121 protein-coding genes, 1 tRNA gene, 5 pseudogenes and 1 other annotated feature (1 of these 128 running past the window's edge) are annotated in these 115,343 nt (G+C 40.3%); of the genes and pseudogenes, 84 read left to right on the top strand and 43 right to left on the bottom strand.

Features of this window, described 5'->3' with window-relative positions; translation table 11 throughout:
• Together ABRT01_RS02420 and ABRT01_RS02415 are read left to right on the top strand one after the other, a co-directional pair.
• On the top strand, positions 1-363 hold the end of the coding sequence (locus ABRT01_RS02420) for a glycine betaine ABC transporter substrate-binding protein (protein ID WP_269409723.1). It extends 537 nt beyond the left edge of the window; the window shows 363 of its 900 coding nt (coding positions 538-900); its start codon lies off the left edge, out of view; it ends in the stop codon at positions 361-363.
• 95 nt (positions 364-458) lie between these two features.
• Positions 459-1,370, top strand: a complete 912-nt coding sequence (locus ABRT01_RS02415) for a glycine betaine ABC transporter substrate-binding protein (RefSeq protein ID WP_269409722.1) — start codon at positions 459-461, stop codon at positions 1,368-1,370.
• A 53-nt stretch (positions 1,371-1,423) separates the two neighbouring features.
• Here the strand turns inward: ABRT01_RS02415 and ABRT01_RS02410 are convergent, their stop codons facing one another.
• Both ABRT01_RS02410 and ABRT01_RS02405 read right to left on the bottom strand, forming a co-directional pair.
• Complete coding sequence (locus tag ABRT01_RS02410; RefSeq protein ID WP_269409721.1) at positions 1,424-1,792, bottom strand: YtxH domain-containing protein; 369 nt, start codon at positions 1,790-1,792, stop codon at positions 1,424-1,426.
• Positions 1,793-2,080: 288 nt separating this feature from the next.
• Positions 2,081-2,509, bottom strand: a complete 429-nt coding sequence (locus tag ABRT01_RS02405) for an HIT family protein (protein ID WP_269409720.1) — start codon at positions 2,507-2,509, stop codon at positions 2,081-2,083.
• 945 nt (positions 2,510-3,454) lie between these two features.
• Between ABRT01_RS02405 and ABRT01_RS02400 the strand changes: the two genes are divergently transcribed.
• From ABRT01_RS02400 to ABRT01_RS02385, 4 genes are all read left to right on the top strand, one after another.
• Entirely contained in the window at positions 3,455-4,198 is a 744-nt protein-coding gene (locus tag ABRT01_RS02400; RefSeq protein WP_269409719.1) for an ABC transporter ATP-binding protein, read from the top strand.
• The gene (locus tag ABRT01_RS02395; RefSeq protein WP_269409718.1) at positions 4,191-5,402 is read left to right on the top strand and encodes an ABC transporter permease; all 1,212 of its coding nucleotides are present in this window, start codon (positions 4,191-4,193) and stop codon (positions 5,400-5,402) included. The genes ABRT01_RS02400 and ABRT01_RS02395 overlap by 8 nt, the downstream gene beginning before the upstream one ends.
• 147 nt (positions 5,403-5,549) lie before the next feature.
• Positions 5,550-5,789: an AbrB/MazE/SpoVT family DNA-binding domain-containing protein gene (locus tag ABRT01_RS02390; RefSeq protein ID WP_269409717.1), complete on the top strand. Its 240-nt coding sequence runs from the start codon at positions 5,550-5,552 to the stop codon at positions 5,787-5,789.
• A gap of 3 nt (positions 5,790-5,792) precedes the next feature.
• Entirely contained in the window at positions 5,793-6,191 is a 399-nt protein-coding gene (locus ABRT01_RS02385; RefSeq protein WP_269409716.1) for a type II toxin-antitoxin system death-on-curing family toxin, read from the top strand.
• Between the two features lie 72 nt (positions 6,192-6,263).
• Here ABRT01_RS02385 and ABRT01_RS02380 read toward each other — a convergent pair whose 3' ends face one another.
• Together ABRT01_RS02380 and ABRT01_RS02375 are read right to left on the bottom strand one after the other, a co-directional pair.
• Positions 6,264-7,439 carry a M20 family metallopeptidase gene (locus ABRT01_RS02380; protein WP_269409715.1) on the bottom strand — a complete coding sequence of 392 codons (1,176 nt, stop codon included), beginning with the start codon at positions 7,437-7,439 and terminating at the stop codon, positions 6,264-6,266.
• Between the two features lie 101 nt (positions 7,440-7,540).
• Positions 7,541-7,978, bottom strand: a complete 438-nt coding sequence (locus tag ABRT01_RS02375) for a ferritin-like domain-containing protein (protein WP_269409714.1) — start codon at positions 7,976-7,978, stop codon at positions 7,541-7,543.
• Between the two features lie 120 nt (positions 7,979-8,098).
• On the opposite strand from ABRT01_RS02375, the gene ABRT01_RS02370 reads away from it, so the two are divergent.
• From ABRT01_RS02370 to ABRT01_RS02360, 3 genes are all read left to right on the top strand, one after another.
• Complete coding sequence (locus ABRT01_RS02370) at positions 8,099-8,755, top strand: phosphatase PAP2 family protein (protein WP_269409713.1); 657 nt, start codon at positions 8,099-8,101, stop codon at positions 8,753-8,755.
• Positions 8,756-9,209: 454 nt separating this feature from the next.
• Positions 9,210-9,647: a disulfide oxidoreductase gene (locus ABRT01_RS02365; protein WP_269409712.1), complete on the top strand. Its 438-nt coding sequence runs from the start codon at positions 9,210-9,212 to the stop codon at positions 9,645-9,647.
• Complete coding sequence (locus ABRT01_RS02360) at positions 9,644-10,135, top strand: thioredoxin family protein (RefSeq protein WP_269409711.1); 492 nt, start codon at positions 9,644-9,646, stop codon at positions 10,133-10,135. Before ABRT01_RS02365 ends, ABRT01_RS02360 begins: the two co-directional genes overlap by 4 nt.
• A 279-nt stretch (positions 10,136-10,414) precedes the next feature.
• Here ABRT01_RS02360 and ABRT01_RS02355 read toward each other — a convergent pair whose 3' ends face one another.
• Positions 10,415-10,909 (bottom strand): antibiotic biosynthesis monooxygenase family protein, encoded by a 495-nt coding sequence (locus tag ABRT01_RS02355; protein WP_269409710.1) that lies wholly within the window; start codon positions 10,907-10,909, stop codon positions 10,415-10,417.
• 190 nt (positions 10,910-11,099) lie between these two features.
• Between ABRT01_RS02355 and ABRT01_RS02350 the strand changes: the two genes are divergently transcribed.
• The 4 genes from ABRT01_RS02350 (at position 11,100) to hemY (ending at position 16,908) form a co-directional block, all read left to right on the top strand.
• The gene (locus tag ABRT01_RS02350; protein ID WP_269409709.1) at positions 11,100-13,298 is read left to right on the top strand and encodes a transglycosylase domain-containing protein; all 2,199 of its coding nucleotides are present in this window, start codon (positions 11,100-11,102) and stop codon (positions 13,296-13,298) included.
• Between the two features lie 192 nt (positions 13,299-13,490).
• Positions 13,491-14,540, top strand: a complete 1,050-nt coding sequence (gene hemE, locus ABRT01_RS02345) for a uroporphyrinogen decarboxylase (protein ID WP_269412580.1) — start codon at positions 13,491-13,493, stop codon at positions 14,538-14,540.
• 32 nt (positions 14,541-14,572) lie between these two features.
• Positions 14,573-15,514 (top strand): ferrochelatase, encoded by a 942-nt coding sequence (hemH, locus tag ABRT01_RS02340; RefSeq protein ID WP_269409708.1) that lies wholly within the window; start codon positions 14,573-14,575, stop codon positions 15,512-15,514.
• A complete protein-coding gene (hemY, locus tag ABRT01_RS02335) occupies positions 15,511-16,908 on the top strand; it encodes a protoporphyrinogen oxidase (protein ID WP_367746220.1) in 1,398 nt (465 codons plus the stop codon). The genes hemH and hemY overlap by 4 nt, the downstream gene beginning before the upstream one ends.
• A 141-nt stretch (positions 16,909-17,049) precedes the next feature.
• Here hemY and ABRT01_RS02330 read toward each other — a convergent pair whose 3' ends face one another.
• On the bottom strand, positions 17,050-17,532 hold the full coding sequence (locus tag ABRT01_RS02330; protein ID WP_269409706.1) for a hypothetical protein: 483 nt from the start codon (positions 17,530-17,532) through the stop codon (positions 17,050-17,052).
• Positions 17,533-17,912: 380 nt separating this feature from the next.
• On the opposite strand from ABRT01_RS02330, the gene sda reads away from it, so the two are divergent.
• A complete protein-coding gene (gene sda, locus ABRT01_RS02325; RefSeq protein ID WP_367746219.1) occupies positions 17,913-18,104 on the top strand; it encodes a sporulation histidine kinase inhibitor Sda in 192 nt (63 codons plus the stop codon).
• 155 nt (positions 18,105-18,259) lie between these two features.
• Here sda and spoIIP read toward each other — a convergent pair whose 3' ends face one another.
• The 3 genes from spoIIP to yhfH form a co-directional block, all read right to left on the bottom strand.
• Complete coding sequence (spoIIP, locus tag ABRT01_RS02320) at positions 18,260-19,381, bottom strand: stage II sporulation protein P (RefSeq protein ID WP_269409705.1); 1,122 nt, start codon at positions 19,379-19,381, stop codon at positions 18,260-18,262.
• Positions 19,382-19,542: 161 nt separating this feature from the next.
• Complete coding sequence (pepF, locus tag ABRT01_RS02315) at positions 19,543-21,354, bottom strand: oligoendopeptidase F (protein ID WP_367746217.1); 1,812 nt, start codon at positions 21,352-21,354, stop codon at positions 19,543-19,545.
• Between the two features lie 245 nt (positions 21,355-21,599).
• Positions 21,600-21,728, bottom strand: a complete 129-nt coding sequence (yhfH, locus tag ABRT01_RS02310) for a protein YhfH (RefSeq protein ID WP_269409703.1) — start codon at positions 21,726-21,728, stop codon at positions 21,600-21,602.
• Positions 21,729-22,005: 277 nt separating this feature from the next.
• Between yhfH and lplA the strand changes: the two genes are divergently transcribed.
• The 13 genes and pseudogenes from lplA (at position 22,006) to ABRT01_RS02245 (ending at position 29,474) form a co-directional block, all read left to right on the top strand.
• The gene (gene lplA / locus ABRT01_RS02305; RefSeq protein ID WP_269409702.1) at positions 22,006-23,001 is read left to right on the top strand and encodes a lipoate--protein ligase; all 996 of its coding nucleotides are present in this window, start codon (positions 22,006-22,008) and stop codon (positions 22,999-23,001) included.
• Between the two features lie 235 nt (positions 23,002-23,236).
• A pseudogene (locus tag ABRT01_RS18345) lies at positions 23,237-23,384 on the top strand (GNAT family N-acetyltransferase); the annotation flags it as partial.
• 197 nt (positions 23,385-23,581) lie between these two features.
• Positions 23,582-23,911, top strand: a pseudogene (tnpA, locus tag ABRT01_RS02300) (IS200/IS605 family transposase); the annotation flags it as partial.
• Between the two features lie 34 nt (positions 23,912-23,945).
• Positions 23,946-24,182, top strand: a complete 237-nt coding sequence (locus tag ABRT01_RS02295) for a hypothetical protein (RefSeq protein ID WP_269409701.1) — start codon at positions 23,946-23,948, stop codon at positions 24,180-24,182.
• Positions 24,183-24,199: 17 nt separating this feature from the next.
• A complete protein-coding gene (locus ABRT01_RS02290; protein ID WP_269409700.1) occupies positions 24,200-24,634 on the top strand; it encodes an ImmA/IrrE family metallo-endopeptidase in 435 nt (144 codons plus the stop codon).
• 70 nt (positions 24,635-24,704) lie between these two features.
• Complete coding sequence (locus tag ABRT01_RS02285; RefSeq protein ID WP_269409699.1) at positions 24,705-25,868, top strand: hypothetical protein; 1,164 nt, start codon at positions 24,705-24,707, stop codon at positions 25,866-25,868.
• Between the two features lie 72 nt (positions 25,869-25,940).
• On the top strand, positions 25,941-26,087 hold the full coding sequence (locus tag ABRT01_RS02280) for a hypothetical protein (protein WP_269409698.1): 147 nt from the start codon (positions 25,941-25,943) through the stop codon (positions 26,085-26,087).
• An 11-nt stretch (positions 26,088-26,098) separates the two neighbouring features.
• Positions 26,099-26,470 (top strand): annotated as a pseudogene (locus tag ABRT01_RS02275) (tyrosine-type recombinase/integrase); the annotation flags it as partial.
• A 97-nt stretch (positions 26,471-26,567) separates the two neighbouring features.
• Positions 26,568-26,669: pseudogene (locus ABRT01_RS02270) on the top strand (transposase); the annotation flags it as partial.
• A gap of 5 nt (positions 26,670-26,674) precedes the next feature.
• Positions 26,675-27,752, top strand: a pseudogene (locus tag ABRT01_RS02265) (RNA-guided endonuclease TnpB family protein).
• Between the two features lie 142 nt (positions 27,753-27,894).
• On the top strand, positions 27,895-28,098 hold the full coding sequence (locus ABRT01_RS02255; RefSeq protein ID WP_439649400.1) for a GNAT family N-acetyltransferase: 204 nt from the start codon (positions 27,895-27,897) through the stop codon (positions 28,096-28,098).
• A gap of 2 nt (positions 28,099-28,100) precedes the next feature.
• Complete coding sequence (locus ABRT01_RS02250; protein WP_367746214.1) at positions 28,101-28,538, top strand: NUDIX hydrolase; 438 nt, start codon at positions 28,101-28,103, stop codon at positions 28,536-28,538.
• A 411-nt stretch (positions 28,539-28,949) separates the two neighbouring features.
• Positions 28,950-29,474: a competence protein ComK gene (locus tag ABRT01_RS02245; RefSeq protein WP_269409696.1), complete on the top strand. Its 525-nt coding sequence runs from the start codon at positions 28,950-28,952 to the stop codon at positions 29,472-29,474.
• On the opposite strand, the gene ABRT01_RS02240 is transcribed toward ABRT01_RS02245, so the two are convergent.
• Positions 29,422-29,811: a YhjD family protein gene (locus tag ABRT01_RS02240; protein WP_269412579.1), complete on the bottom strand. Its 390-nt coding sequence runs from the start codon at positions 29,809-29,811 to the stop codon at positions 29,422-29,424. The two genes, ABRT01_RS02245 and ABRT01_RS02240, sit on opposite strands and share 53 nt — an antisense overlap.
• A 212-nt stretch (positions 29,812-30,023) precedes the next feature.
• Between ABRT01_RS02240 and ABRT01_RS02235 the strand changes: the two genes are divergently transcribed.
• From ABRT01_RS02235 to addA, 3 genes are all read left to right on the top strand, one after another.
• Positions 30,024-30,680 (top strand): TVP38/TMEM64 family protein, encoded by a 657-nt coding sequence (locus tag ABRT01_RS02235; protein WP_269409695.1) that lies wholly within the window; start codon positions 30,024-30,026, stop codon positions 30,678-30,680.
• A gap of 313 nt (positions 30,681-30,993) precedes the next feature.
• On the top strand, positions 30,994-34,521 hold the full coding sequence (gene addB, locus ABRT01_RS02230; RefSeq protein WP_367746212.1) for a helicase-exonuclease AddAB subunit AddB: 3,528 nt from the start codon (positions 30,994-30,996) through the stop codon (positions 34,519-34,521).
• The gene (gene addA / locus ABRT01_RS02225; RefSeq protein WP_367746211.1) at positions 34,515-38,234 is read left to right on the top strand and encodes a helicase-exonuclease AddAB subunit AddA; all 3,720 of its coding nucleotides are present in this window, start codon (positions 34,515-34,517) and stop codon (positions 38,232-38,234) included. The genes addB and addA overlap by 7 nt, the downstream gene beginning before the upstream one ends.
• A gap of 94 nt (positions 38,235-38,328) precedes the next feature.
• On the opposite strand, the gene ABRT01_RS02220 is transcribed toward addA, so the two are convergent.
• The 6 genes from ABRT01_RS02220 to ABRT01_RS02195 form a co-directional block, all read right to left on the bottom strand.
• Entirely contained in the window at positions 38,329-38,547 is a 219-nt protein-coding gene (locus ABRT01_RS02220) for a spore germination protein (protein ID WP_269409692.1), read from the bottom strand.
• A gap of 182 nt (positions 38,548-38,729) precedes the next feature.
• Complete coding sequence (locus ABRT01_RS02215; protein ID WP_269409691.1) at positions 38,730-39,146, bottom strand: spore germination protein GerPE; 417 nt, start codon at positions 39,144-39,146, stop codon at positions 38,730-38,732.
• 73 nt (positions 39,147-39,219) lie between these two features.
• The gene (locus tag ABRT01_RS02210; RefSeq protein WP_269409690.1) at positions 39,220-39,399 is read right to left on the bottom strand and encodes a spore gernimation protein GerPD; all 180 of its coding nucleotides are present in this window, start codon (positions 39,397-39,399) and stop codon (positions 39,220-39,222) included.
• On the bottom strand, positions 39,396-39,980 hold the full coding sequence (gerPC, locus tag ABRT01_RS02205; RefSeq protein ID WP_367746210.1) for a spore germination protein GerPC: 585 nt from the start codon (positions 39,978-39,980) through the stop codon (positions 39,396-39,398). Before gerPC ends, ABRT01_RS02210 begins: the two co-directional genes overlap by 4 nt.
• A 101-nt stretch (positions 39,981-40,081) precedes the next feature.
• Positions 40,082-40,291 carry a spore germination protein GerPB gene (locus ABRT01_RS02200; RefSeq protein WP_269409688.1) on the bottom strand — a complete coding sequence of 70 codons (210 nt, stop codon included), beginning with the start codon at positions 40,289-40,291 and terminating at the stop codon, positions 40,082-40,084.
• 18 nt (positions 40,292-40,309) lie between these two features.
• Positions 40,310-40,522 (bottom strand): spore germination protein, encoded by a 213-nt coding sequence (locus tag ABRT01_RS02195; protein ID WP_269409687.1) that lies wholly within the window; start codon positions 40,520-40,522, stop codon positions 40,310-40,312.
• Positions 40,523-40,727: 205 nt separating this feature from the next.
• Here ABRT01_RS02195 and ABRT01_RS02190 point away from each other — a divergent pair, with 205 nt between their 5' ends.
• Complete coding sequence (locus ABRT01_RS02190) at positions 40,728-41,090, top strand: YisL family protein (RefSeq protein ID WP_269409686.1); 363 nt, start codon at positions 40,728-40,730, stop codon at positions 41,088-41,090.
• A gap of 68 nt (positions 41,091-41,158) precedes the next feature.
• Positions 41,159-42,643 (top strand): alpha-amylase family glycosyl hydrolase, encoded by a 1,485-nt coding sequence (locus ABRT01_RS02185; protein ID WP_367746209.1) that lies wholly within the window; start codon positions 41,159-41,161, stop codon positions 42,641-42,643.
• A 49-nt stretch (positions 42,644-42,692) separates the two neighbouring features.
• Here ABRT01_RS02185 and yppF read toward each other — a convergent pair whose 3' ends face one another.
• The 3 genes from yppF to ABRT01_RS02170 form a co-directional block, all read right to left on the bottom strand.
• Positions 42,693-42,878: a YppF family protein gene (gene yppF, locus ABRT01_RS02180; RefSeq protein WP_269409684.1), complete on the bottom strand. Its 186-nt coding sequence runs from the start codon at positions 42,876-42,878 to the stop codon at positions 42,693-42,695.
• A gap of 84 nt (positions 42,879-42,962) precedes the next feature.
• Positions 42,963-44,198: a hypothetical protein gene (locus tag ABRT01_RS02175; RefSeq protein ID WP_367746208.1), complete on the bottom strand. Its 1,236-nt coding sequence runs from the start codon at positions 44,196-44,198 to the stop codon at positions 42,963-42,965.
• A 166-nt stretch (positions 44,199-44,364) separates the two neighbouring features.
• Positions 44,365-45,225 carry a DegV family protein gene (locus tag ABRT01_RS02170; RefSeq protein ID WP_269409682.1) on the bottom strand — a complete coding sequence of 287 codons (861 nt, stop codon included), beginning with the start codon at positions 45,223-45,225 and terminating at the stop codon, positions 44,365-44,367.
• Positions 45,226-45,501: 276 nt separating this feature from the next.
• Between ABRT01_RS02170 and ABRT01_RS02165 the strand changes: the two genes are divergently transcribed.
• Entirely contained in the window at positions 45,502-46,347 is an 846-nt protein-coding gene (locus ABRT01_RS02165; protein WP_269409681.1) for a YitT family protein, read from the top strand.
• Positions 46,348-46,396: 49 nt separating this feature from the next.
• On the opposite strand, the gene ABRT01_RS02160 is transcribed toward ABRT01_RS02165, so the two are convergent.
• The 4 genes from ABRT01_RS02160 to ABRT01_RS02145 all read right to left on the bottom strand — a co-directional run bounded on the left by ABRT01_RS02160 (position 46,397) and on the right by ABRT01_RS02145 (position 48,489).
• Positions 46,397-46,660 carry a NifU N-terminal domain-containing protein gene (locus tag ABRT01_RS02160; RefSeq protein ID WP_269409679.1) on the bottom strand — a complete coding sequence of 88 codons (264 nt, stop codon included), beginning with the start codon at positions 46,658-46,660 and terminating at the stop codon, positions 46,397-46,399.
• 493 nt (positions 46,661-47,153) lie between these two features.
• The gene (locus ABRT01_RS02155; RefSeq protein ID WP_269409678.1) at positions 47,154-47,348 is read right to left on the bottom strand and encodes a DUF3813 family protein; all 195 of its coding nucleotides are present in this window, start codon (positions 47,346-47,348) and stop codon (positions 47,154-47,156) included.
• Positions 47,349-47,501, bottom strand: a complete 153-nt coding sequence (locus ABRT01_RS02150) for a hypothetical protein (RefSeq protein WP_269409677.1) — start codon at positions 47,499-47,501, stop codon at positions 47,349-47,351.
• 154 nt (positions 47,502-47,655) lie between these two features.
• On the bottom strand, positions 47,656-48,489 hold the full coding sequence (locus ABRT01_RS02145) for a Cof-type HAD-IIB family hydrolase (RefSeq protein ID WP_367746203.1): 834 nt from the start codon (positions 48,487-48,489) through the stop codon (positions 47,656-47,658).
• A 170-nt stretch (positions 48,490-48,659) separates the two neighbouring features.
• Between ABRT01_RS02145 and ABRT01_RS02140 the strand changes: the two genes are divergently transcribed.
• The 9 genes from ABRT01_RS02140 to ABRT01_RS02100 all read left to right on the top strand — a co-directional run bounded on the left by ABRT01_RS02140 (position 48,660) and on the right by ABRT01_RS02100 (position 57,233).
• Positions 48,660-49,421, top strand: coding sequence for an alpha/beta fold hydrolase (locus tag ABRT01_RS02140; RefSeq protein ID WP_367746200.1), 762 nt, complete (start codon positions 48,660-48,662; stop codon positions 49,419-49,421).
• Between the two features lie 137 nt (positions 49,422-49,558).
• Entirely contained in the window at positions 49,559-49,870 is a 312-nt protein-coding gene (locus ABRT01_RS02135; protein ID WP_269412578.1) for a metal-sulfur cluster assembly factor, read from the top strand.
• 73 nt (positions 49,871-49,943) lie between these two features.
• Positions 49,944-50,444 (top strand): molybdopterin-guanine dinucleotide biosynthesis protein B, encoded by a 501-nt coding sequence (mobB, locus tag ABRT01_RS02130; RefSeq protein WP_367746198.1) that lies wholly within the window; start codon positions 49,944-49,946, stop codon positions 50,442-50,444.
• Between the two features lies 1 nt (position 50,445).
• Positions 50,446-50,919 carry a molybdenum cofactor biosynthesis protein MoaE gene (locus ABRT01_RS02125; protein ID WP_367746197.1) on the top strand — a complete coding sequence of 158 codons (474 nt, stop codon included), beginning with the start codon at positions 50,446-50,448 and terminating at the stop codon, positions 50,917-50,919.
• Positions 50,912-51,148 (top strand): molybdopterin converting factor subunit 1, encoded by a 237-nt coding sequence (gene moaD / locus ABRT01_RS02120; RefSeq protein ID WP_367746196.1) that lies wholly within the window; start codon positions 50,912-50,914, stop codon positions 51,146-51,148. Before ABRT01_RS02125 ends, moaD begins: the two co-directional genes overlap by 8 nt.
• Positions 51,149-51,551: 403 nt before the next feature.
• A complete protein-coding gene (locus ABRT01_RS02115; RefSeq protein WP_269409671.1) occupies positions 51,552-52,829 on the top strand; it encodes an L-lactate MFS transporter in 1,278 nt (425 codons plus the stop codon).
• 178 nt (positions 52,830-53,007) lie between these two features.
• Positions 53,008-53,814: a formate dehydrogenase accessory sulfurtransferase FdhD gene (fdhD, locus tag ABRT01_RS02110; protein ID WP_269409670.1), complete on the top strand. Its 807-nt coding sequence runs from the start codon at positions 53,008-53,010 to the stop codon at positions 53,812-53,814.
• Positions 53,815-53,826: 12 nt separating this feature from the next.
• Entirely contained in the window at positions 53,827-56,766 is a 2,940-nt protein-coding gene (gene fdhF, locus ABRT01_RS02105) for a formate dehydrogenase subunit alpha (protein WP_269409669.1), read from the top strand.
• Positions 56,766-57,233, top strand: a complete 468-nt coding sequence (locus ABRT01_RS02100; RefSeq protein ID WP_269409668.1) for a helical membrane plugin domain-containing protein — start codon at positions 56,766-56,768, stop codon at positions 57,231-57,233. The genes fdhF and ABRT01_RS02100 overlap by 1 nt, the downstream gene beginning before the upstream one ends.
• A gap of 111 nt (positions 57,234-57,344) precedes the next feature.
• On the opposite strand, the gene ABRT01_RS02095 is transcribed toward ABRT01_RS02100, so the two are convergent.
• The 3 genes from ABRT01_RS02095 to ABRT01_RS02085 all read right to left on the bottom strand — a co-directional run bounded on the left by ABRT01_RS02095 (position 57,345) and on the right by ABRT01_RS02085 (position 59,863).
• On the bottom strand, positions 57,345-58,037 hold the full coding sequence (locus ABRT01_RS02095; protein WP_269409667.1) for a Crp/Fnr family transcriptional regulator: 693 nt from the start codon (positions 58,035-58,037) through the stop codon (positions 57,345-57,347).
• A 171-nt stretch (positions 58,038-58,208) separates the two neighbouring features.
• On the bottom strand, positions 58,209-58,910 hold the full coding sequence (locus ABRT01_RS02090; protein ID WP_269409666.1) for a Crp/Fnr family transcriptional regulator: 702 nt from the start codon (positions 58,908-58,910) through the stop codon (positions 58,209-58,211).
• Between the two features lie 131 nt (positions 58,911-59,041).
• Positions 59,042-59,863: an undecaprenyl-diphosphate phosphatase gene (locus tag ABRT01_RS02085; RefSeq protein WP_269409665.1), complete on the bottom strand. Its 822-nt coding sequence runs from the start codon at positions 59,861-59,863 to the stop codon at positions 59,042-59,044.
• Positions 59,864-59,975: 112 nt separating this feature from the next.
• Here ABRT01_RS02085 and ABRT01_RS02080 point away from each other — a divergent pair, with 112 nt between their 5' ends.
• On the top strand, positions 59,976-60,308 hold the full coding sequence (locus tag ABRT01_RS02080) for a hypothetical protein (protein ID WP_269409664.1): 333 nt from the start codon (positions 59,976-59,978) through the stop codon (positions 60,306-60,308).
• A 170-nt stretch (positions 60,309-60,478) separates the two neighbouring features.
• On the opposite strand, the gene ABRT01_RS02075 is transcribed toward ABRT01_RS02080, so the two are convergent.
• Positions 60,479-60,655: a YjzD family protein gene (locus ABRT01_RS02075; RefSeq protein WP_269409663.1), complete on the bottom strand. Its 177-nt coding sequence runs from the start codon at positions 60,653-60,655 to the stop codon at positions 60,479-60,481.
• Between the two features lie 341 nt (positions 60,656-60,996).
• Between ABRT01_RS02075 and ABRT01_RS02070 the strand changes: the two genes are divergently transcribed.
• From ABRT01_RS02070 to ABRT01_RS02045, 6 genes are all read left to right on the top strand, one after another.
• Positions 60,997-61,623, top strand: a complete 627-nt coding sequence (locus tag ABRT01_RS02070; RefSeq protein WP_269409662.1) for a hypothetical protein — start codon at positions 60,997-60,999, stop codon at positions 61,621-61,623.
• Between the two features lie 148 nt (positions 61,624-61,771).
• Positions 61,772-62,731: a BMP family ABC transporter substrate-binding protein gene (locus ABRT01_RS02065; protein WP_367746194.1), complete on the top strand. Its 960-nt coding sequence runs from the start codon at positions 61,772-61,774 to the stop codon at positions 62,729-62,731.
• Positions 62,732-62,917: 186 nt separating this feature from the next.
• On the top strand, positions 62,918-63,856 hold the full coding sequence (locus ABRT01_RS02060) for a beta-ketoacyl-ACP synthase III (protein WP_269409660.1): 939 nt from the start codon (positions 62,918-62,920) through the stop codon (positions 63,854-63,856).
• A 149-nt stretch (positions 63,857-64,005) separates the two neighbouring features.
• Positions 64,006-65,244 carry a beta-ketoacyl-ACP synthase II gene (gene fabF / locus ABRT01_RS02055; RefSeq protein ID WP_269409659.1) on the top strand — a complete coding sequence of 413 codons (1,239 nt, stop codon included), beginning with the start codon at positions 64,006-64,008 and terminating at the stop codon, positions 65,242-65,244.
• Positions 65,245-65,386: 142 nt separating this feature from the next.
• Positions 65,387-65,593 (top strand): YuzI family membrane protein, encoded by a 207-nt coding sequence (locus ABRT01_RS02050; protein WP_269409658.1) that lies wholly within the window; start codon positions 65,387-65,389, stop codon positions 65,591-65,593.
• Positions 65,594-65,777: 184 nt separating this feature from the next.
• Positions 65,778-66,539 (top strand): YjbA family protein, encoded by a 762-nt coding sequence (locus tag ABRT01_RS02045; RefSeq protein ID WP_269409657.1) that lies wholly within the window; start codon positions 65,778-65,780, stop codon positions 66,537-66,539.
• Between the two features lie 130 nt (positions 66,540-66,669).
• Here the strand turns inward: ABRT01_RS02045 and trpS are convergent, their stop codons facing one another.
• Complete coding sequence (gene trpS / locus ABRT01_RS02040) at positions 66,670-67,659, bottom strand: tryptophan--tRNA ligase (protein ID WP_269409656.1); 990 nt, start codon at positions 67,657-67,659, stop codon at positions 66,670-66,672.
• Between the two features lie 78 nt (positions 67,660-67,737).
• Positions 67,738-67,910 (bottom strand) — a binding site (T-box leader).
• A gap of 237 nt (positions 67,911-68,147) precedes the next feature.
• Between trpS and ABRT01_RS02035 the strand changes: the two genes are divergently transcribed.
• The 7 genes from ABRT01_RS02035 (at position 68,148) to pepF (ABRT01_RS02005) (ending at position 75,690) form a co-directional block, all read left to right on the top strand.
• Complete coding sequence (locus ABRT01_RS02035; protein ID WP_269409654.1) at positions 68,148-68,447, top strand: rhodanese-like domain-containing protein; 300 nt, start codon at positions 68,148-68,150, stop codon at positions 68,445-68,447.
• A gap of 205 nt (positions 68,448-68,652) precedes the next feature.
• Positions 68,653-69,810 carry a putative glycoside hydrolase gene (locus ABRT01_RS02030; RefSeq protein WP_439649460.1) on the top strand — a complete coding sequence of 386 codons (1,158 nt, stop codon included), beginning with the start codon at positions 68,653-68,655 and terminating at the stop codon, positions 69,808-69,810.
• Between the two features lie 78 nt (positions 69,811-69,888).
• The gene (locus ABRT01_RS02025; RefSeq protein WP_269409652.1) at positions 69,889-70,476 is read left to right on the top strand and encodes a GNAT family N-acetyltransferase; all 588 of its coding nucleotides are present in this window, start codon (positions 69,889-69,891) and stop codon (positions 70,474-70,476) included.
• Between the two features lie 257 nt (positions 70,477-70,733).
• On the top strand, positions 70,734-71,129 hold the full coding sequence (gene spxA, locus ABRT01_RS02020) for a transcriptional regulator SpxA (RefSeq protein ID WP_269409651.1): 396 nt from the start codon (positions 70,734-70,736) through the stop codon (positions 71,127-71,129).
• A 409-nt stretch (positions 71,130-71,538) separates the two neighbouring features.
• Positions 71,539-72,228: an adaptor protein MecA gene (gene mecA / locus ABRT01_RS02015; RefSeq protein ID WP_269409650.1), complete on the top strand. Its 690-nt coding sequence runs from the start codon at positions 71,539-71,541 to the stop codon at positions 72,226-72,228.
• 372 nt (positions 72,229-72,600) lie between these two features.
• A complete protein-coding gene (locus ABRT01_RS02010) occupies positions 72,601-73,791 on the top strand; it encodes a competence protein CoiA (protein WP_269409648.1) in 1,191 nt (396 codons plus the stop codon).
• Positions 73,792-73,884: 93 nt separating this feature from the next.
• The gene (pepF, locus tag ABRT01_RS02005) at positions 73,885-75,690 is read left to right on the top strand and encodes an oligoendopeptidase F (protein WP_367746193.1); all 1,806 of its coding nucleotides are present in this window, start codon (positions 73,885-73,887) and stop codon (positions 75,688-75,690) included.
• A gap of 92 nt (positions 75,691-75,782) precedes the next feature.
• On the opposite strand, the gene ABRT01_RS02000 is transcribed toward pepF (ABRT01_RS02005), so the two are convergent.
• The gene (locus ABRT01_RS02000) at positions 75,783-76,001 is read right to left on the bottom strand and encodes a hypothetical protein (RefSeq protein WP_269409646.1); all 219 of its coding nucleotides are present in this window, start codon (positions 75,999-76,001) and stop codon (positions 75,783-75,785) included.
• A 351-nt stretch (positions 76,002-76,352) separates the two neighbouring features.
• Here ABRT01_RS02000 and ABRT01_RS01995 point away from each other — a divergent pair, with 351 nt between their 5' ends.
• Both ABRT01_RS01995 and ABRT01_RS01990 read left to right on the top strand, forming a co-directional pair.
• A complete protein-coding gene (locus tag ABRT01_RS01995; protein ID WP_269409645.1) occupies positions 76,353-77,777 on the top strand; it encodes a DHA2 family efflux MFS transporter permease subunit in 1,425 nt (474 codons plus the stop codon).
• 628 nt (positions 77,778-78,405) lie between these two features.
• Entirely contained in the window at positions 78,406-79,869 is a 1,464-nt protein-coding gene (locus tag ABRT01_RS01990; protein WP_269409644.1) for a nicotinate phosphoribosyltransferase, read from the top strand.
• Positions 79,870-79,959: 90 nt separating this feature from the next.
• On the opposite strand, the gene ABRT01_RS01985 is transcribed toward ABRT01_RS01990, so the two are convergent.
• The 3 genes from ABRT01_RS01985 to ABRT01_RS01975 all read right to left on the bottom strand — a co-directional run bounded on the left by ABRT01_RS01985 (position 79,960) and on the right by ABRT01_RS01975 (position 82,056).
• Positions 79,960-80,868 carry a ClpXP adapter SpxH family protein gene (locus ABRT01_RS01985; RefSeq protein WP_269409643.1) on the bottom strand — a complete coding sequence of 303 codons (909 nt, stop codon included), beginning with the start codon at positions 80,866-80,868 and terminating at the stop codon, positions 79,960-79,962.
• 135 nt (positions 80,869-81,003) lie between these two features.
• Positions 81,004-81,384: a globin domain-containing protein gene (locus ABRT01_RS01980; RefSeq protein WP_269412577.1), complete on the bottom strand. Its 381-nt coding sequence runs from the start codon at positions 81,382-81,384 to the stop codon at positions 81,004-81,006.
• A gap of 102 nt (positions 81,385-81,486) precedes the next feature.
• Positions 81,487-82,056: a CYTH domain-containing protein gene (locus ABRT01_RS01975; protein WP_269409642.1), complete on the bottom strand. Its 570-nt coding sequence runs from the start codon at positions 82,054-82,056 to the stop codon at positions 81,487-81,489.
• A 205-nt stretch (positions 82,057-82,261) separates the two neighbouring features.
• Here ABRT01_RS01975 and yjbM point away from each other — a divergent pair, with 205 nt between their 5' ends.
• The 3 genes from yjbM (at position 82,262) to ABRT01_RS01960 (ending at position 84,708) form a co-directional block, all read left to right on the top strand.
• Entirely contained in the window at positions 82,262-82,870 is a 609-nt protein-coding gene (yjbM, locus tag ABRT01_RS01970) for a GTP diphosphokinase (protein WP_269409641.1), read from the top strand.
• 58 nt (positions 82,871-82,928) lie between these two features.
• Entirely contained in the window at positions 82,929-83,738 is an 810-nt protein-coding gene (locus ABRT01_RS01965; protein ID WP_269409640.1) for an NAD kinase, read from the top strand.
• 88 nt (positions 83,739-83,826) lie between these two features.
• A complete protein-coding gene (locus ABRT01_RS01960; protein ID WP_269409639.1) occupies positions 83,827-84,708 on the top strand; it encodes an RluA family pseudouridine synthase in 882 nt (293 codons plus the stop codon).
• On the opposite strand, the gene prpE is transcribed toward ABRT01_RS01960, so the two are convergent.
• Together prpE and ABRT01_RS01950 are read right to left on the bottom strand one after the other, a co-directional pair.
• On the bottom strand, positions 84,692-85,432 hold the full coding sequence (prpE, locus tag ABRT01_RS01955) for a bis(5'-nucleosyl)-tetraphosphatase PrpE (protein WP_269409638.1): 741 nt from the start codon (positions 85,430-85,432) through the stop codon (positions 84,692-84,694). The genes ABRT01_RS01960 and prpE overlap by 17 nt on opposite strands.
• Before the next feature lie 135 nt (positions 85,433-85,567).
• Positions 85,568-86,746 (bottom strand): FtsW/RodA/SpoVE family cell cycle protein, encoded by a 1,179-nt coding sequence (locus tag ABRT01_RS01950; RefSeq protein WP_269409637.1) that lies wholly within the window; start codon positions 86,744-86,746, stop codon positions 85,568-85,570.
• 377 nt (positions 86,747-87,123) lie between these two features.
• Between ABRT01_RS01950 and mgtE the strand changes: the two genes are divergently transcribed.
• Together mgtE and ABRT01_RS01940 are read left to right on the top strand one after the other, a co-directional pair.
• Positions 87,124-88,482 carry a magnesium transporter gene (gene mgtE, locus ABRT01_RS01945; protein WP_269409636.1) on the top strand — a complete coding sequence of 453 codons (1,359 nt, stop codon included), beginning with the start codon at positions 87,124-87,126 and terminating at the stop codon, positions 88,480-88,482.
• Positions 88,483-88,861: 379 nt separating this feature from the next.
• On the top strand, positions 88,862-89,398 hold the full coding sequence (locus ABRT01_RS01940; RefSeq protein WP_367746189.1) for a CotO family spore coat protein: 537 nt from the start codon (positions 88,862-88,864) through the stop codon (positions 89,396-89,398).
• A 121-nt stretch (positions 89,399-89,519) separates the two neighbouring features.
• On the opposite strand, the gene ABRT01_RS01935 is transcribed toward ABRT01_RS01940, so the two are convergent.
• Positions 89,520-90,014 carry a CotY/CotZ family spore coat protein gene (locus ABRT01_RS01935; protein WP_269409634.1) on the bottom strand — a complete coding sequence of 165 codons (495 nt, stop codon included), beginning with the start codon at positions 90,012-90,014 and terminating at the stop codon, positions 89,520-89,522.
• 216 nt (positions 90,015-90,230) lie between these two features.
• On the opposite strand from ABRT01_RS01935, the gene ABRT01_RS01930 reads away from it, so the two are divergent.
• The 3 genes from ABRT01_RS01930 (at position 90,231) to ABRT01_RS01920 (ending at position 91,053) form a co-directional block, all read left to right on the top strand.
• Positions 90,231-90,479 (top strand): hypothetical protein, encoded by a 249-nt coding sequence (locus ABRT01_RS01930; RefSeq protein WP_269409633.1) that lies wholly within the window; start codon positions 90,231-90,233, stop codon positions 90,477-90,479.
• Between the two features lie 80 nt (positions 90,480-90,559).
• Positions 90,560-90,769 (top strand): hypothetical protein, encoded by a 210-nt coding sequence (locus tag ABRT01_RS01925; protein WP_269409632.1) that lies wholly within the window; start codon positions 90,560-90,562, stop codon positions 90,767-90,769.
• Between the two features lie 113 nt (positions 90,770-90,882).
• On the top strand, positions 90,883-91,053 hold the full coding sequence (locus tag ABRT01_RS01920; RefSeq protein WP_269409631.1) for a hypothetical protein: 171 nt from the start codon (positions 90,883-90,885) through the stop codon (positions 91,051-91,053).
• Positions 91,054-91,158: 105 nt separating this feature from the next.
• Here ABRT01_RS01920 and ABRT01_RS01915 read toward each other — a convergent pair whose 3' ends face one another.
• The 3 genes from ABRT01_RS01915 to ABRT01_RS01905 form a co-directional block, all read right to left on the bottom strand.
• A complete protein-coding gene (locus tag ABRT01_RS01915; RefSeq protein ID WP_269409630.1) occupies positions 91,159-91,584 on the bottom strand; it encodes a GNAT family N-acetyltransferase in 426 nt (141 codons plus the stop codon).
• Entirely contained in the window at positions 91,581-92,099 is a 519-nt protein-coding gene (locus tag ABRT01_RS01910) for a YjcG family protein (protein ID WP_269412576.1), read from the bottom strand. Before ABRT01_RS01910 ends, ABRT01_RS01915 begins: the two co-directional genes overlap by 4 nt.
• A gap of 141 nt (positions 92,100-92,240) precedes the next feature.
• Entirely contained in the window at positions 92,241-92,966 is a 726-nt protein-coding gene (locus ABRT01_RS01905) for an alpha/beta hydrolase (RefSeq protein WP_367746188.1), read from the bottom strand.
• 212 nt (positions 92,967-93,178) lie between these two features.
• Here ABRT01_RS01905 and ABRT01_RS01900 point away from each other — a divergent pair.
• From ABRT01_RS01900 to ABRT01_RS01890, 3 genes are all read left to right on the top strand, one after another.
• Positions 93,179-93,251: transfer RNA gene (locus tag ABRT01_RS01900), tRNA-Val, on the top strand.
• A 225-nt stretch (positions 93,252-93,476) separates the two neighbouring features.
• A complete protein-coding gene (locus ABRT01_RS01895; RefSeq protein ID WP_269409612.1) occupies positions 93,477-93,674 on the top strand; it encodes a hypothetical protein in 198 nt (65 codons plus the stop codon).
• Positions 93,634-93,975: a hypothetical protein gene (locus ABRT01_RS01890; RefSeq protein ID WP_367746187.1), complete on the top strand. Its 342-nt coding sequence runs from the start codon at positions 93,634-93,636 to the stop codon at positions 93,973-93,975. The genes ABRT01_RS01895 and ABRT01_RS01890 overlap by 41 nt, the downstream gene beginning before the upstream one ends.
• A 61-nt stretch (positions 93,976-94,036) precedes the next feature.
• Here ABRT01_RS01890 and ABRT01_RS01885 read toward each other — a convergent pair whose 3' ends face one another.
• Positions 94,037-94,564 carry a hypothetical protein gene (locus ABRT01_RS01885; RefSeq protein ID WP_367746186.1) on the bottom strand — a complete coding sequence of 176 codons (528 nt, stop codon included), beginning with the start codon at positions 94,562-94,564 and terminating at the stop codon, positions 94,037-94,039.
• Positions 94,565-94,864: 300 nt separating this feature from the next.
• Between ABRT01_RS01885 and ABRT01_RS01880 the strand changes: the two genes are divergently transcribed.
• A complete protein-coding gene (locus ABRT01_RS01880; protein ID WP_269409609.1) occupies positions 94,865-95,140 on the top strand; it encodes a hypothetical protein in 276 nt (91 codons plus the stop codon).
• 79 nt (positions 95,141-95,219) lie between these two features.
• On the opposite strand, the gene ABRT01_RS01875 is transcribed toward ABRT01_RS01880, so the two are convergent.
• Positions 95,220-96,389, bottom strand: a complete 1,170-nt coding sequence (locus tag ABRT01_RS01875) for a YkvI family membrane protein (protein ID WP_269409608.1) — start codon at positions 96,387-96,389, stop codon at positions 95,220-95,222.
• A gap of 217 nt (positions 96,390-96,606) precedes the next feature.
• Positions 96,607-97,656, bottom strand: a complete 1,050-nt coding sequence (locus ABRT01_RS01870) for an enoyl-CoA hydratase/isomerase family protein (protein ID WP_367746185.1) — start codon at positions 97,654-97,656, stop codon at positions 96,607-96,609.
• A gap of 583 nt (positions 97,657-98,239) precedes the next feature.
• On the opposite strand from ABRT01_RS01870, the gene ABRT01_RS01865 reads away from it, so the two are divergent.
• Positions 98,240-99,364 (top strand): glycerate kinase, encoded by a 1,125-nt coding sequence (locus ABRT01_RS01865; RefSeq protein WP_367746184.1) that lies wholly within the window; start codon positions 98,240-98,242, stop codon positions 99,362-99,364.
• Positions 99,365-99,562: 198 nt separating this feature from the next.
• Here ABRT01_RS01865 and ABRT01_RS01860 read toward each other — a convergent pair whose 3' ends face one another.
• Positions 99,563-100,828 (bottom strand): dicarboxylate/amino acid:cation symporter, encoded by a 1,266-nt coding sequence (locus ABRT01_RS01860; protein ID WP_367746183.1) that lies wholly within the window; start codon positions 100,826-100,828, stop codon positions 99,563-99,565.
• Positions 100,829-101,078: 250 nt separating this feature from the next.
• On the opposite strand from ABRT01_RS01860, the gene ABRT01_RS01855 reads away from it, so the two are divergent.
• From ABRT01_RS01855 to ABRT01_RS01815, 9 genes are all read left to right on the top strand, one after another.
• Positions 101,079-102,158 carry an NAD(P)H-dependent flavin oxidoreductase gene (locus tag ABRT01_RS01855; protein ID WP_367746181.1) on the top strand — a complete coding sequence of 360 codons (1,080 nt, stop codon included), beginning with the start codon at positions 101,079-101,081 and terminating at the stop codon, positions 102,156-102,158.
• 95 nt (positions 102,159-102,253) lie between these two features.
• Positions 102,254-102,484 (top strand): heavy-metal-associated domain-containing protein, encoded by a 231-nt coding sequence (locus ABRT01_RS01850; protein ID WP_269409603.1) that lies wholly within the window; start codon positions 102,254-102,256, stop codon positions 102,482-102,484.
• Between the two features lie 260 nt (positions 102,485-102,744).
• Complete coding sequence (locus ABRT01_RS01845; RefSeq protein WP_367746180.1) at positions 102,745-103,956, top strand: MFS transporter; 1,212 nt, start codon at positions 102,745-102,747, stop codon at positions 103,954-103,956.
• 89 nt (positions 103,957-104,045) lie between these two features.
• On the top strand, positions 104,046-104,351 hold the full coding sequence (locus tag ABRT01_RS01840) for a DUF3892 domain-containing protein (RefSeq protein WP_367746179.1): 306 nt from the start codon (positions 104,046-104,048) through the stop codon (positions 104,349-104,351).
• Positions 104,352-104,612: 261 nt separating this feature from the next.
• A complete protein-coding gene (locus tag ABRT01_RS01835) occupies positions 104,613-105,926 on the top strand; it encodes an NCS2 family permease (RefSeq protein WP_367746178.1) in 1,314 nt (437 codons plus the stop codon).
• Between the two features lie 28 nt (positions 105,927-105,954).
• Positions 105,955-107,715 carry an adenine deaminase gene (ade, locus tag ABRT01_RS01830; RefSeq protein WP_367746177.1) on the top strand — a complete coding sequence of 587 codons (1,761 nt, stop codon included), beginning with the start codon at positions 105,955-105,957 and terminating at the stop codon, positions 107,713-107,715.
• A gap of 262 nt (positions 107,716-107,977) precedes the next feature.
• Complete coding sequence (locus ABRT01_RS01825; RefSeq protein ID WP_367746176.1) at positions 107,978-108,265, top strand: nucleotidyltransferase domain-containing protein; 288 nt, start codon at positions 107,978-107,980, stop codon at positions 108,263-108,265.
• A 135-nt stretch (positions 108,266-108,400) separates the two neighbouring features.
• Positions 108,401-109,177, top strand: coding sequence for a Cof-type HAD-IIB family hydrolase (locus tag ABRT01_RS01820; protein ID WP_367746175.1), 777 nt, complete (start codon positions 108,401-108,403; stop codon positions 109,175-109,177).
• Positions 109,178-109,290: 113 nt separating this feature from the next.
• Positions 109,291-110,151, top strand: a complete 861-nt coding sequence (locus ABRT01_RS01815) for a Cof-type HAD-IIB family hydrolase (protein WP_269409596.1) — start codon at positions 109,291-109,293, stop codon at positions 110,149-110,151.
• Between the two features lie 69 nt (positions 110,152-110,220).
• Here the strand turns inward: ABRT01_RS01815 and guaC are convergent, their stop codons facing one another.
• On the bottom strand, positions 110,221-111,204 hold the full coding sequence (guaC, locus tag ABRT01_RS01810) for a GMP reductase (RefSeq protein ID WP_269409595.1): 984 nt from the start codon (positions 111,202-111,204) through the stop codon (positions 110,221-110,223).
• A gap of 167 nt (positions 111,205-111,371) precedes the next feature.
• Here guaC and ABRT01_RS01805 point away from each other — a divergent pair, with 167 nt between their 5' ends.
• The 4 genes from ABRT01_RS01805 to ABRT01_RS01790 all read left to right on the top strand — a co-directional run bounded on the left by ABRT01_RS01805 (position 111,372) and on the right by ABRT01_RS01790 (position 115,332).
• Positions 111,372-111,524, top strand: a complete 153-nt coding sequence (locus ABRT01_RS01805) for a hypothetical protein (protein ID WP_367746174.1) — start codon at positions 111,372-111,374, stop codon at positions 111,522-111,524.
• A 336-nt stretch (positions 111,525-111,860) separates the two neighbouring features.
• A complete protein-coding gene (gene qoxA, locus ABRT01_RS01800; protein ID WP_367746173.1) occupies positions 111,861-112,799 on the top strand; it encodes a cytochrome aa3 quinol oxidase subunit II in 939 nt (312 codons plus the stop codon).
• A gap of 15 nt (positions 112,800-112,814) precedes the next feature.
• A complete protein-coding gene (gene qoxB, locus ABRT01_RS01795; protein ID WP_367746172.1) occupies positions 112,815-114,758 on the top strand; it encodes a cytochrome aa3 quinol oxidase subunit I in 1,944 nt (647 codons plus the stop codon).
• Positions 114,751-115,332: a cytochrome c oxidase subunit 3 gene (locus ABRT01_RS01790; RefSeq protein ID WP_367746171.1), complete on the top strand. Its 582-nt coding sequence runs from the start codon at positions 114,751-114,753 to the stop codon at positions 115,330-115,332. Before qoxB ends, ABRT01_RS01790 begins: the two co-directional genes overlap by 8 nt.
• Positions 115,333-115,343 lie beyond the last annotated feature (11 nt).

Below are 115,343 nucleotides of genomic sequence, written 5' to 3'. Positions count from 1 at the left end.
GTGGAAACATCCTCCAGTGGTGCCATGGCTTCTGCCTTGGGTAAAGCAATTAAGAAAAAGGATCCAATCGTTATTACTGGCTGGTCTCCACACTGGATGTTCCAGAAATATGACCTGAAATATCTGGATGATCCGAAAAACTCATTCGGTGATGCAGAAGAAATTAGAACGATGGTTCGTAAAGACTTGAAAGATGACATGCCTGATGCTTATAAAATTCTGGATAACTTCCAGTGGGAAACAGATGACATTGAAAGTGTTATGTTAGATATCCAAAATGGAGAGGATCCGGAAGATGCTGCAGCAAAATGGGTGGAAGATAATCAGGATAAGGTAGACGAGTGGACAGAAGGCGTAGAATAATCAGCCAATTGCTTCGTAAAAAGTGAATAATGCTTGAAGGAATGCTGATAAACTATTTATCAGCATTCCTATTATAAGGAGGAGTTCAACTTTATATGAATCATCTAACTAAAAAATATGTTGTTTTGATGATTGCCGTGCTATTTATATTGATTGCAGCCGGTTGTTCGGGAAACAAAGCAAACGGTGATGGAGAGAAAACAGATATAGGTGAAGCAGTAGATTATACGATCACTGGTATTGAGCCCGGAGCAGGAATTACCGTAACAACAGAAAAGGCTTTGAAAGAATATGACAATTTAAAAGGCTGGGATGTGGAAGAGGCGTCTACAGCGGCCATGATGGAGGAACTGGGGAAAGCGATTGATAAAGAAGAGCCAATTGTGGTAACTGGTTGGAACCCCCATTGGATGTTTGCTAAATATCCGGATATGAAATACCTGGATGATCCGAAAGGGGTTTACGGTGAAACAGAAGTAATTAAAACGCTTGCACGCAAAGGGCTAAAGGAAGATAAACCGGAAGCCTATAAATTGCTTGATCAGTTCCAATGGGAAGTGGAAGATATGGAAGACATTATGTATGAGGCAACCAAATCCGGAGCAGATATTGACGATGTAGCGAAAGAATGGGTAGAAGAAAATCCGGATAAAGTAGACGAATGGACAAAAGGTGTTGATGATGTAGACGGTGAGGAAATTGAATTGGTATCAACCCCGTGGGATTCTGAACGCGCTTCCTCGGGTGTGGTAGCAGAGGTATTAAGGTCAAAAGGCTTTGATGTTACCGTTACCCCGGTTGATGTCGCCGTCGTATTCAAATCGGTAGCCAATGGTGACGGTGATGCGACGTTGGCCGCTTGGATGCCAATGACGCATAAAGACTTTTATGATAAATATGACGGGCAGTTTGAAGATTTGGGTGAAAATTTAAAGGGAGCTAAAATTGGCTTAGTTGTTCCAGATTATATGGACATAGACTCCATTGAGGATTTAGAGCCGAAATAATACTAAAACGAAAGCGCACTGAAAACATCCAGTACGCTTTCGTTTTAGTATGTTCAATATTCCTCTTGTTCGTTCTTCATTTTCTCCTCAAGATCTTTTAAGCTGGATTCGATTTGTTCCAAGTAGTGTTTGATGTTTTGCTGATGGGGTTCAACGGATTGTTTCCATTCTTGTACTGAGACCTTCATTTCCTGGGTTAAATCCTTGATTAATGCAGCACCTTCTTTGGAGGTATTGGTAATTTGCTCCTTCAGTCGTAATCCATCCCGTTTGAGATCCGCAATCATTTGTTTCCATTCAGCACCTTGTTGTCTGGCCCGATAACGTAATTCCTTACCGGAGGATGGCGCACTTAGCAGTGTAGCTGTGGCACTTGCAACGCCTCCAATAACAAATCCCAATAATAAACTGCTTTTAGACATATCATAACGCCCCTTTCAACTCATAGTATATGTTTTCCTCTTAACACGGTTATGAAACGTGTTTCGTTAAGGGAATATGTAATTTTTCGGATGTATAGATGATGAAGCAAAGCGGAACGTACAAAACAACTTCCACACTTCTATTATAAAGGTTTTTTAGGTAAAAGTATAAGGATAAGGTAAAAAAATTATATGAAAATGGGCAGCAGTGAGCAAGATTTTTGTACAAAAACCTCCGACAAATTATTATGTCAGAGGTTTTATCAATAACCGGGATATTAAGGATAATTATTTAATCGCTGTACCAATCTCCTTGGCAATTTGCTGCAAGTCATCAGAAGAATAGTCATTTTCATGCGTGTACCAGCCTAACTGGTAACCGTCACCTTCTCCATACCGCGGAATGATATGGATATGTAAATGAAAAACGGATTGTTCTGCTGGTGCCTCGTTGTTATTTAACAAGTTCATCCCAATTGGCTTGTACACTTCTTTAATTGCATTGGCTATTTTGGGAATTCGGGCAAACAATTCACTGGCAACTTCCGGTGAGGTTTCATAAATATTTTTCGTGTGTGTCTTTGGAATCACAAGTGTGTGTCCTTTAGTAATTTGGCTGATATCCAAGAATGCGTATACTTGGTCATCTTCATACACTTTTGCTGATGGGATGTCACCATTAATAATTTTACAAAAAATACAATCCTCATGTTGCATCGTATCCACTCCTTCATCCTTTTCTCTTATTGTATATAGAAGTGGTTGAATATGTAAAGTTTTCTGTTGCTTTGTCTTACATGGTATCAACTGAAAAGATGTTTGAGCCTAAACATCGACTGGAAATAAGGAATATCAACCAAATATACTATAGTGTCAACCGGAGATAGAGGATATCAACCAAAAAAGTCATAACATCGACCGGAAAAGGCTAACATCAACCAAAAGTTTTGCAATATCAACCAGATAAAGTAAATATCGACCCAAACCTGGGAACTATCGACCACAAAGCCCTTTTAGTGAGTGTTCAAAAAGGAGGATAAAAAGGACCGAGAAGTTCTAGGCGGCGTAGCTTTGAGCACCGGAGTGTACATAAAAGGTACATGAGGAGCGGAAAAGCAAGCCAACGACGAAATTCGACGTGTCATTTTTACCGGACTTTTTGAACATCCCCTTTTAGAAAAAACAGGACTGACCCGGAATTCCGGACCAGTCCTTGAAGAACGGTGTTTGTATCTAACGTTGGGGACTTGGTAATTTTGTTAATGTCCATTTGGCCAATTAACGTCATTACAAAAACCTTTTTGTCAGCATCTCAAGGTATCCCTTGGGATGAATTCTGGCAGAAGGGTTTTATTTCATTAGATTATCTTTCACCAACACCTCATTTTTGTGTTAATTTACAAATTCAGTTTAGCCTCTTTTTCCAACACTAACACCTCATTTGTGTTTTGACACGAAAAATTTTGTTTAGTGAATCAACCCCGTTCTTCACTAGCTATTTTGTGCGGTTTTGCTCGTTTCATACATATAAGTTAAAAGTTTTTGGGACGATTTTTTAAAATGAATTTGCGGTGATGTCGAATTTCCTTGCACACTTTGCTTTGGCATCTGGGAGCATAAATGGTAAAATTTCAAGTAGGTAAGTAACGAGGAGGAAGTCTTTTGAAACCATTGTTACATATAGAGAACCTGCACGGTGGGTATACCCATAAAAATGTACTGCATGGTATTTCGTTTGATGTGTATCCCCATGAGATTGTTGGTTTAATTGGATTAAATGGAGCCGGTAAAAGTACGACGATTAAGCATATTATTGGTCTAATGCAGGCAAAAAAAGGGACGGTTTCTGTAAACGGAAAAACCTTTGCAGAAAACCCGCAAAATTACCGTAGTCAGATGGCTTATATTCCAGAAATGCCGATCTTATATGATGAGTTAACATTATATGAACATTTGCGCTTAACGGCGATGGCGTATGATGTGCCGGAAGATGTGTTTGAAAAAAGACTTCATCCATTGTTAAAGGAATTTCGGATGGAGAAAAAATTAAAATGGTTCCCTGTACATTTTTCCAAAGGGATGCGGCAGAAGGTCATGATCATGTGTGCCTTTCTAATCGAACCATCCTTGTATGTTGTGGACGAGCCATTTGTTGGTTTGGATCCACTTGGCATTCAGTCTTACTTACAATTGATGAATCATATGAAAGACAACGGTTCTGGCGTGTTGATGTCCACCCACATTCTGGCAACTGCAGAACGCTATTGTGACCGGTTTGTTATTTTGCACGATGGAAACATTCGCGCTATTGGCACATTAAAAGACTTGCAGCGTGATTTCCAAATGCCTGGTGCAACGCTCGATGATATCTATGTTCAATTAACAAAGGAAGAAAGCCATGTTTGATGCCAACCAATTTTTTAAACAACGGTTTTCCCAGCATTTAAAGGAGACAAGCCGTTATCTAAAATACATTTTTAATGGGCATATTGCGTTTGCCATGCTGTTTTTTATCGCAGCGGCTGCTTACTATTATCAACAATGGCTCACCCGTATGCCCGAAAACTTCCCAACCGACTGGATCATTGGCATTGTTTTTGGACTTTTGGTCAGTTACAGCCCTGTCCGCACGTTATTAAAGGAACCTGACCTGGTTTTCCTGATTGCCGCTGAACATAAGCTTGGGGCTTATTTTCGGAATGCCTTAATTTATAGTTTTGTCATCCAGCTTTATTTGATTTTGCTCGCAGCAGCGGCATTTGGACCACTTTATTTTGCATCTTTTTCAGAGCGAAGTGGCAGTGAATATCTGATTACGATTGTGGTTGTGCTGATTTTTAAAGTATGGAATTTGCTTGCCAACTGGTGGATGCTTAAAGTACGCGATCTGGCAACCAGACGTACGGATATACTGTTAAGGGTCTTGCTCAATTGTGCGGTGTTTTATTTACTTGTTCATGGAAATATCCTGTTTGCAGCAATTGCAACGGTCGTATTTATTATCTTGTTTTTATATGACTATAGTATTTCAAAAAAACAGGCTGGTCTTGTTTGGGATGTGTTGCTGGAAAAGGATCAGAACCGCATGCAATTCTTTTACCGGATTGCGAATATGTTTACCGATGTACCGCACCTGAAAAATCGGGTCAAGAAACGGCAATGGTTGGTTAATCTTGTCAATCGGGTTCCGTTTCGCCAAAAGTCAACTTTCGACTATTTATACCGGATTACTTTCATCAGAAGTGGAGATTATCTCGGGATGTTTGTCCGGTTACTTGTCATCGGCGGCTTGCTGATTTATTTTATTCCGAACGGCTGGGTAAAAATTGTTTTTGCGTTATTGTTTTTATACTTAAGCAGTTTCCAGATGATGACTTTATACCAACACCATCGCACTGTTATCTGGCTGGATATCTACCCTGTATCAATCCAATTGCGGAGAGATGCTGTATTAACATGGTTATATAAGCTTACCTTTATTCAAACGATTATATTTGCTGTGTTGTTTGTGTTGATCGGGGATTATTTGGGTGCTGTGATTACTTTGATCGGCGGTGCCTTGTTCAATTATTTGTTTATTACCGGATATGTGAGAAAAAAATTGGCGTAAGAGGGATTGTTGAAAGCAATCTCTCTTATTTGTTTTAACTTTTTACAAACTATGGTATGATGTAAGTAAATACAAATGTACTAACATACGTATATTTTGTCCTCAAATGAATATACTTGGAAATAAAAAGGAATGAGTGTGTTAAGCATGGATAAAGAAACCAGAAAAGTGGTACCATTCGGGAATAGCGTGGGAGTAGGCATCCCGAAAAAAATTTTAGAAACATTAAATATTCATCGTGGTGATGAAATGGAATTTGAAATAAGAAACGATGAGATTGTTATGCGTAAGAAAGAAAAATTGGAAGACCAGGTGGATCCGGAGATGTTGAAAATGCTTCAGGAAACCTTTCGTGATCACAATGAATTACTGGAAAGATTGAAGTAGGCCATGGATATACATTATTTAAGTGTTAGAGATGTTACAATCATTCACTTTATGGTCATGAAAAAATATGGTGAAGGGGAACAGGTGGGGATCAAGGAACAAGGTTTGTTGGAATCGGCTGTATATCGCCCACAACAATCTGTATTTGGTGAAGATGCCTACGTAAGCTTATGGGATAAAGCAGGCGCCTTTTTTGAGTCCTTGGTACAAAACCATTGCTTTTTTAATGGCAATAAACGAACTGCATTTACCAGCCTTGACATCTTTTTAAAGAAAAATGGGTATTATATTATCCCTGATACGGACACCAACGAAGCGTTTACGTACCAGGTGGCGGAAAGGAAAATTCACACTGGTAAGATTTCTGCTTGGATACGGCTGCATGCTGTGGAAAAAAGGTAGTTCACTACTATATACCCACAAATCTAACAGGTTATCCCAAACACAGTTGTGTCAGGAGATAACCTGTTTGCGTTACCGATGCCATTCTTGATATTTTAAGTAAGCATCGATGAGTGTTTTCGCAGCAATCGGCATTGCCTTTTCATTAATGTCAAATTTCGGGTGATGGTGTGGATATGGATTTTCTCCTTTTTGAGCACCAGTAAAGAAAAAGGCACCAGGGCGTTCTAACATGTAATAGGCAAAATCCTCACCCGCCATGGACGGATCAACCGCTTCACTGGAAACCACATCGGGCAGCTCGTTTCCAACCTCCAATACCAATTCTGCTTCTTTTGGATGATTGATCAATGGCGGATAGCCTTTTTCATAATTAAACTTATAGGTTGCGTTGCTTGCTATACACGCACCTTTGATGATCGTTTCCATTTCGCTGATGATCTTCTCCTGCAATAACGGGTCAAAGTAGCGGACGGTTCCGATTAATGTTGCTTTGTCAGCAATGATATTGAATGCGGAGCCACCTTCAAATTTTCCCACGGTAATGACTGCTGTTTTCAATGGGTCCATTCGTCGCGCAACGATTTGCTGAAGCTCGACAAGTAATTGTGCGCCAATCACTAATGCATCCTTTGTTTCGTGTGGATAACCACCATGCCCGCCTTGACCCTGAATTGTAATGTTGAAACGGTCAGCACCTGCCATAAAAGCAGTTTTCGATGTTTGCAAAACACCAATAGGGGTGGTTGCCCATAGATGCGTACCAAACACTGCATCAACATCATCAAGTACGCCCGCTTCAATCATCGGTTTTGCTCCACCAGGTGCGTATTCTTCGGCATGTTGATGTAAAAAGATGATGGTACCAGGCAGCTCGTGTTGGAATGGCTGAACTGCTTTGGCCAATGCCAATAATTGGGCGGTATGGCCATCGTGACCACAGGCATGCATGACCCCATCAACTGTTGATTTATAGAGTACATCATTTTCTTCTTGAATAGGCAATGCATCAAAGTCAGCGCGCAAGCAAATTGTTTTACCGGGTTTACCACCTTTTAATGTCGCGACAACGCCGTTTCCGCCAACATGACTTTGATAAGGAATGCCTAATTCCTCATAAAAGTTGGCAATGAATGATGCTGTTTCAGTTTCTTTAAATGACAATTCCGGATGTTGATGTAAATGACGGCGTATCTTCACCGTTTCCGGGTATAAATCATCAATCGCTTTATGTAAATCTTCCCGCATGGATCATTCCTCCTGCATAGTTGGTTATGTTATATTATATCATTTTTTGGAAAAAACGAAAAAGGATGACCGAATCAGTCATCCTTAAAGGAAGTAGTATTTTATTCAGAAATTCTTGGATCAGCAAGTAGTCGTTCTACCTCTTCTTTATGATGCGTTTCATCAGCAATGATATCTTCCAACTTTACCACCAGTTCGGTATAGCCCAACTTATCAGCAAGTTTTTTTCTTTCTTCATAGCGATCGATTGTATCGGATTCTGCTTGTAATGTCGCTTTCAAAAGGTCTCTTACTTGGGTAGGCTGCTCAACTTTCGCAGATTCAGTCGTTGGTGTACCGCCCAATGCACTGATTTTTTCCGATAAATAGGCGGCATGACCCATTTCATCATTAATTTCTGATTCAAAAAACGGCTTTAATGCAGAGCGATACAATCCAGAAACGACGGCGGCACTGTACGTATATTGAATGGCTGCACCATATTCATGTGCCAAATCAACGTTTAATCCATCAATTAACTTTTTTAAGTCTTCGTTCATTTTTATCCATCCTTTCACATTTCTTTTTTTTCATTCGTACGCCTATATTTATTAGGTTCCCGGAAAAGAATAGTTTAAACATGTAATTTGTAATACTATTGGTTGCAGGAGGTTTTCAGGTTGAATCACAACATGCGGTATTTTTATTATTTTCTGTTGCTGCTGCTTACGGGTGTCATTATTGTCTGGGCGTTCGATGCATATACTGGCAGAATCCCATACCTTGATCAGTGGACAGAAGCTTTTGCAGAAAACATGGCTGGAACGAAATTATATGCGGTTTTTCGCTGGTTTACGGAATTCGGATCAGGTTCATTTTTATTTCCTTTTGTCGTAATCATAAGCTTCCTTGTTGGACTGATGTATCGTGATTGGTTTTCGGGAGGGATGGTCGCCAGTGGAGTGATTGTTTGTTATCTGCTTAATTATGGTATCAAGTTTATTGTTGCCAGAGATCGCCCGCGGGTGTCGGCAGCAGCGGATGCGGTTGGATATAGCTTTCCCTCCGGACATTCGATGCTTTCTATCGTCTGTTATGGGTTGTTTGTTTATTTTATGGTTGGGAAATTACGGACGAGAAAGGCAGCTGTCTGGTTGGAAATATGTTTCGCACTACTTGTCCTGATGATCGGGCTCAGCAGGTACATCATTCGGGTCCATTATTTAACCGATGTCATAGCGGGCTTTGGTATTGGTTTGCTTTATCTGATGATCTGGGTTAGGGTGTATCGATATGTCCAGCGATTGCGCGGCCGTCGAACACCGGAGACAGGCTAAGGGAGTGCCTCCGAATGTTTTTGAAGTTGAAAAAGCCACCAGCCGGGACAAAGGCAACTTACCAAAATAAATAGAGAAAACCAGCCGATAAAAATTCACAAACCTTTCATAAATCTTTAGACACAGTATCTTTTCTTGACTACGGAAAAGGGTCAGCTGCATTATCAATCAACGGATACAAAGTTGATCGGGCACAGCCAAAAGTCGATCGAACCGGACGTACAGTTGATCGAGGGTAGCCAAAAGTTGATCGGGCACGGCTGAAAGTTGATCGAAAACAGTTACAAGACGATCAAAACGCGCGAACGGTTGATTAAGTGGAGGAAATTCAATGAACTGTTCTTGGCGGTAATGTTTTTTAAATGGCCTCTTGTTCGCATGTCCCTTGATTGTTTTTTTCAGGGTTGCACTGTATAATACGGGTGTATCTTGAAATTAAGGGAGATTTACATAAATGAAAAACGAAAAGTCAGGGGAGACGATTCTGTTTGTTATTTGGGGACAAGCAGTCATTGCGTTTGTCGGTAGTTTGTTTTTCTCAGAGGTTATGGGATATGTCCCGTGTGAACTCTGTTGGTTCCAGCGGATTTTGATGTATCCATTGGTGATTATCTATGGTGCCGCAATGGTCAAAAAGGATTTGGCGATTGCTCTGCCGGGACTTATCCTAAGCGGGATTGGTCTGCTTGTATCCATCTATCACTATTTGGTGCAAAAACTGCCCGCCCTACAGGAAGCTGGTGGATCATGCGGGGTCATTCCGTGTAATACGGAATATGTGAATTACTTTGGATTTATTACGATCCCATTTCTAGCAGGGGTTGCATTTATCGTTATTTTTGTACTTCATCTGGTTTTACTTAGACAGCAAAAGGGGGAAGCAGGACGTTGAAAAAGAAGATGATCATTTTCGCAGTGATAATTGTTGTGTTGTTTGCAGCATTGTACTTTGTCACTGTTTTTAAAAACAAACAAGCAGTTGATGAGCATGATAATCCATACGGAAAAAATGATTTGAAACAGGAGACAATTGATCAACTGGATGATCCAATGTATCAAAATCAAATCATACCAGATAAACTAGATGAGAAATTGGCAAATAAAGAGGATATGTTTGTTTATTTTTACAGTCCAACTTGCCCGCATTGCCAACGTGTGACACCAGTGCTTGTTCCGCTGGCAGAGGATCTTGGCGCGGATGTGAAGAAGCTTAACCTTTGGGAGTTTGACAATAAATGGGATACGTATGCGATCGAATCAACCCCAACACTTGTTTATTACAAAAATGGGAAAGAAGCCGATCGAATTAGCGGAGAAGGCCAAACAGAAGAAGAAACAAAGCAAATGTATCAACACTTTTTAAAAGAACACGTAGAATAATGGTGGGACAAAGGGACAGGAGAACCATCCGGGGCCTACCAAAAAACGGGAAAGCTGATAAAACGCATGAAACCGCTGATATAAGTGAAATAATCGCTGATAGACCACTCAAAACCGCTGATACAAGTGCAAAAGTCGCTGATAGAACACGCAAAACCGCTGATACAAGTACAAAAGTCGCTTATACAACAAACAAAACCGCTGATAAAAATGCTATGCAGCATCAGCGGTCCTACACTAATCCCCGTCAAATAGGGACACAGGAACGTCCCTGTGTCCCTATTCTTGTTTGACCATTTGGTAGGTTGTGATAAATGGTTTGGCTGCTACATATGCTGGTGGTTTTGCGGCTTGGTTCTGATGCTGCTTTTTAAAAGTGCTGGAGTTCTTCCAGTTTTCGAAATCGTGTTCAGATGCCCACTGGGTGACAACAACGTATGTATTGCCTTTTCGGGGACGAAGCAGACGGAAGGCCTGAAACCCTGGCATATGATCCAGTCCGCTTTTGCGTTGTTTAAACCGTTCTTCCACTTTGGTCGTGCCATCGTCAGTCACTGGAATATGGTTCATGACAACATATCCCTTTTTGGCAATCTCACCTTGAGACTCGATCACGTCATAGGCACTGCCTGCGACAAATACACTTTTTTCCTTTCCCTCATAATACGCCAGCGTACCTGAGTCGCCTGCCATGAAATAAAATGGGATATCAGGATATTTGTCCTGCAGTTTTTGCAAAAAATCATATGTTCCTTTCGTCATATATGCATGCACATTTCATTCTCCTCTCGTAAATAGTTTCCTAAATTATAGATGCTTTAAGAACATACTCTTATTATGTATACCCTCGACCAAAGAAAAATAACACATTACCATATAATAATAATTATCATCTAATAGTAATTAAAACGCTTTTCGATTGTCACATTCTGTCGTATAATGGATGAGATAGTAGAGGTGAACTATGAAAAGAAGCGACAAGCATATAGAAAGAAGAAGTGATCGACATACCAAAAGAGGATGGAAGTCATTACCGCGAAAAATAAAATGGTCCATTAGTATCATTGGGTTTCTCCTCATTTTAGGGTTGATTGGATATGGTGTTGTTTTTTTCGGCGGGGCTTTCATAGCCGATCAGGAGGACATGGAACTGGATGCAACCACAACGATTGAAACCCAGGAAGGGGAAGTGCTTGCCTCTGTTTACCATAAAAACCGTACATTGATTGATCGTAAAGATATTCCGGATAATATAAAAAATGCTTTTATTGCCATTGAAGATCGACGTTTTTACACGCATGGCGGTATTGATTTTAAATCTGCTGTTCGTGCGGTTTACAAAGATGTGATTGCAATGGGAAGGGTTGAAGGTGGAAGTACGATTACCCAACAACTTGCGAAAAATTTATTTTTGACTAATGATAAAACGTTGATGCGAAAAACAAAGGAAGCACTGGCAGCCATTTATTTGGAACGGCATCTTTCCAAGGATGAAATTTTAGGGCTATATTTGAATCAAATGTATTTTGGCCGTGGTGCATATGGTATTGAAACGGCATCACAAATGTATTTTTCCAAATCGGCACGTGACTTAACTCTATCAGAAAGTGCATTGCTGGCAGGGATGGCAAAAGGGCCAAATGGATATTCGCCAATTGACCATCCTAAAAAGGCATTGACCCGGAGAAATATGGTACTTCAAGCGATGGAAGATACCGGAATGATTTCAACCGAAGACCGTACCAAGGCACAGGATAAGCCATTGGGTTTGGATGTGAAGCAAGAAGAAACAAACCATGTGGCTGACAGTTATGTGGATCTGGTCATGAAAGAAGCTGCAGATAAGCATGAATTATCGATTGATGAGTTAAAGCGTGGGGGTTACCGAATTGTCGTCAATATGGATGAATCAACCCAGCAAATTGCCTATAACTTATTTCAAAAGCCAGACTACTTCCCAGGTAATACCGCGGGGGTTCAAGGTGCTTTCGTCATGATGAATCAACAAGACGGTGGAATTGTTGCTGCAATCGGCGGTCGTGATTATGAACTTGGTGGGTTGAATCGGGTTACAGTGAAAAGACAGCCTGGTTCAACCATCAAGCCGATCGCTGTCTATGGCCCGGCAATGATGAAGAAAAAATTTCAACCTTATTCATTGATACCGGACCAAAAGAAGGATTACAACGGGTATTCGGCAACCAATTATGACGGTCAATATGATGGTGTCGTGTCCATCTACCAGGCATTAGTACAATCAAAAAACACACCGGCTGTCTGGTTATTAAATAATTTGGGCATAGCTGATGCTAAAGCGTACCTAAAAAAGATGGGGATTACCCTGCCTGATAAAGGATTATCGATTGCCCTTGGCGGACTAAAAGAAGGTTTAACACCAATGGATATGATGCAAAGCTACGGGACATTTGCCCACAATGGAGAAATGATTTCGGCTCACACCATTGATCGGATTTATGACCGGGACAATCAACAGATATTCCGGGCAAAACCGAAGCCGAAAAAAGTTTTCACGCCGCAAGTTGCCTGGAACATGACGGAAATCCTGTCGTCCGTCGTGGAAAATGGAACAGGTCAAGCTGGAGACTATAACAAAGCTCTGGCAGGAAAAACCGGTTCTACCCAGCACCCACACGTGGAAGGGACTGATAAGGACGCCTGGTTTGTCGGTTACACACCCCAATATGTGAGTGCATTATGGATGGGTTATGATGATTCGGATAAGGATCACTATCTAACAGGAGGTAGCGAGTATCCAACCATGTTAACCAAGGCGATTTTGACGGAAATGGATAGGCAAAATTCGTTAACAGCTTCCTTTACCAAGCCGGAACATGTGAAGACTGTGCCAAAGCCGGTCAAACTGCCGGAAACAACAAAAATAAAGATAACTTACCAATTCGGTGGATTACAGCTGGTTAAAGGGAAAATAACCTGGAATGCAGCACAAGATGATCGAGTGGAATATCATATTTATCAGAAACAAAAGGGAGAACTTCCCAAGCGAATTGGCACTGTTCAAGATAATGAATTTGAGGTGGGCGATGTTTCAATGTTTCATCCACCATCTTATTTCGTTGTACCATATGATCCACTAACAAAAACCGAGGGTAATCGATCGAATGTAGTCGAACCTTCCCTGTGATCCAAAAGAATGTTCAGGTAACTTTTTCATTGAATTAAAGACAAATTAATGACAATTACTGTAGACTGCTATACAGAATCAATAGAAATCGGTATAGTAATTAGGGAAGTTCATTAGATCACAAGCTTGAAAGTATTGGTTTTAAAAAGATGTTTAATTGTACAAGTGATAAGCATGAAAAAGGGTGAAAAAATGGCGAAACAAATTAATGATGCGATTATTAAAGCCTACAAAGGCGGGCAAACGGATTATACGCCTGTCTGGTATATGCGACAAGCTGGCAGATCACAAAAGGAATATCGGAAATTAAAAGAGAAATATTCTTTATTTGAGATTACCCATCAACCAGAATTATGTGCTTATGTGACCCGTCTGCCAGTTGAACATTATGGCGTTGATGCAGCGATCCTGTACAAGGATATCATGTCACCATTACCGGCAATTGGTGTTGACGTGGAGATTAAGAAAAATGTCGGGCCGGTAATTGATCATCCGATCCGCAATTTCCAGGATGTGGATCGGTTAGGAACGATTAATCCAAAAGCGGATGTGCCATATGTGCTGGATACGATCCGTCTCTTGACCGAGGAACAGCTTGATGTACCGCTTATCGGTTTTACAGGAGCCCCTTTCACACTTGCAAGCTACATGATAGAAGGCGGCCCTTCAAAAAATTATCATCAAACGAAAGCTTTTATGTATCAGAGTCCTGAAAGCTGGTTTCCTTTAATGGACAAATTGGCAGATATGATTGTTACGTATGTGAAAGCACAAATCCACGCTGGGGCAAAAGCCATCCAAGTGTTTGATTCCTGGGTTGGAGCGCTTAGCAAGGATGATTATCGGACCTTTATCAAGCCGGTCATGAAGCAGATTTTTACCGAATTAAAACAGGAAAATGTTCCACTGATTTTATTTGGCGTAGGTGCAAGGCATTTACTGCTGGAATGGAACGATTTGCCGGTTGATGTGATTGGACTTGATTGGCGCACTTCGATCACGGAAGCAAGACAAATGGGTGTGACGAAAGTATTGCAAGGTAATCTGGATCCAGCCATTTTACTTACCGATTGGAAGACAATTGAGGATCGAACCAAAGGAATTTTAACAGAAGGTGTCAAACAATCAGGTGGCTATGTCTTTAATTTGGGGCATGGTGTAACTCCGGACATTAAACCGGCAACATTGAAACAGCTAACGGAACTCGTGCACACATATTCCAGTGTAGCGAAGACAAGATAAGCAGCAACATTGCTCAGAAAGGATGTTAGAACATGGAAAGAAAGCAAATGGGATTACTAGTTATGGCTTATGGCACACCATACAAAGAAGAGGATATTGAACGATATTACACGGATATTCGTCATGGCAGGAAACCAACACCGGAAATGCTGGAAGATTTAAAAAGCAGGTACAAAGCAATCGGTGGCATTTCCCCGCTGGCCAGAATCACGGAAGAACAGGCCAAAGCTTTGGAAACAAATCTAAATCAACAACAGGATGAATATGAATTTCATGTCTATATCGGCTTGAAACATATTGAACCCTTTATTGAAGATGCGGTCGAGCAAATGGTAAAGGATGGTATGGAAGAGGCTGTATCGCTCGTTCTGGCACCACATTATTCGACGTTCAGCGTGATGGCTTACAATCAACGGGCAAATGATGCTGCGGCTAAACACGGAAAACCCAAGATTGTTTCCGTGGAAAGCTGGTATAATGAGCCAGGATTTATTGATTTTTGGGCCAAACAAATTAATCAAGTATACGACAAGATGCCGGAAGAAGAGAAAGAAAATGCTTGTTTGGTTATTTCTGCACATAGTTTGCCAGAGAAAATTCTGCAAAACGGGGATCCATACCCTGACCAATTAAAAGAAACAGCCAAATTGATTTCCGAGAAAACCGGTATTACCAATTATGCGATTGGCTGGCAAAGTGAAGGAAATACTCCTGATCCATGGCTGGGACCAGATGTGCAGGATTTAACGCGCGAATTGTATGAACAACAGGGCTATCGTTCGTTTGTGTATGCACCGGTTGGTTTTATTGCCGATCATCTGGAAGTGCTTTATGACAATGATTATGAATGTAAAGTCGTTTGTGATGAATTGGGTGCAACCTATCACCGGCCAGAGATGCCAAATGCCCAGCCAGAATTCATCGATGCATTGGCAACCGTCGTTATGAAAAAAGTAAGAAGTGAAGCAAAGTGAGTAAACAGAAACGAATTTTGATCGTTGGTGGCGGAATTACTGGATTAACAGCGGCTTTCTATCTGCAAAAGGAGATTCAGGCCAGCCAGCTGCCTTATGAAGTGAAACTCGTGGAAGCCAGTCATCGGGTTGGCGGCAAGGTCAAGACCTATAAACGGGACGGTTTTGTCATTGAACAAGGGCCAGACTCCTTTTTGGAACGAAAAAAACCTGCTGTCAAACTGGTTGAGAACCTTGGCATTCAGGATCAGCTTGTTCGTAATGGCACAGGACAATCCTATATTTTGGTTGATCATAAATTGCACAAAATGCCAAAGGGCTCATTCATGGGTATCCCAATGCAAAAGCGGCCATTCCTGTTTTCCGGGATTGCCTCATGGAAAGGTAAAGCACGGGCTGGCCTTGATTTAGCTCTGCCAAAAGGAAAGGTACAGCATGACCAATCTCTGGGCCGTTTTTTGCGGCATCGTTTTGGCGATGAACTGGTTGAAAATTTAATGGAGCCGCTATTATCGGGAATTTATGCTGGTGATATTGATGACATGAGCTTGATGGCTACCTTTCCTAACTTTTATCAGTTGGAACAGGAATATGGCAGTTTAATCAAAGGTTTGCAGGAAACCAGACCGAAGCCAGCGAAGAAAAAGAAGCCGAAAAAAGGAATGTTTTTATCATTTTCCGGTGGTTTGGAGACTTTAATTGACGCATTACGCGAGCAATTGGGTGATATGATTCAACTAAACGCAACGGTTGATCATATTGAAAAAAAAGACCACGGATACCATGTATTATTGGACAATGGGGATGTCTATAAAGCGGATGTTGTGATAATGGCTACGCCGCATTACAGTGTGCCGAAAATATTTAGTCAATATGATTTCTTTAAGACATTTAATGAGATTCCTGCTACATCAGTGGCGAATGTTGCCATGGCTTTTGATCAATCAGCCATTAAGAAGGATATTGATGGCACCGGGTTTGTTGTATCAAGAAACAGCGATTTTCGGATTACGGCTTGCACCTGGACCCACAAAAAATGGCCAACCACGACACCAGACGGCAAGGTGTTGTTACGCTGCTATGTTGGCCGTCCAAACGATCAATCCGTTGTTGATGTGTCTGATGATGAAATGGTCGATATAGTCTTACATGATTTGAATCAAACGATGAACATTACACAACAACCAATATTCAGTGTCATATCACGCTGGAAAAATGCGATGCCACAGTATACGGTTGGTCACAAGGAACGTATTGCGCAAGTACGACAGGAAGTAGCGAATCAATTACCTGGCGTCTTTTTAACCGGAAGCTCCTACGAAGGAATTGGCTTGCCTGATTGTATAGAACAGGGAGAAAAGGCGGTCTCAGAAGTGTTGTCGTTTTTACAATAGAATTTCGTACAGATACTTGAATTGTTAGAAGGAGAGTCCTTGAATGGCTTAGGACTCTCCTTTTTTTCGCCAAGAAAGCAGTGCCTATCGATCCCGGCTGCCGGACAGAAACACCTAGCGAAACCTGCAATCATCTACCACTTAAAAACATTGAAACGATACTATTCGATTAAGGTCAATGCCAAAGTATACCCATCTATTGAAACGCCATCTAAAACCTGCAACCGAGTTTCGACCTACAAAGGTAGGGAAAAACCAAAAAGAATCCCGATTATTTAGCCATATATAGGTGAAGCGGAACAAGCAGCCTCGAATCGCGCCTGGGTCCACCGCAAAAGTTTGGAATTGTGGTTGTGTTGGTATGAAGGATGGTGGAGGACTAGTAGGTGCTCCAGCAGTCTGTCCTCCTCCTGGTATCCCAGGTTGACCTCCAGGAAAACCGGATGGACCTCCACCTGGGAATCCTCCAGGAAAACTGGATGGGCCTCCACCGGGAAAACCTCCAGGGAAACCACCAGATGGGCCTCCACCTGGGAATCCCCCGGGGAAACCGGGCATATTAAATCGTTCATCATATTCATCATATTCATCGTATTCGTCATATGGCGGATAATAAAAGTTCATGTTCATGATTCCTCCTCAAAAAATTCTTCTGTATACTATATGGATATTAGTCTAGTCTGGACTGGGCGGATGAAGTAAAAATTTATTTGGTGTAGTGTTTTACCCTGATATTCGAATACTATGAATCCCTCTTGCGCTCGTTTACAGGTGGTATTACAGCACTATTTTACGAAATGTTGTTTTAGGATAACCCGAAGTGTTCTGAGGACATGACCCGAAAATTGGCTTCTTGTTTTCATTCGTCACGTATGAAGGTTATTATTAATAATTCAATCTAATTAGACAAATTGTAACCTTTTGAGACATTACTGTTGTGAATTAAACACGATTATAGTACGATAGTAAAGATGTTTGTTTAATACGTTAAAGGAGCTTTAGTAATGGAATCAATATCAAATGAATTGCTCATTGAAGCATACTATAAAGCAACGCAAATGAAATTGGATAATCAGTTCATTCATTTAATCAAAAAGGAATTAAGCGAACGTTCCATATCAGTAGAAGAAACAACGGATAACTATCGGTTTGACAATGGCAATTACATAAAAAATAAACGGACATTATCTTACTGAATAATGGAATGGCTTTTTGAACCTTCACCTAAGGATTCACAAATGCAATACACCTAATCAACAACTTACCAACAAATAAAAAGGAAGCAACATTCCTGCTTCCTTTTTATCTCCTATTAAACTTGTTTAAAATGAGACGGATCTTTTATCCGTTTTTAACCGTTCACCTTTTTAGCATCTTTGATATATTCACTAAGGACATCGGCTAATGCATCTGCTGTATTTTGTAATTCTTTACTATCGTTATCTACACCACCAACTTCGATTACTATGGAACGGTTGGATAAATCTTGATTATAGACCCCGTCTCCTTCTGATTGATCTTTTTTGAAAATACCACGGCTGATTCCAGGGTACCTTTCTTCTATTTTGTCATTTAAGTCTTTGGCAAACTGTAAATTCTCTTCATAACCTTCATGAGCGACGCCAACTATAAAGAATAATTTTGCATATTTCTTCCCTTTAATATCGGTTGTTGTGACATCTTTTCGTTGTGCATCCCGGTGGATATCGATAAAGTAGTTGAGTGATTTGTTGGATGCCATAGCCTTTTCAACCGTCTCCCTGGAAAATCTGTAGGCATCATAGTAATCCCATCCTTTGGCATGCAATCCAGCTGTAACGTTGGTTGTATCATGTGCAGTATTTATTCCTGCATCTTTTAGATTATTGGCTAGAATAGATCCGACATAAAAGACATTTTCCTTATTATCGGTACTTGATGCCTCGCTCAGTTTTCCTTTTTTGCCCATTAAAGGAAAAAAGGCTTCCCATGCATGGCTGTGATAAATAAATACTTGTTTCGGTCCTGTGCTGTCAGTATCTTTATCCGATTCAGGCTGGTCCTCTTCTGGTTTATCTTTGTCTTCTTCCAACAGTTTATCAAAGTCTGGTGGTGGTGATTCGATAGGCATACTAGCGACATCATCGCCACTTCTGGAGATGTTAATGCCATGAGCATACGATTTTAACCCGGGTAATTCTACCTCCAATAAACTCGTGAAATTGCTGGGAGTAATCCCCGAGGTAACTTTAAACAAGACATGTGACAGATTTGGTGGTTCAATATCATTTTCCTCCAAGTTTGCTTTTAATGTTGGGATTTCTGTACTCATCATTAAGAGCAGTGTGTCGGTAATGGTATCTGATTGAGTTAACTGACCAATGAAGTCAGATTTGAAGTAGTTGCTCTGATTCGGCTGTGTTACGACGAAAATAAAGGACATGAGAATGACGATGCTTACGAAAATAACTAGGATACCTTGTCTGATCTTCATATAAAAATCCTTTCTAGTATGTCTTTATAAAAGGATATGCTAGATTTGGGTGAAATAGACTTCATTTATTGTGGTTTTATAGTAAGGGGAGATTAATTGATAGAATGGCAAGAAACCCTCATTCATAGATGGGTTGGAATGAGGATTTCTGAAGTTAATGATTATGCATAGCTTTTTTCTAGTTCATCGACGAGTTTACCAACATAAGCGACAGCAGAACGGATTGTATCCGGGTTTTCCATGTCCACACCAGCTTGTTTTATTAACTCCAGTGGTTTCATGGTGCCGCCGGATTTTAACACGTTTAACCAGCGGTCTACAGCCGGTTTCCCTTCTTGTTGAATCATTTGCGCGACTGTGGTTGAAACAGTTAGTCCGGCAGAATAGGTGTACGGATAAAGCCCCATGTAATAATGTGGCTGGCGCATCCAGGTTAATCCGGCACCATCATCGATTGTAACGTCTTTGCCCCAGAAGTTTACAATCGCTTCTTTCTTTTGGTTGCATAACACATCGGCAGTGATTGGGGTGCCAGCATCAGCAAGTGTGTAGATCCGGCGCTGAAATTCTCCTTCTAATAGATGAGTAATAAAATTATGATAGTACGTGCCGAGCATTTGGCTGATGACCCAGCGCCTCATTCGTTTGTCGTCTGTTTTATGCAAGAGATGATTGCCCAACAATAACTCATTTAATGTTGATGGTGCTTCAATAAAATATGTTGATGGTCTCGTGTTCACAAGGGATTGTTCTTTATGGGCGAGATAAAAATGTCCGGCATGCCCCAACTCGTGGGCAAGCAAAAACGTTCCCCGCATCATATCGGTCCAGGTCAACAAAATATATGGGTGCGTACCATAGGGACTGGAACAAAACGCGCCGGTTGCTTTTCCCACATTATCTGCACGGTCAATCCAACGGTCGCGTACCGCTGTTTCGATCATATCACTATATGCTGGTCCCATTATTTGTAAAGCCTCGATAATCGTCGCTGTTGCTTCTTCGTACGTTGTTTTTGGATTAAACGATGGATCAAGTGGTGCTTTTAAATCACAAAAACGCATTTCCATCAAACCAAGATCTTGCTGCTTTAATTTAACAAATCGACGCATGCTTGGGGCAAGTTCTTGTTGAATAATGTCCAATTGATTATTGTACATATCAGGTGTGACTTGTTGTTCATGCAATAACATCTCTGTTGCCGAACCATACCCACGCAAACGTGCCATTGTTACATGTTTGTTAACCTCGGTTGCATATGTAGCTGCATACGTGTTTTTATATCGATTTAATGTCTGGATAAAGGAATCATAAGCATTACGACGAATGTCTGTATCCGCGGTGATTTCATAGCGATCTTCATAGAGTGCTGCTGACATGGGCAGCTCATTTCCGTTTTGATCCTTGATGGGTGCAAACGCCATGTCTGATGACTTGCTACGTTCATAAATCATATATGGTGCATCATGTACTTCACTTAATGCAGCCAATATTTCCTCAATTTCCGGTGCAAGGGTATAAGCTTTACGCTCCAATTTATCCTCCAGCATTTTTCCGTATGTTTTTAATTGTGGTTCCTCTTGTAAATATTGGTCAATCGTGTGCTGGGATAATGTTAATAATTCGGAATCAATAAATGATAATTTTGCTCCGATTGTGGCTAATACGGAGGCTGTTTTTGCTGAATTGGCCTGATTTTGCGGGTCACTGCCATCACCACTTAGTTTCAGATTCGCATATGTCGCAATACGAATGATACGCGCTTGTAACTCCTCCAGCTGTTTTAAGCATGCAGTAAGTGTTGCCGCGTTATCTGTTACTTTCCCTTTGAATGGAGTGATTTGATCCGCTGTTGATTGAATGGTTGTTAATGCTTCTTCCCAGTCATGTTCTGATGTAAATAGATCACGTAAATCCCATGTTTGTTCCACAGGGACTTCTGAACGTTTTAATCGTTTTTTAGTAGTCGTCATATGTACGCTCCTTCCGATTATCATGTTTTCCAGTAACTAGTATAATACAAAATGAACAAGAATGATATGACTTTTCAGAAAAGCGATGTGGTGAGAAGGAGGAGATTACAGTAATTTATTTTGTGATGTCCAAAAAAAATAAACAGCCGAAGAATAGCTGCTTAACTCATTTATCCCACATGCGGGAAAGCTGTTATCTGATTGTTTTTGCGGTGTGTTATACTACAGAATTAATACCGTATCGTTTACCGTGCTGGATGATCACATTCGTCACAGACATTACCGTAGCAATCCGCTTTTTCTTCGATATCCTGACCACAACGCTGACACTTCTTCTTAGGCAACTTTTTAAAAAACTCAACGATGTTATCCATGTTCATCCCCCTTTGTTATAGTAACTGTATTGTATTACAACAGTATGCATTTTGTCAATAGTGTGTTACAACAAAATTATTTATAAAAGTCATTCTCTTGTGAAAGTAAATGGTTTCACAACCGTGCTGATAAAGGTTTTTTCGGTATAGAAAAGATCACTTTTTTAATAAAAATTTTAAATAGCATTGTTTGATCTATTCTTTTGCTTGCCTGTTCGGTTTGCATTACAATGAAAGTAGGACTTTTGTACAAGAAAAATGAGGAGGATACGTTAGAATGAAATTTATTGATAACAAGGGAATTACCGATCCAAGCGTAAATCTGGCGCTTGAAGAATATGTGCTGCAGAATTTTGGTGAAAAGGATACATATTTACTATTTTATATTAACCAGCCATCGATCATTATTGGCCGTAACCAAAATACGATTGAAGAAATTAATACAGACTATGTTGATAAAAATGGAATCAAGGTGGTGCGCCGTCTGTCTGGTGGTGGGGCGGTATACCATGATGAAGGAAACTTGAACTTCAGTTTTATTACCAAAGATGATGGGGACAGCTTTCAAAACTTTGCCAAGTTTACCAAACCAGTTGTCGAGGCACTGAATAAAATAGGGGTACCGGCAGAATTAAAGGGCAGAAATGATTTGGCAGCTGCAGGCCGAAAGATTTCCGGGAATGCGATGTTCTCGACAAAGGGTCGGATGTTCAGTCACGGGACATTGATGCTCGATTCGGAAATTGAAAATGTGGTAGCGGCATTAAACGTAAAACAAGAGAAGATTGAATCAAAAGGGATTAAATCGATTCGCAGCCGTGTCGCAAACATTTCTGAATTTCTCGATGAAAAGATTACGATGGACCAGTTTAAGGAATTGATTTTGCGCTACATTTTTGATGTGGACGATGTAAAGGATGTACCTCGTTATGAGTTGACTGAGCAGGATTGGGAGAACGTCTACCAAATTTCCCGTGACCGCTATCAAAAATGGGAATGGAACTATGGTAAGTCTCCATCGTTTAACGTACAAGCCTCATATAAATTTCCGGCTGGTCTTGTCGATGTTCGCTTAGATGTTAACAAAGGAATCATCGAAAACTGCAAAATTTATGGGGATTTCTTTGGCATTGGTGATGTTTCGGAACTGGAAAAACGTTTAATTGGTGTTCGCCATGAACGGGCGTCTATCGAGAAGGCGTTGGCTGATGTGGATGTATCCCATTATTTAGGGAAGATATCAAAGGAAGATTTGCTGAACTTGTTATATTAATTTATTTTCCTTGGGCTGTTGAAGTTAATGCTTTGGCAGCCTAATTTTTATAGGTATGGGGTGTTTTTGCCGAATGCCCCAAAAAGGTCAGTTCAGAATACTGTTTTTTTGAACCAGTTCATTCATTTAATCCTTCCCTAAAAAGCATAAAACGGGTGCGAATCAGGAATAAGAAATGGATATTCGCCTATGGTCTATGCTAGAATAAGCCTAACTTTATGTTGGAGGATGAACCATGGAAATTGGAACAATAAATAGATCAGATTACTATGTATTATCACCATTGAATAAATAATTGGTGGAGTGGGCGACAAATGTCAAACATGGTACCGAAATTATTTTTTGATCACTTTAACGACTCAAGTTTTATTGCTGAGGAAAATTAAAACAATCCATTGCTATCATTTACAGATTTTCCGAACGGGAAAGCCCACTTCTTTAGGTGTGGGATGAGAGTGAGGTCGGATAAGAAGTACCACTTAAACTGAATGGTTTTGTGGTGCTTCAAGTATCCGAAAGTTTCACTCTTTTTTGTTGTATATTCGTTACAGTTAATCGAATAAAATGATACAATAAATTTATGAATGAATATAGAAGAAACAACACAACCATATCATTAATCAACTATCATTTTGTTTTTTGTCCTCGATATAGAAGGAAAATATTTCTTCGTGCTGATGTGGAAGAACGTTTCAAGCAGTTGGTATAAGAAATATGTGAAAAACTTAGAATTGTCATTGTCGCTTTAGAATGTGACAAGGATCATACATATATGTTTCTCAATGCATTGCCAACGCTTAGTCCAGCGAATATCATGGCGAAAATCAAAGGAGTGACTTCTAAAAAATTGAGAGAGGAGACAACGCATCAGATGCAGCAAAGAAAAGATCAATCTTGGATTAAACAGTATTGCTGAACTTTTTGATATACGAACGGATTATCTAATGGGAAGATCCGCCGATCCAGAATTAACTGCAAAAGACGAAAAAGACATTGCAAAGCGTATGGAAAAAATGAGGAATGATTTAAAAGAAGGCAAAGGCGATGGACTGAATTATATGGGCGAACCCATGAGTGAGGAAGCTATTGAAACACTTTTAGAAGCACTTGAACATGCAGAACGCATTGCGACTTTGACGAATAAAAAATACACCCCTAAAAAACATAGAGATAAAGATTAGTTTAAGGGGGGTCAATTATGTGGATAAAAGAGATTGTGATAAAATTAGTAAAAAAATACGGAACCAATGATCCATTCGCAATTGCTTCTGCAAAAAATATTTATGTAATTGAACATAATCTTCATGAAGAAATATACGGCTTTTATAAATATATAAGAAGAAATAAGTTCATTTACATAAATTCAAATTCACAACCAGAGGTTAAACGCTACACTTGCGCCCATGAATTAGGGCATTCAGAAATACACCCCAGATTAAGCACACCTTTTTTAAAAAGACGCACATTGTTTTCCGTTGATAAAATAGAAACCGAGGCCAATCAGTTTGCGGTCGAGTTGTTATTGCCCGATGATGAACTTTATAAATTAAGCGATACCAATATGACTATTAAAGATGTAGCAGGTCTCTATGGCATTCCTAGTGAGGTTTCGCATTTAAAGGAATTTAAATAAAACACGGTCTATTGAGATCGTTTTATTATAGATTTGATATAGTTATATATTACTAGAGGGGGCATTTTAATTGAGTGAAGAAAAAAAGAAAAAGAAGGAAAGTATATCGGAACAAGCGACAAAGGCATTAGAATCCCAATATATCAAAGATGGGAATACACTTTATCGCGTGTCTGGAGTTACTGTAAAGGAAAAACGTCTAACTAATTTCTTTGCAGCATTTGACCAGGACGGAATTAAAATTTATGAATTTACGAGCGAAAAAGAATTAATATTTCATCGATCAATTGATTGGTCGGATTGGAAAGATGTAAAAATTGATCATTTTGCATTAAAATCCATCTTTTCATTTAGAAGTGACGATAATCAAGAGGAATTTATTGTTTCCGATGGTTCTGGAAAAGAAGTTGAAGAGCTTATTCGGAAGCATACAAAGATTCATGTAATCAATCAATCTCGGAAATGGTACCAAAAAATTCTAGGGTTCCGTTCAGGAAGTAAATGGAAAATGATCACTGCTAGTTTGATATATTTAGTTATCATTTTCGGGATAATTGGTGCATTTACCGGAAACGACGAAGAAAAAGCATCTGGTGAACCGAAACAAGAAGTTGAGAATGAAGAAGCTAAACCCGTAAATAAAACTGTAGACAAAAAAGAGGAAGCCAAAAAGGCCAAGGAAAAGAAAGCCGCTGCTGAGAAGAAGAAAGCTGCCGAGAAGAAGAAAAAAGATGAAGAGAAAGCCGCAGCTGAAAAGAAGAAAAAGGAAAAAGCTAAGAAAAAGAAAGAAAATAGACCCATAGATGAAAAACTAAAGGAAGATAATAAAAATATAGTGAGTACGAATTTAGATGACGATGGTAATTTAAAAATAGAATTTGATGGAGACGATTCTTTTAGTGTGAACACTATGGTGTCAAATCAATCAATGAACGCGTTGGAAGCAATGAAAATAGCTTTTGGTGACAAAAAAGTAAACAAGGTTACTGCTGTTGTCACAGGTACAATGACTGACACGAAAGGAAATGAATCCAAAGAAGAAGTTATTTCAATAACTTATAACAGGGATACCTTTGAAGAACTAAACTACGATAACTTTCATAAAATGGCTTATGGCGAGGAATGGCGCATCTATAATGAGTCGGATTATTACTATTTTCATGTTGGTGTTTACTATGATTTGAAAGATAAAATTAAAGATAATTTAGCATACGGCGCTAATAAGGTGAGTTAGGTGTACAATCACGTACACCCTCTTTTACACAATTAAACAGAACCTACGTTCCCCGATTTAAGGGGGTGAAGCATGATGCAGAAGGAATTTGATCCAGGAAAAACAGTTAAAATCCCTGTTTATTCTAGCATCAAATTAATAAACGGGATACTTATCTATGAGTTAGAAGGATATGAAGACATTCCTGTTGGTCTTTTAACCGATCCAACAGAACAATAGGAGGGATTCGCATGGCAAAAGGACATGCTAGACCGCGTGGTAACGGTAAATGGCAATTAGAAGTTGATTTAGGCAGTTATACAGACATAAATGGTAAAAGAAGACGGAACAAAAAATATAAAACGATTGATGCAAAAGGACAACGGTATGCAGATGAACAACTGATCCAATTCGTTGCCAAAGTCACTGGAAAAGGATATTTTGAGCCGCAAAAAATAAACTTTGTGGACTTTGTGTACAATGAATGGCTGCCAAAATGTGCAAAAAGGAGATTGGCTCACACTACATTAGAAAGACATATTTATTACTTGGAGTTGCGTATCCTACCGGCATTTCAACATTTACGGCTGGACCAAATAAAACCGGCCCATATTATTAATTTTCTTCAAAACTTAGAAGAAAAAGGAATGCGTTCAGATGGCAAGGAACTAGCGAGTTCAACTATTTTCTACCATTATAGGATTTCCTCATCTTCAGCACTTGTCAAGTCTTTGGACACGTTCTTATTTTGTATCAACCGCGAAAAATGCATCGAGTGAAACTATTAAACGCTATGTTGAACAACAAAAAACAAGGGGGTGAATAGCATGTCGCAAACGATAACAATTAAAATTAAACTACTTGCAACGAAAGAACAGTCTTCTATTTTGTATGAGATGAGCCAAACGTATATCTCTACCATCAATACGCTTGTATCTGAAATGGTCAAGGAAAAGAAAAGCACGAAGAAATCAAGCAAGGATATTCATATTCCTCTACCAAGTGCAGTGAAAAACCAAGCAATTAAAGACGCTAAAAGTGTTTTCAAAAAAGCGAAGAAGAATAAATATGAAGTTGTTCCCAATTTAAAGAAGCCTGTCTGTATTTGGAACAATCAAAACTATTCCTTTGACTCCACCCATATTTCAGTGCCCATTATGGTTGGTGGAAAAGTAAAGAAAACTCCAATTCGTGCTTTATTGATTGATAAAGATAACCGTAATTTAGAGTTGATTAAACACAACAAGTTAGGTACACTACGCATAACGAAAAAGTCAGGTAAATGGATTGCCCAAATTTCCATCACGCTCCCTACAATCGAAAAAACAGGTACAAAGATAATGGGTGTCGATTTAGGACTTAAAGTTCCTGCTGTTGCAGTAACAGACGATGGTAACGTACGATTCTTTGAAAATGGCAGACAAAACAAATTCAAAAAGCGAGTGTTTCGTTCAAAGCGTAAAATCTTAGGAAAAAAGAAAAAGATAAACACCATTCGCACGCTCGATGATAAAGAACAACGTTGGATGAAAGACCAAGACCATAAGGTTAGTCGAGCAATTATAAACGTTGCAAAAGAAAATAACATTTCCGTCATTCGCTTAGAACAGTTGGCGAATATTAGGGAAACGACAAGAAACAGTCGTAAAAACGAAAAAAACTTGCACACATGGTCATTTTATCGTCTATCACAATTCATTGAATACAAAGCAAAGTTAGAAGGCATAAAGTTGAATATGTAAACCCTGCCTACACCAGTCAAACATGCCCAAAGTGTTCTACAAGAATAAGGCAAAAGACAGAAAATACAAGTGTACATGTGGATTTGAAAAACATCGTGATTTAGTTGGTGCAATGAATATTCGTTATGCACCTGTGATTGATGGTGGTAGTCAATCAGCCTAAGATGCTATATGCACTGTCTTAGGAGGGGCAATGAGATGCCCTCATCTTGAAGGCTGTTCAAAACAGAAATGGACTGCGAACGCATAGTCATTCAAGAATCCCACCCGTAATATCGTAAGGTATAGGGCTTGCGGCTTTAGCCGTGGGAGTCTCAAAGAGATGCTTCGTAATTGGGTTCAAAAACTTAGGTTATCACCGTATCGAGGCTCATATCAATGTAGATAATACACCTTCCATTCGATTAATAGAGCGTGTAGGAATGGTTTATGAATGCACGAGAAAGGGATTTATTTACGAGTTTGGTGACTGGACCATAAGGCTGAGGAAATATTCATGGGGGAATTAATGATGGCGATTAAAAAAGCATATGGTTATGTAACAAGAGTTAAAGAAGGCAGAACGCAAATATTGGTATTCCGCCATCCTGTTACTGAAGCTGGCATACAGATCCCCAAAGGTACTATAAAGTCCAAAGAAAGCACTTATAATGCAATAATTAGAGAAATTAAAGAAGAAACAGGATTGAAAAACTTTGAGATTGAAAAGCTAATTGCAGAAGATTATTGGGAAAATGATGATGGTATTATACATAATAGATTTTTTTACAAAATAAATGTATCAAATGTTCCAGACAAGTGGGATTACGAACCAACAGGTGGAGAGGATGAAGAAGGGCTAACTTTCCATTTTTTTTGGATTTCTTCGGAGAATGAGGTTAAACTCATTCGGGGACACGGAGATTATTTAAACCTCATTTTTAATTCATGTTCGTCTAAAGGGCAATAATCTGGAATTTTTAATCAAAGTGCCATTGTTCAATCAGAAAGTGGGGACATCTCAACGTATCATGCTTGTTGTTCTCTCCGTAATTAGCAATGAAACGTTTCAAATTGGGAATAAAATTAAATTGGGATACGATAGCATTATCAAGAATCAGATCCTGCCCAAATCAATACAATTTCAGTTGAATTGACCGAGTAATGAGCCAAACATTTTCAGGGAGTCTGGGCAAAACCCCCCATATTGAACATTCTCAAAAAAATGTAAGGCCAAAGGAAATATCTTAATTTACTCTAAAATAAAGATTTTTTTAAGAAAAATGTCTTTTTGGGTATCTTTTTACCTATAAATTTGGTAAATTAGTAATAGTCCTCTTTCTAATTCATGGAACAATTATAGGAAGGAAGTAATGTAAAAATGGAAAATAATTATTATTTTAACCCAACTTATGAAGTGACGCCGCTAACAATGGCGGTATTGGTACATCGTGATGAATCCGGAAAGGTGTCTGCGCGAATTTTGGAAGAACAGGATGAATTTATTGTAAGACAATCACCGACCAAAATTATCGATTATGCATGCAAGTTTTTCGGTGCAAGTCTTAAGGGCCGCCAAGATGGAACCCGGGATATATGTGGCATTACACATAAGGCTCCGATCTCGATTGACCCTGCAAGCGGCATGTATTTCTTTCCAACATTTTCACCGTCAAGTGCCAATTGTTCCTGGATTGCCCATTCGCATATTGACGAAGTGTATAAGGTAACAAACAGACAGACGGAAATAGCATTTAAAACAGGTAAAAGGGTAATTCTTGATGTTTCCGTTGGTTCCGTATTAAATCAGATCCAGCGAACAGCTCAATTTCGCTATCTTCTCGACAATCGAATCAGGTATTTGCAGAAGCACTCGGTTGAAATAGTGGCAGAGCCCTATGCATAAGCTCATGGATGATGGCTTCAACTTTTTTTCGGATGGCTGGATTAAAATAATTGCGTTTTTCTTCACGGCCTTCGCACAAGAAAAGGTAGGACGAAAAGGAATCATTCTTATTTAAGGTGACAACTTTCATGTGTTTTTTCCTCATTACATCCCGTAGCTTACGTCGCTCATTCATTGCTTCAGTAGTCATTCTATCCAGGAGTTCCATATACGGCTCTTTTATCTTGAATGAACCTGATTCAATTGTTTGCATATCTTGTTCCATAACAATCAATGCCATGGACAGAAACAAAAAGCGTGAAGCCACTTCGATTTCCTCATCACTTAGATAACGCATCATGAATCTCCTCCGATGAAACATTTGTTCTATTTAATTATACGATAATCACGTACAAAAAACACTAAAATCTTTAATTTTGTTCATAATGGATAGAAAGAGGCAAAAAAATTAGCTGGTCATGCTATGCAGACACTGATTATTCCATTAAAATAAATATTATAGTCAGATGATAACTCGATGTGATGTTTGTGTGAGGGGATTATAGCTAAATGTTTCTAACGGACTTAAGTATTAAAAATTGGCGAATGATTGTTGAAAATGATTTACTGGATGAATATATTGAACAGCTTTTGGACAACTATCAGCAACTCGGGCCGTTACCAGGGATATTACTACCATTGCTCGAAGCCTTTTTACCATTTTTGCCACTGGTCGTGTTTGTCTTCGCAAATGCAGCAGCATATGGTTTGTTTTGGGGTTTTTTACTTTCATGGTTAGGTTCAAGTCTCGGCGCGATCACTATTTTTATTATTATTCGTAAGCTTGGTCGAAAGCGGATCTTTACGGCCATTCGGAAAAATAAACAGGTACATAAAGTGACAGCCTGGTTTGAGCGCCATGGCTTTGGACCTTTATTTTTATTAATGTGTTTTCCGTTTTCCCCGTCGGCAGTTATTAATATTGTTGCTGGATTATCAAAAGTCAGTTTGCAACAATTTATACTAGCTGTTCTGATGGGGAAATCGGTGATGATCTTTACTATGGCATATGTCGGAGCCAGTATTATGTCATTTGCCAAACATCCTGTTCGTACGATTGTTATTGGTATCTGTATTGTCCTATTTTGGATCCTGGGCAAATACATAGAAAAACGCTTGCAAAAGAAAGGTGAAACCCAAGGAACGTCCCATTGGAATGACGATTAACTGGCAGGAAAACAGGGGATGAAGAGAATAACCTAGTAGGAACATATGAGGAAATTGAATTAAATGAAAAACCGGTCACCAAAATCTATGGTTGAATTAATGAATAAAAATGGTGATGATAAACTAGCCAGCGTAGTGTTTTTCCGTAGCGATTGCATAAATCAAAATTACATCTAATCTGTCAACCATAGATTTTGGTTAAGAGTCTGAAAAACCGATCATCATTTAAATAAGTATAATTAAGCTTTCTTCTTTGGTAAAATGGAAGAAAGCTATTTTTTTGCTGAAAAATGTCTGTTGGAGAGGGGATTACATGGGGATTCGCTTTTTATTAGGTACTGCCGGCACGGGGAAGAGTGGCCGAATGCTGGATGAAATGAAACAAATGCTGTTGGAGGATCCACAAGGTCCACCAATCTTTTATATCGTTCCGGATCAAATGACGTTTCAACAAGAATATGCCTTATTTGATGATAACCTTATTCAAGGGAGTACAAGGGCAAATGTCGTCAGTTTTTCCAGACTTGCCTGGCGGATATTACAAGAAACCGGCGGGGGGACAAAACAGTTTATTAGTTCCATCGGCATTCAAATGATGCTGAGAAAGATTATTGAGGAAAAACAATCAGACTGGCGGGTGTTCCAAAAAGCGATGGAGAAACAGGGATTTCTTGATCAGCTGGAAAAAATGATTACCGAGTTCAAGCGTTACAGCATTACTCCGGAAATGTTGAAAATGGAAATGGAACACATCAATCAATTTACCCATAAAGAACCTGGAGAAGTGGCATTAACAAATAAACTGCAAGATTTGACTTATTTATATGAAAAATTATCCATTGCGTTACATGATAAATACATTGATAGTGAGGATCAATTACGATTACTGGCGGAAAAAATCAGGCAGGCACCGATACTGGATGATGCCATTGTTTACGTTGACGGATTCCACCGATTTACCCCGCAGGAATTGTTTGTAGTGGAGGCGTTGTTGAACAAAGTCAGCTGCGTTACTATCGGCTTAACCGTTGATGATCCGGAAGAAACCAAACCTTCAGAATTGGATCTGTTTTATCAAACGAAGGAAACCTATCAAACTTTGAAAGCCGTGGTAGAAGAAAATCAAATTCCCATTGAGGAAACAATAAAAATGAACCCAGCGTATGGAAGATTTAAGGGGAGTCCTGCTTTTTATCATTTAGACGCTAATTTCGATAATCGGCCGGCACCGAAATATAAAGGGGCTGTACCCATTCAGATTGCCGAGGCGGTACATCCGCGCGCGGAAGTAGAAGGAGCGGCACAGGAAATCATTCGCTTAGTTAGAGAAGAGCATTACCGGTATCGGGACATGGCTATTTTTATTCGGCAGCCGGAAACTTATCATGACCTGATTGACACGATTTTTGCAGATTATGGTATCCCCGTGTTTGTCGATGAGAAGCGAACGATGCTGAATCATTCTTTGATCGAATTGATTCGTTCTGCCCTTGATATGGTACAGGGGAATTGGCGCTATGATGCAGTTTTCCGGGTGCTAAAGACAGGATTTATCCCGATCGCGGATAAAGAATATCCATTAACAAATGATGCCATTGATGAATTGGAAAATTATGTGTTGGAGTATGGTATCCGTTCACGGGCACGCTGGATGAGTGAAGAAGACTGGGAATACAGTCGTTTTCGCGGATTTGATCAGACGGCACAGACTGATGCAGAAAAGCAGACACAAAAGCGGATTAATGCCTATCGTCGTCAAGTAGTTCAGGCGCTACAGTCATTTGATGAAAAAATCCGAAAAGCACAAACGGTTGCCGGGATGTGTGAAGTCCTGTTTACATGGCTGGAAGAACTTCGTGTACCAAAACGTCTGGAACAGCTAAGGGATACCTTTGATGAAGCAGGTCAAATTGAAAAGGGACGTGAGCAGGAACAAGTCTGGGAGGCCATTGTCCAATTGATCGATGAAATGGTCGAAATTGCCGGGGATGAACCGATGGAATTAGCTACGTTTCGTACCACCCTTGATGCCGGTTTGGAATCGTTGAAGTTTGCGCACGTCCCACCAAGCATGGATCATGTGATTGTTGGGACCATTGACCGTTCCCGGATTAGCGGCAAGAAATGTGCGTTTTTACTTGGTGTAAATGACGGCGTTTGGCCGATGAAACCACAAGCGGACGGGATGATTAATGAGCGCGAACGGGAGCTGCTGGCGACACATGGATTAAGACTGGCTGATAGCAGTAAGCGTCAATTATTGGACGATTGGTTTTATATGTATCTGACTTTTACAGCAGTAAGTGAACAAATGTGGATTAGTTATCCGTTAAGTGATGAAGAGGGAAAAGCGAAAATGCCTTCCCAACTGATTAAGCGCATGGAGGATTTATTTCCGTCTTGTTGTGAACATTTGCTGTTGCAGGATCCAGATGAATTATTCGATGCACAGGCGTTCATCACAACACCGGTTAAAACGAGAGCAGCATTAACCGCACAACTAAGCCGAAAACGAAAAGGATACCCGGTTCAGCCGATTTGGTGGTATGTTTTGAACTGGTATATTGAAAATACGAGGAAGTTTGGTACAACCTATTCCATTTTACAAAGTCTGTATTATCGTAATCAGCCTGTTGATTTGTCAGAAGAAACAACAAAAGAACTTTATCCAAAAGAAGTGAAGGCCAGTGTTTCCAGGCTGGAAATGTATTATCGCTGTGCATATCAGCATTTCGCCAAATACAGTTTAGGCCTGGACGAACGGCAAACCTATCAATTGGATGCACCAGATATTGGCCAGCTGTTCCATGAAGCATTAAAACAGATTACTGAATGGGTTCAACAGGCAGGAAAAGATTATGCGCAACTGACGAAACAGGAGACCGATCATTATGCCCAACAAGCGGTCAACCATCTTGCGCCAATTTTGCAACACCAGATTTTACACAGCTCGAATCGCTATCAATACATTCAGCAAAAATTGCAAGACGTCATTGCTCGTGCTGCCTATGTGCTAGGCGAACAGGCACGGCAAAGCAATTTTTCACCGGTTGGACTGGAGCTTGACTTTGGTATGGGGGATAATCAAACACTTAAGTCAGTGAGACTACCCCTTAAAAATGGATTTGAATTGGTCTTGCGCGGCCGTATTGACAGGGTAGACAAGGCGCTGGATCAGGAGCATTTATTCCTGCGTATCATTGATTACAAATCAAGTGCCAAAGGGTTGAATCTGGTAGAGGTATACTATGGCCTTGCCTTGCAGATGCTTGCTTATTTGGATGTTGTTCTGTCCCAATCTGAACAATGGCTGGGTGTAAAGGCTACGCCAGCGGGAGTACTCTATTTCCATGTGCATAATCCAATGATTTCAGCAAAACAAAAAATGGACGACCAAGAAATTGACCAGGAAATCTTTAAAAAATACAAAATGCAGGGACTTCTGCTTGCTGATGAAACTGCCGTCAAGTTAATGGATACATCACTGGAGTCAGGATCAAGTCAGATTGTACCGGCAGGCGTGAAGAAAAATGGCGGATTTTACAGCAGTTCACGGATTGCTGATGAGGAAACTTTCCATATTCTCAAAGACCATATTCAACAGTTAATGGTTCGTGCCGGTGTTGATATGACAGAAGGTAAAGTCCATTTAAACCCATACCAGCATAAACAAAGGGTTGCTTGTACCTTTTGCCCATATCGCTCGGTTTGTCAATTCGATCCGACTCTGGAAGAAAACAATTATCGCAAGCTAACGGATCGAAAGGACGATGAAATTTTGGAAGAACTGCGTAGAAAAGTAGATACCGGTGCCGGACAAACGGAGGGAGAACAATGGTAAATTGGACGAATGAACAGCATGAGGCGATTTATACTGATGGCAGTGATATTTTGGTGGCAGCAGCGGCTGGATCTGGGAAAACGGCAGTCTTGGTGGAGCGGATAATTCAAAAATTGATTCGTGCGGATAACCCGGTTGATATCGATACATTGCTTGTCGTTACTTTTACCAATGCAGCGGCTCAAGAGATGCGCAACCGTGTTGGTCTTGCCCTGGAAAATAAGCTGGCAGAAAATCCATCATCCAACCATTTGAAAAAACAATTATCCTTGTTGCAGCGTGCGCAAATTTCAACTTTGCATTCTTTTTGTCTGGATGTCATCAGGGAATATGCGTACTTGTTGGATATCGATCCAGGATTTCGAATTGCCAATGATATGGAGACTGATTTGATCCAGCAAGAGGTCATTGCTGATTTATTTGAGGAATGGTATGGCAAGCAAGGAGAGGAACAGCAGAAGTTTTTTGCGGTGGTTGATCGCTTCTCCAGTGATCGCAATGATAATGATGTGGAAGACCTTGTGCTGAAATTGTATACATTCTCCGAACAAAATCCATGGCCGGACCAGTGGCTGGATCGCCTTGTCGACACGTATGATGTGCCAGATCAATGGACTGAGCAGGATTTGCCTTGGCTTTCGATCATCAAACGGGAGATAAACAGTCAATTCACAGCGATCAAAGAGGAAATGGAACGTGCCCTGGATCTGACAAAGGAAAATGATGGGCCATACCATTATGCGGATGCCATTGATGCAGATATCAATCAATTGCATGAGGCGTTATCGAAATTTGTTTCGTGGGATCAATTACAAGCCTTTATGCAAACAAGTACATTTACCAAACTATCCGGCAAACGAGTGGACTGTAATGAGGACAAGAAGGCAAAAGTCAAAGCATTGCGTGATAGTTACAAAAAACGCTGGAATGAGATGAAGGAAAGCTGGTTTACCCGTAATCTCACCGGACATGTTGCGGATATGCAGGAATTGGCACCGGTTATCAGGCAACTGACCGAACTCGTGAAACAATTTAAACAGCGGTTCACCGAACAAAAACGGGAAAAAGCAATTGTCGACTTTTCCGATTTGGAACATTATTGCCTGCAGCTGCTGATGGACGATACATCTGATCCGCAGCATGTCGTTCCATCTAGTGTTGCCCGTCAGTTCAAGACCAAGTTTACTGAAGTACTGGTTGATGAATATCAGGATACCAACTTGGTGCAAGAGACCATTTTAAAATTAATCAGTGATCAGGATGGTTCTGGGAATATGTTCATGGTTGGCGATGTGAAACAAAGTATTTACCGATTTCGTCATGCTGAACCATCTTTGTTTATTGATAAATATAAACGGTTTGCTGAACAAAAATCACCAGCGAAACGGATTGATTTGGCCAGTAATTTTCGCAGCCGGAAGCAAGTTTTAATAGGAGCAAACTATATTTTTAGGCAGATCCTTGATGAAGACGTAGGGGAGATTAATTATGATCAGGATGCAGAATTAATTTATGCCAACCATATGTACGATACCCTTGAACTGCCACAGGCGGATCCGGAACTTGTAATTATTGATCGCGAAGCACCTGAGGAAGATCAGGTGACAGAAGACGATGAGGAGAACTATCAGGACTTGGAGAAAGCCCAGCTGGAGGCGCGTGCCTACGCAGAAAAAATAAAGAGGTGGGTAGGCCAAAGGGATGAAAAACCATTGCAGGTAGTCGATAAGCGAACACAGACACAGCGGGATGTAAGATATCGTGACATCGTTATTTTATTGCGCTCCATGACCTGGGCACCGACAATTGCCGATGAACTGAAAAAACAAGGGATCCCTGTTTATGCGGAGTTATCCACAGGCTATTTTGAAGCGATTGAAGTAAAAATCATGATCAGTTTATTAAAGATCATTGATAACCCAAGACAAGATATTCCGCTTGCCTCTGTATTGCGCTCGCCAATCGTCAGTCTGAATGAAGAGGAATTGGCCAGGATACGTCTGGCGGATAAGCGTCATACGTATTATGATGCACTACGGCGATTTACCGATAATGAAACCGATGAATTAGCGGAAAAATTGCGGCCGTTTATGGAGCAGCTGGAACGCTTTCGTGTCGCTGCCAGACAAGGGGCATTATCGGAATTGATCTGGCAAATTTACCGGGAAACAGGTTATTATGATTTTGTCGGAGGTATGCCAGGTGGTCGGCAACGTCAGGCAAATTTAAGGGCACTGTATGATCGTGCTCGTGGCTACGAGACGACATCGTTCCGCGGTTTATTTCGTTTCTTGCGGTTTATCGAACGGATGGAAGAACGCGGTGATGATCTTGGAGCAGCCAGGGCGCTTAGTGAACAAGAAGATGTTGTCCGCATGATGACCATTCACAGCAGTAAGGGACTCGAATTCCCAATTGTCATTGTTGGGGCGATGGATAAATCATTTAATCTGATGGAACTCAACCAGCGCTATTTATTGCATAAAGATCTTGGGTTTGCCAGTAAGTATATTGATCCGGTAAAACGGATTACCTACCCAACCCTTTTGTTTCATGCCTTTCGGAGTGAAAAATTGCGTGAACAATTAGCGGAGGAAATGCGTGTTTTGTATGTTGCCTTAACCAGGGCAAAAGAAAAACTGGTTATGGTTGCCAATGTTGCTTCATTCGAAAAGAAACAAGCAAAATGGCAAAAGATGACTGACCATGAAGCCTGGGTCTTACCAGCACAGTATCGGCTGGAAGCGAAAAGTTACTTGGATTGGGTGGGCCCGGCCTTGATCCGGCATCAGGCCAATGGTTTGCTCAGGACAGAGGATGTCGGTGATGCCGTGTTGGATCCGATCAAAATTGATCCATCAACATGGAAAGTTTGTGTTGTTCATGGAAGTGATTATACCAATCTGGAAAAAGTGGACGAGCATGTAGATGAGGTGCTAAAAGAAAGTGTTACGACATGGCAGCCGCTTGAGCTTACCGATGAAGAGCAGATGCATATGGTTGATGAACGTCTATCATTTCGCTATCCATTTCCGCAGGCGCAAACAGCCCGGGCCAAACAAACGGTTACGGAACTAAAACGGCAACGGGAAGTAAAGGATGATTATAGTGATATGCGGCTTGTCCAGCCGTTTCATGCGCCAATTGTCAAACGGCCAAAATTTATGCAAACAGAGAAGTCCATTTCAGCTGCAGAGCGTGGGACAGCAATGCATACGGTGATGCAGCATATCCCGCTTACCCGTAGCTTAAATAAAGCAGAGATAGCGGAATTTATTGAAGAACTGGTCGGCAGGGAAATTTTAACCGCTGATGAGGCAGCTATTATTGATACAGAGGCGATCGAGCAATTTTTCACAACGGATATTGGCACATCTCTTGTAACCGCGCCTACTGTCTATCGCGAAGTGCCATTTAGTCTTTCACTTCCAGCAAGCGAGGTTTATGCCAACTGGGAAAGTGATACAGATGAACGGGTACTGGTGCAAGGCGTGATTGATTGTATTATTCATACAGAAGACGGTTGGGTCATTGTCGATTATAAAACCGATGCGATTGATGGAGAAGCAACGCAAGGAATTATCCAGCAGCTGCGTGAACGGTATCAGACGCAGATAAAACTCTATAAACAGGCGTTGGAGACAATTTGGCAGCAGCCGGTTAAAGAAGCGTATCTTTATTTTTTTGCCAAACAACTATTGGTTAAAGCATAATTGTGACGATGGTGTTCAATTCATCTTTATCGATCGGTCAACTTATGAATAGCGTCGGTCCTCCGTAGTACAATGATGACGGAGGACCGATGTGTTAGGTGTTTCCTGCAATCAGTTGATCAATCATGTCGGGATCAACTGGATTGGTCGAGCTAAATCCGGTATTTGTATTAATAAAATCTCCCGTATTCATTGAACCGGAGCCGGTAGCGGTTTTTGCAGTGCTCTTTGGCGAGAGATAAAAGGAGTCACCAAAGTTTACCACCCCTCCAGTAATGCTGTTAACTTTTAGCGGACCTACAATAGATGGCATTTTTCCACCTTCCTAATCCTTGGTATGATAACGATAAATGAGTCCAAAAGACGTTAAGCTTAAACCGTACTTTTAAAAATGTCTAAGGTAAGTCTTTTGAACTTCTTTCATATAAGGTATGAACGATATATGTGCCTTGTGTAGTTTGTTATATATATTTTGGAGGTGTATAAGTTTGGATTTTAATCCTGATTATTTTTGTTGGCGTTTCCCGAACTTGAAGCCGCCGCATTTGGTTCCAAAATACGAAAATGTTTGATCCGGGCGTCCGCAGTGATGTCGCTAATACTGCCTACCTGCAGAATGGAAGAGACCGAAACATAACCAAATTGAAAGCGATTTAGACAGATGAAAGGTTTGTGATGATAAATTTGCTGGTGAACTGGAACCGGTTCTTCAATCCATTTGGCAGGCATGGAGTAGATTGGATAGTTGGAAAATATGACTTGATCTCGCTTTGAAAAGATAGGACCCTGCTCTTGTACCGCAGATATTTTTGCTTTTGGCCTGGCTATTTCTGTGTCACCTATTGCTAAAATAGAACTAAAGGCGACGGCAACACCCTCTAATTGTTTGACATCAGCAGTTCGTTTTTCCATATAACATCACCTTTTTTAGTTGAAATAAATATGTTTATTCAATCCAGAACCCGTTTAACCGGGCGAAGCGTTATTAACCCTGTGGTGCTAATGGGACAATGGTTCCAATGGTAAATGCTTCTGGTGGTGTATCAAAAAATGAGGATAGTTTCATTTCATCGTTATCACCGATTAAAAATACTGATGATGCGGAAACTGCCGCAATATCGACATTACCAACACATAATTCCCAATTGTGAACTACCAGATTCATTGATCTTTACCTTCTTTCCCATTACCTTGCATATAGGTAATTAGTGATTGATGGATTTCGTGTTTAATTTGATCCTTAACATAGTTCATGATCTGATCTTCTGTTGCCAGGTTATGGTTATTTCTGGCTTCCTGCTCGTGAACATGAATTCGTTGTGGCAGCTGTTTTTCAATATCCTGAAGCATGACATGTTGGAAGTTTTCATTAACCGGATGCTGATACTGCTCAGCTAAATGTTGAATTATTTTTGGACCTTCCTGATAGATATGATTACGTAAATCAGTTTGTAATGTCTGATTTAACGGTACTTTTTCGTCTGGTGGGTTTGTCTGGTTAACCCCGAATTCGTCCATCTTCGCCAGGTCACTCGGTGAGAGGCCAATATGCAAGGTCCCATCCAGTCGTTCGATTTTTAACTGATCGAAGTTATATTCTATTTTTTCAATCGTGGTTGGATTTTTCTTTTGTGATGTTTGTTCCATTTGCTGAAGTCTTGATTCCAGATCTTTGATTTTTTGATCCTGTGACCGGATATGCTGATGAAGGTCGTAAACATAATTCATCCATTCATTTGGGTTCATGAAAATCTCCCCCCTTTCTGCCAGGACAGTTGTTCCACTTGGTAATTGGTACCATGGGCAGAGGCCTATGATCAGTTTATGCAGCATTTTATTTGTTTGTGCTACCCTTGAGGTGCAAGTGGAACTAATGGAGAAAATTCCGTTGTAAGCGCCTCTGCCTTTTCAACAGGCTCAGTATACCCTCCTGTATTATGAATATCGGAACGTGCTTGAATACTCCCAGTACTGCCAATTTGTAATACAGAGGAGTTGGTGATTGCACCGACTTTAATAAGGTTAATATTGATGGACTGATGAATGGTAAGGCACATGTTTCTCACTCCCACTCATTACACGATTCCTTGATCAAATGTGTCTTTATCATATACATTCGTACTTGACTGACCAAGACGAATCTTAGTGCCATTTCCAGTGTTAAAGGAACCGCCGCCAGCGTATGTTTTTGCCTGACTTTCCGGACACATTGCATAGACATCTCCAATATTAAAAATACTGGATGAACCAATACTGACAACTTTTACCGCTCCCACTTTTGCCGGCATGCATTCGTCCCCCTTTACGGTATAGTTTATGTGAATTGGGTGGAATTGTTGAATTAAGTGAACAGAGGTAAACCAGAGCGGGTAGGGTGGAATGATTAAACAGTTCATAAAGTGTTCATATAACTTTCAAATGAATTTACTAGTCGGACATGGTATGATAGGTTTGGTGTAAATTTGTAAGTAACCGTGATTGGGAGGAATGGTAATGAACACACATCTGCACGTAACATCGTGGATCCTGGCGTTTATCCTGTTTATTGTCGTATTGATACTCAATAAACAAGGAAAAGCCAAAGGAGCAAAAATTGTTCAAATGATCTTAAGACTGGATTTTTTACTTATCTTGTATTCAGGTGGTACGCTACTCGCCTATTATTTTGGCACACCGCAAATTGGAGAAGCGATTTTTAAAGGACTTGCCGGTATCTGGGCAATCTTTGCACTGGAAATGATCAGTACAAAGAGCGGACAGGGCGAACCAACCAAAAGTTTTTGGATACAATTAATTATCGCGGTTTTACTGACATTCATTTTGGGCTTCGGCCGCTTGCATTTAGGATTTTTCTAAGAATATAGATAGCAAGACCCCCGTTATATAAGTGCATATACGGGGGCTTAAGTGATGGGGGAAACGGTATGAAAAAGTATGTATTGATTGTGTTCGCTATTCCGCTTTTGCTTTGTTGGTCAAATCCGGTTCATGCACAAAAGAATACTATTAGCGACGAAATTATTTATTCGATATTTGTCGATCGGTTTAATAATGGTGATCAGCAACCTAGTAATCAGATGAATGTGGATGATCCGGCAGCATATCACGGTGGAGATCTACAGGGTATAATCGATAAGCTTGATTACATTAAGGAATTAGGTTTCACAACCATTTCCTTATCATCCATTATGCAAAATGCCAAAGGTGGCTATCATGGTTATTGGATTGATGATTTTTTAAAGGTTAATGACCAATTTGGCACGATGAAAGATTTACAAAGGCTGGTAAAAGAAGCACATAAGCGTAATTTAAAAGTATTATTGGAGTTTGTTCCGAATTATGCAGCACCAACACATCCATTTGCCAAAGATCCTGACAAGACATTGGCAAACGATATTACCGATGATTCATTAGGGTTGGATCAAGCAGTAAGATTGAATCCGGAAAACGCTGAAGTGAAACAAATGTTGTTGGACGCCGGTGACTTTTGGCTGGACAAGGCGGATATTGATGGCTACAACGTGCATGCTGTTGATCAAACACCGCCACAATTTTTGAAAGCTTTCGTTGATCATTTAAAAAGTAAAAAACCGGACATTTTTTTGACCGGAAGCGTGTTGAACGCGGATGATCTATCGAAGGAAAGCTATGATGCAGGTATCCCACTCATTGCTAACCCGGCAATGCAAGCGTCAATGGCTGACGTCTTCAGTCATGTCGGAACACCAGTGGACAAGCTTTATCAGCAATGGGAAACAGCTGGGAAAAATAATGATTTACTGTATATTGATAATAAATTTACGAAACGCTTTACCCAGAAAATCGTTGATAATGGTCAGAATCCTGTAACAGCATGGAAGCTCGCACTTGCCTATATGTATACAACACCAGGGGTTCCACTAGTATATCAAGGGTCGGAAATTCCCATGGATGGTGAGACGGTTGAGGCTGGTAACCGATTGGTGCAGTTCAACCATAAGGATGAGGATATGGGAGATTTTTTCACCAAAATGACATCTTTAAGGACAAGGTTTCCCGTTTTAAGGGATGGAGACTTTGAACTCGCAGGATCCAATGGGGCAATGAGTGTTTTTAAACGCTCGGATGGTCAGGAGACGATGTACATAGCGATCAATAATGATACGGGTACAAAAGCTGTTACGATTGACGATGTTCCCAATGGCATGCAGTTGACCGGATTATTGGGAGATAATATTGTACGAAAAGATCAAGACGGCAATTACAAATTAGGCATTGACCGTGAATCTGTAGAAGTATATGTTGTTGAGAAAGATACTGGTTTAAATTGGCTGTTTATTGGTATGATTGTTGGTGTCTTTGTCATATTCATTCTTGCAGTTGTCTTGTTAAGCAGAAAACAGCGGAAGAATAAGGATAGGCAATCTTAGATATTAAAAAGAGCGCCCCGATGATTTGCGGACGCTCTTTTTTAAATGATCAAATATACTCATGGGAAGATGTTGCCCCTTGTTCATGTAAAAAATGAAATATATCTTGATAGGTGGTAATATCGATTTCACCGGCAACATATTGCTTTTGATAAAAATCCAATAACTGGTTGATGGATGGGTGAGTCTCTTCACGATCCAGCGCATACTGCCTCATCATATCCTCCAACTGCATAAACACACTCCCTCACATATTTTTGAGCCATTGCTGTAACCTGTCCAATCGGTTCTATCTAAAATATATGAAGGGTGCAGGTAATTAATTCATCGATCTTGTTTTTCGCTGCATAGCGAAGGCAATCCAAATGATCACAATACCGACAATCATTAATATGCTTGCGCCAAGTAATCCTTCTGAAATGTAGGGGATATAACCAAATCCGCACCAGCGGGCAAATCCGTCCCCGAATAAGAATAGTTCATTTAAGAAAAAACCGACGAAGAAAATAATCATGCCTGATGGAAAAAGTTTCGTGCTTGTATGAATCATGTTGTTTAATTGGAACTGCGTCAAAATAAATATACTGATAAAGCCCAGCAAGGAAAAATGCAAATAGCCGATGATGATACTTCTTGTTTGGTAGACAAGCGCAGCCATTGTCGGCGAGATTAATCCCAGTTCCATCGTGCTCTTTACGACGAGTAAAAAGAAAGTGATCCATAAAGAGACAATTGTAATTTCACGGACCTGTCGATAGAGATGCACCCAGATTTCTCTAAAAGCAATGATAACAAAGACAACGCCGATAAATTGACCGATGCTGCCAATAGTTGCAAGTATGTGCCCCCAGTACCCTACATTGCTCCAGAGGATGGATAAAAAGTATCCCGGGAATAAAGCAACAAAATAAAACCAAAATCCGGCTTTTAACCATATATGCGGGAAAGGTATTTTCCGTCGATGAATAGCAAAAATAAATAATCCGATTAATATCAGCGTTAGCCAGCCATTGTACTGAAAATGCAAATAAAAATAAATGGCCATATCAAAAATTGGACTATTTCGTAGCCCATTTGCTGCGATAAACCCCAGGGAAAATGGACCAATCGATGAAATGATCAACGCAATTAATGCACCATATATAAACAACCGGCTTACATACGGTACACTGTTTTGCCGACGTTTGATTTGCAGATACATAAATAAAGCAGCCCAATATTCAACAACAATATGAATAATCGAGAAAATAATGGCATATGCCCCGTATCCCTGACCAATATAAGCGATAAACATTAGACAAGATGTAATAAAAATGGATACGACAAGTGCATATGCTTGTTTTTTTTGCTGGATTGACTTCCAAAAAAGCGATAAAAAAATAAGAAAAACTCCAAGGAAAGTCCAACCTAAAATAGCCAAATGTGAATGTGCGTGCATCACGTTTGTATAAGGGATGATTTCACCCGGAAGATACGGGGATAATCGCATCCATAATCCGGATAAAGCTGTCAGGATGAATAGTAAGAATGTAAAATGTGCAAAAAGCCGCGGCATGTTCTAATCGCTCCCATTACAAAATAGCTATACTACACTATTGTCGCGAAATAGGACAAAAGATGCAAGCATATCAAAGCCAATCTCAAAAAAAATAACATGATTGTGGCAGAATTGGTAACTTTTAAGAATTGGCTTATGCCGTAAATCATTGTTTTTAAAACACTTAATTATATTCATCATTCAAACAAAATACTGCTAGTGTTCCTGGTCCGGAATGGGCGCCAATGGCTGCGCCGATCATTTCAATTTTCAAGTCTTTTGGATGAAGTTTCTCTTTGACAAGTTCTGCTAATTTTTCTGCGCGTTCTAAATCATCTCCATGAACGATACCTATCACTTGATTCTCTAAATGAACACCACGCTGTTCAGCAATCTCGATCATACGGTTGAGCAGTTTTTTTGCACCGCGTATTTTTTCCAGAGGAACCAATTTGCCGTCGTCCACATGCAAAACGGGTTTGATTTTCAATAGGGAACCTACGAATGCAGCTGTTCTGCTGACACGTCCACCACGATATAAGTATTCCAAATTATCTACCGTAAAAATATGCTCCATATGACTGGCATAAAAGTTAGCCATGTCCCAAATGTCTTTAACATTCGCGCCATCGTTTGCCATTTTTGCAGCTCTTAGTACGATAAGACCACAACCAAGGGAAGCACATTTGGTATCCATGACATGGATGGAGCTTTCTGGATATTCCTCTTTTATCTCCTGCTCGGCAATTTTGGCGGTTTGATAGGTGCCGGATAATTCCGAGGAAAAACTCAAGTAGATGCAGGGTTGATTGATCTCTGCATATGATGTGAAAACATCTTTGAAAACCTGTAACGACGGTTGCGATGTTTTTGGGACTTTTCCTTCACGCATGGCATCATAGACGGTTTTCGGTGAAATGGTTTGTCCGTCCAGGTAATCTTTTTCGTCCAGGTGCACCGTTAAGGGTATCATTTCAATGTTGAATTCGTTATAATGTTTTTCTGACAGATCACATGCAGAATCGGCAAGGATTTTCACCTTCATGTCTTCACCTTCATTCGTAATAGTGCGTGTTCAAAAAGGAGGATAAAAAGGACCGAGAAGTTCTAGGCGGCGTAGCTTTGAGCACCGGAGTGTACATAAAAGGTACATGAGGAGCGGAAAAGCAAGCCAACGACGAAATTCGAAGCGTCATTTTTACCGGACTTTTTGAACATCCTTTAATAATTAACATTGTATTTAGTGTATAGTGAACATGTAAGATAGTCAAAATATTTCTTGCTACAGCCTTAATAGGTTGCGTGAACAAGGAGAGGTGTTATGTTTTTAGTTGAGGCCAAGCGAATCATCATTGTAATATTTGGTGCTTTATTGGGAGCGATCGCACTAAACTTTTTCCTTATTGAAGCAAATGTCTATGCGAGCGGTTTTACCGGGGCAGCCCAGCTACTTTCCAGTGTGTTTGGTGATTTTCTTGGAATTAAAATTAGTACAGGTATTTTACTATTCATACTTAACATTCCTGTCGCCGTCCTTGGTTGGTTTAAGGTTGGCAAGGGATTTACGATTTATAGCGCAATTTCCGTATTATGTACAACAGTATTCTTGGAGGTGCTTCCTGTTGTGGAATTCTCCAATGATATTATTTTGAATGCGGTTTTCGGCGGCGTTATTTCCGGTGCCGGAGTGGGGCTTACATTGAGGTATGGGGCATCGACCGGGGGACTGGATATCATTGCCATGGTTCTATCCCGGATGAAGGACAAACCAATTGGTACGTATTTTCTTCTTTTAAATGCCATCATTATTGCATTTGCCGGTATTCTTTATAAACCGGAGAACGCGCTATACACCATGGTAACGCTCTATGTGACAACCAGGGTCATCGATGCTATTCATACACGTCATGAGAAGGTAACTGCAATGATTATTACCCATAAAGCGGAAGAGCTGCAACAGGCAATTCACAATAAAATGGTACGGGGGATTACCATTTTGCCGGCAAAAGGCGCCTATACAGGCGAGAATAAAAACATGATGTACCTGGTAATAACGAGGTACGAATTATACGATTTGGAGAAAGTAATTTCGGAAGTCGATCCAAACGCGTTTACTAATATCGTTCAAACAACGGGTATTTTCGGATTATTTAGGCGTGACAATTAATTGGAAAAACGAAAAACAAACGCTTGGCCAAGCGTTTGTTTTTGTTTGATTAATATCCGTATTTCGTAAAAACCTTCTCGACTTCTGGTTGGAGTTGTTCCCATTCTGCATCGAATTCTTTATTGACGGTGATAAAATTTTGGTAACCAAAAACATTATCGACGCCATTCAATTTCATAAGATCGTTAAGAATATCATATTCACTTGTATCCCCGGACATAACCGAAATACTGTTGGTGCCTTGAAATATTAATTTATCGGTTGTGAATTTTAATGCGTTTGGATTTGGTGTAGCTTCTGCTCGCACTCCCATTGTGTCATTCCTCCTCATTTTAAAACCCATTTGTCTCTATATTAGCAGAAATAGGACAGGGATAAAAGGGATATCCAGGTCTTGTTCTTGTTACGCTAATTATTAAAATACAAGCGTAGTTGGGAGCATATGTATCCCCGTAGTATTTGGTAACCACGGGGTTTTGCTCGAAACTCGTGAAACCATTTCATCACTGTTAATGAGTTGGATATTGACTAGGATCAAGCTTTTATGAAATACGCCGCTAACCGGGCGCTTCAGCTTTTCTGCGGTTGTCCAGCTTCAGCGCCCAGCGGCTAGTGTGCTTCCTTCACCTCCGTACGATAAGTCAACATCGGTGAGTAGAGGAGGTTCGGTTAAGCCCACGACGTCCTGTCGCAACGCCGAACTAACCTACATACTGAAGCCTCAGCTCACCGTGTTTCCTTTATCTCCTACGGCTCAGTCCAGCACATACGCCGCTAACCGGGCGCTTCAGCTTTTCGCGGAGGGCTTAGCTTAATTGATTTTTTTGTTTGAGTGATTGTTCCAATTGCTCAAGCTGTTGCTTTTCCTCATCGGTACAATTATTGTATGCCTGTTGGATAGCTTGCTCGGCTGCTTGTTTATCTTGTTCACTCGGTGTGTTATTGGTGTTTGTTAAACGACTGATAGCGGATTTGGCCTGTTGAAAAAAATTGTTTTCCAATTAAAATCCTCCTACAGTATGGTTATTGGCTTCCTCTTCGGTGTCTACTGTTGCATCGGAAAGACGTGACCGGTAAGGAAACCGTTCATCATGCTTCTTCACGGAATCTGAGCCATGTTGCACAAACCGTCTCGACTTACTGTTTTTCGCCATGACGATTCCTCCCAACAAAATAAGTGAACGCGATGGATACGTTCACTTATAGTATGGATGAATGTGTGTTGAAATATAAAAGGAAAATGTCGGGAACATGCTAAAGGATTCAAATAAGTCCAGTAACATTATCAAGAACAAAAAGATACGGATGTTACATTGCCTTTGTGTTCAGGGTTAAATAACGATCAAGGAAATGACCGATACCGTCTTGTTCATTTGTATCTGTTATATGGTTAGCAACGGATTTTAATTCATCGATTGCGTTTGCCATGGCGACACCAACACCAGCATATTCAATCATTTCCAGGTCATTGTCCTCATCACCGAATGCAATAATCCGTTCTTTTGGGATATGATAATAATGCGCGACTTTTTGTACACCAACTGCTTTGTTCATCCCCTTTTTGACAATTTCAATAATGTTCCATGGTGCACCCCATTTACGGTGTTCGATCAATTCAGCGTGATAATCATTCAAATGATTGCGTAGCGCAGTTATATTATTTTCCATTGGATAAATAAGCAATGAGGTTGGATCATCCTGCAGTTTATTTTTCAATCCCCCGATAGTAAATGGCGGATCGTTTGGTGCCATTTTAAAAATGTCCAGGATCTTTTCATCATATTGGTCCAGATAGACGTTATCTTTTACTTCGGCCATCACGTTATGAACGCCTATATGGTAACACGCATCAACAATTTTTAGCGCAGTTCGTTTGGGCATAGGGTTGTGTAAAACCCTCCATTTATTATCATATGGATGATGAATGAGCGCGCCATTAAAATTAACCATTGGTGTGTTCAACCCAAGTTCTTGATAATAACCGATACTTGACCGATGTGGCCGGCCTGTTGAAATGATGACAATATGCCCTTGTTCTTTTGCTTGTAGAATCGCTTGTTTTGTTAGCGGACTAATAACTTTATCATCGGTTAAGAGGGTACCGTCCAAGTCCAAAGCAATTAAATGTTGTTTCTTTTCCATATTTTCACCTCGCATGCCAATAGTGTATAAGTGTTTCATTAGAAAGTAAAGAATAATATTACAGATTTAGCTTTTGTTGTTGTACTTGAAGTCTCACTTTATTTGCAATGCAGCGCATAGTAATATTAAGATAGGTATAATATATTATTTTTGATGAAAGGATCTTAAGGATGATTGGTGTTATACATAAAAACTTCAACAATATTCCGGCATTAGAAGTGGTTGATGTCAAATATGAAACAAAGGCATTACCCGTTGTTATTTATTTTCATGGCTTCACTAGTGCCAAAGAACATAATTTACCACTCGCCTATTTATTAGCTGCAAAAGGATACAGGGTGGTTTTGCCTGACAGTGAATATCATGGCGAACGTGAAATTGAAATGTCAGCAATCCAGCGGCAAGTTTCCTTCTGGGATATTGTCATGCAGAACATAAAGGAATTAAAAGAAATCCGGGATACCTTAACAGAGCAAGGTCTTTTACTTGATGGCCGGATTGGGATTGCCGGGACAAGTATGGGAGGAATTACAACATCAGTAGCCTTGACCCAATATCCATGGATTAAAGTCGCGGCGATTTTGATGGGGTCACCGAAGATTACTGTTTATGCTAAAACATTAGTTGATACACTTAAGAAGATGGGCAAACTGCCAGTTACAGATGACATCATCGATCAATTGTATCAGGATTTGAAAATGGTTGACTTGTCACTATATCCTGAAAAACTAAACCAGCGGCCACTTTTATTCTGGCATGGGGAAAACGACTCGGTTGTCCCTTTTGATCACTCGTACACTTTTTATGAGGATGTCAAACATCATTATACCAATCAGGATCAGATTCAATTTATGAAAGAAGCCAATCGCGATCATAAAGTTAGCCGAAAAGCGATTCTGGCAACGGAAAAATGGTTTGAAACGTATTTATAAAGTGAAAAATTGGTATTGCATCTCGTAATGCGTAATAAACGATACATTCATTGATTGACGTGTGAGATAAATCATTTGAAAATACGTTGAAATATGTTTAAATGAAAGTAGGAATAAGCAGGGGAGGTATTGAAACAATGGATGAAGCGTTACAGGATAATATCCTTGGTGCACTCGAAAATGTTATCGACCCGGAACTGGGGATTGATGTTGTCAATCTAGGTCTCATTTACGGTGTTGAGTTGAATGATGACGGTGTTTGTGATGTGACAATGACATTAACTGCCATGGGGTGCCCGTTATCTGCACATATTGAGGCTGACATTCAGCGAGCGCTTGCAGATATCCCTGAAATCAAAGAAGTTAATGTAAACATTGTGTGGAATCCGCCTTGGGGTAAAGATAAAATGTCACGATATGCTAAGATTGCGTTGGGTATTCCAGATTGATGAGATATTAGGTTGATTCAGAATAATGGATCAGCCTTTTTTAATACAAGAAGTTCAAAAGTGAGTGTTATATATGAAAATATGCCAAATTGTTGGTCATAAAAATACGGGTAAAACAACAGTTATGAGCCAACTGATTCGGCACCTTACAAAATATGGATGGAAAGTTGGTGCATTAAAGCATCACGGGCACGGCGGAGATCCTGCAGTAATGCAAAATACTGATACTTATCAACACTTTGCATCGGGGGCAAGCCTTAGTGCAGTGCAAGGGGAAACAAGCACCGAGATCCTTCTGCCAAACATACCAGTAGCCGAAATGATGGAACTGTATCAGTTAGTACATATCGATATCCTGTTGGTAGAAGGTTTTAAACAAGCGGACTTTCCCAAAATTGTTTTGGTGAAAAACGCGGAAGATGTATCGCTTTTACATAGGCTTTCTACTATAATTGCTGTAGGAACCTGGAACAAAGGAATAGTGGCAGATGTTGACTATCCAGTGTTTTCGGTTCCAAAGATTGAAACACATCTCGGCATGCTTGCTGATATTATTGTAAATGAAGGGTGTTAAGATGGAAAAGTATTTTTGGATTACCGACTGCCCCATTCAGGTAAATGATTGCATCGAAAAAGTTGTTCGACCGGAAGCAGGTGCAGTTAACACTTTTATTGGCACGGTTCGGGAATTTACCAAAGGCAAGCGAACACTATATTTGGAATATCAAGCATATATCGCGATGGCCGAGAAAAAACTCAAACAAATTGGTGACGAAATCCAAGCTAGCTGGCCAGATGCAAAAACGGCGATTGCCCATCGAGTAGGCCGCTTGGAGATATCGGATATTGCCGTTGTGATTGCGGTCTCGACCCCACATCGTGCAGATGCCTTTGCAGCGAGTCGTTATGCGATTGACCGAATCAAGCAAATTGTCCCTATTTGGAAGAAGGAACATTGGGAAGATGGTACCAAATGGATTGGGGATCAATTGGAAACGACATCTTATCAAGATCAATTGCCAACAGAGGAGGAAATGTACCATGATTGATGTGTTGTTTTTTGCGGAATTACAAGAATCCTTAGGCAAAGATAGACTATCACTCGAAGCAGCGAATGTTGCTTCGGTAAAAGAATTGAAAACACGTTTGCAAAGTGAGTACCAACTGGAAGCAATAGATCGTGCCATGATTGCTGTAAATGAGGAATATGCAACAGAAGACGCTAAACTTATCGATGGTGATGTGGTTGCCTTTATTCCACCGGTTAGTGGCGGATGATGATTCCTGTATGTATCACAATAAGTCTAACATAACAGTATTGCTAATAAGAACACAAAACCGATTTTCTTAGATTAGAGTGTGTGACTTTTTGAACATCCGCTAATAGAAAATCGGTTTTTTGAAAGGGCGTTGCTCTCAAGTTCGTTTATTTCTCTGCCGCTTTTGAAATGTTTAACACACTCCGATTGATTTTGCGCCCTACACTATCAATTTTCTCCTGTATTTTATCGATTTTGCTTTTAATGGTAAATTTCTCTCCATACACCACGATACAATTAGCAAATTCATAGGGACAATCAGCTATAAATATGATATTATGATAATTAGAAAATAGCAAATATTCATGACGCCTGCTTGCAAATGCACATTCATTCGTATGGAAAAAAGGGAGGTTCTTTAGTTGCAAAAGGTGAAAAATCGTTGGCTTATTGCTGTTTGTGGCGTTGGCGTCCATATTTGTATTGGTTCCGCCTATGCTTGGAGTGTGTTTACCAATCCAATGGCAACTCAATACGGTTGGAAAACAACACAAATTTCACTGGTGTTCAGTATTGCAATTTTTATTTTGGGTTTTTCGGCTGCTTTTATGGGCAAATTTGTTGAAAAGCATGGGCCGAGGAAATCAGCCATGCTTGCTGCTTTATTTTTTGGTGTGGGTGTAGCGGGATCGGGACTTGCTACAGCGATGGAATCATTAATACTATTATATTTTTTTTACGGGATTATTGGAGGGATTGGACTGGGCATCGGTTATATTGCACCAGTTTCAACGTTGGTTAAATGGTTTCCGGATCATCGGGGATTGGCAACGGGTCTTGCGATTATGGGGTTTGGGTTTGCCTCTTTAATTAGTGGGCCGGCCGCTGCTTCCTTAATTGATTCAGTGGGCATATCCAATACATTTTTTATTCTTGGTATGGTTTATTTTTTTGTGATGACCCTGGCTTCTTTATACTTATCTCCGCCACCAGCGGATTGGGCACCACAAGGATTCCGTGAAAAAGCACAACAAACAACCAGGATGGTAAAACCGGATCTATCTCAGCTTACTGCAAATGAGGCAATTAAGACCCGCCGCTTTTGGCTGTTGTGGGTGATGTTGTTTTTGAATGTTACGTGTGGTATCGCCATTATTTCGGTTGCTTCCCCAATGGCTCAGCAAATCGCCGGGATGACCCCTGCCGCAGCTGCAACCATGGTTGGTGTTATGGGATTATTTAATGGTGGTGGCCGGATTGGCTGGGCAACATTGTCAGATTATATTGGACGTCCAAATATATATACGACTTTTTTTGCCATTGAAATAATCGCTTACTTCCTGCTGCCGATTTCTGCTAATGTTATCTTGTTTCAAATACTGGTATTTCTTATTGTCTCCTGTTATGGCGGTGGTTTCGCGTCCATTCCCGCTTACATTGGTGATATCTTTGGAACAAAACAGCTTGGCGCCATTCACGGCTATATATTAACTGCCTGGGCAATGGGTGGAGCTGTAGGACCGATTCTATTATCATTGATCTATGATACCAGTAAGAGTTATAATTTAACTATGGTTATTTTTGGTATCATTTTTGTAATTGCTTTCATTGTTTCTTTATGGATTCGGGTTGATATGAGGAGATTAAGAGAACAGCAACATGTTTCCACCGGGTCTTTTCCGAGGATTAGTAATAAATAGCGGGAATAGAAGCAAAGACTGGATTCTGAAAATATGATTTAATGCACATGTTTAAAAAATTAAGAGATTGTGTAGCGGTTGCGTTCGTCATATGGCACGTAACCGTCTTGAAACTGCCTATACGATGGACAAAAACCAGCATGTAAAGATGTGAAAATTCAACGAAAGGAGGATAAAAGTGCACAGCGATAGTACCACGTCATGGAAAATAACGAGATATCATCAACATTTACAGACCAAAGAAGATGATGAGATTGCCAGGGAAACGGCAATAACCGTGATGATTAATGGTGACCAATATGCAACGATTGTTTGTACACCGACACATGTACACGAACTGGTCATCGGCTTTTTGGCATCAGAAGGAATCATTCGTACCATGGATCAGATAGAAGGCCTTACAGTCGACGAAAAGACAGGATTTGTTTATGTTGAACTGAGCATGTCGGTTGACCTTACCGAGCGAACACAGCGCTGGATTGGTTCCTGTTGTGGGAAGAGCAGAGAGTTTTATTTGAAACAAGATGTTAAAACGGCTAAAACAATTACCAAGGCACCAACTATGTCAAGCCAACAAATTGTTGATCTCATGAGGAAATTTGATGAAGCTGCAAAAATACATGATCGAACAGGCGGTGTACACCAGGCAGCACTTGCTACCGGGACGGAAATGATTTGCGCATTCATTGATATTGGCCGTCATAATGCCCTTGACAAACTTTTCGGGTTTATCTTGGAACATCATCTATCTTTGAAGGACAAATGTATTCTCTTTAGCGGCAGAATTTCCTCTGAGGTCGTTTTAAAAGTTTCCAAGATAGGCTGTGGTGTCTTGTTAGCCAAGTCAGCTCCCACTGATTTAGCCCTGAAATTAGCAGAGGATTTACAAATCACTGCAGCTGGATTTATCCGTGAAAATAAACTAAATGTATATACGCATGATTCGCGCATATATGGAGATATGGGTCATCATGTATCAAAATAGGGAGGAGATATAATGCAAGAACATGTTATCGTAACGGTTAATGGAACGGAGTATTTGGCTGATCCGGGGCAGAATTTACTGGATTTACTTAATACTACGGAAGCGTTTATCCCGCAGATTTGTTATAACGAATCATTGGGACCGATTCAAACATGTGATACCTGCATGGTCAAGGTGAATGGCGAAATTGTTCGGGCATGCGGGACAACAATTGAAAGCGCCATGGAAGTAGACACAACAGCAGACGTTGTACATAGTGCACAAAAAGAGGCTTTGGATCGTATCCTTGAAAAACATGAACTATACTGTACTGTTTGCGATTATAATAACGGAACGTGCGAGATTCATAACACGATGGCCGATTTCGGATTAGAACATCAATCCAGACCTTTTCAAGCAAAACCATATGAGGTCGACCGTTCCTCGAAATTTTATCGTTATGATCCAGATCAATGTATCTTGTGCGGACGCTGTGTGGAAGTTTGTCAGGACGTACAGGTTAATGAAACATTACTTATCGATTGGGATCGCAAATCACCGCGCGTCATTTGGGACAATGATGTACCGATTGACCAGTCATCATGTGTCAGCTGTGGGCAGTGTGTGACGGTTTGTCCATGTAATGCCTTAATCGAAACCAACATGGAAGGTGAAGCAGGTTATATGACCGATCATAAACCAGGTCTGCTGCGCTCCATGATTGAAGTGACCAAGAAAACGGAGACAGGTTATGGCCCATTGTATGCGATTTCCGATACCGAAGCAGCGATGCGGGAGGAACGAATTGAGAAAACCAAAACCGTTTGTACGTATTGTGGTGTAGGCTGCACTTTCGATGTCTGGACAAAGGATCGCCAAGTACTCAAAGTCCAGCCGCAAAAAGAATCTCCAGCCAATCATATTTCAACCTGTATAAAAGGAAAATTTGGCTGGGATTATGTCAACTCTGAGGAGCGTCTGACTAGGCCATTGATTCGTAAAGACGATCATTTTGCTGAGGTGGAATGGGAAGAGGCGCTACAATATATTGCTAAACGCTTTCAAGACATCAAATCCAAACATGGGCCTGATGCATTAGGTTTTATCTCATCATCCAAAGCAACCAATGAGGAATCATTTCTCATGCAAAAACTGGCCAGGCAAGTGGTTGGTACAAACAATGTGGACAATTGTTCCCGATACTGTCAATCACCAGCAACAAAAGGATTATTCCGAACAGTCGGACATGGAGGGGATTCCGGGTCTATTGATGATATTGCGGCAGCCGATATGGTGATAATTATTGGCTCCAACACGGCTGAATCACACCCTGTTCTAGCCTCCAGAATTAAACGGTCACATAAATTATTTGGACAAAAGTTGTACGTGTTTGATTTACGGAAACATGAAATGGGACAGCGTGCTGATCGATTTTTCAGGCCCAAAAGCGGAACTGATCTGGTCTGGTTGTCGGCCGTTGCCAAATACATTATTGATCAAGGCCATGAAGCCCGGGAATTCATAGATAAGTGGGTGAATAACTTTGACGAATATAAACAAAGCCTGGAGAAATTCACATTAGCATATGCGGAAGAAGTCACCGGAATTTCACAGGAGGATTTAATAGACATTGCCGATCAAATTGTTCGTGCTGATAAACTAGTAATCTGTTGGGCGATGGGCGTTACGCAGCATACATTGGGAAGCGATACCAGTACGGCAATTTCCAATTTACTTTTGATCACTGGTAACTATATGCGACACGGAACCGGTGCCTATCCATTACGAGGACACAATAATGTCCAGGGTTGCAGTGATTTCGGCAGTATGCCAAACTTCTTCCCGGGGTATGAGGAAGTGGCCGATGATAACGTTCGTAAACGGTATGAAGAGAAATGGAATGTGGAGATTCCAGCCGAGCCAGGCCGGGATAACCATGAAATGATTGAAGCAATCCATGAAGGTGATCTTAAATCCTTGTATGTTTTAGGCGAGGATACTGGAGTGGTGGACGCTAACATCAATTATGTAACTGATGCTTTTAAAAAACTGGATTTCTTCGTTGTCCAGGATCTATTTTTAACAAAGACTGCAGAATATGCGGATGTTGTTTTACCGGCTGTTCCAAGCTTAGAAAAGGAAGGCACATTTACCAATACCGAACGAAGAATTCAACGACTATATCAATCGCTTGATCCAGTGGGGGATGCAAAACCGGATTGGCAAATTATTATGGCGATTGCCAAACAAATGGGATATGACTGGAACTATGCCCACCCTGCAGAAATCATGGATGAAGCAGCATCTCTTGCTCCATTATTTGCCGGTGTCACGTACGATCGTTTAGAAGGCTATAACAGTCTGCAGTGGCCAGTGGCAGCCGATGGAACGGACACACCATTACTTTTCGCGGATGGGTTCCCATTTGATGATAAAAAAGCAAGGCTATATCCACTGGAATTCAATTTTGATTATGCTACCAATGATGAATATGATCTGCATGTGAATAATGGTCGGGTGCTTGAGCATTTCCATGAAGGGAACATGACGTATAAATCTGCAGGATTGACCCATGAATTACCGGGAGCTTTTGTGGAAATTTCCCCTGAATTAGCCAAAGAACGTGGTGTAGAGGAGGGGGCATTGGTAAAATTGATTTCTCCTGAAGGGCATGTAACCGTAACAGCTACGATAACGGATCGGGTGCATGGCAAAGAAGTTTATTTACCATTGAATGATAATGGAAAATCGGCGGTCAATTACTTAACCAATAACACGGTTGATAAGGATACCAACACACCAGCATATAAAGAGGTTGCCGTAAAAATGAAGGTACTCAAGAAAAATGGAAAAAGTCCGATCCCATCCCATAATCACAGGAGGGGGAATCGTCAGTCGCAAATCAGTGTTCAGGTGGAACGAAAATGGGAACGAAATGATTATACCTTCCCGGGAAGCGTGGTGAACAAATAGTGGCTGAACCAATTACATCGATCAAACGAATGGAAATTCCCGAAGAGGTTATCAAACAACAGCAACTGGAAGAGGTCTTAACTGCGGTTAGCGAGAATAAAGACGCCATTTTGCAGGGAATTAACTTGCTTGCATCTCTTCATGATAAAGGCTTTCTACAGTTAATCACTGCGTTGATCATTCATAAAGAAGAAGCAGTGGAAAATATCATGAATGAGCTGAATAAGGAACAATACACTGAAATCCTGGGGAATTTGGGAAAACTTGCTTTCTTAATCGGTGATTTGCCAATGGATGATATTCAATACTTTACGGGAAAAATCAATCACGGTTTAAATGAGGCGCGGACATTTGAACGAACGGAACCAACGAAACCAATGGATCTATTGAAGGCATTGAAAGATCCGGAAATTAATAAAAGTATTACCATGATGCTGCAATTTTTACGTGGTATGGGGAAAGATTAAACAAAAGGCTGTCCAGAAGGTGACTGGGCGGCCTTTTTTCCCCTAAATCTGAACACATCGCAAAACGGCACGCGAAATTACTGCAAATTATACCGTGGAAAGAGCGTTATATTAAAATAACTCATCCTCGAGTTTCCCTGGATCCAACACGAATCGCCGCGTTTTATCCATGGAAACAAGGTCTTGCTTTTTTAATTGGGTTAAGGTACGGCTTACAGTTTCCCGGCTGGATCCGATCATATTAGCCAGTTGCCGATTGGTAAAGTGTGTATCGACCGTTATCTGCTGTTCGTTAAGCTTCTTTCCGTATTGCCGGGATAGTCGTAACAATAACAAGATAATCTGTTCATATGTATTATGCAGAATCTTCTCTTCTAACCTATTTTGCAAGTCAACAATTCGATCACCAAGCACTTTGAAAAGCTTTATGCAAATTTCAGGATGGGTAATGAGAAAGTTTTCAAAGGAATGGATCGGAATGTAGATCAAGATGGCATCTTCCAAAACTTCGGCATGCGCAGGATAGTTATCTTTTCTGAAAAAGCCTTGATGCGGGAACATCTCATCGGTATGCAGAACGTTGACGATTTGTTCTTTGCCATGAAAGTCGGTTTTATAAATTTTGACTTTCCCTTGATGAATAAAATAAACATTTGTCAAGGGGTCGCCCTGCATAAATATATGTGTCCCCCGTTGATACGTACGGGAGTTAGCAAGTTCTACAATCGGTTTCATTTCATCATCGGTTAAATCCCTGAATAATGGAACCTTTTGAAGAAGTTCTTTGACGGACTGGCTATTCATACCATTCTACTCCTTTACATGAACTAGAGAAACAAACATCATAACGGAGCCTTCATGTTTTTTACGTGGTGAGAATTGATTTCAATGCTTTACCGGACTTTTTTGAGCATCTTTTTTAAATCAAAAATGGAGTCGCTTGTTGGCAAAGGAGCGCCTCCGTTTTTTTATAGGTTAATGAATGCTGCACAGTTCAATGGGGCATTCTTCACAGTTAATTTCTGCCTTTAAATAGGTTAGGTCATGAATAATGATATGGCCTTTTTTCATGGAAATGATTTGTTTCCGTTTCAGCTCATTTAGCGAACGGTTGACACTTTCCCGTGAGGTTCCACAGAAATTGGCCAGTTCTTGATTGTTCAGGACAATATCAATATAAATATTTCCATTATCCTGTTTCCGACCATAACTGTTGGACAAACGAATAAGGGTGGAATAGAGAGCCCCCTTCTTGCCGTGCATGACAAGATCGCGGAATCGTGTCTGGTCCCGGCGATATGATTCACTCATCATTTTCATAAATTCGATGGCCAGACTGCCATTGTTGATCAATTCTTCCTCCAGGCGGGCTTTGTTGATAACGGCCACCTTGCCATCTTCCAGTACCTTGGCATTCAAAATATATTTTACTTCATCATAAAGGGAAAGCTCACCAACGATATCCCCTTTATTACAAATCCTTAAGGTAAGTTCGCGACCATCAGGGGAAAGTTTTCCAATTTGTACACGTCCTGATTGGATAATATATAATTCTTTCGCGTTTTCCCCTTCCGAAAATAAATAAGTATCTTTTTTGATTGGTTTCGTACGATCCGCAGAATCAAGTATATGACGTAATTCATCAGATATACTTGGCTTCAAAAATGGTTGCTGCATCTTTCAAAACCACCTTTTTTCAAGTTATTCAAAAAGCCCGGTTCATTCCTTCTTTGAACACTACTTGACAAATAACGTTCATCTTCTTTTGATCAGTATATCAGATTGTATGGTAAAAAAGAAAGGCAGTTTCATAGAAAGATAATAACGAGAATTCCTGCAATAAAACAGTAGAAGGAAAAATATTTTAAATTGCCATGCCGCATGATGTTCATAAACCATTTCAAGGCGAAATAAGAGCCGATAATTGCCGCCATGAAAGCCAGCAGATAAGGAATCATTAATGCATCAAAATGGGGGTCGGAAACAATATCTGTAACAGACATAACCGTAACACCAAGACTAACGGGAATGTATAATAAAAATGAGAATCGTAATGCAGTCTCCTGTTTCATCCCCAGCAAGATGGCCGCCACAATCGTTGCACCAGAGCGGCTGATCCCAGGGGTTAAGGCAACAGCCTGGGCTAGTCCGACAATGATGGCATCTTTTACTGTTAAATCGCCATCGTTTTTCTTTCCTCTAAGATTGCGGATTATCCAGAGTGCAATTCCGGTTATAAGTAATGTCACGCCGACAACGGTTACTGTACTAAGTTTGCTGCTTATATAGTCTTCCAATAGTAGTCCAAGCACACCAGTTGGAATAGTCGCAATGATTAAGTACAGAACAAATTGAAAACCGTTTTTGGCTGATTGATTTTTTGTAAAAAGGTATTGGAAAAATTCACGGATGAGCAGTATGATGTCGCGCCGGTAAATGACAAAAACGGCAAGCAAAGATCCGAAATTGACAATGATTTCAAATGATAACCCTTTGATTTCAATGCCAAACAATTCCCGTAAAATTACCAAATGCCCACTTGAGGATATCGGAATCGGCTCGGTAATTCCCTGAATGATTCCTAGTACGATATATTTTATTAATAACCAAAATGCTGCAACACTTTCCATCAAGAAAGCCCCCTTTTAACTTGTCCACTTTAAACCCCGTTTCGTCCGCTCTTACCGGTTCAGTCACCAACAAATAGGCAAATGCATAATCTGGTGACAGAGGAGGGTGAACATGAAACACGATCTTCATCATATATACGAGACTTGTAAACAACATATGCATGCGTATGTACTTGTTGAAATGGCAGATGGTTCAAAAGTCGACGGGATTATAACCGGATTGGATGACGAATACGTTTATTTAGCGGTACCAATAGATCAACGGGAACAGGAAATGTCTGATCCGTGGCGAATGCAGCAATATGGTTACGGCCCGGAGTTTGGGTATGGTTATGGGTATCCAGGCTACGGAAATCCAGGATATTATGGTCCACCAAGAAGGTTTAGACGGTTAATTTTACCATTGACTGCACTAGTGGCATTAAGCATTTTACCATGGTATTAAGAAAAGTGATGACGGGCGCTGGGGGCAGGCTGCTTGTTAAGAAATTCATATAGATTCAAATCTATTGTTATCTTAAAAGAAAAAACCCTTGTCAATCAGTAAACGATGACAAGGGTTAATCGAGTGAAACTTCATTACGTGAGCTATAGCACTATAATTGCTTTGCGGAGCTATTCCGCTTGTTCCTTTAAGATACCTTCACCCAACACATAAATAGCAATTGTGAAAATAATGGAAAGTACTAAGGTATGAATAACATTGAATGGTTCACCAGCCATGGCGGACAGGATATACGAAATAACACCGCCGATTGCCAGTGCCCAAATGAATGTCCAAAAAAACCGCATCTCAACACCTCATTCTTTAACATACTGTCTATGTCTATAGTTTATCAAACATGTAAAAAAAATTAAAGCATTTTCAAGATGGAAGAACCATTTTCGTGTATTTTCCAAACCGTTTGTTTTCATTTGTTAATACGCCTTGCTTAAAGTGCGTGTTCAAAAAGGAGGATAAAAAGGACCGAGAAGTTCTAGGCGGCGTAGCTTTGAGCACCGGGCTTGCGCTCAGGCGTCGGCATACCCCTTTTGCAGGGGCATGTCATTTTTACCGGACTTTTTGAACATCCTCTTAAACATATGTAGACCAGGACGATAATATAATAATTAAGGAAATGAGGAGGATGGCTATGTCTTATTTCATCACTAATTGCTTTAACTGGATCGGCTTTCATATTGTGAATGATTTGCTTGAACGTGGGTTTGAGGTGGCAGGACAAGATACATTTAGTACCGCAACAGCCGAACAGCTGGCAATGATGGTAGGAAGAAATGATTTATTTTCCCTTGTCACAGATGAAAAGACGACAAAAAAACACTATCAGACAATGATTGTAAATGGAGCATCGGAACCACCATTGCACATACATGCGGAAAAATCGTTCAAGCTCTGTCGTGGGGAAGAAGAAAATCCTGAATCAAACATGGTTACGATTAAGCTTCCATTGCTTTTCGGTGAATGGATGCCCATGAACGAGCATGGGGTATATGATCAGCAGACGTTTATTCCATTTGATTCAGAAACGTTTTATAACGAAGCGGTCCATATTGAGGATTTCCTACCAAGCTTCATGCAATGTTTACAGGCCAGCCGGTTGCCATCCCGATTGGAAATAAGATCGCAAAAACAGGAATCATTTGATGTAGTGAACGGTAAGCAAATGGTTTTTCCGCTTCATGTTGGCCAGATACACAGGCAGGTAAAATCGTTGACTAATCATTATAGACGGTTTAAATCCTTGTATCCTTATAATTAATGCTCAAAGGAAATCAAAATCTGCTGGAAATAATCGTGCCATTTTCACAGGGCTTTTTTTACCATCCGTTGCAAATGCATTTACTACTGGACGGGTAAACGCTACAATGGTAGTATGTGCCAATGTTTTAATAATGGGAGTGCAAATGTTGAAAAAGCGATATGTATGGATCCTGTTTGGGCTCATGGTATTGTTATCAGGTTGTGGGCACTTCTTCAATCATGGAAATATCCAAAAGGCCGGGATGCTTGTAGAAACGTCCGTTAATGATCAAGCATGGGAAAAAAAGAACTATAAGGGTCTGTTAGCTATCAGGGATAAATATGATGTCGACATTTATTATAGAGAAGGGGTTAAAACCGAAAAAGATGTACAACATGCCGTTGAGGAATTGGTTAATAAGGGGGTAAACCTTATTTTTGGTGAGAGCAGTTCCTATGGCAAGGCATTTGTAGATATATCCCAGCAATACCCAGAGGTGCAATTTGTTTATTTTAATGGCGATTACTATGCGGAAAATGTAGCCAGTCTAAACTTCAATACTGGTTCAATGAGTTTTTTCGGTGGAATGATTGCTGGAAAAATGACCGAAACCAATCAGGTTGGGGTTTTGGCAGAATATGAATGGCAACCGGGAGTAGAGGAATTTTTTGATGGGGTTAAATATCAAAATCCGGATGCAGAAGTACATATTAACTATGTGAAAAATCTGGATGATAAAGAAAATGCTTTAACCAATTATAAAAAAATGCGAAAAAAAGATGTTGATGTTGTATACCCCGCTAGTGAATCATTTCGTTCAGATATTATTAAACGAGCGAGCCGAGACGGGATTTACGCATTTGGAAATGTTGATGATCGATCTGTTATGGATGATCGAACGGTATTAACCAGCGTTGTTTTACATGTGGATAAATTGTATGAACTGATGGCCAAAAGATTTAATAAAGGTGAGATGACCGATCGGATTCTGACTTACGATTTCAAGGACGAAGCTATCACATTAGGCGAGTTTAGTCCTGACGTTCCTGAAGCATTTCAGGAAAAAATAAGAAAGGCAGTTGCTACCTATAAAAAGACAGGGTTGCTGCCAAATGAACAGAAATGACGGAACCCGGATAGTAATAAATTCACTTGCAACGCGGGGAAAGATACATTAAAATTAGTACCAAGTCATAATAATTGATGTTAATCACTGAAAGGCCTAAGGTGCCGGGGTAGCGATGTATGTAAAGGAAGCACACTAGTCGCTGGGCACCGAAGCTAGACAATTGATATTAGAGGAGATGTAAATATGAGTGTTGGAATCGTTGGGGTAGGGCATTATGTTCCAACAAAGGTTGTCACAAACCATGATTTGGAGAAAATTGTAGATACCAATGACGAATGGATCAGAACGAGAACGGGGATTGAAGAACGCCGCATAGCAGAGGATGATATGGATACGTCAGACATGGCCTTTTATGCGGCAGTAAATGCGTTGGAAGATGCAAATATAGACGCAGAAGAGCTTGACCTGATCCTGGTGGCAACAGTAACACCAGATACGCCTTTCCCATCTGTAGCATGCCGCTTGCAAGATCGGTTGGGAGCAACAAAAGCAGCTGCCATGGACATTAGTGCAGCATGTTCCGGGTTTATGTATGCTCTCATAACTGCAAAACAATTTATTGAAACCAATGTATATAAACATGTATTGGTCATTGGTGTTGAAAAATTGTCCAAAATCACCGATTGGTCTGATCGGAATACATGCGTACTTTTTGGCGATGGTGCTGGTGCTGCCGTGGCTGGTAATGTTTCAGAGGGAAAAGGAATATTATCATTTGAGTTAGGCGCAGATGGAGCAGGTGGCAAATATTTGTATCAGAACCCTGGAGATTATTTATTCCAAAATGGCCGGGAAGTCTTCAAATTTGCGGTCCGGCAAATGCCAAAGTCAGCTGTAAATGTCATTGAAAAAATTGGTTTGAATAAACATGATGTGGACTATCTGATTCCGCATCAAGCGAATATCCGGATTATGGAGGCTGCCCGTGAGCGATTGGATATTTCCGAAGATCGTATGGCCACGTCCATCAAACGATTTGGCAATACATCTGCAGCCTCCATACCAATGGCACTATCCGAGGCTGTGAAAAATGGCAGAATCAAGGATAATGATTTGCTGGTGCTGGTTGGTTTTGGTGGTGGCTTAACCTGGGGATCGGTAGCATTGCGCTGGGGTAAATAAGATATTTAATCTTACAGAACTTGCGTATTTAGTTTGTCTTCCCATCACTGATTTTGGCAAAGGGAATACATGAACAGTGCTTCGTAATTTCCTAAATGTACAAAATGAATTATAATGATAAAAGCATATTGGATTAGGAGGACAATCAGATGGAAGAAAGAAGAGTTGTTGTGACTGGATTGGGAGCCGTTTCTCCTTTGGGCAACGATGTCAAGACAACATGGGATAATCTTGTTGCCGGAAAATCAGGCATCGATTTCACGACGAAAGTGGACAGGGATAATTTTCCGGCAAAAGTAGCAGCAGAGGTAAAAGGTTTTGACCCATTGCTTTATATTGATAAAAAAGATGCTCGCAAAATGGATCCGTTCACACAATACGCTGTTACAGCAGCAAAAATGGCTGTAGAAGATGCCAATTTAACCATTAATGATGAAATAGCTGAACGTGTTGGAGTCTGGATCGGTTCCGGTATTGGTGGAATGAAGACATGGGAAGACCAGCACAATAAATTCCTGGAAAAAGGACCGAAACGGGTCAGCCCTTTTTTTGTGCCAATGATGATTCCCGATATGGCTGCGGGCCAAGTATCTATTCAACTGGGTGCAAAAGGGATTAATTCATGTACAACGACAGCATGTGCATCTGGAGCAAATTCGATCGGGGACGCATTCAAGGCCATTCAGCGTGGTGCGGCAGATTATATTATTGCAGGTGGAACAGAAGCCCCAATTTCTGATATGGCATTTGCCGGTTTCTGTTCCGCTAAAGCATTGTCATTGAATGATGATCCACAAACCGCAAGCAGACCATTTGATAAAAATCGCGATGGATTCGTGATGGGTGAAGGTTCTGGCATTTTATTGCTGGAAACACTGGAAACTGCACAAGCACGCGGTGCGCATATTTATGGAGAAATTGTCGGTTACGGCGCAACAGGTGATGCCTATCATATCACAGCACCAGCACCTAACGGAGAAGGAGCATCTCGGGCCATGCAACAAGCATTAGCGGATGCCCAGTTAACACCTGAACAAGTGGATTACCTTAATGCGCATGGAACAAGCACACAATTGAATGAAAAATGGGAAACAATTGCCATTAAAACTGTTTTTGGTGACTACGCTTATCAATTGCCTGTATCATCAACGAAATCGATGACTGGCCACTTATTGGGAGCTGCTGGGGGATTAGAGGCCGTGATCTCGATGAAATCTATTGAGGATAGCATCATTCCGGCAACAATCAATTATGAAACACCTGATGAAGAATGTGATTTGGATTACGTGCCAAATGAGGCGCGAAAGCAGGATGTCAATGTAGTCATGAGTAACTCGCTTGGATTCGGCGGGCATAATGTGGCTTTGATATTTAAAAAATATGCATAATAATAGAAAAAGGCTAGCCAGGATTGAGGATTCTGGTTGGCTTTTTTTTGATGCCTCCGTAAACAGGACAACCCTATCATGTATTTCCTTGTACAAGCATAGAATGAAATAAATGAAATGGACAGGCAGGGTGGGGGATAACATGTTTTATTTATTTCTTTTTTTATTGGGATTTGGCATGGCTGTATCTGGTGGCGTCACCATTATTGCCTATGCAAATTTCTTGCCAGTTGGTTTAGGGTGGGTTGATTACTTTATATTTTTGAAAGGCAGACCGGAATGTTACTTTTTGCCGATCGGTTTTATTTTGATGGCAATCGCGATTTACAACTATCCAAACACCCGTTAGATGAATGAGCAAAATGGTTCGGTAATTATTTTTTTATTTTTGTCCAAAACAGCGCTAATTTGGGCTTTTTACTTGTATTTTTATTTATACTTTGCACACATATAAATGAAAAGTCCCAGAATATTTTTCTGACATGATGGTCATAATGTATGGTAAATGTTAGTTAAAAAGTGAGGGTTGTTTTATGTTATATTTGCACGATGTGTGGGTGAATTGGTTTGAAGGAGAAGAGAATGGTTATAATGTATGTTATTTTCATGAGTGGCGGAAACAAGACGGTATCGAGTTGCTTGATCAGGTCCCGTTATTGTACATAACTGATGACTTATACCATTATATTGAAAATGATATGCATGACCTGCCAAAACCGATGCTCGATGCCATTTATAAGCGTGCATATATTCGCAAAGGACAGGAACGTACCGTGCTGGATTATGCTTGCATCGTCACGGATGGAACCGATATTATCGCGATCGATACGATAGGATATCAAATCCCGATTCGCAAAAGCAGACTCATACCGAGACAGGAACAGCTTGTCTTTGATATGGTCGAAAACACAAAAAAACAATCGTTTAAATTTGATGGAACGTTGCACCAAAAAGAATATCATATGTTATCCATGCCGCCGGAACTTGTTTATGGTTTGACCAGACGCGAGCGGCAGTTAAAACAATTATTAATGATGGCACTTGATCAGTTGCATACCGCGAATAACCCGGAAGAATTGCGCTATTGGCTAACCGAGTGGAATCCGAAAAAATATCCCTATATTCGATATATGGATGAAGAAAAGGTTTGGGAAGCATTGTATGAAGGGGTAAAATATGGATGGAGCACAGCACATGAGGATTTGTGCGGAAAAATGATTAAGGGTCAGCCGTTTTTGGAAAAAATGTGGGAACTGGAACAAAATCAGGAACCGGATAAATCGAAACAGAAATAATAGCGAAGTTCAGAGGTCGGAGTCGGATAAAAAACACTTGGCGAGGATACCAGTCAAGTGCTTTTTTAAGGTCGGGTTGAGTTTTGTCTCTTTACTCCGACTTTAGTTTCCAAACTCCAACCTCTTGCTTTTATTTACGCTTACGTCCCAGTCCCATGGCCCGTTTTGCTTTGACTAATGTTTTATTCGCGATTTCGGCAGCCTGTTCAGCGCCATGATCAAGAATATCGTCCAGTTCAGTCGTTTCAATCAAGGCATCATAACGATCCTGAATTGGTCCAAGTATTTGTACAACCGCATTGGCAACCGCTTGTTTGAATTCTCCATAGCCCTTTCCGGCAAAATCTGCTTCCAGTTTTTCTATTGATTCACCTGAACAAGCGGATAAAATCGTTAATAGGTTGGAGATACCAGGTTTATTATCTCTATCAAACTTAACAATCCCTTCTGAATCGGTTACCGCACTTTTTATTTTCTTCTCGATTTTTTTCGGCTCGTCAAGCATGGAAATAAAGGCTTTCTCATTGCTGTCTGATTTACTCATTTTTTTGGTTGGCTCCTGTAGCGACATAATCCTTGCGCCGACTTTTGGAACGCTGATCTGTGGAAGCGTGAAAATATCATTAAATTTATTATTAAACCGCTGTGCCAGATTACGAGTTAGTTCCAGATGTTGGGTTTGATCCTCGCCAACAGGTACTAAATTGGTTTGGTATAGTAAAATATCGGCGGCCATTAGCGGCGGATAAGTTAATAATGCAGCGGATACAGCTTCCTTACCTGCAGCTTTATCTTTAAATTGAGTCATACGTTCCAACTCGCCAATATAGCTAATTGACTGCATAATCCAAGCCAGTTCCGCATGGGCAGATACCTCGGATTGAATAAACAGGGTTGCCTTGTTTGGATCAATTCCTGCAGCCAGGTACAGCGCGGCAAGCGAGCGAATATTTTTCCGTAGCTTTAAGCGGTCTTGTGGTACAGTAATCGCATGTTCATCAACAATACAGAAGAAACATTGGTTGTCTTCCTGCAGGTTAACGAAATGCTGCATGGCCCCCAAATAATTCCCGATTGTTAGTGTCCCGCTTGGTTGAATTCCCGAAAATATTGTATTCATTTAGTTCACTCCATTAAAATCATTTTACCTAGGTTATTCTTCATTTTAGACATAAAAAAGGTTCATTAATCCCTTGCTAAAAGGGACGAATGAACCGCGGTGCCACCCTTATTATCCTGCAATTACAGGATCACTTCATCAAATTCAGCTCAAAAGTCCAATTCCCATTTACCTTGATGCCTGTTTTCACCAACCACAAGCTCTCTAAAATCAACGGATAAGTGGTACTACGCCTTTTTCATCGCTAATGATATTGTTTTTATCATTATAGAGGTTTTTATCCTGAAATGCAAGGATGAAATCAAGCAAGCGATTTTTTCTGTGATCATTACGTTTGTCATGCATGTAGTTAGTGATGTAGACTAGACACACTAGCCAGTGAATTAAAACGTACTTTGAAACTGTAGTGCACGTGACTTGATAGTTCATCATTTGGTAATTAAGTGGGGGAATCCCATGCCACTTTTTTATAATGGAGGGAATTTAAAATGAAAGAAATTACCACAAAAGAACTTGCAGAAAAATTAAAGTCTGGTGAGGATCTTGACATTATCGATGTTCGAGAAGATGAAGAGGTTGCACAAGGCAAAATACCTGGTGCGCGTCATATCTCGCTTGGAGAGGTTCCTGATCGTCTGGACGAAATTGATAAAAATGAACATCATTACCTTGTTTGCCGATCCGGTAGACGAAGTGGCAGAGCATACGAGTTTTTAGAAAGCAAAGGCTACGATGTTACCAATATGAAAGGCGGCATGCTGGATTGGGAAGATGAAGTAGAAAAATAACGTTATTGGAGGACAGCCCCGTTACACTAATGTGTTAACGTAACGGGAGTCTGTCCTCCATTTTTAATGTATAAATGTGATGTTTTGATAAAAGTTATAGGTGAGCGTGTATAGAAGGTTCCTAAAACTATTGTAAAAACCTTTGATAGGAGAATGATCATTGGAAAAAGCACAATTCAAGCACATCACATTTGCCGGAATTCTCATGGTTGGATTGGGGATTCCATATATATCCAGCGGTGAAGAGATACAAACAGCCCGTACTTATGCTGCTAATACGACAAGCATTCAACCGGCTGACATCGACATTCCTTTTGCACGATTTACCCATGATTCCGGTTTAAATTTTGCTTATCCGGACGCGGTTAGAGGAATTTATGTTACCGGCCCATCTGTAGGAGGAAGCAAATTTGATTCACTTGTTGATTTGGTCGATTCAACCGATTTGAATACAATGGTTATCGATATCAAAGAAGACCATGGAAATATTACTTTCACACCGGAGAAAGGCTCTCCGTATGAAGAAGCTGCACGGGATTATATTGATGACCCAAAGAAACTGCTGAAATTTCTTGAAAAAAAGCAAATATATCCGATCGCCAGGATTGTCGTGTTTAAAGATTCTGTTTTGGCCAACTCTCAGCCGGAATTAACTTTTAAGGAAAATGGTAAAGTGTGGACAAATGGGAAAGGAGAGTCGTTTGTCAACCCATTTAAAAAAGAGGTCTGGGAATATAATGTGGAACTCGCCAAACAAGCAGCAGCATTTGGGTTTCAGGAAATCCAGTTTGATTATGTGCGTTTTCCGGAAGGGTTTGAGCACTATGATAAGGAATTGGAATACAGTCAAGGGGACTACAAAAACCTGGATATGACGAATACAAAGCGCCGTGTCAAAGCCGTTACTGATTTCGTTAAATATGCTAAAGAGCAATTGGCAGATTACAATGTGAAAGTTGGCGTGGATATTTTTGGATATTCCGCAACCATTCCGGAAGCACCGGGTATTGGTCAGAATTTCTCGAAAATAGCTGAGAACGTGGATGTCATTTCATCGATGATTTATCCGAGCCACTGGTCCACTTATTTTGGCATTGATTTCCCGGATAAACATCCATACCAATTGGTAAATTCCTATGCAAAGGTGGAGAATGAAGTATTGGGCAAGCTGGATAATCCGCCAATCACAAGACCATGGATTCAGGATTTCGAAGCGCCATGGCTGTATGACAAAGAGCCGACACATTATGGGAAAGCGGAAGTGGAAGCACAAATTAAAGCATTACAGGAAAATGGTATCGATGAATTCCTGGTTTGGAATGCCGCCAATTCCTACACGCAAAACGTGGACTATACCCCGTGACAGTAATTTTATGACTACTTGTTTTAGAAAGTCTGTAAAGGGTATAATAAACAGGTATAAAGGCAAAGGAGTAGATCAATGAATTGGTATGAAAAGCTAAACAAATATTTTCCGGTTGAAGAAATGAAATCCAAGGAACATATGGAAATATTATTGCAGGAAAAGGGTGACGTCTATCATAAAGATGAAGGTCGCTACCATGTATTAATGTATGCGGAATTTGATACGTTTCTTTTTATTGATTACCTTTGGGTGTCGGCCGAATCAAGAGGACAGGGGATTGGCCACAAACAGATTGAAAAATTGAAACGAAAGAATAAGCCGATTATTTTAGAGGTAGAGCCTGTTGATTATGAGGACACAGACACGGAGAAACGGTTGCATTTTTATCGACGGGAAGGGTTTACCCATGCACAATCAATTGGTTACAATCGTCGATCCCTGGCAACGAATGAGACAACTCCAATGGAAATCCTGTATTGGTCTCCTGAGGATGCTTCAGAAGATATGATTTATAAACAAATGAAAAAGATGTATGAAGATATTCACACGTATAAAGATAAAGAAATGTATGGAGCAGCTTATCAACCGGTCGATGAAGTATTGGTTTACGATGAAGCGCGTGATTCAGACAATCTATTTGCTAAATTGGATAAGACGGATTAGAGAATAAGCCTCCCTCTTACAAAATTTTTTTCAAATAGGAGGTTTAATTGACAACTTCTCGGGGTATCTTATACATGAATATAACGAATTGGTGAACATGCGAATTTTAGCATATTTTTCTAAGAAACCCCTACCTTTTGCTTGACAATTGTAGTATACTGTACATATAAGGTTATTTAAACTTATTTTAATCTGATAAGTTACTTAACGTTTAGAAGATGACTATACATTTTTAAAGAAATGAGGAGTGAAGTTTCATGGTAACACTTTATACCTCACCAAGTTGTACATCTTGCAGAAAAGCAAAAGCATGGCTGGAAAAACATGACATCCCGTTTACTGAACGGAATATCTTTTCCGAGCCATTATCATTGGATGAGATCAAAGAAATATTGCGTATGACTGAGGATGGAACGGATGAGATTATATCGACACGTTCAAAAGTTTTTCAGAAATTGGATGTCAATATTGATCAATTGCCTATGAAAGATTTGTTTAATTTAATTCAGTTAAACCCCGGACTATTACGGAGACCAATCATTTTGGATGATAAACGTCTGCAGGTTGGTTATAACGAAGATGAGATTCGTCGTTTTTTACCCCGGACAGTCCGTACTTTTCAATTGCGTGAAGCACAGCGTATGGTAAACTGATTGTTCAAATAACACAAAAGCGCAGATCTGGGAATGCTGATCTGCGCTTTTGTTTTCTTAACAATTCAATGATAACCAATATTAGCTGTAATTTTCTCAGCTTTTACAAAAATATCCTGATGACAAATGAAAGTAAATCAGTTATTATAATAAATTAATTATTATTCTAGGCATTTAAATTTTCAAAAGTCACGATTGTATCATACAATAAAATTATAGATAATAAATCATAAATGGTTCATGTCCAGTTGAATTGTACAGGGACATAAAAGGTGAGGCTGTCTCTTCCACCCCCCAAAAACGAATCGCGTGGAAAATAGATAAATGATGCGAGGGAAGTAACGGGAAAACGAACCAGTGAACCAATGTTTATTCTGGATGTTTTTTCTCATAGAAGGGAGAGAAAGGAATGGAAATAGAACGTATTAACGAAAATACGGTTAAATTTTATATTTCGTATTTGGATATTGAAGATCGCGGGTTTGAGCGGGAAGAAATTTGGTATAACCGCGAGCGTAGTGAACAGTTGTTTTGGCAAATGATGGATGAAGTGAATTATCAAGAGGATTTTAATGTTGATGGACCGTTATGGATTCAGGTTCAGGCACTGGAAAAAGGGTTGGAAATCATCGTAACAAAAGCACAAATTTCGAAAAATGGCGAGAGTATCGAACTTCCAGCAGAAGATGGAAAAACAATTGATTTAGCTGCTGATGAGAAGATCGAAAATTTTCTGGATGATAAGTTCGGAAAAAGCGATAAGAAAACAGAAAAGCAGGAGCTGACTGAAGATGGTAACCTATCTTTAACGGTTTGTTTCAAGGATTTTGAAGATGTTATTCAGTTGAGTCATTATTTCCAGGGTTCGGGTATGGGGGTAGAGGAGAATAGCCTATATCACTATCATGATGCTTACTATTTATATATGGAATTCAACCAGGATATACTGGATGACGATGAACAAGAGGATTTGATCAGTCAGGTTCTTGAATTTGGAAATGATTCAGAGGTAACCATTCATTTTCTAGAAGAGTACGGGAAAAAAGTTTTTGAAAATGATACATTTAATCAGGTGAAAGCATACTTCCCTGTACGATAATCACTAATTAAGCAAAACCTGTAAAGAAATACTTTGCAGGTTTATTTTATTTTTATACCAAAATCTATAGTTAAAATTAATGAATAAAAATGGTGATGATAAACTCGCTAGCGGAGGAAAACACGGAGACTCCTGTGGGAATGCGCAGTGTGAAGACCCCGCAGAAAAAGCGATCTTCTTTTTCGAGGAGGCTGAGGACAAGCCCACGGAAAGCGTAGTGTTTTTCCGTAGCGGTCGCCTAAATCAAAATTACCTCTAATCGGTCAACTATAGATTTTGGTTAAGAGTCATTTTTATTGAAAAATTTTGCCTGAATTTGCAGGATTTCTCCATCTTTTGTCGAAAAGATATAGATGGAGGTGGTTAAGAATCATGTTACAAGCGATAACAAAAGATGGAAAACGGGTAACGCTCGCTCCTTTGACGAAGACGGAAATCACCGGACTTAAAGTAAAGGAAAAATTTTTCTGCCCGATTTGCCGTGAACGGGTAATCATAAAGGCGGGAACAAAGACCATTCCACATTTTGCCCATCATACCAAGGGAAAGTGCCCGGCAAAGGAAGGTGGGGAAGGAACCTACCACGAGAAAGGCAAACTTATATTATATGAATGGTTAAAATGGCAGCGACTTGATGTCGAACTTGAGGTATATTTACCTGAAATCAAACAGCGACCTGATTTATTGGTTACTATTCATCAGAAAAAAATTGCAATAGAATATCAATGTGCCCGAATTTCTGTAACGGAGGTTCTTAAACGAAATCAGGGATATCAAAAACTTGGCATTCAGCCGATCTGGATTATTGGCGCAAATCATTTTCGGCGACAATCACAACATCATATTAAACTGGATCATTTTTTACGTCAGTTCCTGCATCAATTTTCATCTCATTCCCCATTAACCGGTTATTTCTTCTCCCCGGATACGCAAACATTTATCATTTTTCAGGATATATATATCACTGGAGCACAACAGGCAATAGGAATACTTCAATTTAACAAACTACGGGATATGATATTTACCACATTGTTTTCAAGGAAACGTTTATCAAGGCAACAACTTTTTGCATTATGGCAGCGGGAAAAGCGGCATTTTCGTTTACGGCCACGGGATCGGTTGTCCAGGGATGAACGGTCATGGTATCAATGGCTTTATTTAAAACGAACGCATTTGGAGTACTTGCCATCGATTATACATCTTCCCATACCTGCTCAATATCGTATGCGAAGTCCATTGTGGAATTGGCAAAGTCGTATTTGTCTTGAAATATTGCACCCTTTGCCAATTGGTGGACACGTTTCTGTCGCATATTGCATGTATTTATTAAGAAAACATATGATACCGATACGCGATCTTCCGTTAATTCACTCCCACGATCAGCCTATTCACCAATATCTTCTGCTACTCACACAGCTTCATATTCTCAAACAGGAATCAACTTACCATTTTACCAAACAACGCCATTTTAAATTCTATAAAAATGTAGAAGAGGCGTTAAAAGGGGATGAAGCATTGTTAAAAATGATAGAAGCAGGGAATCAAATCGAAATACGAGCATGATTCATGGATTATTCGTTATACTAAATAAAGGAATCTAGATGGATCATGTAGAATTGGTATAGTGATGTTTTACAAAAGAAGGAGGAAATCTACGTGGCAAAAGCATTACCAAAACGAAATGAAATTCCGGATGAGCGAAAATGGAAGCTGGAAGATATTTTTGCAACAGATGATGCGTGGGAACAAGAATTACAGCAGTTAAAACAGGATATCCCGAAAATAGAGGATTTTCAAGGTAAATTAGCGGAATCAGCTCAGACGTTGTATGATGTACTGAAAACACAGGATGATTTGTCGCTGAGGTTAGGCAAATTATTTACATATGCTCATATGCGTTATGATGAGGATACAACGAATTCATTCTACCAAGCCATTAACCAAAAAGCGGAAAATGTCCTGACTTTGGCATCCAGTTCTATGAGCTTCATTGTTCCGGAAATTCTATCCATTGATGAAGCAACAATCAAGAAATTTGTTGATGAGTTGGAAGAATTGCAGTTGTATCAACACACTTTGGATGAAATCATGCGCCAGCGTCCACATGTATTGAGTCAGAAAGAAGAAGCATTACTGGCAGAAGCGGCCGAGCCAATGGATAATGCTTCACAAACATTTAGCATGCTGAATAATGCAGATTTGACTTTCCCATCCATTACGAATGAAAAAGGCGAAGAGGTTGATCTGACGCACGGGCGATACATCGGATTTTTGGAATCAAAAGATCGCCGTGTACGGGAAGAGGCCTTTAAAAAAATGTACAAGACATATGGCGATTTTATCCATACATTTGCCTCAACACTAACAGGGACTGTCAAAACCAATAATTTCAATGCCAAAGTTCGGCATTATGACTCAGCAAGACAGGAAGCATTGGATAGTGCCAACATCCCTGAGCAAGTGTATGAGAATCTGGTCGAAGCGGTTAATGAAAAGCTGCCACTCTTGCACCGGTATGCGGCCCTAAGGAAAAAGGTGCTTGGGCTTGACGAGTTACACATGTATGATATGTATACACCACTGGTTCAGGATGTTGACATGGAGATCCCTTATGAAAAAGCCCAGCAGTATGTATTAGACGGCTTGGCACCATTGGGAAAAGAGTATGCAAGCATCTTGAAAGAAGGTTTTCAAAGTCGTTGGATTGATGTGGAAGAAAATAAGGGAAAGCGTAGTGGAGCCTATTCATCCGGCGCATATGGTACCCATCCATATATTTTGTTAAATTGGCAGGACACGTTAAATGATGTGTTTACCCTGGCACATGAATTGGGACACTCGGTTCACAGTTATTATACGAGAAAATCACAGCCATTTCGTTATGGAAACTATCCTATTTTTTTGGCGGAAGTGGCATCAACCTGTAATGAAGCATTGTTAAATGATTATATGCTTAATAATTTGGAGGACAAACAACAAAAGCTATATTTGTTAAATCATTTTCTGGAAGGTTTTCGTGGGACGGTTTTCCGCCAGACGATGTTTGCTGAATTCGAGCACGACATCCATGTCCGCATGCAAAATGGGGAAGCGTTAACCGCGGATAAGCTGACCGAGATTTATTATGATTTAAACAAAAAATACTTTGGCGAAGATGTCGTATCTGATCAGGAAATTGGCATGGAATGGGCTCGTATTCCGCATTTCTATATGGACTATTATGTGTACCAGTATGCGACAGGGTACTCGGCAGCTACAGCACTTGCCAACCAAATTTTGTCCGGTGAAAAAGGAGCAGTTGAACGTTATATCAATAAATTCCTGAAGGCCGGAAGCAGTGACTACCCAATTGAAATATTGAAACATGCAGGAGTTGATATGACCTCCAAACAGCCAATCATGGATGGATTAGCCGTTTTTGAAGAGAAATTAACGGAAATGGAAAAAATGCTTGCTAAATAAGACGAGATAAACTTCACAAAACTGCACCACCCATAAAGGATGGTGCAGTTTTGTGTGAATAAAGTTCCAATTGCAATAAATGAACCTATTAATTAACGCATGCCGCGGAATGCGTGCTTATGCGTGAAGGAATAGATCGTTAAATAAAGTGAAACAAATAATATTGGTAGCGAGATATAAAGCGGAATTAATTTCATGAACCCTAGTACATTCAAGAAAAAGGCGAAAATCGTCAGGACTAAAAATAAAAATGGCATAATCTCCCGCATTGTAATCACCTCGAAAAATATTCTTGGTAGAGTATATGTCATACAGAACCTCCATTATGAATCATTCTGTGACATTTTTGTGAAACGATGCACAAAGTTATTGAAATAAAGTTTACAAGTTGCTATTATGTAAATGTAAGATCAGTAACAAACAAAACCCCTTTGTTTGAACATGAACTTTCTCCCATCCCCCCTTTGTAATATAAAGGAAAGAATAGAGAAGGATATGCGCTGCCCCGCGTATCCTTCCTTTTTCTTTTTTAGAGGATGAAAAAAATGTAAAATAGTATTGAGGAAAAGTTATAGTGAAACCAAGATATGAAGCCATGATAAAATAATTTGTTATGGAAATGATAAAAATTAAATAATTAAAGAGGAGAAAGAAGGAGAAATATGGTTAATAATCAAACTGCAGCATCCCCCAAAAATATAAAGAAAACACCGATTATGCTCGTATTGATTTCCGGGGCGTTTGTCGCGATTTTAAATCAGACATTACTTGCAACCGCATTGCCGAAAATTATGGAAGATTTGCAGCTACAAGAAACAGTTGTCCAATGGCTACAATCCATTTTTATGCTGGTGAACGGCATTATGATCCCGATAACAGCGTTTTTAATTGAGCGGTTCACAACTAGAAAATTATTCATGTTTGCGCTGGGGATATTTGGTATCGGTACATTAGTTTGTTCCATTGCACCCAATTTTTCATTACTTATGACCGGTCGTGTTTTACAAGCCGCTGGTGCAGGAATTATCATGCCACTGATGCAAACCATTTTGTTTCTCATCTTTCCGCTTGAAAAACGCGGAACGGCCATGGGGATGTTTGGCTTGGTGATTGCTTTTGCCCCGGCGATTGGGCCGACGTTATCCGGTTGGATGGTCGAGCAATTTCCATGGAGAAGTCTCTTTTATATCGTTATTCCAATTGTTATTTTTGATATTATCCTTGCTTATTTTGTGCTGAAGAACGTCACGGAACAGAAGGATATTAAGGTCGACATACTATCTATTATCTTGTCCACGTTAGGATTTGGTGGTCTATTATACGGCTTTAGTACTGCCGGAGATGCCGGATGGACGAGCATGCATGTATTGATTTCCATGATTGTTGGTGCTATTGCACTTGTCTTCTTTATTCTTAGACAATTGAAATTGGAAGATCCGATACTGGAATTTCGCGTGTTTAAAAATCCCGTATTCACTTTAACGACCGCGTTAGGCATGGTTACATTTATGGCCATGATTGGGGCTGCGGTTGTGTTGCCGTTGCTCATGCAAACAATGTTGGGTTTTAGCGCTATTGAATCCGGTATGGCATTGCTTCCGGGTGCCATTTTGATGGGGCTTATGAACCCGATCACGGGAAGATTATTTGATAAGTTTGGTGCAAAATGGCTTTCAATTACCGGACTGACCATTGTAACGATTACAACATTTATGTTTACTAATTTATCCAGCGAAACGACCTTTGTCTACATTGCAACGGTAAACGGTATCCGGATGTTTGGCATATCCATGGTTATGATGCCCGTTACCACTGCCGGATTGAACCAGTTGCCGGTTGATTTAATCCCGCATGGAACAGCAATGAACAATACGATGCGTCAAGTAGCAGGAGCGATTGGAACAGCATTGCTGGTTACTGTGATGGCCGATGCAGCTATTCCTGAAGAAGGTGTGAATGGACTGGTGCATGGTGTCAATGTCTCCTTTATTGTAGCTGGAATATTTGCAGTCATTGCGCTCATTATGGCCTTTTTCATTAAAAAATCACAACCCTCTGGAGATCAAATACAGTCAAGCGCCAGATAAGGACTCAGATAACTTCACGATGCCAGGAGAATCTGTCAGTAGATATCCAGGTATCTTTGCCAGGTATTTTTACCAATAAATAAAGGGTCAGCAATATCTCAATCGTTGGAGGATATGCTGACCCTTTATGTTATTTTTCATTTTTTATCGAGTCGCCGTTTTTTAATGTGCGATGCTTGTTGTTCAACTAAAAATGAATGTTCATGGCAATGATACTTCCAATAAAGAGAATCAGGGGTACAAACCATAAAATATCTCTGGTTTCCCTTTTTGCCACATTTCCCTTACCTTTCATTTCAAACATACCCCCTAAACCAAAAATATGCTTACGTATCACTTCAGCAATGTATAATTTAACACGTTTTTATCCCTTTTACAACCGGCAAAAACCCTTTATTTGAATTTGAAATGGTTGGAAAATACGATGTGTCAACCAATCCTATAAATAGGGGAATTATACCGAATTTAGATCAAAGAAATCGACAAAATAGCTTGTTTTTTGTTATTGTGGAGGGTATGATTATTGGTAATATTGTATTTGTGAAAAATTTGCTATGGACATTAATTGGGAGCGAGCAATTCATTTTTAGTATGATCACACGCAACTTTATTTCAGGAGGTAATACGGATGACTTTCGAGGATGACGGGTTAGCACTTCATACTGATCTATACCAGATAAATATGGCGGAAACGTATTGGGGTGACAATATACATAATCGAAAGGCGGTATTTGATTTATATTTTCGAAAGCTGCCATTTGAGAATGGTTATGGTATTTTTGCAGGATTGGAAAGAATTATTGATTATATAAAAGGATTCCGGTTCCATGAATCAGATTTATTTTATTTACAGGCGTTAGGGTATAGGGAAGATTTTGTCGATTACTTAAAGAATCTCCGCTTCAACGGAACTATTAAATCACTCCGGGAAGGGGAAATTGTCTTTGGAGATGAACCGATTTTGCGTGTGGAAGCAAATTTGGCAGAAGCACAGTTAATTGAAACCGCTTTGCTTAACATTGTGAACTATCAAACATTAATTGCGACGAAAGCTTCGAGAATTAAACAAATCGTGGCAGATCAGCCGTTGATGGAGTTTGGTACGAGAAGAGCGCAAGAAATGGATGCAGCCATTTGGGGAACACGAGCAGCGTTTATTGGCGGATTTGATGCAACGAGTAATGTCAGAGCAGGGAAGATATTTGACATTCCCGTTTCTGGCACGCATGCCCATTCGATGGTTCAGGCATATAAAGATGAATATCAGGCATTTACCAAATATGCCGAGCGTCATCGTGACTGTGTGTTCCTTGTCGACACTTATGATACATTGCGTTCAGGGGTGCCGAATGCTATTAAAGTAGCGAAGGAATTTGGTGACCGGATTAATTTCTTAGGCGTCCGTTTGGATAGTGGTGACATGGCTTATTTATCAAAAGGGGCCAGGGAAATGCTGGACGAAGCTGGATTTACGGATGCCAAAATTTATGCCTCAAACAATTTAGATGAATCAACCATTTTAAGCTTGCAGGCACAAGGGGCCAAAATTGACGTTTGGGGAGTAGGAACCAAGCTGATTACTGCATATGATCAGCCTGCCTTGGGTGCTGTATACAAACTGGTTGCGATTGAAAATGATCAAGGAGAAATGGAAGATACCATTAAAATATCGGGTAATCCGGAAAAGGTAACGACACCGGGAAAGAAAAAACTTTATCGCATCATTAATACCATTGATCATCATGCGGAAGGAGATTATATTACATTAGAAGACGAGCATCCCAATGAAGAGGAAAGTCTCCATATGTTCCATCCGATTCACACATATGTTAGTAAAACTGTAACCGATTTTGAGGCCGTTAATTTGCACCATGACATTTTTAAAGAGGGGGAATTAGTCTATGAGATTCCATCTTTATCAGAGGTGCAGACCTATGCCAAAGAACAATTAAAACTGTTTTGGGATGAACATAAACGAACCCACAATCCAGAAGACTATGCGGTCGATTTAAGCCAAAAAACCTGGGATAACAAGATGGATAACATTCGTGAAGTAAGGAACAAAGTAAAGGCGATGAATGGCGGCAAATGAAAGGATCTGGATGGGGATTCGGATTTATTGACGGAATTATTGCTGATTCCATGATCAAATGAAACCCATATCGAAAAAAGAAAAACCCTCCTAAATAGAGGGTTTTTCACCAATATATCGCCAAAATGTACCATACTTTGCGGGAATTCTTTTTACTATTTGTTTTAGCTGCAGTTTTTTTAGTTCCTTGTCAGCTTTGGCAATGGTCCAATCGTAAACAACCGCTACTTCTTTATTTCCAACCACTTCATATTTAGCAAGAAAGTCTTCCAGAGCGGGCTTTTCCGCCGGGACAGGATCCCACTGCAACATTTGCTGTAGCACGCGTAAATAAATATCATATGGATAAAGTCCGGAAATTTTGATTCCATGTTCTTCTACGTCCTGGTTGAAAAAGACAATCGTCGGGATATAATCTACTTCCATTTCCTGTGTTAATTTCATATCACCTTGAAATGCTTTCTTGGCAGAGGATGAATATAAATCATTTTTGAATTCTTCAATATCAAGGTTTGCCTCTCTGGCACAGGCCATTAACACGTCCTCATCCGAAATATTTTGTTTCATTAAAAATAAGTTCTCTTGAAGCTTGCGTAAAAATATCCGTCCGGCCCGCTTTCCCTGCAGTTCAGCAGCTTTGATTGCCAATGAAGCGATCCATGGTGAGGATATCGGGTTATCAATCCATACATCCCCGTCACAGCTCATTCCGGTTCGACACGCTGTTTTTTGCCATATTTCCTTTAAACGTTTTGGTCTATCGAATTTATCTTTATTTAAATTGTTCAGATGCCCGGTGACAATGGGTCTGATTATCAGGTAGTCACCATATTCGATGGTTAGTTTTTTTAAGTATGGCTCCAGTGACCAGCATTCAGGACATAATGGGTCAATAAAAACAAAGATTTCAATAGGCTTTTCTCCACGATTAAGTAATCTGTTTCCAGCCGATGTGTTAGTCTTGTTTGAGCCTTTGAGCCCAGCATATTCCCAACTCACATCGATTCTCCTTTCTATCCAGTTAAGAAAGTATATTAAATGATCAATTCTAATTGCACTATACCAAGACGGGGCTAAAACCGTGACGTTCCTGGCTTCGTGCTGAACATGACCTGCCTGTACCCTTCACCTGGTTCACTCAGGGGTGTTCATCATATGGTGTGCTGTCATGGTTAATTTCTCGAAAATAGCAGTTCGATATGGTTCAGCAATCGCAGCTTCTTCCAAGGCTTTGCTCATACATTCCAGCCACGCGTCTTTTCGGGAAGGGGTAATTTCAAATGGCAAATGTCGCCGTCGCATCATTGGATTACCACGCTCTTCGGAATAAAGTCTTGGCCCACCGAAAAATTGGGTTAGAAACAACCGTTGCTTTCTAGCTGTTTCCGTTAAGTCATCCGGAAAAATCGGGATTAGTTTTGGATTTTTTCCAACTCGTTTGTAAAAGGCTGCTACCAATCGTTCTATCGCATCAAATCCGCCAATCGCTTCGTAAATGGTTCCTGGCTGTTTCATTTTTTGCTCACTTTCTTCTATTATGTAGTAGCTCTATTGTAGCAATGTAATGCTCAAACCGGCAATCAATCTGTTTGATAACGCCTTCATTGCCCAGGATCATTACGGAATGGAAGTGAAAAAACGTTTAATCTTGTTTGGTGTATCCCGTTTCGCAATTGCCTGCTCTTTTAATATCTGTTTAAACACCCGAATGCCGATTTGCTCAGAAGGTGATTCAACTTCCAACTCATAATCGGTTATACCATTATACATACTATGATCAAGCACGAGTAATGTCCCATTGAGTTTTGTTTCTCGTCTCTCGGTCGTTAATTTACCATAGTATACTAAAGAAGAGACAGGGATATGCATTGCGTTTAAACGTTCGATGATATTTGCTTTTTTTATCACACTTCCATCCAATATAGCACACGCTTCTTGCTTGGTAAGCGTATCATGTGTTTCCAGCAGTCCGTTTAGATGTGGTTCTTTCAATGTTAGAACGAAACTATTCTGTTTTTTGCGGATCCGCAATGCACAGCCGTTTTCCTTTAACTTAAAATCAGGGGTTTCCAAGTAATAATTCGTCTGGACTGTTGCCTCTTTGGGAAATGGGTATTGGTTCAACAATTGATAGAATTCCTTTTCCGTTAATATATTTTTATATTCAATCTCAATTTCCTGTACCATAATAACCTCCACTCTTATATTCCATTAGCTTACCTTTGATTATCGCTAATGTTGGACAAATATGCAAAAGTTATCCGTTGCTGCAAGTGACACATGATTGAAGAACAATATGTTAAAATAAGGTGAAACTTCATTTAGTAGAGGTTTCATGAATAGAACGTCAATACGTGATAAAATAGGATTATATGGACAGGTGGTGCGTACGGTGAATTGGGAAATTATTCTTGCACCTTATTCCCAGGTAGTTGATGAATTAAAGGTAAAATTAAGAGGAATGCGAGCACAATTTGAATATGAAAAACGGCATTCGCCAATTGAGTTTATTACAGGCAGGGTAAAGCCGATTCCGAGCATACTGGAAAAAGCCAAGCGAAAGCAGATCAGACTGGAGAATATTCCGAATGAGATGCAGGACATTGCTGGTGTGCGCGTTGTTTGCCAATTTGTTGATGATATTTATACAATTGTTGATATGATCAGATCACGGAATGATTTTACTGTTATTGAAGAAAAAGACTATATTTCCGACAAGAAGGAGAGCGGTTATCGTTCCTTTCACATGGTTATTCATTATCCGGTCGAAACCATTCATGGAGAGAAAATTGTGCTGGCAGAAATACAGATTCGAACACTTGCCATGAATTTTTGGGCAACCAATGAACATTCCTTAAACTACAAATATGCAGGCAGGATTCCATCCGAGATTAAAACGAGACTAAAGCGAGCTGCCGAGGCTGCATTTAAACTTGATGAAGAAATGTCGAAAATAAAAAATGAGGTCCAGGAAGCACAGGCGATTTTTCATCGGAAGTAAAACGCCGGTGCCTGCAGTTGGACTGATTATATCATAGTAAGAGGGGGGGAAGGTTCGCGTGAAATTTGTTATTGTTTCAAAAGGCGACGAACGGTCAAACAACATTATGGCAAGAATGAAGCATTATTTGACTGATTTTGATTTAGTGTATGATGAGGAAGAACCGGAATTGGTTATTTCTGTCGGTGGTGATGGGACACTTCTAGAGGCGTTTCATCGATATTTACATAGAACTGATCAAACGGCATTTATCGGGATCCATACCGGCCATTTGGGCTTTTATGCGGATTGGGTTCCGAGTGAAGTGGAGAAATTGATTATTGAAATTGCCAAGACGCCGTTTCAAGTTGTTGAATACCCGTTGCTTGAGGTGATTCTGCGTTCGAAAAGTGGTGGACAGGAACAACGATTTTTGGCACTAAATGAAGCCACGATAAAAACGGCAGAAGGTTCTGTGGTATGTGATGTGGAAATTAAAGGAGAGCAATTTGAAACATTTCGCGGGGACGGTCTATGCATTTCTACGCCTTCCGGAAGTACTGCCTATAATAAGGCATTGGGCGGCGGTATTATTCATCCGTCTATTGAGGCAATTCAATTGACGGAAATGGCTTCGATTAACAATCGTGTTTACCGGACAATAGGATCACCATTAATTTTGCCCAAGCACCATACATGCTTGCTCAAACCTATTGTTGATCGAAGTTTTCTGATTACGATTGACCATATAACAGAGACATATAAGGATGTAAAATCAATTCAATGCCGTGTTGCCAAGGAGAAGGTGAGGTTTGCCAGATTCCGTCCATTTCCGTTTTGGCATCGGGTACGGGAATCGTTTGTTAAAGACGGGGACATGAAGAAATAGAAATGTATGTTCAAAACCTTATGTCTTATTATATTAGGAACAATGAATAAAAAATGGTTTTGAACATCTTTTTAGAAGGTGAATTTGTTTGAAGTGGAAAATTGCACAACAACATGATGGTATGCTTCTCCGTGAATATTTACAGCAGGTACAAGGATTGTCAAGACGGATATTAAAGGCTGTCATCCATGATGGTGGAAAAATAATGGTCAATAAAAAGGTGCAATCTGTTCGTTTCCGTTTGACAGCGGGAGAAGAGGTTCAATTAACCTTTCCACCGGAGGAAGTCGGTGCCAGTTTGCATCCGGAACCAATGCAGCTTGATATTATCTATGAAGACGACGCTGTTTTATTGATTAATAAACCAGCGGGGATTGTAACGATCCCTTCGATGAATGATACGTCGGGAACAATAGCAAATGGGGTGTTAGCGCACTACCAAAAGCATAGCCTTCCATTTACCGTGCATGTCGTTACAAGACTGGACCGGGATACATCTGGAATATTGTTGATTGCCAAGCATCGTTACAGTCATTCTTTATTAGCTAAATCACAAAAAGCCGGTAAAGTGAAACGGGGTTACAGGGCAATTGTGGAAGGGGGCTTACCAATCGACGGAACCATTAACGCACCAATTGGCAGAAAAGAAGGATCAATCATCGAACGAACCGTGACTGAAACAGGAAAACCTGCCGTTACGCATTATCAGGTCATACAGCAAAGTGAAGCATTTTCCTTCGTTGATGTCCGTCTTGAGACAGGGAGAACCCACCAAATCCGCGTCCACTTTTCCCATATTGGTCATCCGCTTGCAGGTGATCAGTTATATGGCGGAACAAATCGTTTGATATCCCGGCAGGCTCTCCATTGCTGCCATATCGCATTTGTGCATCCATTTACCAAAGAGGTAATGGAGTTTCACACAAACATCCCGGAAGATATGAACCAACTCATTAAGGAAACGATGTGAATTTATCTGCAATAAATGGCTGATTGGATGGTACGATAACAGTTTTTTCCTCGGGGAGTCGAAATGCGGTTAAGGCATTTCCGAATACACACCCTGTATCAATGTTGATTGTTTTATTCACCATCCGCGGCTCCATGACCGGTGTATGTCCATAAACAATCCAACGGGAGCCGTGGTAGTACTTGGCCCAGTCTCGTCTGATCGGACGTCCTTTTTCATCCAGTTTCCCCGTTACATCGCCATACAGGACAAACGATTTAACTTTCTTATCATACCGGCCGATATAGGATTCTTTGATTCCGGCGTGAGCAACGATTGCATTTACTTCCGGGATTTCCAAATAGAGTGGGGCGGTTTCATAAAGGGTCATGAATTGCTTGCGGATATCTGCTCTTGCCGCGCTATCCAACGCCTGTAACTCGGCAACAGTTGTCTCAAGCCCATGCTTTTGCATGACGTTATTACCTAAAAAATATCTGTATAGCTTATTGCAATGGTTGCCCGGAACATATTTGGCATTTTTTTGTTGTAATACCATTTCGCATACGAGCCTTATCACTCCAACGGAATTGGGACCGCGATCGGTAATGTCGCCAACAAAAACAGGCAAACGTCCATCAGGATGGTAATAATGATTTTGTTCCTTTTCGTATCCCAATTGAAAAAATAATTGCTGCAACTCCTCTAGGCAGCCATGCACATCGCCAATCACATCAATTTTCATGTATGGATCACTCCTGATTTTTTCATTAGCCGCTTTAACACCATTAGTATAAACAAGCCTAAAAAAAGGTTGCATCATCCGTTATGGTAGATGCAACCTTTTCCCCTACATAGGAATGTTAAGTGAAGCGTGCTCTTATTGGAACATATACTGTCTGGTTCTGGAGTGTACATTAAGCACAATACCAACTGCCATCATATAGGCCAAGGTCGAGCTGCCGCCATAGCTTAGAAACGGTAATGGCAACCCTGTCACCGGGAGTAATTGGATAGACATGCCGATATTTTGGAATACCTGATAGGAAAACATTCCCACCAGCCCCGTCACCAAATAACTGCCATAGCTATCATTGCTCATCAGGGCAATATGAATTAAACGATAGATAAAGACAAAGAACAAGGCGACAACAAGGCTTGCTCCAATAAACCCGAATTGCTCGGAAATTGCAGTGAAAATCATGTCTGTATGCCGCTCCGGTACATACACTTCCAAATTACTTATTCCTTTTCCAAATAGTTGCCCGGACCCAATCGCTAACATAGCAAGAATAAGTTGGTACCCCGAATCCGGATATTGTTCAGGGTCAAGCCAACCGTAAATACGACTTGATACGTGACCGAATACGGAATCCTCAAGAAAGTCGGCAACCGGTCCCGGGAAAAAGTACCATGCAGCTACTCCGGCTGCAACAATTCCAACGGCAGCCCCCAAAATAGAAAAAATAATTCTCCAGCTGATTCCGGACACAAGTACAATACTTGCCGTAATAAACGATAAAACTAAAAAACCTCCCAAGTCAGGTTCAGTAGCAATTAACAGCATTGGTGGAAGGGCGACAATTAAAATTTTTAACAGCAGCCACAAGTCACTTTTGATGTTTTTTTTGGTCCTATATTTCTCGTTATGTTGTGCAACTACCAGTGAAACTGCCAACACGAGAAATATTTTCATAAACTCAGAGGGCTGTACTGTACCAATCCCAGGGAACTTAAACCAGCTGACCGCGTTATTGGCTTCATGGATGATTGGAGCTGGAAAACGTAACGTTAGCATAAGCAATGAAACAAGACCGATACCGTATAAAATCCAGGTAATTTGCTTAAAACGATCATAGTCGAGCAACATGATAAACGCTACTAAGATGCCACCTGCAATATACCAGGCAAATTGCTTGAAGACAAAGTGGGATCCATCATAACTTGCCGGCAAGGAAGGCACAATGGTATATATGGTAAATAAACTCACACATCCCAAAAGGATAATAATAAAAATTAATGTATAATCAATATTCGGTCGGTTTGATAGACTGTTCATTTAAACTCCTTACTTTCTCTACAATTATAGTCCCTTATGACAGTTTACACGAAAACCGTAATTTTTTTAAGCTTTCTTATTGTATTTTGAAAAATGAAATAATAACACCATGATAATTGTATCAATAAAGTTGCGTGCGGGAAATTTAATTGTTGACAACTAAATAAGTGTCATTTATACTACACCATGTACAGACTCTTTATAAATAACCATAAATATTTTTATCACGCATTAACTGGCAGTAATCCCCCACTGATTGAAGTTTCACTTTATTCTTTCCTTATTAATATCGAAGGGGATAGCGTGAGTAAAATGTTTATGCCGGTTGAAGCCGGGGAAATAATGGGATAGTATAGTTCCCAGAGGAAGTGATACCTATGGAAGATCATAACGAAAAAACTAGCCAATGGAACCAATTGATAGCGGTTTTGGAAGATGAAGAAATCGAACAGTTTCGTGAAGAATTTCTTGATATGCATCCATACGATCAGGCGCAATTTTTCATGGAACAGCCAAGGGAATTAAGAATGCGGATATATTCGTATTTATCTCCTGAAGAAACATCTGAAATCATGGAAAATATTGAACTTGAGGATACGGAAAGCTTTTTTAGTGAGATGGATCCCCGGTTTGCGGCAATGGTCTTTGCAGAAATGGCGACTGACGATGCGGTTGACATTTTAAACGAAATGGAAAAAGATAAAGTAGCCAGCTTCCTGACCATCATGGATACGGAATCGGCTGATGAAATCAAACAGTTGTTACATTACGAGGAAAAAACAGCTGGAAGTATTATGACCACAGAATTTATCGCTCTATACAAGACAGAAACCACCGGGCAGGCCATGCTTGATCTAAAGGAAGAGGCACCAGATGCGGAAACCATTTATTATCTATATGTAATCGATGAAGATAAACAGTTGGTTGGTGTGCTTTCGTTACGGGATCTGATTGTTGCTGATGAGAATACACAAATAGGTGATATCATGAGTGAAAAAGTGGTGTCCGTATCGGTTGGTCTGGATCAGGAAGAGGTTGCGCAAATGATACGGGATTATGACTTTCTCGCCGTACCTGTTGTAGATTTTCAGCAACATTTGCTTGGTATCATTACAGTTGACGATATTTTGGATGTTATGGATGAAGAAGCAAGTGACGACTATTCCAAACTTGCCGGGGTTCAAGATGTTGACCGTCCCAGTGAAAATGCCTTCAAATCTGCCAAAAAACGCCTCCCATGGTTAATCATTTTATTATTTTTAGGCATGCTAACGGCAAGTTTGATCGGTATGTTCGAGGATACACTGGAAAAAGTTGCGATTCTGGCTGCTTTTATCCCGGTAATAGCCGGGATGTCGGGAAATACAGGTACACAAGCACTCGCTGTAGCGGTACGCGGGATTGCAACGGGGGAGTACGGTGCAACAGGCAAACTTAAACTTATTTTTCGTGAATTGGGGACCGGACTCATTACAGGATCAACATGTGGGATTATTATTACGATTGTGATCTATTTATGGAAGGGTCAATTCTTCTTAGGTTTGCTTGTTGGTATCTCCCTCTTGATTACCTTGACAGTGGCTACGATAGCTGGTGCCTTGGTGCCAATGCTGATGGATCGTTTGAAAGTTGATCCGGCTGTTGCATCCGGACCATTTATTACCACGCTTAACGACCTTATTTCTACATTGATTTATTTCGGATTGGCAACAGCCTTTATGAGTTTTTTAATTTAGATAGAAAAGCGGAGGCGACCGTTCAGCGGCGTATGTGCTGGACTGAACCGTAGGAGATAAAGGAAACATGCCCCTGCAAAAGAGGTATGCCGACGTTGGCCGCAAAGGCCGTAATTAGTCGGCCTTCCTTTACCCTTTGAGTTGATGTTGACTTATCGGACGAAGGTGAAGGAAGCACACTAGCCGCTGGTCGCCGGAGCTGGACAGAAAAGCGGAGGCGACCGTTCAGCAACGTATCTGTAACAATGCAGGATAAGCAGGAGCTTTAGAAAGAGCTTCTGCTTTTGTATGAGCTATTATAGTATATAGGCAAATAACACATTTTTAAAAAGGCTTCATATAATGAGTTGATAACAAGTATAAAAGGAGAGATGGTCGAATGGTGCGCAAGCGGTATGCCAAAGATCCATTATTTTATATCCAACAACCCAAAATGAAAAAGCCTGAAGTGAAAATGCAAGATCATTATGCAACCCCAAAAAAAACAGCCAAATCAGCCCCCGAACAACATGAAACGAATACATCCAGTGTCATGCCCACACGAGGGAATAGCTTTCAACAGTTTCAAAATCCTCAGCCCGCAGTAATAGACGAGGATGATGAAGATTCGCTAACAGAAACATGGCAGGAACAACATCAGGAAGAACAGGAAGACACAACAGAGGGTGAACAAAATTCACAGAAAAACCGGGAAAGGACTAAATTTAAGGATATGACAGTCGAGGAAAAGGTTGATTATTTATTGAATTTACCGTCGCATATTCCAAATTTGAAATGTGAAGTAAAAACTGAAGAACGCGCCTACCGTGGAATTATCATCGATCAAGAGGAAGAAACAATTATCCTAAGAACAGGAAGACGGAATTTTAGTATACCTATGGAGGAAATAATAGACATACGCATGCTGGGTATGTAAGGTCAAAAACGAAAGCCGCTGGTCGTAGGAGCCGGATGGGTCAGGAAGCGAAGACCGAGACATGTAAAATAGGAGAAGGGGTATTTCCTCTTCTCCTTGGTTGATAATGATTTAATACTTATTATGCGGGACCAGTTACTGTATTGAATGCTGAAATCGCCGGTAAACATGTTATGTGGCAGAAACAGTTAACATCAACGGTAATGCAGATTCCTGTAGCACGCAAATGACACGTATCCTGACAGACTGGATCTGCCGGATTGCTATCTTTATCATAAGGATCCCTTAATAGCTCCAGTGTAGCACAGCAATTATCGTCAACTTTTTTCACACGGAAATAGAAACTTCCAACTACTTCACCAAAGTCGCAGCCTCCGTTTCCATCACCTCTAAAAGCTCCGAACCCTTTGAAAGGTTTGCAGCCATCTTGACAGTACAATAAAACTGGTACTGTATCTAAATCAGCTGATTCTTGTTCACCTAGTAAATCATTGATGGATCTTTCGCAACTTGTGTCACAGCAATTCTCAACGATGTCACTTTGAACGTCTGCAATTTCCTTTAGAATATCACATACACAATTGCCAGTTTCATACTCTTTTCCGCAACAACCCATGAATTATTACTCCTTTCTGAAAGTGTGATTTGACCTAGTGTCCTTAATAGAATATGACATAACCCCATGGTGGTGTGGGCGGACAACTGATGTATAAAAGGGAAAGTGAATTTTAACAGAAAAGGGCGAATGTCTATAACCAAGGTGATGTGTCTACATAGACTAATAGCGACCATATTAATAAGGGAGTAAATGTTATAAAGGAGTGAATGATAAATGTCTGATAATAAAAAAGTTATCCATGTGAAAGATTTGGTTATTAAGGCGGACAATGTACAAGTGGAACCGCAGCAGCGCCGCCATCCCAGGTATGACCCGTTCCTTGGCCGTCCAATTCCAGAACGTGGTGAAAATGAAGAACCGGCTAATGAAGAGCGTGAATCTGAACAGAATGATGAAGGCGAAGAGAAAGCAGAAGATGAGAATGATGAGCGGGAGAATAGGGGACCGTTTTCCTGGATTTAACGAGAACAAGGAGAGACGGCTGATGAAGCTGTCTTTTCTTTCATTAAAATCTGGACAACACCTTAAGGAGGATAGGTTGCATGTGGGAAAAGCCGAGAATACCTTGGTTGCGGCATCTGCGTGATATTGAAAAACATTTGGAAAAGAATGAGAAGTGGTTCCAATATCCGGAACGTCGCATGGGTGAATGGGATGAACAACTGGATAAATGGAACAATGACTTTTTAGAAGGAATCGGCCACCTTGAATCACTTATTAAGGAACTGGAAAAAAAGATGGAGGATGAGTGAAGATTCAATGCATAACTTTCAAGGAAAACGGGTATTGTTAATTGAATAGTTTGAAAAGATAAATGAAAATCGCTCGTAACGAAACATGGATAAACTATTGGAAGGTGATTTGAATGGGTTATGTGTTACCCGTTTCTGAATATCAATACCAGGATTATAAAAATCGGATGGTTGGTGATAAGCGAGGTCAATTTTATATTGAAGGACCGTATAAAATCAGCTTGAAGGCATATGGTTACCAAACCCTTCAGAAAAAACCACAGCGAATTAATGCAAGTATCTAAGAAAGGGGCTGTTTGTGGGAAAGGGTATGTCAGCATCGTGTGAACACGAACCCAAATGTTATCATTATCCAAAAAACAGCCCGCCATATGATGACGGACTGTTTTTTATTCCAAATTCTTAATCATGGTAACGTGTGGGATACCTGCATCAAGGAATTCCCCCGAAATCGTTTCGTAGCCCAGTCGTTTATAAAATTTTTCCGCATGAGTTTGTGCATTTAATTTTGCTTTTTGATACCCGTTTTCCATTATTTCTGTTTCCATTTTCCTGATCAGTTCAGAACCATATGATTTTCCGCGTGCATCTTTCATGACACAGATACGCTCCAACTTACCATAATCTTCCGTAAAACGTAGTCTGCTGGCAGCGATGGCATGATTATCCTGAATCCCAATAAAGTGGATTGCTTCTTTATCGAAATGATCAATTTCTTCTTCCGGCGGTACGTGCTGTTCGTCAACAAATACTGTGGTACGTACCTGGAAGGCTTGTTTGATTTCTTGCTCAGTTCGGGCACGTTTGATAATCACACGTATTCCTTCCCAAACACAAAAGATTCATAAACAGTCCACGAGCCATTATCTAACTGATAAAGTAATTGAAAACGATCAATGGTATCCTCAATTTTGAAATCTTTCATTTTTAAGCTGCCAAAAATATCGGAGTACTCTTCATATTTTAATTTCTGGGCAATCGTGATATGTGGAACAAATGTATATTCCTCGCTCTCGGGGAATTTGTCGCTTTGCAGCTTTTCATGTAAATCGATCAATTCCTGAATCGGCTCCACTTTCAAATAAATGGTGTTGGTTACGGGAGCAAATGTACTTACTTTGTTCACGTTGATTTTGAACGGTTTTGTTTCGTTTGCAATATGTTTTAATTCGGTTACGAGCGTTTCCAGCTCATCATTTGTTGCATCAAACGCTTCCTTTAACGTAATATGTGGCGGAATTAACGCATAATGCGGATCATACCGTTTTCTATAAGAATTGACTTCATCTTGGACAGGCTTGGATGGAAAGGTAACAATACCGTACTTCATCATACAACCTCCTTGTTCTTATTTTACTCCCTATTATGATAGCACATTTATTCTATCATATGATTACTCTTCATTATAACAAAAAGTAACAACAGTTGAAAAGCATTTGTCGAAAATTTCATGATAATTAACACAAGGAATTCATGGTTCCAATATAGTGGTTAATGCCTGTTGCAAATCTTTTTGCCATGGTTTCCAAGTATGTGGGCCGTCCAGTTCATGGTAAAAATAGCTCATTCCTTTTGTGACCAGAAGTTTGTGCAAGTCTCTGTTTGGTGTCAGGAAGTCCTCTACGGAACCGTCTGTCGTATGTACAGCCGTTTCTTCTGTGCCAATTGTATGATAAATATCAAGTGAAGCAATATCACCGGCATTTGTCACAGCCTGTATTACGGTATTATTGACATAAGGTGACTGCATAATCACGTTACTAAATGTGTTGGGGTAATGAATAGCTGTCATTAATGCCAGTGTTCCGGCTAGTGAATCCCCCATTAATGTTCGTGACTGACCCATATGATAAGCGGGCAGCAAATCATCCAAAAATGGTACCACTTCATTGATCAAAAATTTGGTATATGCATTGTTTTGCTTACCGTTGGGATGATATTTCTCTCTGCGGTCAAATTTATCCCGGTAATGAATGCCGACAAATATGGTATTTGTAATTTCTCCCGTTTCATGAAGATTATCGCTTAATGTTGCTACCCTTCCCAATTGAAAATAATCGTCCCCATCCTGCATGATACAAATATGGTATTTGTATAAAGGAGAAAAAGCTTCAGGATAATAAATTTTTAATGTCATATCCTCATCCAAATACCGACTTTTAATTGTATAATCTTTCATTGTTCCTTTTCTTCGCAACAGCTCACACCTCACTTCCACACTTAAGTTTATCACGGATTGGGACAAAGAGACAGGTAAGAGCTGCCGATAAAGTGAATCACCGATAAAAAAAGGGCTTGTCAGGTAGCAGACTTATTGCTATAATACTTCATGTAAACAGATGATATATGGATTGGTTACCGTTAAAGTAACATTAATGTATCGCCGTTTTGATCGAAATTATATCAATCGATTCCGTAGCTCAGCAGGGAGAGCGCTACCTTGACAGGGTAGAGGTCGTTGGTTCGAGCCCAATCGGAATCATACCTAAAGAATCCTTAACTATAAAGGGTTCTTTATTTTTTATCCGTAAAAAGATATAATTGACCAATAAAAATAATGGGCGATTTTTGAAGGGAATAGTATATATTTGTCGAATCACTATAAGTATCAGCGTTAATAAGGAGAATAACATGAACTGGAAATTCTGGAAAAAAGAAAGATGAGACATCCTCGGAATGGGAATATGTACAAAAGGAATTTGCAACGGTGCAAACGTATTTAAAAAATGTTACAGATCAATTGACGAAATTAACCCGGGTCCAATTTAAATCGAATAAAAACATGGAGGAAAAGATGGATCAGTTTGCGAAAGAATTGTCAAATTACAACCAACAAAATGATTTAATGTCTGAGCATCAGCGTTATGAACGTCAACGGGATTTTACCATGGATACGATTGATTAGTTTGTTGGACGAAATGGATCACGTTTTGTCGGGATTAAAAGAAGATGATGCTGTTTGGAATCATTTGTTAAACCAATGGTCACAAATGTTGTTACGGAATTTGGAGGAACTAGGTGTTTATCAACTGGATGTATACGGGAAAACATTTAATCCAGAGGTTGCAGAAGCGATGAAGACAGTAGCCAAAGAATCTCTGAGTGTCGAGTCGATGGTTCCCTATCAAGTCGTAGAAGTACACTGCGCGAAGTTAAATAAATTGGCTCTCTATCATGCATACAGAAGCCACCTCTACAATCGATGATATTTTTTGGGTAGCGATCATGGAGGTGGTTGTTATAAGTAATGGAAATTTAGGATTGAACTCAGTAGATGTTTTGTAGTTTTCGCTCATGTTGTGCAGATTTACTTGATAGAAAGTTGACTGTCTCCTGGGTTTCGGTTAGTTCAACGCGTAGACCGGTAAATTTTTTATCGAGATTATCCAAACGTTTATCAACCTGCTTGAAACCCTCATTCATCTGATTCTGCAAATCCAATTTCGTCTGTTCCAGTTTCTGGTCGATGTGGTCAGAATATGATTGAAATCGCTGTTCCAGTTTCTGGTCGATGTGGTCAGAATATGATTGAAATCGCTGTTCCAGTTTTTGGTCGATATGGTCAGAATGTGATTGAAGACTCTGTTCTATTCTCTGATCAATGCGCTCAGAATGCGATTGTAGTGCCTGTTTGATTTTCTCATCAGTACGCTCAGAATGTGATTGTAGTGCCTGTTTGATCTTCTCATCAGTACGCTCGGAATGCGATTGAAGCGCCTGTTTGATCTTCTCATCAGTACGCCCGGAATGTAATTGAAGTGCATTTAGAATTTCTTTTAGTGACGATTCTTCCATTTCATTAACCTCCTTCCTGTTAAATCTATTATACCGGATAAATGATTTTTGTGGAAGTGCGTTACAATTGGACGAAATTTGCTATAAAGCGTATAAAATTTGGTTTTACAAGTGGAATTCCGACGAATAATTGATTTCTACTTTACAAACCAGTTTTTATGGGATTCTTTTTCTTGAAAAATAATTATATTTTTAATGGGCTTTTTTCGTTCAGTCTCTACTACATATTTAAAACACATAATCTCAATAACTAGGGGAACAATATATGCCAACAAGTAAATTTTATCGGGGGTATAAATATTGGGACAGCAGCATTTACACCAGCAACTGCAAAAAGCCAGTCAGCAAATTAATGAGGCTAAAACTTCGATTCGTAATGCACAGGGGTCTGATGCGCAATTGCTTGAACAAGCTGAACACCAGCTGCAACAGGCGGAGGAGGAATTGCATAACGCACGTCTTCAGGCTGGAACAGAGGCAACGGATAATCCGCAGTTTCAACAAGCGTCCGAGCAGCTGCATGATCTACGTCAACAGGTACAAGAAGCACAGCAGAATAACAATGATATTTTATAACGATTAAATAAACAAAACAGTTGTTAAAGACTCACTAACAACTGTTTTGTTTATGTTTTTGTAATTTAAAGGTAAGAGGTTAACTAATTTTATCTGTCACTTGTTCATTTGCCGGTGCTTTATGACCTTTAATAATGCGATAGAATCCGATCACTAATAATGGAAGGCCGAATACAACCAGCATACAATATCCCAGAATCGTGTAACCTATTGATACGAGATCACTGATACCTACACCAGAAAGTATGGCGGAAAGGATAAGTGCAATAATGGCAACTGTTCCGTCCATCCCTTTGGACATCTGTTTTTTGCCAACTTCTTCAAGGTTGTAATTCACCCGGTCGATAAACGCATGAATAAGTCCTGTTGCCGTTTCAATTAATGTCCAGCCAACAACGATTCCGAAAATGATAACAACCCATAAGCCATATCCATTAAGCATATGCAGCCATGGTACTTCTGCGTTGAAAACTGTTTCGCTAGGATAATAGCCCATCAAAGCGACATAGGTTAAAAACCAAGGAACGGTCATTAGTACACCAGCTACGATGCCAGCGATGATCGTATCTTTCATCGACTTTTGCCGTCTTAGTGTAAATAATGCTGCTGGATAAACAGCCAGGTTGTACCCAACATAAATGATGCCTGCCCAAATGACGGACCAAACGGTAAAGTTACCGCCAAAGCTGGTATCACCGGCAGCGAATACTTCCTTGATTTCGCCTTTCGTGGATGAAATAACCAGGATCGCAAAAATGATATAGCCGGAAAATAAAGCAACGGTACCAATCGTTTTGAAACGTTCAATGAGTTTATCTCCGTAAAAGTTTAAAAGTCCTGTCAAAATTGCAATAATCGCAACCCCAACCCAATAATTAAATCCAAGAGTGGTGTGTAAAATTGATCCGGTTGCTGCGATAACAATAGAAATCATTAAAATCGCCAGCAGGAAATAGATGATGTCAAATAAGAACCATAAAGGACCCAAGAGTCGCTTGATCATACTGCGGTAATCATAGGTCCTGAACCTTCTGGCAATCTCAAACATGAGAAATGCCATCAAAGCAAATCCAATGATAATAAAAACCCCGGCAACCCAGCCTAATGCTCCAAATCGTGCTCCGTATTGAACCACTTCTCTTCCTGTTGCATACCCACCTCCTATTAATGTTGACTGCAGGACAATACCGGGTACAATATACCTGCCGAATGCACCGTCAAAAAAGCTGCCCTTCACATTGTTTGCCAATTTTTGCCCACCTCATTTCGTTTAAATCACCTGCCTACTTTAAAATTTATACTATTTTGACAAGAATGTAAATACATTTAACGAAATTTTGCGCAAAGTATGATTCGGTAAAGCAGATTTTGACGGTGTATCCAATGCTGTTATACCTTTTGCTTTATACCGTTTACATGTATGGTGCTGCTTGCTGTTTTAGCGTTTATAATTTTTCATTAAGTTCCTAATAAGCTTTGAAAAAAGAGCTCACCAATTCTTCGGATACATCTGCTAATTGCTTGTATCGATATTGTGGCTGGTGGTCTTTATCAACTAGCACGGACCGGACGCCTTCAAAAAAATCTTCATTCCGCATAAAATGATGGGCAAGTATACGATCCGTTTCCAGGCATGCTTTGAGTGTTTCTCCTTCTCCTTTGATTAATTGTGCCAAAGTTACTTTTAAAGAGACAGGTGATTTGGAAAGAATCGTTTCTCTTGTCTTAACTGCAAAATCACTTGTATCTTTTGTCAAGGCATCGATGATTTCTTCCACACTATTAAAGGGAAAATATCGGTCAATATCTGCTTGTAGTGATGCCAATGTTCCATCTGTTTTTGGTTGTTCTGTATAGGCATCCAGGAGTTCTTGGAGTTGTTTTCCCGTGTTGGTTGTATGCCAGTTTGTTGTTTCGATTTGATGCAGTAAGTCTGTTAATCTATCACTCGGGATAAAAGCGTCCGCACCACTTATGTACAGTACGTCAGCCGCATGAAGTACGGTGGCTGTCAGAGCAAGGTAGCGTCCAATGTAACCAGGTGCTTTGTTTAAATAGTAGGCGGCTCCAACATCTGGGAAAAAGCCGATATTCATTTCCGGCATCGCCCATTTGGTGCGTTCCGTTATGATACGATGGCTTGCACCATAGGAAAGACCGATACCGCCGCCCATGACGATACCGTCCAAACAGGCAACAATTGGTTTGGAAAATTGTGCTACCAATTCATCTGTTTGATACTCAATTGCAAAAAATTGTTCAGCTTCCTGCAATATCTCCGAGTCCTGTCTGGCCTTGTACAATGCTTTCATATCTCCGCCAGCACAAAATCCTTTAGAACCAGCGCCTTTAAGAATAACCATCTGAATGGCCTGATCCTGCTCCCATTCCTGAATTTTTTGCTTCATTGGAACTAGCATGTCATACGTCAAAGCATTGATTGTTTTGGGACGATTAAGAGTAATGGTAGCAACACCATTTTCATTGGTCGTAAATAATATTGCTTGGTCTGTCATGGATGAAACACTCCTTTTTAGATTGTTTGAATGAAGGTGTTCACAGTCGATGAAAGCCAGAACACCTTCTGTTGCATCCTTGGTAAAAAAGCGCTGCAAATTGTTTTGTAATCATTAAGGCAATAGGAAGCAGCTCATCTACGGAAGCGGTTACTAGAATGATATCAATTGTTTATGTCTATTTGCCACTTATTTGTTTAGTCTGGAAACTTGTAGGATAGTATAAATGATATATTTTGGTGGATATAACAGTACTTTCTTCATTTTTTATTTTTCTCCAGGTTACATCATGTAAAAATTCACTTTTATCCTAGATGAAAAATCAATTTCTACTACCAATTTACAACCTATATTTAACTTTTCCATTTTTGCCATTTAAACAAAAAACCGTAATAATAATGATGGAATTCAAACAAAAATCGAATATAATAAAGGAAAGAGGGAAAAACGTGGGGTATACGGTTAACAATGAGCATGACGTATAAAGGGATCTTTGTAAAAAGGCTCCCATCAGAATATCAAACAGAAGCGGAAAATATTATTAATCAAGCAAAACCTAATTTGAACAATAAAGGAGATTACTATGAATATTGTTGTCGCGCCGGATTCATTTAAAGGGAGTTTAACATCAGTTGAGGCGTCCGAAATAATGAAATCGGCTATAATGGATGTTAACAATAGTTATTTCGTCACAAAAAAACCGATGGCAGATGGTGGGGAGGGGACACTGGATTCTTTACTCAATGCTAGCAACGGCGAACGTATAGAGGTAGATTGTACTGGGCCTTTGGGGGATAAAATAACCACTTCATATGGAATTATAAATACAAATACGGCGGTTATTGAGTGCGCAAATATTGTAGGCTTAACACAAGTACCTGACAATGAACGTCATCCAAACAATACAACAACATATGGCATCGGCGAAGTCATTGTTCATGCATTTCATATGGGGTGTGATTCCTTTATTATCGGGTTAGGTGGCAGTTCTACAAATGATGGCGGGTTGGGAATGCTGCTTGCTCTGGGAATGGACGCTTGGGATGCAAATGGTGAACAGATAACCGGGTATGGACGAGATTTGTATCGCGTGAAAACGATTAAATTTGATCATATGGACAAAAGATTGACCAAAGCAGAATTTAAAGTCGCAAGCGATGTAGAAAATCCATTATGTGGCGAGTTAGGGGCAACTCATGTTTTTGGTCCACAGAAAGGTGTGCCTAAGCATGAAATAAAACAATTGGATAAAGCTTTAGGTCGTTTTGCAAATGAGGTTGAAGCTAATCTCAGCATCAATGTGCAAGAAAGACCAGGAGCAGGAGCAGCGGGAGGCTTAGGCTTTGCGCTTATGTCAATTGGTGGCAGCTTGGTTTCCGGTGCAGAATTAATAGGGGAAACAATACGTATTGAAGATGCCATTAAAACTGCTGACCTCGTTATTACCGGGGAAGGGCAGAGTGACGAACAAACCCTTTATGGAAAGGCACCCGGTTATGTTGCCACAATCGCAAGGAAATACGACGTTCCAGTTGTTTTAATTTCCGGAAGTCTCAACGGGGATTTAGACTTATTACGAGAAAGATTTTCCGGCTGCTTTTCCATTATTAATAGGCCATTGTCATTAGAGCAATGTTTTAACGAAGCTGGTGAATTGCTCTTTGATCAAACAAAACAGGTCGTTCATTTTATGGGAAATGTAAGGTAGTGATTTAGTAGATGATGAGTTTGAATGATAACGAAACGGAATGATAATGCACAGATTTAAAAGTTGCTAGAAAATCGCAAAAAAGCTGTTTCTGGCCTTTTGGGCATTGAAATTATTAAGAGGAAGAGTGGCAGACTTTACATCGTTGCAATAACTTTACGTAACTTTACGTTTTGCCCTTTGCAAAGTCCTTAAGCCTTAATTGGAAGTCGTTTCATTTATCGCATCTTTCGTCGACATTATATGTTTTTTCTCACTCTTATCGACAATAGCTGCTCCAATCAGATCACCGGTCACATTACAGCAGGTAAAAACCATATCGGTTAACACATTTACACCTGCTGTAAGACCAACAATTTCAATTGGAAGCCCTGCTTGTGTAAATACAATCGACATACCGATTAACCCCGCTCCAGGTACACCGGCAGTACCCACTGCAGCTAGTGTTCCGGTCAAGATAATAGCAACAATTGCGCCGATTGAGAGATCATAACCGACAATATTGGCAGCAAACACAACGCCAACCCCAAAATGAATTCCGGAACCGTTCATATTGACAGTGGCACCAATTGGCAGAGTAAAATTGGCCACTCGATCACTGATACCTGCTTTATGCGCATTTTTAATGGTGATTGGGAGCGTACCTAAACTACTGGCCGTAACAAAAGCTGTCATCATTGCTTCACGTATGTCACGGAAAAATTTCAATACAGGAACTTTAAAAATTAATAACAATATCGAAAAAATGATAAACATATGAATCGCAACGCCAAGATAAGATGCACCGACATATTTGGCTAATGATTGTAAGGTATGAAGCCCTTGATTACCAATGGTTGATGCCGTAATTCCCAACACGCCAACTGGTGCATATTGTAAGATACCATTTAAAATTCGAAAGCTCACCTCACTGCCACCTTCCATCAACTTCAACAATAGCGATCCCCATTCGTTCATGTGTGATTCCGTGGAATTGCGCATGAAGGAGATGGCAAACCCAACAATCACCGCTAAAAAGACAATGCTCAAAACATCACCATCGACAAGGGATTGAAATATATTTGCAGGTATGATTTGTAACAATACATCAATTAGCGATGGTGCTTCTGAAACTTCCATATTCGTGCTGGTTGGCAATTCCAGGCCGCTTCCGGGGTTAATCATTTTGGCAATCACAAGACCAAGAAATACGGAGATAGCAGTCGTAATAATGTAGTAGGGAAAAATTTTACCACCAATACGTCCTAATTCTTTGGGATTGGCATTATTTACGGAAACAATGATTGTCAATAGAATGAGAGGAATGACGATCATTTTCAAGAGATTTAGAAACACATCTCCCAAAGGCGCCAACACACTTGCTGACTGACCGAAAATCAAACCAACGATAATTCCCAGCAAAAATCCAACCGAAATTTTCGAGATAAACGACTTTCCCAGGTACCATTTCCAGAGCTTATACATAGGAAATCCCTCCATATAACCTTTTAAATATATATTATGATAACGGATACATGATTAATGACCTAGCTTTGTCTTTTCCTGTGGTTATTGCAGTAAAAGAAATTGATTACGAAAAATTAATTACGATGATTTCATTAAATTAAAAAACTCTCGGACAAGAACATAATGATTGTTTGATTTTTCAGTTGCTCCAGGTCTACAATTAAAGTATTGCAAGGCTGATGATAACAGAAACTAAGGAGAGGTAAAGATGTGGTATGAAAACAGAATCACACAAGATTTGCATATCAAATATCCAATCGTTCAGGCGGGGATGGCTGGAGGTGTTACAACGCCTGAACTGGTTGCTGCTGTTTCCAATACTGGTGCCCTTGGGACGCTTGGTGCCGGTTATATGAGTCCGGAACAGATGGAAGAGAGTATTCAGAAGATTAAACAGCTCACGAATAACCATTTTGGCGTGAATTTATTTATTCCGGAAACTCCGGATGTATCCGAAGAAGAAATCGAACAAGCAAATGAATGGCTCCGGCCTTTTCGGGAAGAATTGAATATTTCGGAAATACCAAAAGTGAATAAACCATCCACATCTCTTTTTGAAAAGCAAATGGAGATTGTGATAAAAGAACGAATTCCCGTATGCAGTTTTACATTCGGTATGCCAACTAAAGAAATGGTAAACGAACTGAAGAAGGCCGATGTGACGGTGATCGGAACCGCGACGACCGTAAAAGAAGCGATCGCCAACGAGGAAAACGGTATGGATATGGTAGTTGTACAAGGAAGTGAAGCTGGAGGTCATCGTGGAACCTTTATAGGATCATTTGCGGAGGCGATGATCGGGACAATGGCACTTGTTCCGCAAACCGTGGATCATGTCGATATTCCGGTGATTGCAGCAGGCGGTATCATGGACGGGAGAGGTGTTCTGGCAGCTCTGGTATTGGGTGCTGAAGCTGTCCAAATGGGAACGGCCTTTGTCACTAGTCTGGAAAGCGGAGTGGCGGAACAACATAAAGAGGCGATTTTGAACAGTCATGAGGATCAACCGGTTGTGACCTCATCATTTAGCGGTAAACCTGCAAGAGGCATCAGAAACGAGTTTATCACAAAAATGGCAAAATATGAGAATAAACTGCCGAAATATCCGATTCAAAATACGCTAACAAAACCGATTCGCAGTGAAGCAGGTAAACAAAATCGGCCTGAATGGATGTCCCTTTGGTGTGGTCAAAATCCACGTTCAAGTAAACAACAATCCGCTGGTGAAATGATTTCGGATATGATTTCTCAAGTTGATGGTATGGTGAATAATAAAGAGGCAAGGTAGTTGATTCATGATGGCTTACTTTCATACCTTGTCCGTTGTTCTAAGCTGTTTTGGGTAAACATAGAATGTATTATTAGTGCCCAAAGGTGGTGAGCATGATCGAAACAGCGTATTTGGATATTGATGGGATGCATTGCATCAACTGTCCAATCAAAATTGAAAAAGCCGTTTCAAAGATGCAAGGTGTCATTGAAATTGAAGTGGACTGGCAGAATGGAATGGGTTGTGTAACATTCGATCAAAGTTTGATAACCATGGCAGATATTGTTGACCGAATTCATAGGGTTGGGTTTTCAGCGAAAGTGGCTCAGGTTCATACATTATAATAGATAGACTTTATTTCCGTGGGGGTGATGCCTGCGGAATTTTTGTTTTGAAAATCACGAGATGCATCTGGGCTGGTAAAAGTAATGTTTCAAAACAGATACTATTAAATCTATGAATACTGATCAAATACCTCAACATATGAAAGGTAATCTAGTATAATAATGGCTATTGTCCGTTTTCTGCGGGACATTATTTAGACTAGCAGATTCTTTTACGAATGGATAACATTATTTTTTAGACCGAGAAAGAAGGAATTTCATTGAAACAAACAAAGGAGAAATTATGGACATGGCAATATATACTTGCTGTTACATTAACTTTTTTATTCTTCCTAAGTCTGCAAGCCTTATTAGGTGGTTTTCCGGTTTATGTGACGGAAATTAGTCACAATCCTGCAAATGCTGGTTTTATGACGACCGCATTTATGTTTGCGGCGGTTGTGTCCCGGCCGATTATGGGAATGATGATGCATAAAATTAACATGAAAAAGTTACTGGTATTATCCATTGTTTATATTTTTTTCATGATTTTGTTTAGTTTTATTTGGGAATCTATACCCGCTTTGGTTATCTTGAGAGTGTTTCAAGGGTTGGGATTTGGTGTTACGACGACACTATTAGCTACCGTGGTGACAAACGTGGTTCCAAATCACCGCCTGGGCGAGGGAATTGGTTATTATGGTATGGCGACCAGCGTGGGTACAACGATTGGCCCTATGGTTGCGCTATTTTTTATTCATTCCGTATCGTTTTACGCGTTACTTATTTTTTCGCTCGTCCTTATAGTCGCTATTCTTGCTGGTGCAATGTTGTTTAAACGAGAAGACATGGAAGAAGTGCATGACTATGACAAAGAACAAGTGCAAAATACATCGTTATTACAATCGGCTTTTGCGGGTAAAGCGTTTATTCCGTGCTTATTGCTATTTTTATTTTATATCACCTTTACTGGTAATGTGAACTTTCTTGATGGTCTCGGAAAATCGGTGGGAATGAGTGATACTTCTTTCTTTTTCTTCATTCTTATGATTATGCTACTGATAACCAGACCATTTTCCGGTAGAATCTATGATAGAAGAGGACATAAAGTGTTGCTTTATCCTTCCGCTATTTGTGCGATTATTGGCTTGATGATGCTTGCCAATATGCAAAATATGAGCACGCTGGTAATAGCAAGTGTTTTTTATGGTTTGGCATATGGTGTGATGCAACCAACATTGCAAGCGTGGGCGGTCAGCCGGGTGCTTCCAGGCAACAAGGCAACAGCAAATGCAATGGCATTGAGCTTTATGGACTTAGGACATGCAGTTGGTGCTATCATCCTTGGTACAGTCGTCAGTAGGGTTGGCTATAGTTCCATGTACGAATTTGCCACAATACTTGGTGTTGTGCTTTTACTGGTTTATTTCGTATTTAATTTGGAGGGCAGATGGATCAAAAGTAAACGGAGACAGGCGACAAATTCATTGTAGAGATGGGAATAAGCTAAACAAATTCGATGAAAACACATAAATCAAACACCTTCCATTCATACTAAACGTATAGATGGAGGTGTTTTTTTATGGAAAATAAAGATTTTGAACAAGTATATGATGAATACAGGAATCAATCGGATATGGAAGCTGGCAGTGCTTCAGCGCATCTGAGGCAAGAACAAATAGTGGCAGTCCGTAAGAATGATGACGGTGATATTATTGCCTTTAAAACGGAAAGCGGCAGGGAATTGGACTATATAACTGCACTTGATGAAGCGAAAGCAGGCAAGCTGGCACATGTAGATGTGTTCCATAAATATGGCCGCGATATCATTCGCAGTGAACCAGACGGGATAAAGGAGAATAACCTGGATAATCTGGACAGTTTTTAAGGTGTAAGTCCCCCCTTACACAATTACGTTCGTGTGATGGGGGGCTTTAATGCTTCGGAGGGTTAGACCCCGAATTTCACCGTTTCCGTACTTTTGCAGAAATATATTACGTAATGTTCGTGTTTACCCTTGACAATCTATTATCCTACTGATAAATTAAGCAGTATAATAAATTACGAATGAATTGGTAAAAATCAATCTGAATGTTCGTTATTAGTTAGAAATAGGCTTGAATATCGCTGGCATCAAGGGGGAAACATCATGAACAATAAAATAACGGAAAAATTATTTAAATTAACCGCACATCGAACAAATGTGAGAACGGAATTTACCGCAGGATTAACTGTTTTTATGACGATGCTCTATGTTTTAATCGTTGTACCAGGTATGCTGGAAGAGGGTGGAATACCCAAAGGTCCGGTAACAATTGCCGTGATTCTGATGACCGGTATCATCACAATTATCATGGGACTTTACAGTAATCGTCCATTTGCTTTAGCGCCGGGTCTTGGTTCCGTTGCTTTTTTATCGGTTACATTAGTTGTATCAGAGGGGATCCCATGGCAAGTCGGGATGGGAATGGTATTTATTTCGGGTGTTCTATTTGTTTTATTTACGATTTTGGGTTTGCGACAGCTTATCGTCAAAGTAATGCCGCCTGCAATCAAACTTTCTATCGGAGCAGGGGTTGGGTTATTTATCGCATTAATTGGTTTTCGCAATGCAGGGCTTGTGGTAGCGAGTGAAGATGCCAATTCATTGCAGCTTGGAGATATCGGCTCACCAAACGCAATTTTAGCATTAATTGGTTTCATGATTATGAGTGTACTGTTGGCAAGGAATGTGCGTGGGCACCTGTTGATTGGTATTGTTATTGTCACATTAATCGGCATACCAATGGGGGTTACCAAATTGCCGGATTCGGTCTTTTCACTTCCACAAAGCATCGCACCGGTAGCCTTTAAATTGGACATTATGGAGGCATTAAAGATCTCCTATTTTCCGTTTATGTTGGCATTTTTTGTACCCGATTTCTTCTCGAGTCTTGGTACCATGTTAGGAGTAGCTAGCAAAGGAGATATGTTGGATAAAAATGGGGATTTGCCGAATATTGATAAACCATTTTCCGTTGATGCTGGTGGCACCGTGCTGGGCTCTTTGTTCTCTGTCCCTGTTATGAGCACCTATGTGGAATCAGCAGCAGGAGTTGAAGCTGGCGGACGTACTGGCTTAACATCGGTAACGACCGGTATTTTATTCCTGCTTACCTTATTTATAACGCCGCTGATCATGATTATTCCAACCGAGGCAACGGCGCCAGCGCTCATTTTGGTTGGATTAACGATGCTATCTTCGGTTAAAAATATTAATTTTGCTGATGTAACCGAATCATTGCCAGCATTTATGACGATCGTTATTACCATATTCACCTTTAACTTTGGAAATGGTATTGCCGCTGGAATCATCATTTATGTGGTAGTAAAAAGTCTATCAGGAAGATTTAGGGAAGTACATTGGGGTCTGTATATCGTGATGATCCCATTAATTATTTATTTCATCACATTAGCTGAATAATAAAGAGAAAAGGAGTGTTGACATACATATGCGTGAACACATTGTTGCCGCTGCACGCGGAGATGAATTAATGGATACGATTATTCGTGGAGTAAACTTGGTCAACGTTTTTACAGCGGAAATTTACCAGGCAGATATTGGCATGAAAGAAAATCGGTTTGCAGCGATTGCCCGGTATGAAAATAACCAGCCAACATTCCCGATGGAGGGGAAACATGAGATAGATGCAAAAGGAAAATATGCCGTTCCAGGCTTGATCGATTGCCATGTGCACATTGAAAGCACGATGATCCCGCCAGATATGTTTGCCAAAGCGGTTCTAAGACATGGCACAACGGTTGCAGTGATTGACCCACACGAAATTGGCAATTGTTTAGGTGCAGAAGGGGTAAAGTATATGGTGGAAGCAAGCAAGGATCTGCCCGTGAAAATTTTAACTACCATTCCTTCCTGTGTACCGGCTGTGCCTGGCTTGGAAACTGCAGGAGCAGAATTCAATCCGGATGATATGGAGGCACTGTTGCAATTACCGAACGTTGTGGGAGTGGCTGAATTAATGGATTATGTCGGTGTCATTAAACAAAACCCAAGAATGGCGGGCATTGTTCAGAAGGGCTTGGATGCTGGTGTACGGAATGAAGGTCATTTGCCCAGGGTTTCGGGTCGTGACCTGCATGCCTATTTAGCCGCAGGGGTCAATTCCGATCATGAGAGCCGCACGAGTGAAGAGATTGTGGAAAAACTGCGTGCCGGTATGCTGGTTTATATACGTGAATCCAGTGTCAGCCAGTTTGCCGATATAGCCGCAGAGGCTTGGAAATCTGTACCACATGTCTCCAATATCGCTATGTGTACGGATGATGTAGAGCCAAGTGATATGTTAAAAAATGGGCAAATGAACCGTGTCGTTCGCCGGTGTATTGAGGAAGGGATACCGGCAGCATTGGCGATTCGATATGCATCATTAAACGGTGCCATTCGTTATGGCTTGCATGATCGTGGCGCAATTGCAGCCGGATATCTGGCTGATTTTTCCTTAGTAGACGATTTGAAAACGATGGAAGTCAATGATGTATTTGTAAGTGGGAAACAATTGGTGGCAGACGGTCAGGTAACCGAAGAAATCACCAGTGCAATTCCACCGTTGCTAAGAAATACGGTGCGTATTCCGGAATTGACAGAGGAAGATTTTATCATCCATGCACCCGTGGAAAATGGTACGGTTACATTAAATACAATGGAAATTACAAAAGTTGGTACAACAGAAAAAGGAACATTGAAATTGCAGGTAAACGATAGGAAAATAACATCGCTGCCAGAGGATTATGTGTTTGCATCTGTTACTGGCCGTCATGGACAAAATCGGGAACCGTTTGTCGGTGTATTGAAAAATTCCGGCCTTCGTCATGGTGCCTATGCGACAACGGTTGCGCATGACAGTCATAATTTAGTTGTTGTCGGAACAAATGCATATGATATGTTATTGGCTGCAGAGCAGGTACAAAAAGCTGGTGGCGGATTATGTTTGGTGAAGGACGGTCAAATCAGGGATCAATTGCATTTACCATTAGCTGGTTTGATGTCACCTGAGCCAATCGAGGAACTTTCACCAAAAGTTGAACGTTTTAGCGAGATAGCCAAATCAATGGGAGTGAAAGTAGGCAGACGGTCACCAGCCATGGCCTTTTCTTCATTAACATTGACCGTTATTCCGGAAATCCGAATAAGCGATCTCGGCTTGGTCGATGTGGATAAGCAAGAGCTGATTCCGTTGTTTGTGGATGCGTAATTCAAACGACAATAAAAATTTCTGGTAACAAAGCATGGGGTTTTTGCTAACTTCATGCTTTTTATCTATATTCGCACTTGGGTTCATAAAGTGCTGATTTCATTGTTTTCTACCAAATAAGTGATTAGTTTACGCTCCATTAATTCATGCTTTAAATTATAAAAATTCATGATATCATAGTTGAGAGTGATACGGTGATACAGATAGTTTTAAGTTAATTTACCCAAATATATTTTTACCATTGAAAGAACGTGTGATGTAAATGTACGGTATTGAAAAATCAGTCTACAATCATTTGATGAACTATTTTAAACAACATGATTTTATTGTTAAAGTAACTTTATTTGGTTCCCGGGCAAAAAATATGGCGGCTTATAATTCGGATATTGATTTATGTATTTCAACAAAAGGGAACCAGAAAGCTGAAGTCAAGGAAGAAATAGATGAACTGGTTGGTATTTATTCATGTGATGTCGTATTTTGTGACGAATTAAATGCAGAATTAAAACAGCAGATTACAAGGGATGGCGTTGTTATCTATCACGCATGAACTGGCAGTAATACCCCCCACTTCAAGAACTTGAGGGGATAAACTGCCAGTAAATTCCTGAATGGTTCAACTTAACCACATTTGACGAAACTGGTTATCTCGGGAACAATAGGGCAAAAAGCAAAGGGAGATTTTATGTATAAAATTGTCTTCATTGATATTGACGGGACGCTGGTAAACAAAGAAAAGGTTATTTCTGATCCAACTAAAAAAGCGATCAAAAAATTACAGGATAAAGGGATTGAAATTGTCTTGGCAACAGGACGGCCACCATTTCATTTTCAAGAAATAGCTGGTGACTTGGATATCAGCTCATTCGTTAGTTATAATGGTACATATATGGTGCACGAGGGAAAAGTGATACAAAAATATCCACTGAAACGTGAATATTTGCAAACGTTGGTGCAACGGGCCAAACAATATAATCATCCACTCGTTTTTTCCGGAATGGATCAAGCGGTTTGCAATGTGAAAGATCATCCGGACGTAAATCATACATTCACTGAATTAAAGTTGCATTATACACCTGCGTTTAATCCTGATTATTGGGAGCAGGAAGACATATATCAAGTTGTGCTCTATTGCCAGGAAGATGAAGAAGAATTGTACACACAATCAGTTACGGATTTGTCATTTGTCCGGTATCATGAACTTGCGATGGATGTGATGCCAAAAGGTTTATCAAAGGCGCATGGTATTCGGGATATGCTCCGGCATCTTAATCTGACACCACAAGAAGCTGTTGCCTTTGGAGATGGCTTAAATGATCGGGAAATGCTGGAGTATGTTGGTATGGGCGTTGCAATGGGAAATGCACATCCGGATTTGATTCCACATGCCGATATGGTGACAAAAACGGTTGACGAAGATGGTTTGGCATATGGGTTAAAATGTCTTGGAATGGCGGAATGATGAAGATCAAACGCTCCTCTTTTTCATGGAAGAGGAGTGTTTCCTTGATTCAATAAAAGCAAGAGATTCATTCAAACTTAAATAGAAGATAAATTTGTAATGGGGGAAAAGCGTTGACATTAATTGCAATTGATCTGGATGGAACACTTTTATCACATGATGGTACGATCAGCGAAGAGAATAGGGAAGTTATTAAACAGGCACAACGACAGGGAAATACGATTGCCATTTCATCTGGCCGCTCGCTGCATGATACACAGGAAATATTGCATCTGGCCGGGTTAGACTGCTCGATTATAACGGGAAATGGTGCGGTCGTATTTCACGCGGGTGAACGAATTCAACATTTGATTATTCCGGTAAACGTAATGACAGACATCATGGATTTGATCGAAAAAATAGGATTATATTACGAAATTTATACGAATCAAGGAGTTTACATAGAAGAAGATGGAAAGCAATTCTTAATGGAAGAGATTGAACATATGCAGGAACAAACGGGCAATCTTGATGTCGAGCATGCCTATCAGATGCTTGATACCCAGTCGAAACAGGGTGGTATCACATATGTTCCCGATTACCATGCGATTGATTTCAAGCCTTTAGAGGTTTATAAGCTATTTGTTCTCTCGTTTGACCAAGAAAAACGGGACAAGCTCCAGGAGCAATTAGCAAAACGAAATGACATATCACTAACGACATCCGGTCAACAAAAACTGGAAATTGCACACCCAAAGGCAAGTAAGGGTAATGCGCTCCAATTTTTTGCCAATTATATGGGAATAGAGTTGGAAAATACCGTTGCAATGGGAGATAACTTAAATGATGTCTCCATGTTTGAAGTAGCCGGATTGGGCATTGCCATGGGAAATGCGGAAGAAAAGCTGAAAGAAGTGGCTGATTATGTATCGGTGCATCATGAGAACAATGGCGTGGCATATGGATTAAAGAAATGGGTTTTGCAGGAGGATTAAAACATACCATATATGAAAGGCAGGCTGGCCAACATGAATAACCGTGTTGGCCCGCGCTTTTTCCTATACTTAATATACCTTATCTCCATTAAAGATCGAATTCTTGACCACTACGTAATCAACAGTACGGATGGCATCCAATTTATTCCCGCCAGCATAAGAAACGGATGATTGCAAATCCTGTTTCATTTCGTTCAGAGTATCTTGCAGTGGTCCTTTATAATCTACATACATTTTTTTGCCCTCGACATTTTTCTTTTCACCTTTTTGAAATTCAGAGGCCGAGCCAAAATATTCTTTATAACGTTGTCCCTCTTTTTCAATTGTTTCACCAGGTGATTCTTCGTGACCGGCAAATAATGAACCAATCATCACCATGGATGCGCCAAAACGGATGGATTTGGCAATATCGCCATGCGTGCGAATCCCGCCATCAGCAATAATTGGTTTGCTTGCTGCTTTGGCACACCATTTTAGGGCAGCAAGTTGCCAGCCACCTGTACCAAATCCGGTTTTTATTTTGGTTATACATACTTTTCCCGGGCCAATACCTACTTTTGTCGCATCCGCACCCGCATGCTCCAATTCTCTAACCGCTTCCGGCGTACCAACATTTCCGGCAATAACAAAACTATCAGGCAAAAGCTGTTTAATATGTTGAATCATTTTGATGACCGCATTTGAATGACCATGGGCAATGTCAATCGTAATATATTCAGGAATAAGCTGTTCATCGGCCAATTGTTGAATGAACGCATATTCCTCCTTCTTAACTCCGACACTTATCGAAGCAAACAGCCCACGCTCTTGCATATCTTTAACAAAATGAAGTCTTCTTTCTGGCTTGAATCGATGCATGATATAAAAATAATTATGCTCTGCCATATAAAGGGCAATCTTTTCATCAATAATTGTCTGCATATTAGCGGGGACAACAGGTAGTTCGAATGTACGTCCGCCAAATGTTACCGATGTATCACATTCCGAGCGACTTTCGACCACACATTTAGCGGGAATCAATTGAATATCTTCGTAATCAAATACATTTTCCATGATATACACTCCTAAAAACGAATAATAAAATATTATAAATAAAAAATGTTCGTCTATTATCATAATACTTGATTTTTTGATGTGTGTCAATTAGCGGGGTATGCGGTTGATAATTTTTGTCAAAATGGACAATCTATATGAAGTACCTGATATGAGGAGGATCCATGATGTCTGAAGAAAACAAAAATCGCAATAAGGATAAAGGCAGACAAAACAATTGGACGAGACATGACAAGATTGGCAGAAACGACGCAGAGTTTTCCGAGGATAGTGAGTTTCTAAATTTGGACGGTAAGAAAAATAAACGAAAACGCAAATAAAAAGTAAAACAGGAAGGCTGTCCCATTGATTGGAGCGGCCTTTTTGTTTTACTGTGACCAATCAAAGTATGTGTGAAAGGAAATGTTTTAGGGTATGCCTACTTGTGAAAAATATTATACGGGCTTGTGATGTATATTCCGTGAAAATACAAAACCTTTTCGTTTTTCATTCGACAAATGTAAACTTTTTGTGTCAATGTATCAACAATAACATGAACATTATCATATAAGCTTTCTTAGCTATTTATCTTTTTGTATTGGATTGTTAAACTAACTGGTATCGAATTTACAAGTTAAACGTGATGTTGATAGTAAATAACCTTAGGAGTGTTACGAATGCGTGTGAACAAAAAAGGCCTGACACTTATACTAGTAGCAATTCTCTGTTTGTTGAGTGGTTGTGAACAAATGGCAATCTTTGACCCCAAAGGACCGGTTGCCGAAAGTCAGCGTAACTTGATTGTATACTCCCTATATTTTATGGGGGGGATTATTCTTGTTGTCTATGTGGCATTTACCATTATTGTGATCAAATATCGTAATCATAAAAATCGTACGGAGGAAAGCTATGATGGCAATATGCATGGGAATAATCTGATTGAAACGATTTGGACGGTCATTCCTATCTTGATTGTAACAGCGTTGGCTATCCCAACAGTTACGACCTTGTTTGATTTGGAAAAGCCACCAGAGGCATCGGTAGAAAACAGCTCAAAAGATCCGCTGGTTGTTTATGCAACATCTGCCGACTGGAAATGGATTTTCAGTTATCCGGAAGAGGGGATCGAAACAGTGAATTATCTGCACATCCCTACTGATCGCCGGATTGAATTCCGTCTGTCCTCTACAGGATCCATGGCTGCACTGTGGATCCCACAACTCGGCGGACAGAAATACAACATGGCCGGGATGGAGACCATTCTCTATTTGCAAGCGGATGAACCTGGTGTCTATAAGGGAATGAATTCCAATTTCAATGGGGAAGGTTTTGCTGAACAAAAATTCAAAGTACATGCGGAAGATCCCGGCGCGTTTCAGGATTGGGTGAAGGACAAAAAAGCAAATGCACCGAAATTGACACAAAAGCAATACGACCAATTAATTAAGCCTGGGCTTACGGATAAACAGACATACTCATCGACCCACCTGGATTGGGTAAATCATGGAACCCATGCAGGAATGGATTATGAAATCTCACGTTTCAGGGATTTATACAAAGAGTCAATAGGTTTGGAACGTAAAACGGTAAAAGAAAGTATAGAAAATGAAAAATAGAAAGTTGGTGAATCCATGAAACTAGATGAATTTTTCGTTACCGGTGAACCGCTGATTTATGGCGGTATGGTTGCTATTGTACTCGTGACGTCAGCGATCATTTTTATCCTGACTTATTTTAAAAAGTGGAAATGGCTGTGGCAGGAATGGCTGACAACGGTTGATCATAAAAAAATTGGCATTATGTATATTTTAAGTGCCTTGGCGATGTTATTTCGCGGTGGGATGGACGCATTAATGATGCGCGCGCAATTGGCGGTTCCGAATTGGAACTTTTTAAACGCTCAGCATTATAATGAAATTTTCACTACGCACGGAACGGTTATGATCATCTTTATGGCGATGCCGTTTCTGATTGGTTTAATGAACATCGTTGTCCCATTGCAAATTGGTGCGCGGGACTTTGCCTTTCCGTTTGTGAACGCGATTAGTTTTTGGTCTTTCTTCTTTGGAGCGATGTTATTTAATATCTCGTTTGTTATTGGGGGATCACCTGATGCCGGCTGGACGAGTTACACCCCATTGGCTGGGGCGGCAATGAGTCCGGGACCTGGTGAAAACTTTTATTTACTAGGTTTGCAGCTTGCTGGTATAGGTACGTTAGCGACCGGTATTAACTTGATGGTAACCATCTTGAAAATGCGTGCACCTGGCATGAAAATGTTTCAAATGCCGATTTTCACCTGGTCTTCGTTGATAACCTGTTTTATCATTATCTTTGCCTTTCCAATTCTGACAATCGCACTTGCGTTGTTAACGATTGACAGGATTTTCGGGTCGCAATTTTTCACACTTACTGGTGAGGGATTGCCGATGATGTGGGCAAACCTATTTTGGATGTGGGGACACCCGGAAGTATATATTGTTATTTTGCCGGCGTTTGGTATCTTTTCGGAAGTCATATCGACCTTTGCCCATAAACGGCTATTCGGCTATAATGCGATGGTATGGTCAATCATTATTATCGCCGGGCTTAGCTTCCTTGTCTGGGTTCACCATTTCTTTACCATGGGAGCAGGCGCATTTGTCAACTCGGTATTCTCGGTTTCAACGATGTTGATTGCTGTACCAACCGGTGTGAAAATATTTAACTGGCTTGGTACTCTGTATAAATCAAAAATTGAATTTTCCACGGCCATGCTCTGGGCGTTGGCATTTGTTCCAAGCTTTGTGATTGGCGGGGTAACCGGTGTTATGTTGGGAATGGCCTCGGCAGATTACCAGTTTCATAATTCCTACTTCCTGATTGCACACTTCCATTACGTGCTGATTGCAGGAACGGTGTTTGCATGTTTTGCCGGTTTAACGTACTGGTATCCAAAAATGTTTGGATTGAAATTAAATGAACGGTTGGGTAAATGGGCCTTCTGGTTCTTCTTGATTGGCTTTCATGTTTGTTTCTTGCCACAGTATTTTATTGGCTGGGACGGGATGCCAAGACGGATATTCTATATCATGCCGGAATGGTTCACACTTAATTTCATTTCAACAATTGGCGCGTTCGGAATGGGAATTGGCTTTGCGATTTTCGTTTATAATGTTTATTATAGTTACCGGTATAGTCCACGTGAAGAGACTGGCGATGCCTGGGGTGGACGGACGCTGGAATGGGCAACGCCTACTCCGGTACCACCATATAATTTTGCGACATTGCCTGAAGTACATCAGTTGGACGCCTTCATGGAAATGAAGGAAAAAGGTGAAACAACCTTTGAGGAGAAAAAACTGCAGCCAATTCATATGCCAAACAATTCGGGTAAACCATTCATTATGATGTTGATCTTGTTCTTTGCAAGTTTTGCGCTTGTCTTTGAATGGATCCCACTTGCAGCTATATTCCTGGCTGGTGGTTTTATCATGATGATTATCCGGTCATTTGACTATGATGAGGGCTATCATATTAGCGTTGCTGAAATAAAACGTTTGGAGCGGGAAAGAAGGGGGTTAGATCATGAGTGAGCAACATGTAGAGTCTCGACCACTGGAATACCAATCGGAACAAGGACGGCTGAATATTCTTGGATTTTGGATCTTCCTTGCTGCTGAGCTTGCTCTGTTTGCAACCCTGTTTGCGACCTATGCTGTGTTATTTGGTCGTACGGCAGGCGCTCCCGAATCCGGGGAACTGTTTGAAGCAAAAGATACGTTGATCATGACCTTCTTATTGTTAACCAGCAGTTTCACCTGTGGAATTGCTATTCATGAGATGCGACGTGGTGCAAGGAACAGCTTGATGACATGGCTTGTGATCACATTAATTCTTGGCTTCTGCTTCCTTGGTTTTGAAGTCAATGAATTTGCCACCTATGTACAGGAAGGGGCAACATTGCAATCCAGTGCATTCTGGTCGGGTTTCTTTATTCTGGCTGGTACACACGGACTACATGTCACACTTGGAACGGTTTGGATGATCTGTTTGTTAATTCAGCTCGGACAACGTGGCATCACTAAGATCACCAGTCGAAAAGTATTTATTATTGGCTCAACTTTCGCAGCCCAAACTAGGCAGGTATACCTTGATATAGTTAGGTAATCCCGCAAACC

It is taken from the genome of Lentibacillus sp. L22, assembly GCF_040812445.1.
GTDB classification, from domain to species: Bacteria; Bacillota; Bacilli; order Bacillales; family Amphibacillaceae; genus Lentibacillus_C; species Lentibacillus_C daqui.
The sequence above is the reverse complement of the archived record's forward strand: the minus strand, read 5'-3'. Positions and strand labels throughout refer to the sequence as shown.

Excerpts from the sequence above, each read along its gene's own strand:
- pepF (WP_367746217.1), bottom strand. The coding sequence starts at position 21,354 with ATGACGACTACTAAAAAACGATTAAAACGTTCAGAAGTCCCTGTGGAA.
- addA (WP_367746211.1), top strand. The coding sequence starts at position 34,515 with ATGGTAAATTGGACGAATGAACAGCATGAGGCGATTTATACTGATGGC.
- ABRT01_RS02125 (WP_367746197.1), top strand. The coding sequence starts at position 50,446 with ATGGAAAAGTATTTTTGGATTACCGACTGCCCCATTCAGGTAAATGAT.
- spoIIP (WP_269409705.1), bottom strand. The coding sequence starts at position 19,381 with ATGAAGATCAGACAAGGTATCCTAGTTATTTTCGTAAGCATCGTCATT.
- mobB (WP_367746198.1), top strand. The coding sequence starts at position 49,944 with ATGAAAATATGCCAAATTGTTGGTCATAAAAATACGGGTAAAACAACA.
- yhfH (WP_269409703.1), bottom strand. The coding sequence starts at position 21,728 with ATGGATAACATCGTTGAGTTTTTTAAAAAGTTGCCTAAGAAGAAGTGT.
- ABRT01_RS01855 (WP_367746181.1), top strand. The coding sequence starts at position 101,079 with ATGTGGTATGAAAACAGAATCACACAAGATTTGCATATCAAATATCCA.
- ABRT01_RS02025 (WP_269409652.1), top strand. The coding sequence starts at position 69,889 with ATGAATTGGTATGAAAAGCTAAACAAATATTTTCCGGTTGAAGAAATG.
- ABRT01_RS02030 (WP_439649460.1), top strand. The coding sequence starts at position 68,653 with ATGGTTGGATTGGGGATTCCATATATATCCAGCGGTGAAGAGATACAA.
- ABRT01_RS02215 (WP_269409691.1), bottom strand. The coding sequence starts at position 39,146 with ATGGAAAAACGAACTGCTGATGTCAAACAATTAGAGGGTGTTGCCGTC.
- ABRT01_RS02175 (WP_367746208.1), bottom strand. The coding sequence starts at position 44,198 with ATGCCGCGGCTTTTTGCACATTTTACATTCTTACTATTCATCCTGACA.
- ABRT01_RS02085 (WP_269409665.1), bottom strand. The coding sequence starts at position 59,863 with ATGGAAAGTGTTGCAGCATTTTGGTTATTAATAAAATATATCGTACTA.
- ABRT01_RS02070 (WP_269409662.1), top strand. The coding sequence starts at position 60,997 with ATGTCTTATTTCATCACTAATTGCTTTAACTGGATCGGCTTTCATATT.
- mecA (WP_269409650.1), top strand. The coding sequence starts at position 71,539 with ATGGAAATAGAACGTATTAACGAAAATACGGTTAAATTTTATATTTCG.
- ABRT01_RS02075 (WP_269409663.1), bottom strand. The coding sequence starts at position 60,655 with ATGCGGTTTTTTTGGACATTCATTTGGGCACTGGCAATCGGCGGTGTT.
- ABRT01_RS02200 (WP_269409688.1), bottom strand. The coding sequence starts at position 40,291 with ATGTGCCTTACCATTCATCAGTCCATCAATATTAACCTTATTAAAGTC.
- ABRT01_RS02150 (WP_269409677.1), bottom strand. The coding sequence starts at position 47,501 with ATGGCGAAAAACAGTAAGTCGAGACGGTTTGTGCAACATGGCTCAGAT.
- ABRT01_RS01790 (WP_367746171.1), top strand. The coding sequence starts at position 114,751 with ATGAGTGAGCAACATGTAGAGTCTCGACCACTGGAATACCAATCGGAA.
- qoxB (WP_367746172.1), top strand. The coding sequence starts at position 112,815 with ATGAAACTAGATGAATTTTTCGTTACCGGTGAACCGCTGATTTATGGC.
- hemH (WP_269409708.1), top strand. The coding sequence starts at position 14,573 with ATGGAAAGAAAGCAAATGGGATTACTAGTTATGGCTTATGGCACACCA.
- lplA (WP_269409702.1), top strand. The coding sequence starts at position 22,006 with ATGAAATTTATTGATAACAAGGGAATTACCGATCCAAGCGTAAATCTG.
- ABRT01_RS01865 (WP_367746184.1), top strand. The coding sequence starts at position 98,240 with ATGAATATTGTTGTCGCGCCGGATTCATTTAAAGGGAGTTTAACATCA.
- ABRT01_RS01885 (WP_367746186.1), bottom strand. The coding sequence starts at position 94,564 with ATGGAAGAATCGTCACTAAAAGAAATTCTAAATGCACTTCAATTACAT.
- ABRT01_RS01805 (WP_367746174.1), top strand. The coding sequence starts at position 111,372 with ATGTCTGAAGAAAACAAAAATCGCAATAAGGATAAAGGCAGACAAAAC.
- addB (WP_367746212.1), top strand. The coding sequence starts at position 30,994 with ATGGGGATTCGCTTTTTATTAGGTACTGCCGGCACGGGGAAGAGTGGC.
- fabF (WP_269409659.1), top strand. The coding sequence starts at position 64,006 with ATGGAAGAAAGAAGAGTTGTTGTGACTGGATTGGGAGCCGTTTCTCCT.
- ABRT01_RS02090 (WP_269409666.1), bottom strand. The coding sequence starts at position 58,910 with ATGCAGCAACCATTTTTGAAGCCAAGTATATCTGATGAATTACGTCAT.
- ABRT01_RS02350 (WP_269409709.1), top strand. The coding sequence starts at position 11,100 with ATGAAAAGAAGCGACAAGCATATAGAAAGAAGAAGTGATCGACATACC.
- ABRT01_RS01835 (WP_367746178.1), top strand. The coding sequence starts at position 104,613 with ATGAACAATAAAATAACGGAAAAATTATTTAAATTAACCGCACATCGA.
- ABRT01_RS02365 (WP_269409712.1), top strand. The coding sequence starts at position 9,210 with ATGAAAAACGAAAAGTCAGGGGAGACGATTCTGTTTGTTATTTGGGGA.
- ABRT01_RS02000 (WP_269409646.1), bottom strand. The coding sequence starts at position 76,001 with ATGACATATACTCTACCAAGAATATTTTTCGAGGTGATTACAATGCGG.
- ABRT01_RS02165 (WP_269409681.1), top strand. The coding sequence starts at position 45,502 with ATGTTTTTAGTTGAGGCCAAGCGAATCATCATTGTAATATTTGGTGCT.
- ABRT01_RS02190 (WP_269409686.1), top strand. The coding sequence starts at position 40,728 with ATGAACACACATCTGCACGTAACATCGTGGATCCTGGCGTTTATCCTG.
- ABRT01_RS01910 (WP_269412576.1), bottom strand. The coding sequence starts at position 92,099 with ATGAAGTACGGTATTGTTACCTTTCCATCCAAGCCTGTCCAAGATGAA.
- yppF (WP_269409684.1), bottom strand. The coding sequence starts at position 42,878 with ATGCAGTTGGAGGATATGATGAGGCAGTATGCGCTGGATCGTGAAGAG.
- ABRT01_RS02135 (WP_269412578.1), top strand. The coding sequence starts at position 49,559 with ATGGATGAAGCGTTACAGGATAATATCCTTGGTGCACTCGAAAATGTT.
- guaC (WP_269409595.1), bottom strand. The coding sequence starts at position 111,204 with ATGGAAAATGTATTTGATTACGAAGATATTCAATTGATTCCCGCTAAA.
- hemE (WP_269412580.1), top strand. The coding sequence starts at position 13,491 with ATGGCGAAACAAATTAATGATGCGATTATTAAAGCCTACAAAGGCGGG.
- ABRT01_RS02195 (WP_269409687.1), bottom strand. The coding sequence starts at position 40,522 with ATGCCGGCAAAAGTGGGAGCGGTAAAAGTTGTCAGTATTGGTTCATCC.
- ABRT01_RS02045 (WP_269409657.1), top strand. The coding sequence starts at position 65,778 with ATGTTATATTTGCACGATGTGTGGGTGAATTGGTTTGAAGGAGAAGAG.
- ade (WP_367746177.1), top strand. The coding sequence starts at position 105,955 with ATGCGTGAACACATTGTTGCCGCTGCACGCGGAGATGAATTAATGGAT.
- ABRT01_RS02375 (WP_269409714.1), bottom strand. The coding sequence starts at position 7,978 with ATGAACGAAGACTTAAAAAAGTTAATTGATGGATTAAACGTTGATTTG.
- ABRT01_RS02060 (WP_269409660.1), top strand. The coding sequence starts at position 62,918 with ATGAGTGTTGGAATCGTTGGGGTAGGGCATTATGTTCCAACAAAGGTT.
- ABRT01_RS01935 (WP_269409634.1), bottom strand. The coding sequence starts at position 90,014 with ATGGGTTGTTGCGGAAAAGAGTATGAAACTGGCAATTGTGTATGTGAT.
- ABRT01_RS02280 (WP_269409698.1), top strand. The coding sequence starts at position 25,941 with ATGATGCAGAAGGAATTTGATCCAGGAAAAACAGTTAAAATCCCTGTT.
- trpS (WP_269409656.1), bottom strand. The coding sequence starts at position 67,659 with ATGAATACAATATTTTCGGGAATTCAACCAAGCGGGACACTAACAATC.
- ABRT01_RS01990 (WP_269409644.1), top strand. The coding sequence starts at position 78,406 with ATGACTTTCGAGGATGACGGGTTAGCACTTCATACTGATCTATACCAG.
- ABRT01_RS01975 (WP_269409642.1), bottom strand. The coding sequence starts at position 82,056 with ATGGTACAGGAAATTGAGATTGAATATAAAAATATATTAACGGAAAAG.
- ABRT01_RS01940 (WP_367746189.1), top strand. The coding sequence starts at position 88,862 with ATGGTGCGCAAGCGGTATGCCAAAGATCCATTATTTTATATCCAACAA.
- ABRT01_RS02185 (WP_367746209.1), top strand. The coding sequence starts at position 41,159 with ATGAAAAAGTATGTATTGATTGTGTTCGCTATTCCGCTTTTGCTTTGT.
- ABRT01_RS01925 (WP_269409632.1), top strand. The coding sequence starts at position 90,560 with ATGTGGGAAAAGCCGAGAATACCTTGGTTGCGGCATCTGCGTGATATT.
- ABRT01_RS02395 (WP_269409718.1), top strand. The coding sequence starts at position 4,191 with ATGTTTGATGCCAACCAATTTTTTAAACAACGGTTTTCCCAGCATTTA.
- ABRT01_RS01920 (WP_269409631.1), top strand. The coding sequence starts at position 90,883 with ATGGGTTATGTGTTACCCGTTTCTGAATATCAATACCAGGATTATAAA.
- ABRT01_RS02380 (WP_269409715.1), bottom strand. The coding sequence starts at position 7,439 with ATGCGGGAAGATTTACATAAAGCGATTGATGATTTATACCCGGAAACG.
- sda (WP_367746219.1), top strand. The coding sequence starts at position 17,913 with ATGGAATCAATATCAAATGAATTGCTCATTGAAGCATACTATAAAGCA.
- ABRT01_RS02415 (WP_269409722.1), top strand. The coding sequence starts at position 459 with ATGAATCATCTAACTAAAAAATATGTTGTTTTGATGATTGCCGTGCTA.
- ABRT01_RS02035 (WP_269409654.1), top strand. The coding sequence starts at position 68,148 with ATGAAAGAAATTACCACAAAAGAACTTGCAGAAAAATTAAAGTCTGGT.
- moaD (WP_367746196.1), top strand. The coding sequence starts at position 50,912 with ATGATTGATGTGTTGTTTTTTGCGGAATTACAAGAATCCTTAGGCAAA.
- fdhF (WP_269409669.1), top strand. The coding sequence starts at position 53,827 with ATGCAAGAACATGTTATCGTAACGGTTAATGGAACGGAGTATTTGGCT.
- ABRT01_RS02080 (WP_269409664.1), top strand. The coding sequence starts at position 59,976 with ATGAAACACGATCTTCATCATATATACGAGACTTGTAAACAACATATG.
- ABRT01_RS01930 (WP_269409633.1), top strand. The coding sequence starts at position 90,231 with ATGTCTGATAATAAAAAAGTTATCCATGTGAAAGATTTGGTTATTAAG.
- ABRT01_RS01850 (WP_269409603.1), top strand. The coding sequence starts at position 102,254 with ATGATCGAAACAGCGTATTTGGATATTGATGGGATGCATTGCATCAAC.
- spxA (WP_269409651.1), top strand. The coding sequence starts at position 70,734 with ATGGTAACACTTTATACCTCACCAAGTTGTACATCTTGCAGAAAAGCA.
- prpE (WP_269409638.1), bottom strand. The coding sequence starts at position 85,432 with ATGAAAATTGATGTGATTGGCGATGTGCATGGCTGCCTAGAGGAGTTG.
- qoxA (WP_367746173.1), top strand. The coding sequence starts at position 111,861 with ATGCGTGTGAACAAAAAAGGCCTGACACTTATACTAGTAGCAATTCTC.
- ABRT01_RS02010 (WP_269409648.1), top strand. The coding sequence starts at position 72,601 with ATGTTACAAGCGATAACAAAAGATGGAAAACGGGTAACGCTCGCTCCT.
- ABRT01_RS01840 (WP_367746179.1), top strand. The coding sequence starts at position 104,046 with ATGGAAAATAAAGATTTTGAACAAGTATATGATGAATACAGGAATCAA.
- ABRT01_RS02290 (WP_269409700.1), top strand. The coding sequence starts at position 24,200 with ATGTGGATAAAAGAGATTGTGATAAAATTAGTAAAAAAATACGGAACC.
- ABRT01_RS02250 (WP_367746214.1), top strand. The coding sequence starts at position 28,101 with ATGGCGATTAAAAAAGCATATGGTTATGTAACAAGAGTTAAAGAAGGC.
- ABRT01_RS01950 (WP_269409637.1), bottom strand. The coding sequence starts at position 86,746 with ATGAACAGTCTATCAAACCGACCGAATATTGATTATACATTAATTTTT.
- ABRT01_RS01870 (WP_367746185.1), bottom strand. The coding sequence starts at position 97,656 with ATGACAGACCAAGCAATATTATTTACGACCAATGAAAATGGTGTTGCT.
- ABRT01_RS02295 (WP_269409701.1), top strand. The coding sequence starts at position 23,946 with ATGGGAAGATCCGCCGATCCAGAATTAACTGCAAAAGACGAAAAAGAC.
- ABRT01_RS01980 (WP_269412577.1), bottom strand. The coding sequence starts at position 81,384 with ATGAAACAGCCAGGAACCATTTACGAAGCGATTGGCGGATTTGATGCG.
- ABRT01_RS02210 (WP_269409690.1), bottom strand. The coding sequence starts at position 39,399 with ATGAATCTGGTAGTTCACAATTGGGAATTATGTGTTGGTAATGTCGAT.
- ABRT01_RS02330 (WP_269409706.1), bottom strand. The coding sequence starts at position 17,532 with ATGAACTTTTATTATCCGCCATATGACGAATACGATGAATATGATGAA.
- ABRT01_RS02235 (WP_269409695.1), top strand. The coding sequence starts at position 30,024 with ATGTTTCTAACGGACTTAAGTATTAAAAATTGGCGAATGATTGTTGAA.
- ABRT01_RS02160 (WP_269409679.1), bottom strand. The coding sequence starts at position 46,660 with ATGGGAGTGCGAGCAGAAGCTACACCAAATCCAAACGCATTAAAATTC.
- ABRT01_RS01890 (WP_367746187.1), top strand. The coding sequence starts at position 93,634 with ATGAACGTCAACGGGATTTTACCATGGATACGATTGATTAGTTTGTTG.
- gerPC (WP_367746210.1), bottom strand. The coding sequence starts at position 39,980 with ATGAACCCAAATGAATGGATGAATTATGTTTACGACCTTCATCAGCAT.
- ABRT01_RS01860 (WP_367746183.1), bottom strand. The coding sequence starts at position 100,828 with ATGTATAAGCTCTGGAAATGGTACCTGGGAAAGTCGTTTATCTCGAAA.
- ABRT01_RS02220 (WP_269409692.1), bottom strand. The coding sequence starts at position 38,547 with ATGCCATCTATTGTAGGTCCGCTAAAAGTTAACAGCATTACTGGAGGG.
- ABRT01_RS02095 (WP_269409667.1), bottom strand. The coding sequence starts at position 58,037 with ATGAATAGCCAGTCCGTCAAAGAACTTCTTCAAAAGGTTCCATTATTC.
- ABRT01_RS01825 (WP_367746176.1), top strand. The coding sequence starts at position 107,978 with ATGTACGGTATTGAAAAATCAGTCTACAATCATTTGATGAACTATTTT.
- ABRT01_RS01820 (WP_367746175.1), top strand. The coding sequence starts at position 108,401 with ATGTATAAAATTGTCTTCATTGATATTGACGGGACGCTGGTAAACAAA.
- ABRT01_RS02385 (WP_269409716.1), top strand. The coding sequence starts at position 5,793 with ATGGATATACATTATTTAAGTGTTAGAGATGTTACAATCATTCACTTT.
- ABRT01_RS01995 (WP_269409645.1), top strand. The coding sequence starts at position 76,353 with ATGGTTAATAATCAAACTGCAGCATCCCCCAAAAATATAAAGAAAACA.
- ABRT01_RS02240 (WP_269412579.1), bottom strand. The coding sequence starts at position 29,811 with ATGCGTTATCTAAGTGATGAGGAAATCGAAGTGGCTTCACGCTTTTTG.
- ABRT01_RS02145 (WP_367746203.1), bottom strand. The coding sequence starts at position 48,489 with ATGGAAAAGAAACAACATTTAATTGCTTTGGACTTGGACGGTACCCTC.
- ABRT01_RS02140 (WP_367746200.1), top strand. The coding sequence starts at position 48,660 with ATGATTGGTGTTATACATAAAAACTTCAACAATATTCCGGCATTAGAA.
- ABRT01_RS02170 (WP_269409682.1), bottom strand. The coding sequence starts at position 45,225 with ATGAAGGTGAAAATCCTTGCCGATTCTGCATGTGATCTGTCAGAAAAA.
- ABRT01_RS02050 (WP_269409658.1), top strand. The coding sequence starts at position 65,387 with ATGTTTTATTTATTTCTTTTTTTATTGGGATTTGGCATGGCTGTATCT.
- ABRT01_RS02245 (WP_269409696.1), top strand. The coding sequence starts at position 28,950 with ATGGAAAATAATTATTATTTTAACCCAACTTATGAAGTGACGCCGCTA.
- ABRT01_RS02410 (WP_269409721.1), bottom strand. The coding sequence starts at position 1,792 with ATGTCTAAAAGCAGTTTATTATTGGGATTTGTTATTGGAGGCGTTGCA.
- mgtE (WP_269409636.1), top strand. The coding sequence starts at position 87,124 with ATGGAAGATCATAACGAAAAAACTAGCCAATGGAACCAATTGATAGCG.
- ABRT01_RS02390 (WP_269409717.1), top strand. The coding sequence starts at position 5,550 with ATGGATAAAGAAACCAGAAAAGTGGTACCATTCGGGAATAGCGTGGGA.
- ABRT01_RS02405 (WP_269409720.1), bottom strand. The coding sequence starts at position 2,509 with ATGCAACATGAGGATTGTATTTTTTGTAAAATTATTAATGGTGACATC.